Source organism: Streptomyces sp. BK79 (assembly GCF_044142145.1).
Lineage (GTDB): Bacteria > Actinomycetota > Actinomycetes > Streptomycetales > Streptomycetaceae > Streptomyces.
Window position 1 is genome coordinate 1 of sequence record NZ_JBHVOC010000029.1, and the last position, 93,271, is coordinate 93,271.

85 protein-coding genes and 1 pseudogene are annotated in these 93,271 nt (G+C 73.1%); 63 read left to right on the top strand and 23 right to left on the bottom strand.

Going from position 1 to position 93,271, the window contains the following annotated elements; translation table 11 throughout:
- Positions 1 to 96: 96 nt before the first annotated feature.
- Positions 97 to 1,113, bottom strand: a complete 1,017-nt coding sequence (locus tag ACFIF2_RS30570; RefSeq protein WP_395576503.1) for a LacI family DNA-binding transcriptional regulator — start codon at positions 1,111 to 1,113, stop codon at positions 97 to 99.
- Between the two features lie 115 nt (positions 1,114 to 1,228).
- Between ACFIF2_RS30570 and ACFIF2_RS30575 the strand changes: the two genes are divergently transcribed.
- From ACFIF2_RS30575 to ACFIF2_RS30650, 16 genes are all read left to right on the top strand, one after another.
- Complete coding sequence (locus ACFIF2_RS30575; protein ID WP_395576504.1) at positions 1,229 to 2,488, top strand: MFS transporter; 1,260 nt, start codon at positions 1,229 to 1,231, stop codon at positions 2,486 to 2,488.
- 9 nt (positions 2,489 to 2,497) lie between these two features.
- Complete coding sequence (gene pafA, locus ACFIF2_RS30580) at positions 2,498 to 3,859, top strand: Pup--protein ligase (RefSeq protein WP_052837743.1); 1,362 nt, start codon at positions 2,498 to 2,500, stop codon at positions 3,857 to 3,859.
- 145 nt (positions 3,860 to 4,004) lie between these two features.
- Positions 4,005 to 5,009: an FKBP-type peptidyl-prolyl cis-trans isomerase gene (locus ACFIF2_RS30585; RefSeq protein WP_395576505.1), complete on the top strand. Its 1,005-nt coding sequence runs from the start codon at positions 4,005 to 4,007 to the stop codon at positions 5,007 to 5,009.
- Positions 5,010 to 5,069: 60 nt separating this feature from the next.
- Entirely contained in the window at positions 5,070 to 5,441 is a 372-nt protein-coding gene (locus tag ACFIF2_RS30590; RefSeq protein WP_395576506.1) for an FKBP-type peptidyl-prolyl cis-trans isomerase, read from the top strand.
- Positions 5,442 to 5,594: 153 nt separating this feature from the next.
- Complete coding sequence (locus tag ACFIF2_RS30595; protein ID WP_395576507.1) at positions 5,595 to 6,572, top strand: helix-turn-helix transcriptional regulator; 978 nt, start codon at positions 5,595 to 5,597, stop codon at positions 6,570 to 6,572.
- Between the two features lie 18 nt (positions 6,573 to 6,590).
- Positions 6,591 to 7,643, top strand: coding sequence for a helix-turn-helix transcriptional regulator (locus ACFIF2_RS30600; RefSeq protein WP_395576508.1), 1,053 nt, complete (start codon positions 6,591 to 6,593; stop codon positions 7,641 to 7,643).
- Positions 7,640 to 7,933, top strand: coding sequence for a hypothetical protein (locus ACFIF2_RS30605; RefSeq protein WP_395576509.1), 294 nt, complete (start codon positions 7,640 to 7,642; stop codon positions 7,931 to 7,933). The genes ACFIF2_RS30600 and ACFIF2_RS30605 overlap by 4 nt, the downstream gene beginning before the upstream one ends.
- 10 nt (positions 7,934 to 7,943) lie before the next feature.
- Positions 7,944 to 8,138 carry a hypothetical protein gene (locus tag ACFIF2_RS30610; RefSeq protein ID WP_395576510.1) on the top strand — a complete coding sequence of 65 codons (195 nt, stop codon included), beginning with the start codon at positions 7,944 to 7,946 and terminating at the stop codon, positions 8,136 to 8,138.
- 280 nt (positions 8,139 to 8,418) lie between these two features.
- Entirely contained in the window at positions 8,419 to 8,706 is a 288-nt protein-coding gene (gene tatA, locus ACFIF2_RS30615) for a Sec-independent protein translocase subunit TatA (RefSeq protein ID WP_395576511.1), read from the top strand.
- Between the two features lie 47 nt (positions 8,707 to 8,753).
- The gene (tatC, locus tag ACFIF2_RS30620) at positions 8,754 to 9,704 is read left to right on the top strand and encodes a twin-arginine translocase subunit TatC (protein WP_395576512.1); all 951 of its coding nucleotides are present in this window, start codon (positions 8,754 to 8,756) and stop codon (positions 9,702 to 9,704) included.
- 78 nt (positions 9,705 to 9,782) lie between these two features.
- The gene (locus ACFIF2_RS30625; RefSeq protein ID WP_395576513.1) at positions 9,783 to 12,635 is read left to right on the top strand and encodes a DEAD/DEAH box helicase; all 2,853 of its coding nucleotides are present in this window, start codon (positions 9,783 to 9,785) and stop codon (positions 12,633 to 12,635) included.
- A gap of 368 nt (positions 12,636 to 13,003) precedes the next feature.
- Entirely contained in the window at positions 13,004 to 14,602 is a 1,599-nt protein-coding gene (locus ACFIF2_RS30630; RefSeq protein ID WP_395576514.1) for an ATP-binding protein, read from the top strand.
- Positions 14,603 to 14,628: 26 nt separating this feature from the next.
- Complete coding sequence (locus tag ACFIF2_RS30635; RefSeq protein ID WP_395576578.1) at positions 14,629 to 15,006, top strand: roadblock/LC7 domain-containing protein; 378 nt, start codon at positions 14,629 to 14,631, stop codon at positions 15,004 to 15,006.
- On the top strand, positions 15,003 to 15,416 hold the full coding sequence (locus tag ACFIF2_RS30640) for a DUF742 domain-containing protein (RefSeq protein ID WP_395576515.1): 414 nt from the start codon (positions 15,003 to 15,005) through the stop codon (positions 15,414 to 15,416). The genes ACFIF2_RS30635 and ACFIF2_RS30640 overlap by 4 nt, the downstream gene beginning before the upstream one ends.
- On the top strand, positions 15,397 to 16,017 hold the full coding sequence (locus tag ACFIF2_RS30645; protein WP_395576516.1) for a GTP-binding protein: 621 nt from the start codon (positions 15,397 to 15,399) through the stop codon (positions 16,015 to 16,017). The genes ACFIF2_RS30640 and ACFIF2_RS30645 overlap by 20 nt, the downstream gene beginning before the upstream one ends.
- A 53-nt stretch (positions 16,018 to 16,070) precedes the next feature.
- The gene (locus tag ACFIF2_RS30650) at positions 16,071 to 17,564 is read left to right on the top strand and encodes a cytochrome P450 (protein WP_395576517.1); all 1,494 of its coding nucleotides are present in this window, start codon (positions 16,071 to 16,073) and stop codon (positions 17,562 to 17,564) included.
- Here the strand turns inward: ACFIF2_RS30650 and ACFIF2_RS30655 are convergent.
- Positions 17,558 to 18,520 carry an RluA family pseudouridine synthase gene (locus tag ACFIF2_RS30655; protein ID WP_395576518.1) on the bottom strand — a complete coding sequence of 321 codons (963 nt, stop codon included), beginning with the start codon at positions 18,518 to 18,520 and terminating at the stop codon, positions 17,558 to 17,560. The two genes, ACFIF2_RS30650 and ACFIF2_RS30655, sit on opposite strands and share 7 nt — an antisense overlap.
- Positions 18,521 to 18,601: 81 nt before the next feature.
- On the opposite strand from ACFIF2_RS30655, the gene ACFIF2_RS30660 reads away from it, so the two are divergent.
- Entirely contained in the window at positions 18,602 to 19,183 is a 582-nt protein-coding gene (locus tag ACFIF2_RS30660; RefSeq protein ID WP_395576519.1) for a GNAT family N-acetyltransferase, read from the top strand.
- A gap of 525 nt (positions 19,184 to 19,708) precedes the next feature.
- Here the strand turns inward: ACFIF2_RS30660 and ACFIF2_RS30665 are convergent.
- A complete protein-coding gene (locus ACFIF2_RS30665; RefSeq protein ID WP_395576520.1) occupies positions 19,709 to 20,554 on the bottom strand; it encodes a siderophore-interacting protein in 846 nt (281 codons plus the stop codon).
- 177 nt (positions 20,555 to 20,731) lie between these two features.
- Positions 20,732 to 21,661, bottom strand: a complete 930-nt coding sequence (locus ACFIF2_RS30670) for a 5'-3' exonuclease H3TH domain-containing protein (protein WP_395576579.1) — start codon at positions 21,659 to 21,661, stop codon at positions 20,732 to 20,734.
- 217 nt (positions 21,662 to 21,878) lie between these two features.
- Between ACFIF2_RS30670 and ACFIF2_RS30675 the strand changes: the two genes are divergently transcribed.
- The 4 genes from ACFIF2_RS30675 (at position 21,879) to ACFIF2_RS30690 (ending at position 27,334) form a co-directional block, all read left to right on the top strand.
- Positions 21,879 to 22,967: a glycine betaine/L-proline ABC transporter ATP-binding protein gene (locus ACFIF2_RS30675; protein WP_395576521.1), complete on the top strand. Its 1,089-nt coding sequence runs from the start codon at positions 21,879 to 21,881 to the stop codon at positions 22,965 to 22,967.
- Positions 22,960 to 25,575, top strand: coding sequence for an ABC transporter permease/substrate binding protein (locus ACFIF2_RS30680; protein WP_395576522.1), 2,616 nt, complete (start codon positions 22,960 to 22,962; stop codon positions 25,573 to 25,575). The genes ACFIF2_RS30675 and ACFIF2_RS30680 overlap by 8 nt, the downstream gene beginning before the upstream one ends.
- Positions 25,576 to 26,014: 439 nt before the next feature.
- Positions 26,015 to 26,584 carry a helix-turn-helix domain-containing protein gene (locus ACFIF2_RS30685; RefSeq protein WP_395576523.1) on the top strand — a complete coding sequence of 190 codons (570 nt, stop codon included), beginning with the start codon at positions 26,015 to 26,017 and terminating at the stop codon, positions 26,582 to 26,584.
- A gap of 24 nt (positions 26,585 to 26,608) precedes the next feature.
- Entirely contained in the window at positions 26,609 to 27,334 is a 726-nt protein-coding gene (locus tag ACFIF2_RS30690) for a helical backbone metal receptor (RefSeq protein ID WP_395576524.1), read from the top strand.
- Here the strand turns inward: ACFIF2_RS30690 and ACFIF2_RS30695 are convergent.
- Positions 27,261 to 28,424, bottom strand: a complete 1,164-nt coding sequence (locus tag ACFIF2_RS30695; protein ID WP_395576525.1) for a TDT family transporter — start codon at positions 28,422 to 28,424, stop codon at positions 27,261 to 27,263. The genes ACFIF2_RS30690 and ACFIF2_RS30695 overlap by 74 nt on opposite strands.
- Before the next feature lie 70 nt (positions 28,425 to 28,494).
- On the opposite strand from ACFIF2_RS30695, the gene ACFIF2_RS30700 reads away from it, so the two are divergent.
- The gene (locus ACFIF2_RS30700; RefSeq protein ID WP_395576526.1) at positions 28,495 to 29,436 is read left to right on the top strand and encodes a LysR family transcriptional regulator; all 942 of its coding nucleotides are present in this window, start codon (positions 28,495 to 28,497) and stop codon (positions 29,434 to 29,436) included.
- Here ACFIF2_RS30700 and ACFIF2_RS30705 read toward each other — a convergent pair.
- Positions 29,419 to 30,153: a gamma-glutamyl-gamma-aminobutyrate hydrolase family protein gene (locus ACFIF2_RS30705; RefSeq protein ID WP_395576527.1), complete on the bottom strand. Its 735-nt coding sequence runs from the start codon at positions 30,151 to 30,153 to the stop codon at positions 29,419 to 29,421. The two genes, ACFIF2_RS30700 and ACFIF2_RS30705, sit on opposite strands and share 18 nt — an antisense overlap.
- An 82-nt stretch (positions 30,154 to 30,235) precedes the next feature.
- Positions 30,236 to 31,018, bottom strand: coding sequence for a FadR/GntR family transcriptional regulator (locus tag ACFIF2_RS30710; protein WP_395576528.1), 783 nt, complete (start codon positions 31,016 to 31,018; stop codon positions 30,236 to 30,238).
- 73 nt (positions 31,019 to 31,091) lie between these two features.
- On the opposite strand from ACFIF2_RS30710, the gene ACFIF2_RS30715 reads away from it, so the two are divergent.
- The 4 genes from ACFIF2_RS30715 to ACFIF2_RS30730 are packed head-to-tail and all read left to right on the top strand — an operon-like array spanning position 31,092 to position 35,648.
- Positions 31,092 to 32,456: a glutamine synthetase family protein gene (locus ACFIF2_RS30715; protein WP_395576529.1), complete on the top strand. Its 1,365-nt coding sequence runs from the start codon at positions 31,092 to 31,094 to the stop codon at positions 32,454 to 32,456.
- Between the two features lie 8 nt (positions 32,457 to 32,464).
- Positions 32,465 to 33,832: an aldehyde dehydrogenase family protein gene (locus ACFIF2_RS30720; protein ID WP_395576530.1), complete on the top strand. Its 1,368-nt coding sequence runs from the start codon at positions 32,465 to 32,467 to the stop codon at positions 33,830 to 33,832.
- 30 nt (positions 33,833 to 33,862) lie between these two features.
- On the top strand, positions 33,863 to 34,645 hold the full coding sequence (locus tag ACFIF2_RS30725) for a 3-oxoacyl-ACP reductase (RefSeq protein WP_395576531.1): 783 nt from the start codon (positions 33,863 to 33,865) through the stop codon (positions 34,643 to 34,645).
- A gap of 37 nt (positions 34,646 to 34,682) precedes the next feature.
- The gene (locus ACFIF2_RS30730; RefSeq protein WP_395576580.1) at positions 34,683 to 35,648 is read left to right on the top strand and encodes a DUF2510 domain-containing protein; all 966 of its coding nucleotides are present in this window, start codon (positions 34,683 to 34,685) and stop codon (positions 35,646 to 35,648) included.
- A 19-nt stretch (positions 35,649 to 35,667) separates the two neighbouring features.
- Here the strand turns inward: ACFIF2_RS30730 and ACFIF2_RS30735 are convergent, their stop codons facing one another.
- Positions 35,668 to 36,870, bottom strand: a complete 1,203-nt coding sequence (locus ACFIF2_RS30735) for an amino acid deaminase/aldolase (protein WP_395576532.1) — start codon at positions 36,868 to 36,870, stop codon at positions 35,668 to 35,670.
- A 500-nt stretch (positions 36,871 to 37,370) separates the two neighbouring features.
- Between ACFIF2_RS30735 and ACFIF2_RS30740 the strand changes: the two genes are divergently transcribed.
- On the top strand, positions 37,371 to 39,215 hold the full coding sequence (locus ACFIF2_RS30740) for a hypothetical protein (RefSeq protein ID WP_395576533.1): 1,845 nt from the start codon (positions 37,371 to 37,373) through the stop codon (positions 39,213 to 39,215).
- A complete protein-coding gene (gene mycP / locus ACFIF2_RS30745; RefSeq protein ID WP_395576534.1) occupies positions 39,212 to 40,390 on the top strand; it encodes a type VII secretion-associated serine protease mycosin in 1,179 nt (392 codons plus the stop codon). Before ACFIF2_RS30740 ends, mycP begins: the two co-directional genes overlap by 4 nt.
- Here the strand turns inward: mycP and ACFIF2_RS30750 are convergent.
- Complete coding sequence (locus ACFIF2_RS30750; protein WP_395576581.1) at positions 40,375 to 41,208, bottom strand: hypothetical protein; 834 nt, start codon at positions 41,206 to 41,208, stop codon at positions 40,375 to 40,377. The genes mycP and ACFIF2_RS30750 overlap by 16 nt on opposite strands.
- Before the next feature lie 65 nt (positions 41,209 to 41,273).
- Between ACFIF2_RS30750 and ACFIF2_RS30755 the strand changes: the two genes are divergently transcribed.
- Positions 41,274 to 42,005: an SseB family protein gene (locus tag ACFIF2_RS30755; protein ID WP_395576535.1), complete on the top strand. Its 732-nt coding sequence runs from the start codon at positions 41,274 to 41,276 to the stop codon at positions 42,003 to 42,005.
- A gap of 10 nt (positions 42,006 to 42,015) precedes the next feature.
- Here ACFIF2_RS30755 and ACFIF2_RS30760 read toward each other — a convergent pair whose 3' ends face one another.
- Positions 42,016 to 42,372: a DUF1844 domain-containing protein gene (locus tag ACFIF2_RS30760; protein ID WP_055416031.1), complete on the bottom strand. Its 357-nt coding sequence runs from the start codon at positions 42,370 to 42,372 to the stop codon at positions 42,016 to 42,018.
- 384 nt (positions 42,373 to 42,756) lie between these two features.
- On the opposite strand from ACFIF2_RS30760, the gene infC reads away from it, so the two are divergent.
- The 9 genes from infC (at position 42,757) to ACFIF2_RS30805 (ending at position 52,705) form a co-directional block, all read left to right on the top strand.
- Positions 42,757 to 43,422, top strand: a complete 666-nt coding sequence (gene infC / locus ACFIF2_RS30765) for a translation initiation factor IF-3 (RefSeq protein WP_395576582.1) — start codon at positions 42,757 to 42,759, stop codon at positions 43,420 to 43,422.
- A 111-nt stretch (positions 43,423 to 43,533) separates the two neighbouring features.
- The gene (gene rpmI, locus ACFIF2_RS30770; protein WP_003977225.1) at positions 43,534 to 43,728 is read left to right on the top strand and encodes a 50S ribosomal protein L35; all 195 of its coding nucleotides are present in this window, start codon (positions 43,534 to 43,536) and stop codon (positions 43,726 to 43,728) included.
- Positions 43,729 to 43,828: 100 nt separating this feature from the next.
- The gene (gene rplT / locus ACFIF2_RS30775) at positions 43,829 to 44,212 is read left to right on the top strand and encodes a 50S ribosomal protein L20 (RefSeq protein WP_019325184.1); all 384 of its coding nucleotides are present in this window, start codon (positions 43,829 to 43,831) and stop codon (positions 44,210 to 44,212) included.
- 159 nt (positions 44,213 to 44,371) lie between these two features.
- Complete coding sequence (locus ACFIF2_RS30780; protein ID WP_395576536.1) at positions 44,372 to 45,217, top strand: TrmH family RNA methyltransferase; 846 nt, start codon at positions 44,372 to 44,374, stop codon at positions 45,215 to 45,217.
- A 50-nt stretch (positions 45,218 to 45,267) separates the two neighbouring features.
- A complete protein-coding gene (locus ACFIF2_RS30785; protein WP_395576537.1) occupies positions 45,268 to 46,407 on the top strand; it encodes an ATP-binding protein in 1,140 nt (379 codons plus the stop codon).
- Between the two features lie 191 nt (positions 46,408 to 46,598).
- Entirely contained in the window at positions 46,599 to 47,720 is a 1,122-nt protein-coding gene (gene pheS / locus ACFIF2_RS30790) for a phenylalanine--tRNA ligase subunit alpha (RefSeq protein WP_395576538.1), read from the top strand.
- The gene (gene pheT / locus ACFIF2_RS30795) at positions 47,720 to 50,233 is read left to right on the top strand and encodes a phenylalanine--tRNA ligase subunit beta (RefSeq protein WP_395576539.1); all 2,514 of its coding nucleotides are present in this window, start codon (positions 47,720 to 47,722) and stop codon (positions 50,231 to 50,233) included. The genes pheS and pheT overlap by 1 nt, the downstream gene beginning before the upstream one ends.
- 452 nt (positions 50,234 to 50,685) lie before the next feature.
- Complete coding sequence (locus ACFIF2_RS30800) at positions 50,686 to 52,026, top strand: transcriptional regulator (RefSeq protein ID WP_395576540.1); 1,341 nt, start codon at positions 50,686 to 50,688, stop codon at positions 52,024 to 52,026.
- Between the two features lie 115 nt (positions 52,027 to 52,141).
- On the top strand, positions 52,142 to 52,705 hold the full coding sequence (locus ACFIF2_RS30805; protein WP_395576541.1) for an NUDIX hydrolase: 564 nt from the start codon (positions 52,142 to 52,144) through the stop codon (positions 52,703 to 52,705).
- Here the strand turns inward: ACFIF2_RS30805 and ACFIF2_RS30810 are convergent, their stop codons facing one another.
- Both ACFIF2_RS30810 and ACFIF2_RS30815 read right to left on the bottom strand, forming a co-directional pair.
- On the bottom strand, positions 52,706 to 52,963 hold the full coding sequence (locus ACFIF2_RS30810; protein WP_395576542.1) for a hypothetical protein: 258 nt from the start codon (positions 52,961 to 52,963) through the stop codon (positions 52,706 to 52,708). It lies immediately after the preceding gene.
- A gap of 185 nt (positions 52,964 to 53,148) precedes the next feature.
- Positions 53,149 to 54,021 carry a 3-hydroxybutyryl-CoA dehydrogenase gene (locus tag ACFIF2_RS30815; protein ID WP_395576543.1) on the bottom strand — a complete coding sequence of 291 codons (873 nt, stop codon included), beginning with the start codon at positions 54,019 to 54,021 and terminating at the stop codon, positions 53,149 to 53,151.
- 178 nt (positions 54,022 to 54,199) lie between these two features.
- On the opposite strand from ACFIF2_RS30815, the gene ACFIF2_RS30820 reads away from it, so the two are divergent.
- Positions 54,200 to 55,483, top strand: coding sequence for a glycoside hydrolase family 10 protein (locus ACFIF2_RS30820; protein WP_395576544.1), 1,284 nt, complete (start codon positions 54,200 to 54,202; stop codon positions 55,481 to 55,483).
- A gap of 18 nt (positions 55,484 to 55,501) precedes the next feature.
- On the opposite strand, the gene ACFIF2_RS30825 is transcribed toward ACFIF2_RS30820, so the two are convergent.
- Positions 55,502 to 55,696: a DUF1918 domain-containing protein gene (locus ACFIF2_RS30825; RefSeq protein WP_395576545.1), complete on the bottom strand. Its 195-nt coding sequence runs from the start codon at positions 55,694 to 55,696 to the stop codon at positions 55,502 to 55,504.
- Positions 55,697 to 55,724: 28 nt separating this feature from the next.
- On the bottom strand, positions 55,725 to 56,681 hold the full coding sequence (locus tag ACFIF2_RS30830) for a DMT family transporter (protein WP_395576546.1): 957 nt from the start codon (positions 56,679 to 56,681) through the stop codon (positions 55,725 to 55,727).
- On the opposite strand from ACFIF2_RS30830, the gene ACFIF2_RS30835 reads away from it, so the two are divergent.
- Positions 56,680 to 58,158 (top strand): PLP-dependent aminotransferase family protein, encoded by a 1,479-nt coding sequence (locus ACFIF2_RS30835; protein ID WP_395576547.1) that lies wholly within the window; start codon positions 56,680 to 56,682, stop codon positions 58,156 to 58,158. The genes ACFIF2_RS30830 and ACFIF2_RS30835 overlap by 2 nt on opposite strands.
- Before the next feature lie 40 nt (positions 58,159 to 58,198).
- Entirely contained in the window at positions 58,199 to 58,639 is a 441-nt protein-coding gene (locus ACFIF2_RS30840; protein WP_395576548.1) for a GNAT family N-acetyltransferase, read from the top strand.
- 226 nt (positions 58,640 to 58,865) lie between these two features.
- Here ACFIF2_RS30840 and ACFIF2_RS30845 read toward each other — a convergent pair whose 3' ends face one another.
- Entirely contained in the window at positions 58,866 to 59,318 is a 453-nt protein-coding gene (locus tag ACFIF2_RS30845) for a DUF6314 family protein (RefSeq protein WP_395576549.1), read from the bottom strand.
- 138 nt (positions 59,319 to 59,456) lie between these two features.
- On the opposite strand from ACFIF2_RS30845, the gene ACFIF2_RS30850 reads away from it, so the two are divergent.
- From ACFIF2_RS30850 to ACFIF2_RS30875, 6 genes are all read left to right on the top strand, one after another.
- The gene (locus tag ACFIF2_RS30850) at positions 59,457 to 61,931 is read left to right on the top strand and encodes an alpha-L-arabinofuranosidase C-terminal domain-containing protein (protein ID WP_395576550.1); all 2,475 of its coding nucleotides are present in this window, start codon (positions 59,457 to 59,459) and stop codon (positions 61,929 to 61,931) included.
- Positions 61,932 to 62,107: 176 nt separating this feature from the next.
- Entirely contained in the window at positions 62,108 to 63,136 is a 1,029-nt protein-coding gene (argC, locus tag ACFIF2_RS30855) for an N-acetyl-gamma-glutamyl-phosphate reductase (protein ID WP_395576551.1), read from the top strand.
- Positions 63,133 to 64,284: a bifunctional glutamate N-acetyltransferase/amino-acid acetyltransferase ArgJ gene (argJ, locus tag ACFIF2_RS30860; RefSeq protein ID WP_395576552.1), complete on the top strand. Its 1,152-nt coding sequence runs from the start codon at positions 63,133 to 63,135 to the stop codon at positions 64,282 to 64,284. The genes argC and argJ overlap by 4 nt, the downstream gene beginning before the upstream one ends.
- Positions 64,281 to 65,189: an acetylglutamate kinase gene (gene argB / locus ACFIF2_RS30865; protein WP_395576553.1), complete on the top strand. Its 909-nt coding sequence runs from the start codon at positions 64,281 to 64,283 to the stop codon at positions 65,187 to 65,189. Before argJ ends, argB begins: the two co-directional genes overlap by 4 nt.
- Entirely contained in the window at positions 65,186 to 66,391 is a 1,206-nt protein-coding gene (locus ACFIF2_RS30870) for an acetylornithine transaminase (protein WP_395576554.1), read from the top strand. The genes argB and ACFIF2_RS30870 overlap by 4 nt, the downstream gene beginning before the upstream one ends.
- A 7-nt stretch (positions 66,392 to 66,398) precedes the next feature.
- Positions 66,399 to 66,938: an arginine repressor gene (locus ACFIF2_RS30875; protein WP_395576555.1), complete on the top strand. Its 540-nt coding sequence runs from the start codon at positions 66,399 to 66,401 to the stop codon at positions 66,936 to 66,938.
- A 260-nt stretch (positions 66,939 to 67,198) separates the two neighbouring features.
- Here the strand turns inward: ACFIF2_RS30875 and ACFIF2_RS30880 are convergent, their stop codons facing one another.
- From ACFIF2_RS30880 to ACFIF2_RS30900, 5 genes and pseudogenes are all read right to left on the bottom strand, one after another.
- Positions 67,199 to 67,936 carry an FAD:protein FMN transferase gene (locus tag ACFIF2_RS30880; protein ID WP_395576583.1) on the bottom strand — a complete coding sequence of 246 codons (738 nt, stop codon included), beginning with the start codon at positions 67,934 to 67,936 and terminating at the stop codon, positions 67,199 to 67,201.
- A 64-nt stretch (positions 67,937 to 68,000) separates the two neighbouring features.
- Positions 68,001 to 68,438, bottom strand: a pseudogene (locus ACFIF2_RS30885) (FMN-binding protein); the annotation flags it as partial.
- 28 nt (positions 68,439 to 68,466) lie between these two features.
- Positions 68,467 to 69,849 (bottom strand): ferric reductase-like transmembrane domain-containing protein, encoded by a 1,383-nt coding sequence (locus ACFIF2_RS30890; protein ID WP_395576556.1) that lies wholly within the window; start codon positions 69,847 to 69,849, stop codon positions 68,467 to 68,469.
- An 88-nt stretch (positions 69,850 to 69,937) separates the two neighbouring features.
- Entirely contained in the window at positions 69,938 to 70,657 is a 720-nt protein-coding gene (locus ACFIF2_RS30895) for a L,D-transpeptidase (RefSeq protein WP_395576557.1), read from the bottom strand.
- Positions 70,658 to 70,660: 3 nt separating this feature from the next.
- Entirely contained in the window at positions 70,661 to 71,248 is a 588-nt protein-coding gene (locus ACFIF2_RS30900; protein ID WP_395576558.1) for a pyridoxamine 5'-phosphate oxidase family protein, read from the bottom strand.
- Between the two features lie 128 nt (positions 71,249 to 71,376).
- Here ACFIF2_RS30900 and argH point away from each other — a divergent pair, with 128 nt between their 5' ends.
- The 4 genes from argH to ACFIF2_RS30920 all read left to right on the top strand — a co-directional run bounded on the left by argH (position 71,377) and on the right by ACFIF2_RS30920 (position 76,332).
- Entirely contained in the window at positions 71,377 to 72,810 is a 1,434-nt protein-coding gene (argH, locus tag ACFIF2_RS30905; RefSeq protein WP_395576559.1) for an argininosuccinate lyase, read from the top strand.
- Positions 72,811 to 73,165: 355 nt separating this feature from the next.
- Positions 73,166 to 74,137 carry an aldo/keto reductase gene (locus tag ACFIF2_RS30910; RefSeq protein ID WP_395576560.1) on the top strand — a complete coding sequence of 324 codons (972 nt, stop codon included), beginning with the start codon at positions 73,166 to 73,168 and terminating at the stop codon, positions 74,135 to 74,137.
- A 113-nt stretch (positions 74,138 to 74,250) separates the two neighbouring features.
- Positions 74,251 to 74,796 carry a TetR/AcrR family transcriptional regulator gene (locus ACFIF2_RS30915; RefSeq protein ID WP_395576561.1) on the top strand — a complete coding sequence of 182 codons (546 nt, stop codon included), beginning with the start codon at positions 74,251 to 74,253 and terminating at the stop codon, positions 74,794 to 74,796.
- 3 nt (positions 74,797 to 74,799) lie between these two features.
- A complete protein-coding gene (locus ACFIF2_RS30920; RefSeq protein ID WP_395576562.1) occupies positions 74,800 to 76,332 on the top strand; it encodes an MFS transporter in 1,533 nt (510 codons plus the stop codon).
- Positions 76,333 to 76,425: 93 nt separating this feature from the next.
- On the opposite strand, the gene ACFIF2_RS30925 is transcribed toward ACFIF2_RS30920, so the two are convergent.
- Positions 76,426 to 77,097, bottom strand: a complete 672-nt coding sequence (locus ACFIF2_RS30925; RefSeq protein ID WP_395576563.1) for a lysophospholipid acyltransferase family protein — start codon at positions 77,095 to 77,097, stop codon at positions 76,426 to 76,428.
- A gap of 509 nt (positions 77,098 to 77,606) precedes the next feature.
- Between ACFIF2_RS30925 and ACFIF2_RS30930 the strand changes: the two genes are divergently transcribed.
- The 3 genes from ACFIF2_RS30930 to ACFIF2_RS30940 all read left to right on the top strand — a co-directional run bounded on the left by ACFIF2_RS30930 (position 77,607) and on the right by ACFIF2_RS30940 (position 79,909).
- Positions 77,607 to 78,785 carry a glycerophosphodiester phosphodiesterase gene (locus tag ACFIF2_RS30930; protein ID WP_395576564.1) on the top strand — a complete coding sequence of 393 codons (1,179 nt, stop codon included), beginning with the start codon at positions 77,607 to 77,609 and terminating at the stop codon, positions 78,783 to 78,785.
- 74 nt (positions 78,786 to 78,859) lie between these two features.
- Positions 78,860 to 79,354, top strand: coding sequence for an RNA polymerase sigma factor (locus ACFIF2_RS30935; protein WP_395576565.1), 495 nt, complete (start codon positions 78,860 to 78,862; stop codon positions 79,352 to 79,354).
- A 57-nt stretch (positions 79,355 to 79,411) separates the two neighbouring features.
- On the top strand, positions 79,412 to 79,909 hold the full coding sequence (locus ACFIF2_RS30940; RefSeq protein WP_395576566.1) for a GNAT family N-acetyltransferase: 498 nt from the start codon (positions 79,412 to 79,414) through the stop codon (positions 79,907 to 79,909).
- A 31-nt stretch (positions 79,910 to 79,940) separates the two neighbouring features.
- On the opposite strand, the gene ACFIF2_RS30945 is transcribed toward ACFIF2_RS30940, so the two are convergent.
- Positions 79,941 to 80,363, bottom strand: a complete 423-nt coding sequence (locus ACFIF2_RS30945; protein ID WP_395576567.1) for a hypothetical protein — start codon at positions 80,361 to 80,363, stop codon at positions 79,941 to 79,943.
- A 1-nt stretch (position 80,364) separates the two neighbouring features.
- Entirely contained in the window at positions 80,365 to 80,724 is a 360-nt protein-coding gene (locus ACFIF2_RS30950) for a hypothetical protein (protein WP_395576568.1), read from the bottom strand.
- A gap of 166 nt (positions 80,725 to 80,890) precedes the next feature.
- Between ACFIF2_RS30950 and ACFIF2_RS30955 the strand changes: the two genes are divergently transcribed.
- The 9 genes from ACFIF2_RS30955 to ACFIF2_RS30995 form a co-directional block, all read left to right on the top strand.
- Complete coding sequence (locus ACFIF2_RS30955; RefSeq protein WP_395576569.1) at positions 80,891 to 81,541, top strand: HAD family hydrolase; 651 nt, start codon at positions 80,891 to 80,893, stop codon at positions 81,539 to 81,541.
- Between the two features lie 419 nt (positions 81,542 to 81,960).
- Positions 81,961 to 83,019, top strand: a complete 1,059-nt coding sequence (locus ACFIF2_RS30960) for a methionine ABC transporter ATP-binding protein (protein ID WP_395576570.1) — start codon at positions 81,961 to 81,963, stop codon at positions 83,017 to 83,019.
- Positions 83,016 to 83,753 (top strand): methionine ABC transporter permease, encoded by a 738-nt coding sequence (locus ACFIF2_RS30965; RefSeq protein ID WP_395576571.1) that lies wholly within the window; start codon positions 83,016 to 83,018, stop codon positions 83,751 to 83,753. The genes ACFIF2_RS30960 and ACFIF2_RS30965 overlap by 4 nt, the downstream gene beginning before the upstream one ends.
- 76 nt (positions 83,754 to 83,829) lie before the next feature.
- A complete protein-coding gene (locus ACFIF2_RS30970) occupies positions 83,830 to 84,657 on the top strand; it encodes a MetQ/NlpA family ABC transporter substrate-binding protein (RefSeq protein ID WP_395576572.1) in 828 nt (275 codons plus the stop codon).
- A gap of 132 nt (positions 84,658 to 84,789) precedes the next feature.
- On the top strand, positions 84,790 to 85,428 hold the full coding sequence (locus ACFIF2_RS30975) for a GNAT family N-acetyltransferase (protein ID WP_395576573.1): 639 nt from the start codon (positions 84,790 to 84,792) through the stop codon (positions 85,426 to 85,428).
- 112 nt (positions 85,429 to 85,540) lie between these two features.
- Positions 85,541 to 86,761 carry a precorrin-6y C5,15-methyltransferase (decarboxylating) subunit CbiE gene (gene cbiE / locus ACFIF2_RS30980; protein ID WP_395576574.1) on the top strand — a complete coding sequence of 407 codons (1,221 nt, stop codon included), beginning with the start codon at positions 85,541 to 85,543 and terminating at the stop codon, positions 86,759 to 86,761.
- 347 nt (positions 86,762 to 87,108) lie between these two features.
- Positions 87,109 to 91,035, top strand: coding sequence for a nicotinate-nucleotide--dimethylbenzimidazole phosphoribosyltransferase (cobT, locus tag ACFIF2_RS30985; RefSeq protein ID WP_395576575.1), 3,927 nt, complete (start codon positions 87,109 to 87,111; stop codon positions 91,033 to 91,035).
- A 188-nt stretch (positions 91,036 to 91,223) separates the two neighbouring features.
- Complete coding sequence (cobA, locus tag ACFIF2_RS30990) at positions 91,224 to 92,456, top strand: uroporphyrinogen-III C-methyltransferase (protein WP_395576576.1); 1,233 nt, start codon at positions 91,224 to 91,226, stop codon at positions 92,454 to 92,456.
- 1 nt (position 92,457) lies between these two features.
- A partial coding sequence (locus ACFIF2_RS30995) for a TrmH family RNA methyltransferase (protein WP_395576577.1) occupies positions 92,458 to 93,271 on the top strand: 814 nt, incomplete at its 3' end.

Genomic DNA, 93,271 nt, shown 5'->3' on the forward strand with positions numbered 1-93,271 from the left:
CCGTGGGGGCGGCGGTGTGGGGGCGGCCGCCTCGGGGGCCCCCCCCCCGACGGCGTTCTGAGGCGCATGTGCCCGCGCTCACCGTGCCGGGCGGGCTCAGGGCTGCCGGGGCGGTGCCGTGGAGCCGCGTACCACCAGGTTCACCGGGATGTCCCCCTGCTCGGGGTCCTGGCCCGCCATGACCGCCAGCAGCGCCCGCATCCCGCGCTCCCCGAACAGCTCCGCGTCGAGGCGGACCGTCGTCAGCTCGGGGTCGATGGCCGTGGCCAGGCCGAGGTCGTCCAGGCCGGTGACCGATAGGTCGTCGGGGACGCGGAGCCCGGCCCGGCGGGCCGCCTTGTACGCGCCGGCCGCGAGTTTGTCGTCGTCGCACACCAGCGCCGTGGGCCGGGGACCGGCGGCGGCGAGCGCGGCCTGGGTGGCGGCCCGGGCGCCCTCGATCGAGATGGGGGCGCGGGCGGTGCGCAGCTCGGCGCCGGGGACGTCCGCCAGTCGTGCCGACAGTTCGCGGGCGCGGATCTCGAACGTCCAGGACGGGACGTCCGCCGCGAGGTGCAGGAAGCGGCGGTGGCCCAGGGACAGCAGGTGCTCCGCGACCTGGCGGATGCCGTCGGCGATGTCCAGGTTGACCGTCGCGGCGCCGAGACTGCCCTCGGGATCGCTGTCCAGCATCACCAGGGGAAGCGCCTCGCCCCGGATCGCGCTGAGCGCGTCCGCGGCCATCGAGGACGCGATGACGCCGTCCAGGGCGGCCTGGGCGGAGGCGAAGGGGTCCCTGGCGGGGCCCACGCCCTCGGGTGAGGGGTAGAGGACCACTCCGAAGCCGTGCTCGGCGGCCACGCGCGCGGCGCCCGTGTACACCTCCGCGAAGAACTCCGTGGTCAGCGCGGGGACTACCAGCAGAACCGTACGGGTGCGGCCGAGCCGGAGGTTGCGGGCGGCGAGGTTGGGGCGGTAGCCCAGCGCGTGCGCGGCCTCGCGGACGCGCTGCGCCGTCGGCTCCGACACCCGGCCGCGCCACTTGTCGCCGAGGACCAGGGAGACCGCGGCCTGGGAGACGCCGGCGGCCTGGGCGACGTCCCGGCTCGTGGGGCGGGTGCTGCCTCGTGCCACCGTTCGCCTGCGCTTTCGTCTGGACTCGTGAACAGGCGACATGGTACGTATGACGAAGGAAGTTATACGTAAAACGTCTCCGGTCTTCCAGAGACTTCGGAGAAGGGGGTGGGTCGTGGTCGCCGGTTATCTGGACATTCTTCGGGCGCGGCATGCCGTCCGGCTGCTCGTCGGCACGTTGGTGGGGCGGCTGCCCAACGCCACCGCGGCGATCGCGATCGTGCTCTTCGTGCGGGCCGAGGGCGGCTCGTACAGCCTGGCGGGTGTCCTCGCCGCGGTGTACGGGGTCGCCAACGCCGTGGGCCAGCCGGTGCTCGGGCGGCTCGTGGACCTCTACGGGCAGCCGCGGGTGCAGTTGCCGGCCGCCGTGGTGTCGGCGCTGGCCATGGCGGTCTTCGCCTTCGGCGGAACCGGGACGGTCGCGCTCGCGTACGTGGCCGTGGCGGCCGCCGGACTGTTCACGCCGCCGCTGGAGGGCGGGCTGCGGGCGCTGTGGCCCAGCGTGCTGCGCAAGGAGGACCAGGTGCACACGGCGTACGCCATGGACGCCGTGGCGCAGGAGGTCATGTTCACCGTCGGGCCGCTGCTCGTGACGGTGTGCGTGTCGCTGTGGTCGCCGCAGGTCGCGCTGCTCGTGCTGAACGCGGTGGGGGTGCTGGGGGCGCTGTCCGTGGTCGTGTCGCCGCCCTCGCGCGCCTGGCGGTCGGCGCCGCGCGAGGCGCACTGGCTGGGCGCCCTGCGCTCGTCCGGGCTGCTGGCACTGCTGGGCGCCTTCCTGTTCATCGGGATGGCGCTCGGGTCCATCACCGTCGCCTCCGTGCCGTACGCCGACGAGCACGGCGGTGACGCCGTCTACGGCTGGCTGATGGCGGCCCTGGGGCTCGGCGCGCTGATCGGGGGAGCCGTGTACGGGGCCCGGCGCTGGACCGGCGATCCGGCGCGGCGCCTGCGGGTGCTGGTCGCCCTCCTCGCGGTGTGTTACCTGCCGTTGACCCTGATGCCGGGAGCGGTCCCCATGGTGCTGCTCACCGTCGTCGCGGGCGTCTTCCTGGCGCCCTGCATCGCCTGCGCGTTCGTCCTCGTCGACCTGCACGCGCCGCGGGGCACGGTGACGGAGGCCTTCTCGTGGCTGGTGACGACCTTCACCGTGGGCGCCTCGGTCGGCACGGGCTTCGCGGGACCGGTCGTGGAGCACGGCGGGGCGCTGTGGGGCTTCGCCCTGCCCGGCGCCGCCGGGGCCGTGTCGCTGCTCGTCCTCGCCTGCACCGGACGGGTCCTCGCAGCTCCCGTGCGACAAGCGGTGGTTGCGGCTTCATCGGAAAATGATCCAAACCGTGCCGTCGAACCCCGTTTCAGTTCGGGTCATCAGGCGTAATGTTCAGTCATGGACCGCCGCATTTTCGGGCTGGAGAACGAGTACGGCGTCACGTGCACGTTCAGGGGACAGCGCCGCCTGTCGCCTGACGAGGTGGCGCGGTACCTCTTCCGCCGTGTCGTGTCATGGGGCCGCAGCAGCAATGTCTTTCTGCGCAACGGGGCCCGCCTCTATCTCGACGTGGGATCACATCCGGAATACGCCACACCCGAATGTGACAACGTGATCGAACTCGTCACCCACGACAAGGCGGGCGAGCGCATTCTCGAAGGACTCCTGGTGGACGCCGAACGACGCCTGCACGAGGAGGGAATCGCGGGCGACGTCTACCTCTTCAAGAACAACACCGACTCCGCGGGCAACTCCTACGGCTGCCACGAGAATTACCTCGTGGCCCGGCACGGGGAGTTCTCGCGGCTCGCGGACATCCTCATCCCGTTCCTGGTGACCAGGCAGCTGCTGTGCGGCGCCGGCAAGGTGCTGCAGACACCGCGTGGTGCCGTGTACTGCGTCAGCCAGCGGGCCGAGCACATCTGGGAGGGCGTCTCCTCGGCGACCACCCGCTCCCGGCCCATCATCAACACGCGCGACGAGCCGCACGCCGACGCCGAGCGCTACCGGCGCCTGCACGTCATCGTGGGCGACTCGAACATGTCCGAGACGACCATGCTGCTCAAGGTCGGCGCCACCGACCTGGTGCTGCGCATGATCGAGGCCGGCACCGTGATGCGCGACCTCACCCTGGAGAACCCGATCCGGGCGATCCGCGAGGTCAGTCACGACATCACCGGGCGGCGCAAGGTGCGCCTGGCCAGCGGCCGGGAGGCGTCCGCGCTGGAGGTGCAGCGGGAGTACTACGAGAAGGCCGTGGACTTCTGCGAGCGCCGCGGCATCCGCACCGGCACCGTCGAGCGCGTCCTGGAGCTGTGGGGCCGCACGCTGGACGCGATCGAGGCCGAGGATCTCGACCGCATCGGCACCGAGATCGACTGGGTCATGAAGTACAAGCTGCTGGAGCGCTACCGGGCCAAGCACAACATGACCATGTCGCACCCGCGGGTCGCGCAGATAGACCTCGCCTACCACGACATCCACCGCCGTCGTGGTCTGTACTACCTGCTGGAGAAGAAGGGCCAGGCCGCCCGGGTCGCCAACGACTTGAAGATCTTCGAGGGCAAGTCCGTCCCGCCGCAGACCACTCGGGCCCGGCTGCGCGGCGACTTCATCCGGCGGGCCCAGGAGCAGCGCCGGGACTTCACCGTCGACTGGGTCCACCTCAAGCTCAACGACCAGGCGCAGCGCACCGTGTTGTGCAAGGACCCGTTCCGTTCGGTGGACGACCGGGTGGAGAAGCTGATCGCCGGAATGTGACCCGGAGGACCGGAGACACGCGTTCGCGGCCCGGAAGGGCGGAACGCCACACGGGCACCGTACGTTATCCGTACGGTGCCCTTCTCACGCCGTAGAGTTGCGCGCACGCCATCAAGCAACCGACCACCGATACGAGGCCCCCACCGTGCGCCGACGCTCACTCCTCATCGCCGTCCCCGCCGGACTGGTCACGCTCGCCGCCTGCGGTGACGACGAAGACTCCGGCTCGAGCAACGCCGGCGACAGCGCGACGCCCGAGGCGTCGGCCACCTCGGGGCCGCCGGCGCCGAAGATCGTCGACGGGCCGCTGCCGGCGATCACCGCGGGGACGAAGTTCGGCGAGAAGCCCACCGTCGCCAAGGGCGAGGGCGAGCCCTCCAAGGACCTCGCGGTGAAGACGGTCATCGCCGGCGGCGGCAAGGCCGTCGCGGAGAACGACTTCGTGTCGGCGAACTACCTCGGCCAGGTCTGGGCGAGCGCCAAGGTCTTCGACAACTCCTACGACCGCAAGACGCCCCTGGTCATCCAGCTCGCCCAGGGCAGCATCATCGACGGCTGGCGGTACGCGCTCGCCGGCAAGAAGACCGGCAGCCGCGTCCAGTTCTCCGTCCCGCCCACCTGGGGGTACGGCGAGCAGGGCAACGAGCAGGCGGGCATCAAGGGCACCGACACGCTGGTCTTCGTGGTCGACGTGCAGGACACCTACAACGCCAAGAGCTCCGCCAAGGGCGAGGAAGTCCCCCAGGACGACGCAGCCCTGCCCGAGGTCGGCACCAACACCGACGGCAAGGCGCCCTCCATCGAGGTGCCGAAGGCCGACGCGCCGAAGAAGCTGGTGGCCCAGTACGTCCTCGAGGGCGACGGCGCCGAGGTCGGCGCCCAGGACAGCGTGCTCGTGCAGTACAAGGGCGTGGTCTGGGACGGCGGCAAGGAGTTCGACTCCACCTACAGCAGGAAGCAGCTGACGTCCTTCTCGCTCCAGCAGGTCGTCAAGGGCTGGGCGCAGGGCCTGACCGGCAAGAAGGTCGGCAGCCGCGTCCTCATCGTCATCCCGCCGGACCTGGGCTACGGCGACAACCCGCCGCAGGGCAGCGGCATCGAGAAGGACTCGACACTGGTCTTCTCCGTGGACATCCTCGCGAAGATGTGACGCGCCGCGGATGTAAGACTGGAGCCGTTGCTTTTCCGCAGACAAGCAGGAGCTGAACACGTGAGCATCGACAAGCCCGAGATCGACTTCCCGGGCGGCGAGCCCCCGGCGGACCTCGAGATCAAGGACATCTGGGAGGGCGACGGCCCGGTCGCGCAGGCCGGTCAGACCGTGACCGTCCACTACGTGGGCGTGACCTTCAGCACGGGCGAGGAGTTCGACGCCAGCTGGAACCGCGGTACGCCGTTCCGCTTCCCGCTCGGTGGCGGCCGTGTCATCAAGGGCTGGGACCAGGGCGTGCAGGGCATGAAGGTCGGCGGGCGCCGCCAGCTGACCATCCCGGCCCACCTCGCCTACGGCAACCAGAGCCCGACCCCGGCCATCCCGCCCGGCTCGACGCTGATCTTCGTGGTCGATCTCCTCGGAGTCTGATCGCACCGGAGTCTGATCGAAGTCCGAGCGGACAGCGATCAGAGCCGGTCACCTGGGGTCCATGCCTGTCCGGGCATGGGCCCTCGGCTTTTGCCGCGCCACCGCGGGGCGGTACGGTCATCCGTCGTAAGCACCATAGGGAGAAGGGCGTCGATGGCCATTGCCAAGGCCGAGCGGCTGATGAACCTGGCGCTGTGTCTGCTCGGGACGCGGCGGCCACTCAGCAAGCGTGAGCTGCGTGACTCCATCGAGGCTTACGTCGAGGCGTCCAAGACGGGCCAGGGCGCGGCGGGCTCCGACGACTCCTTCAACCGCATGTTCGAGCGGGACAAGGACGACCTGCGGGAACTGGGCCTGGTCATCGAGACCGTGGAGAGCCTCGACGGCGAGGTCGGCTACCTGGCCCGCCGCGACAGCAACCGGCTGCCGCCCATCACCCTGGACGCCGAGGAGGCCGCCGCACTGGGCCTCGCCGCCAAGGTATGGCAGCAGGCGCGGCTGGCCGGTGCCGCGAGCGGCGCGCTGCAGAAGCTGCGCGCGGCCGGACTGCCCGAGGACGTCGACCCGTACGAGGCGCACAGCGCGCTGGAGCCGCGGATCCCGGTGCACGAGGCCGCGTTCGAGCCGCTGATGCTGGCCTGCCGCGACCGGCGCCCGGTCCTCTTCGACTACCGCAAGGCCAACGCCGCCCAGCCCGAGCCCCGGCACGTGGAGCCCTGGGCGCTGGAGTGCTGGCGCGGCCACTGGTACCTGGCCGGGTTCGACCGCGACCGCGGTGCCGAGCGGGTGTTCCGGCTGTCCAGGATCACCGGCAAGGTGCGCTCGCGCGGCGCGCGGTTCACCGCCCCCGTGCCCGACGTCGTCACCGTCCGCGAGACGGTCGCGAGCTGGGCCGGGGAGACCGCCGACCGCTCCGCGCTGATCCGGCTCCGTACGGGCGCGGGCTACCCCCTGCGGGCCAAGGCCACCGCCGTACGGGAACTCGGTGACGGCTGGGACGAGTTGGAAATTCCGTACGGGCACGGACTGGACGCCTGGCTGGTGGAGTTCGGGCCCGACGTGGTGGTGCTGGAGCCCGCGGAGCTGCGCGCGGACGTGGTGGACCGGCTGCGTGCCGTGGCCAAGGGCTGAGGGGGAGCGGACAACACAGTGGCAGGCAAACCGGTCAGGCCCGTGAACGCCATCGACCAGACCCGACGGATGCTGTCCCTCGTGACGTACCTGCGTGAGCGCCCCGGCGCCCGCGTCGAGGACGTGGCGCGTGCCTTCGGCATCACCGAGGACGAGCTGGTCTCCGACCTCGACGTGCTGCCCATGTGCGGCACCAGCTTCCGCGGCGGCGACCTGCTCGACATCGACACCGACGGCGAGCGCATCTGGTGGCACAACCCGGCCGCCCTCGGCGCCGACGCCGCCGAACCCCTGCGGCTCGCCGCCGACGAGGCCACCGCGCTGCTCGTCGCCGCCCGGGCCGTGGCGACCCTGCCCGGCCTGCGCGAGAGCGACCGGCAGGCGCTGCTGCGGGCCACCGCCAAGGTGGAGACCTCGGCCGGCGAGGCGGCCGGCGCCAGCTCGCGGCTGTCCGTCACCTTCGAGTCCGAGGGCGGCGTCTTCGCCGACGTCGACCGGGCCATCTCCGAGCGCCGCCGGCTGTGGATCCGCTACTACTCACCGGCCCGCGACGAGGTCACCGAGCGCGAGATCGACCCCATCCGGCTGGTCAGCGTCGGTCACACCTACGTCGAGGCCTGGTGCCGCCGCTCCGAGGCCCGGCGCACCTTCCGGCTCGACCGGGTCGCCGAGATCCGCATCCTGGACGAGCCGTCCGCGCCGCCCGAGGTGGAGCTGCGAGACCTCTCCGAGGGGCTCGTCCAGCCCGCCGCCGAGGACCCCGAGGTCGTCGTCGAGGTCGGCCCCGGCGGACGCTGGGTCGCCGAGTACTACCCGCACGACAGCGCGGAGGAGCTGGCCGACGGCGGGCTGCGCATCACCCTGCGCACCCCCGACCCGGCGTCCCTGCGGCGACTGGCGCTGCGGCTCGGGCGCGACGGCCGCATCGTCTCCCCGCCCGAGCTCGCCGACAGCGCCCGGCAGGCGGCCCGCGAGGCGCTGGCGGCGTACGACGGCGTCGAGGCGACCGGGGCGCACGGCGGGCCGGGCGGCGGGCCGCACGGGCACGACAGGCAGGAGCGAGGACTGTGAGCGAGTCCGCGGGGCCCGGCGTGCCGGGGATGACGGCGGCGTCGGCGTTCGCCGGCATGCGACGCGTCTCCCCGGTCGTGTTCAAGGCGGGCTGCCCGGAGTGCCGGGGCCGCTTCGAACTGGCCGCGAGCGCCCTGCGGCTGGCCATCGGTGCCACCAGCCGCACCACGTTCTACTCGTTCACCTGCCCCGAGTGCGGGTCCGCCGTCCGCAAGCCGGCGGGGGAGCGGGTCGTGGAGCTGCTCACCGGCGGCGGGGTCAGGACCCTGCGGCTGCACTCCACCGTCTAGGCTCGGCGTCATGTTCTGGCCGATGTTCGCGGTTGCCGTGGGTTTTGTGGGTCTCGCCGTGCTCGCGGTGTTCGCCGTGAAGGTGTTCGTGGAGGCCCAGCGCCTGGGCCGGCAGGTGGCGGACTCGGCCCAGCGGATCGGCCGCGCCGCGGAGGACCTGGAGCGCGCGACGGAGAGCGCCGCCCGCGCGGTGGACGCGCTGTGAACACCTGAGCGCCCGCCACGGACCCTTCGCCGTGACCCGATGAACCCGTGCGAGTTGCGTATTGGGGCACTTTGCCCTGTCACCTCACAGGCCCCTGAAGGTACGCTGCTGGTCGCGGCCCGGAAAAACGAGGCCCGGCCGCGGACGGGAGTACGCACGGGGATTGCCTCACGTTTACCCCTGAGCGTTACGATCGCTGCACAAGACGATCGATCGGACATATGTCCGGCCGGTCGGACAGCACCCCCACCCAGCCGCCTCGGTGAGAAGGTAAAGACTTATGTTCGGAAGGCTCGGCGCCCCCGAGATCATTCTCATCCTCGTCGTCATCATCCTGCTGTTCGGCGCGAAGAAGCTTCCGGACATGGCGCGGTCGCTCGGCAAGTCCGCCCGCATCCTCAAGAGCGAGGCCAAGGCGATGAAGAGCGAGAGCAAGTCCGACGACTCCGCTCCCGCCGACCCGCCCACCCCCGAGCAGGCCGCGGCGCAGCGCACCATCCAGGCCGCCCCCGGTGACGTGACCAGCTCCCGGCCGGTCACCGAGCCGACGGACACGACCAAGCGCTGACGCAGGGCCGGTGACCTCCGGCCCGCCGCACGAGATGGGAACGTGGGTTGCTGAAGTCTGCCCGCAACAAGGAGAGGGACCCGGAGGGGCGGATGCCCCTCGCGGAGCACCTTCGTGAGCTTCGCAACCGGCTCGCGAAGGCGCTGCTGGCCATCGTCGCCGTCACCGTCGTCGCCGCCTTCTTCTACAACGACATCATCAACTTCTTCACCGACCCGGTCCTCGACTCGGTCGGCTGCTCGAAGTCGTTCGAAGAGCTGGCCAAGTCGTCGGCCGACTCCGAGCCGTGCGCGCAGATCACCATCAACGGTCTGCTGGGCCCCTTCACCCTGGCACTGAAGGTGTCCCTGATGGCCGGTGTGGTGCTCGCCTCGCCGGTCTGGCTCTACCAGCTCTGGGCGTTCGTCGCCCCGGGCCTGCACAAGAGCGAGAAGAAGTACGCGTACGCGTTCGTCGCCACGGGCGCCCCGCTCTTCCTCTTCGGCGCCTACTTCGCCTACGTGGTGCTGCCCACCACCGCGAAGGTGCTGATCGAGTTCACACCGTTCGGCGTCGACAACCTCCTCCCGCTGGACGACCTGCTCGACCTGGTCACGCGCATGGTGGTCGTCTTCGGCCTCTCCTTCGAGCTGCCGCTGCTGCTGGTGATGCTCAACTTCACCGGGGTGCTGACCGGCAAGCGCATGGTCGGCTGGTGGCGCGGCATGATCATGGGCATCACGCTCTTCGCCGCCATCGCCACGCCCAGCACGGACCCGCTGACCATGATCGCGCTGGCCGGCCCGATCTGGATCCTGTACTTCGTCGCGGTCGCCGTCTCGCTGCTGAACGACCGCCGCAGGGCCCGCCGCGAGGCTCTGGAGCCCGACGTCGACGAGGCGTCCGCGCTGGACCTGACCCCTGAGGACATCGGCGAGATCGAACCGGTGACCACGGCCCGTGTGCTGCCCGAGCAGACCACGAAGGACCGGGTCAACGGCTACGACGACGTGACCTGAGGCACGCCGGGGCGGTGACGGCACGCGTCGCCGCCCCGTGAAAGCCCTCACCCGGTCCCCACGGGACCGATCCCGATAATGATCGTCCTGTTGTCAGTGCGGCCCGGTACGCTCGAAAGCACGATGACAGAGGATCTCTCCCCGGCCGAGCGGTACGCGGCAGCACGTCAGCGCGCTGCCGAGCAGGCCACCGCGCTCGCGTCCTTCCGCGAGATGTACGACTTCGGCCTCGACCCCTTCCAGATCGAGGCCTGCCAGGCCCTCGAGACGGGCAAGGGCGTGCTGGTGGCCGCACCCACCGGCTCCGGCAAGACGATCGTCGGCGAGTTCGCCGTGCACCTCGCCCTCCAGCAGGGCAAGAAGTGCTTCTACACGACACCCATCAAGGCACTGTCGAACCAGAAGTACGCCGACCTGTGCCGCCGCTACGGAGCGGACCGGGTGGGCCTGCTCACCGGCGACAACAGCGTGAACTCCGACGCCCCGGTGGTCGTGATGACCACCGAGGTCCTGCGGAACATGCTCTACGCCGGCTCGCAGACCCTGCTGGGCCTCGGCTACGTGGTCATGGACGAGGTGCACTACCTCTCCGACCGCTTCCGCGGCGCCGTGTGGGAGGAGGTGATCATCCACCTCCCCGAGTCCGTGACCCTGGTGTCACTGTCGGCGACCGTGTCCAACGCGGAGGAGTTCGGCGACTGGCTCGACACCGTGCGCGGCGACACCCAGGTGATCGTCTCCGAGCACCGGCCCGTGCCGCTGTTCCAGCACGTGCTCGCCGGACGCCGGATGTACGACCTGTTCGAGGAGGCCGAGGGCCACAAGAAGGCCGTCAACCCCGACCTCACGCGCATGGCACGCCTGGAGGCGAGCCGCCCGTCCTACCAGGACCGCAGGCGCGGGCGCGCGATGAAGGAGGCCGACCGGGAGCGCGAGCGCAGACAGCGCTCCCGCGTCTGGACGCCGAGCCGGCCGGAGGTCATCGAGCGGCTCGACGCCGAGGGCCTGCTGCCCGCGATCACCTTCATCTTCAGCCGCGCCGCCTGCGAGGCCGCCGTCCAGCAGTGCCTGTACGCCGGGCTCAGGCTCAACGACGACGAGGCGCGCGGGCGGGTGCGCGCCCTGGTCGAGGAGCGCACCGCCTCCATCCCCACCGAGGACCTGCACGTCCTGGGCTACTACGAGTGGCTGGAGGGCCTGGAGCGGGGCATCGCCGCCCACCACGCGGGCATGCTGCCGACCTTCAAGGAGGTCGTCGAGGAGCTGTTCGTCCGCGGGCTGGTCAAGGCCGTCTTCGCCACCGAGACCCTCGCCCTCGGCATCAACATGCCCGCCCGCTCGGTCGTGCTGGAGAAGCTCGTCAAGTGGAACGGCGAGCAGCACGCCGACATCACCCCCGGCGAGTACACCCAGCTCACCGGCCGGGCCGGGCGGCGCGGCATCGACGTAGAGGGCCACGCCGTGGTGCTGTGGCAGCGCGCCATGAACCCCGAGCACCTCGCGGGACTGGCCGGCACCCGCACGTATCCGCTGCGCTCCAGCTTCAAGCCGTCGTACAACATGGCGGTCAACCTGGTCGAGCAGTTCGGTCGGCACCGCTCGCGGGAGCTGCTGGAGACCTCCTTCGCGCAGTTCCAGGCGGACAAGTCGGTCGTCGGGATCTCCCGTCAGGTGCAGCGCAACGAGGAAGGGCTGGAGGGCTACAAGGCATCCATGACCTGCCACCTCGGCGACTTCGAGGAGTACGCGCGCCTGCGCCGCGAACTGAAGGACCGGGAGAACGAACTGGCCCGGCAGGGTGTCAACCAGCGGCGTGCCGAGGCCGCCGTGGCCCTGGAGAAGCTGAAGCCGGGCGACGTCATCCACGTCCCGGCGGGCAAGTACGCGGGCCTCGCCCTGGTGCTGGACCCGGGCCTGCCAGCCGGGCGGTCCAACGGCCACCGGGGCTTCGACCACCACGACGGGCCCCGCCCGCTGGTGCTGACCGCCGAGCGGCAGGTCAAGCGGCTGGCGTCGATGGACTTCCCGGTGCCGGTCGAGGCGCTGGATCGGATGCGGATCCCGAAGTCCTTCAACCCGCGCTCGCCCCAGTCCCGGCGCGACCTGGCCTCCGCGCTGCGCACCAAGGCCGGGCACATCCCGCCGGAGCGGGCCCGCAAGAAGCGCGCCCAGGCCGCCGACGACCGGGAGGTCGCCCGGCTGCGCAAGGCCATCCGCGCGCACCCCTGCCACGGCTGCGACGACCGCGAGGACCACGCCCGCTGGGCCGAGCGCTACCACCGGCTGCTGCGCGACACCTCGCAGCTGGAGCGGCGTATCGAGGGCCGGACCAACACCATCGCCCGCACCTTCGACCGGATCGTGGCGCTGCTGACGGAGCTGGACTACCTGCGCGGCGACGAGGTCACCGAGCACGGCAAGCGCCTCGCGAGGCTCTACGGCGAGCTGGACCTGCTGGCCAGCGAGTGCCTGCGGGAGGGTGTCTGGGAGGGCCTGACCCCGGCGGAGCTGGCCGCCTGCGTCTCGGCGCTCGTCTACGAGTCCCGGGCCGCCGACGACGCGATGGCGCCCAAGCTCCCCTCCGGCAAGGCCAAGGCCGCGCTGGGTGAGACGGTCCGCATCTGGGGCCGGCTCGACGCGCTGGAGGAGGACTTCCGGATCAGCCAGACCGAGGGCGTCGGCCAGCGCGAGCCCGACCTCGGCTTCGCCTGGGCCGCGTACATGTGGGCGTCCGGCAAGGGCCTGGACGAGGTGCTGCGCGAGGCGGAGATGCCGGCCGGTGACTTCGTGCGCTGGTGCAAGCAGGTCATCGACGTGCTCGGCCAGATCTCGGCCGCCGCGCCGCCCGAGGGGTCGACCGTCCCGAAGAACGCGCGCAAGGCCGTCGACGGACTGCTGCGCGGGGTGGTCGCCTACTCGTCCGTGGGCTAGCACCCGTCCTTCGTTCCGGAGGCCCGGCGGTGTTCCGCCGGGCCTCCCGTGCGTCCTGGAGGGCTTCGGCGCTCGTTTTCGCTCATTACGGTGAGTGATTCCCGTACGCCCGAACACCATTACCAAGCGTGTTCGAACGACTCCCCGGCGTGCAAATGGGCCCGAGGTTACTCCAGTCCCGGTGCCCGTTTCAGGTGCTTGCTGAATATGACACGGCGATGATCCCCTCGGACTAAGCTCGCCCGCAGCGCACCGAGTTGAGGTGAATTCGCGCACTTGTTCTCAATGTGCCGAAGGTCCCGACAACTCCCAGAGATACCCCGCCGCAAGCTTCCCCATCCCCGCCGATTCGTTTTCAGAGGGCCTACATGGTGAGTGTTGATTCCCCTCCAGGTCGCCGTGAACTTCCCTACGCGCGAGCCCTGTTGTTGCCGGCCATACTGATGGCCGCGGCCACCGGGGCCGCCGTCGCCCTCGTGACGGAACCGGCCCGGTCCGCCGTCGGCCTGTGCGGTGCCGTCGCCACCGTGCTGGTGATCGTGGCGGGGACCGAAGCGGTGCGCCGCGGCCGTGAGACGCGGGCGCTGCGCGCCGAACACGCCCGTCACACCGCGTACATGGAGCGCAGGGCCGCGAGCCACCACGAGGAGATGGTCCGGCTCGGCGGCGAAGTCCTGCCGAACGTCCTGGCCTTCATGCGCCGGGGATTCTCGCCCCGTGAGGTCATGAACCGCCTCGGCGAGGTCGACCCCTCCTACGTCGAACTCGGCGAACCCCAGCGCAGGCTCATCCGCATGGTCTGCGAGATGATCGACCACCAGGACTCCATGCGCGAGTCCGCCGAGCGCTCCTTCGTCGACATCGCCCGCCGGGTCCAGGCGATCGTCCACCAGCAGAACGTGGAACTCCGCGAGATGGAGGAGGACCACGGGCGCAACCCCGAGGTCTTCGACGACCTGCTGCGCCTCGACCACGGCACCGCGCTGATCGGCCGCCTCGCCGACTCGATCTCCGTCATCGGCGGCGGCCGGCCCGGACGCCAGTGGCCCCTGCCGGTCGCTCTCTACAGCGTGCTGCGCGGTGCCATGTCCCGGATCCTGCAGTACCCCCGGATCAACCTGGCCTCGATCGCCAAGGTCAACATCAAGGGCACCGCCGTCGAGCCGGTCATCCACGCCGCGGCGGAACTCATGGACAACGCCACCCGCTACTCGCCGCCCGGCGCCAAGGTGCACGTCACCGCGACCGAGGTGCAGAGCGGAGTCTGCATCGAGATCGAGGACGCCGGCGTCAGCCTCAGCGAGGAGTCCCGCGCCCGCATCGAGGGCCTGCTGGAGGACGCCAAGCGCGGCACCGACGTCCAGGACCTCGCCCACCACCCGCGCCTGGGCCTGTCCGTCGTGGGCCGGCTGTGCACGCAGTTCGGCATGGACGTCTCGCTGCGCGCCTCCGCGTACGGCGGCGTACGGGCCATCCTCATCGTGCCCAGCAAGATGATGACCACCGAGCCCGGCGTCGGACTCGCCCACGGCATCGGCGCCACCTCGATCCCCACCCCCGGCCCGGACGCGCTCCCCGGCCCCGAGCGCAAGCCCAAGAAGCGCCGCCCCACCAGCCCCCTCATCCCGGCGGGCGTCTCCCTGGAGGACGACGTCCCGGAGGTCACCGAGTGGACGGCGGGCGGCCTCCCGCAGCGCCGGAGCCGGGTCAAGATGCCGCTCAGCCAGCGCCTGGCCGAGCAGGCCAAGTGGGAGCGCGAGGACGCCGAGCGCGAGGCTCGCCTGGCCGCCGAGCGCGCCCGCAACGGCATCCCGGCACCCGTGGCACCGGAACCCGAGCCGCGGGAGAGCGGGAACCTCCCGCCGGGGCACTTCATCGGCGCCTTCTACGAGGGCCTCAAGCAGCACCAGACCAGCAGAAGCGAGCCGGCCCACGCCCCGGCCGACGACGAGGGGAACCTCAAGTGATCGAGCAGCAAGGCAAGTTCGACTGGATGCTCAAGGATCTCTACGACGGTGTGCCGGGCATCGAGATGATCGTGGTGCTGTCCGCCGACGGCCTGCGCATCGCCCGCTACTCCGGTGACCCCGACACCGCCGACCGGGTGGCCGCCGCCTGCGCGGGCCTGCAGAGCCTGGCGAGCGCCGTCGCCCAGGAGATCCCGACCTGCGACGGCGAGATGAAGCTGGTCCTCATCGAGCTGAACGGCGGCTACTTCTACCTGATGGCCGCCGGACCCAACGCCTACCTCGCCGTGCTCTCCGACGTCCGCTGCGAGCCCGGCCGGATGAGCCTCAGCATGGCCGACCTGGTCGCCCGGATCGGGCCTCATCTCACCACTCCGGCACGGCGCAACGGGCAGACCGTATGACTCCTCCGCAACGCCAGAGGCGATCTCCCGGCCAGAAGCCGGCCCCGGCGTCGTCCTCCGACCCGCCTGCCGAGGGAGGGCGGACCCCCAATCCCGAGCGGTTCTTCGTCATCGGCGGCGAGGGGGGCGCCGAGCGCGCCGACATCGACCTGGTCACGCTGATCGTGGCCCGTGCCGAACCGCCGATCTCGGCCACACCGGAACAGGCGGCCCTGCTCCGGTTGTGCGTCGCCCCCCTGTCCGTGGCGGAGCTGTCGGCCTATCTGAGCCTGCCGTTCAGCATGGTCGCCGTGCTGATCACCGACCTGCTGGCGAAGGAGTTGGTGCAGGCCCGCGCCCCGCTCGTCCGCCAGAAGGTCGCCGACCGAAACCTCCTCGAAGCGGTGATGCATGGACTTCAAAAACTCTGACACGATCCCGGGCCCGCGGACGGAGGACCGGCTGCCGCACACGGCCGAGGCCGCCGTGAAGATCGTCATCGTGGGCGGCTTCGGCGTCGGCAAGACCACCATGGTCGGCTCGGTCAGCGAGATCAGACCGCTCACCACCGAGGAGACGATGACCCAGGCCGGCATCGGGGTCGACGACAACTACGGTTCCGCGTCCAAGACGGCCACCACGGTGGCCATGGACTTCGGCCGCATCAGCATCACCGACGAGCTGGTGCTGTACCTCTTCGGCACGCCCGGCCAGGAGCGCTTCTGGTTCCTGTGGAACGGCCTGTTCGAGGGCGCCCTCGGCGCGGTGGTGCTCGTCGACACCCGCCGGCTCGAGGTCAGCTTCGACGTCATGGGGCGGCTGGAGGAGCGCGGCGTGCCCTTCGTGGTCGCCGTCAACTCCTTCCCGGACGCCCCGCGGCACCCCGTCGCGGAGCTGCGGACGGCGCTCGACCTGCCCGAGGAGATCCCCATCCTCGACTGCGACGTACGGCGCCGGGCCTCCAGCCGGGACGTCCTGCTGACCCTGACGCGTTTCCTGCACTCCCTCGCCATGAAGGGCGCGCTCACCTGACCGGGCGCGGCCGACCTACCCCCTGACCCACACTTCTGTTGCGGAGCGACACTGTGACGCCTGAACGCCACTCCCCGACCGGAACGGGCGACCCCCTGCTCCAACCGCCGCCCGGCTGCCCCGCGCACGGCCTCGGACCGGGCGGCCTGCACCGGTTGCACGAGGCGGATGACCTGACCGAGCTGTACGAGGAACTGCGCGAGCAGCACGGTCCGGTGGCCCCGGCACTGCTCCACGACGACGTACCGATGTGGGTGGTCCTCGGGCACGCCGAGAACCTGCACATGGTGAGCACGCCCACCCAGTTCTGCCGTGACAGCCGTATCTGGACCCCGCTCAACGAGGGCATGGTCAAGCCCGACCACCCGCTCATGCCGCACATCGCGTGGCAGCCCATCTGCTCGCACGCCGAGGGCGAGGAGCACAAACGGCTGCGCGGGGCGGTCATGGGCGCGATGTCCGAGATCGACTACCGGGAACTGCGCCGCCACATCAAGCGGTACACCCAGCGTCTGGTCAACCGGTTCTGCGAGGAGGGCCGCGCCGACCTCGTCGGCCAGTTCGCCGAGCACCTGCCGATGGGCATCATGTGCCACCTCCTCGGCATGCCGGAGGCGTACAACGACCGGATGGTGGAGGCCGCGCGGGACACCCTCAAGGGCACCGACACCGCGATCGCCAGCCACGCCTACCTCATGGACGCCCTGGGCCGGCTCACCGCCGAGCGCCGGGTCCGCCCCGGGGACGACATCGCCGGCCGCCTGGTGACCCACCCGGCCGGGCTCACCGACGACGAGGTCAGGGAACACCTCAGGGTGGTCCTCCTCGCCGCCTACGAGGCGACCGTCAACCTCATCAGCAACGTGCTGCGCGTGGTCCTCACCCACCCGGGCTTCCGCGCTCAGCTCAGCGGCGGCCAGATGCCGGTGTTCGAGGCGGTGGAGCAGTCCCTGTGGGACGAGCCGCCGTTCAGCACCGTCTTCGCCTACTTCGCCAAGCAGGACACCGAGCTGGGCGGTCAGCGCATCCGCGCGGGTGACGGACTGCTGCTCGGTATCGCGCCGGGCAACGTCGACCCGCGCATCCGTCCCGACCTGGACGCGAGCATGCAGGGCAACCGCGCCCACCTCGCCTTCGGCGGCGGCCCGCACGAGTGCCCCGGCCAGGACATCGGGCGCGCCATCGCCGACGCCGGCATCGACGCGCTGCTGCTGCGGCTGCCGGACGTCCAGCTCGACTGCGACGAGGACGACCTGCGCTGGCGGTCGTCGATCGCGTCCCGGCACCTGGTGGAGCTGCCGGTGCGGTTCGAGCCGAAGGCGCAGCAGGACATCCAGCAGCAGCCGAGCCACGCCCCGGCTCCGGAACCGCGTACCGCCTGGCACGTCGGCACCCCGCGCGCGGAGGAGCGGCCCGAGCCGCGGGTCCCGGCGCATCCGCCGGAGCCCGTGTCGGTGGCCGCCGCCCAGCCCCAGCCGGTGGTGCCGGAGCAGCCCCGGCCCCGCGGTGCCTGGCAGCGCTTCCTGCTCTGGTGGCGCGGCTACTGACGGCCGGCCCAGTCCTCGTACGCCGTCCAGGCCTCCAGGGACCGTCCGCTGCTGAAGCGGTGCTCCCGCCCCGTGACCGGATCGGTGAACTCCAGCTTCCGCGCCAGCAGTTGCAGCGGACGCCGGAAGTCGCCGGCCGGCACGGGGGCGGTCACCTCGGGGTAGAGGGGGTCGCCGAGGATCGGCACGCCGAGCGCGGTCATGTGGACGCGCAACTGGTGGGTCTGGCCGGTGCCGGGCACCAGCCGGTACCGGCCCAGCTCGAAGCCGGGGCCCGGGCGGCGCTCGATCAGCTCGACGCGGCTCACGGCGTTCGGCTCGCCCGGGATCTCGCGGGCGGCCAGGACGCCGCGCTCCTTGAGGATCCGGCTGCGGACGGTGCGGGGCAGCGTGAGGGCGGGGTCGTACGGGGCGACGGCCTCGTACTCCTTGCGGACCCGCCGGTCGCGGAACAGGCCCTGGTACGCCCCGCGCTCCTCGGGCCGCACCGTGAACAGCACCAGCCCGGCGGTGAGCCGGTCCAGGCGGTGGGCGGCGCCGAGCGACGGGACTCCCAGCTCCCGGCGGAGCAGGGCGAGCGCGGTCTGGGTGACGTGGCCCCCACGCGGGGTGGTGGCGAGGAAGTGCGGCTTGTCGGCGACGACGATGTGCTCGTCGCGGTACACGACCTCCAGCGGGAAGGGCACCGGCACCTCGGGGGGCACGTCGCGGTGGAACCACACGAACATCCCGGGCTGGTACGGCGCGTCGCCGGGCACCGCCCGGCCGTCCGCCCCGACGAACCGCCCGGCGTCGAACATGCCGTCCACGACGCCGGCGCCCGCGCCGGACAGCCGCTCCGCCAGGTGCTCACGCACCGTCGACCACGGCCCGGTCAGGGGGAGCCGCACCCGCACCGCGTCGATGCCGTCGCGCTGCGGGAGGGGTGAGGGCGGGGGAGGGGTGCGGCGTCTCATCGTCCGCCAGCGTACGAGGGTGACGACCCGCGCCGGAAAACCACTGGTGGGCGAGTCGGCCGCGTGGGCAGGATGCCGTCCATGCCCTACCTGACGCGTCCGGTCCTCCCCGCGGGCACCCTCGCCCGCGCCCCGCAGCCCACGCTCCCCACCGGCGACGGGCTGGTGCTCCGCCCGTGGCGTACCGATGACGCGCCCGCCGTCCACGCGGCCTTCCAGGACCCGGTGATGCACCAGTGGCACATCCGCACCGCCGACTCCGAGGACGAGGTGCGCGGCTGGATCACCGAGTGGCAGGGGGCCTGGGAGCAGGAGCGGAGCGTCCAGTGGGCCGTCGCCGACACGTCCGGCGACCGGCTGCTCGGCCGGGTCGCGCTGCGGGAGATCATCCTCGGCGACGGGGTGGCCGAGGTCGCCTACTGGACCACGGCGGCGGCCCGCGGCCGGGGTGTCGCCGCCCGCGCGACGGACGCGCTCGCCCGCTGGGCCCTGGACGAGATCGGCTTCCAGCGCCTGGAACTGACCCACTCCGTGGCCAACGAGGCGTCCTGCCGGGTCGCCCTCAAGACACGCTTCGCGGTGGAGGGCACCAAGCGCCGGGCCCTGCTCCACCCCGACGGCTGGCACGACATGCACCTGCACGCGCGGGTACGCGGCGACTGAGCGCCTGGCCTCCGCCCGCGGACGCCGGGCGCCGGGAGTCGGGCGTCGGGCGGACGCGAGGGTCGGCTGGACGCGGGGCCGCAAGATGCGTAGGGCCGACTGCACGTGCGGGGCGGGCCGGAGGCGCGGGGCCGTCGGGCGTGTAGGGCTGACGGGATGTCCGGGGCGGACTGGGTGCGTGGGGCCGTCGGATGTGCAGGGCCAGCTGCACGTGCGGGGTGGGCCGGAGGCGCGGGGCCGTCGGGTGTGTAGGGCCGACTGCACGTGCGGGACGGACCGGGTGTGTGGGTCGTCGGATGTGCAGGGCCAGCGCGCACCTGCGGGGCTGACCGGATGCACGGGTCGCCCGGCGCTTAGGGCCGACAGGACGTCCGGGGCGGCCGGATACGCGGGGTCGCCTGACGCGCACGGCGGACTGGACGCGCACGGCGGACTGGACGCGCAGCGCAGACCGGACGGACAACGCCCGGCCAGACGGACAACGCCAGCCCCAGCGGGCGGCGCCCGCCGTGGGCCGGTGCCGTGTCATGCGGCCGGGGCGGCGCCCTCCTGCTCGGCCTCGACGCGCGCGTTCCACTCCCGCTTCGACGCCTGCCAGCCGTCCTCGTTGTGGCCGAGGCGCCAGTAGCCGGAGATGGACAGGTCCTCGCGGGGGATCTCCCGCTCCACCCGCAGCAGCTTGCGCAGCTCCTTCACGCAGGCCGCCTCGCCGTGCACGAAGGCGTGCACCCGGCCCTCGGGGAAGTCCAGCGCGCGCACGGCCTCGACCAGGGCCCGGCCCACCGGACGGGCGCCGCGGTGCAGCCAGACGACCTCCACGTCGGAGTCGATCTTCTGCTCCTCCTGAGGGCCGTCGACCTCGATGAAGGCGAAGGCGCGGGCACCGTGGGGCAGCGCCTCCAGGGACCGGGCGATCGCGGGCAGCGCGCTCTCGTCACCGGCGAGCAGGTGCCAGTCGGCGTCGGGGTCGGGGGCGTAGGCGCCGCCGGGGCCCATGAAGCGGACGACCTCGCCCGGCCGGACGCGCCTGGCCCAGGGGCCGGCCAGCCCCTCGTCGCCGTGGATCACGAAGTCCAGCGTCAGCTCGCGGTGCTCGGCGTCCCACTGCCGCACCGTGTACGTCCGGGTCACCGGCCACTGGTCGCGGGGGAACTCCTCGCGGATCCGCTCCATGTCGAAGGGCTCCGGATACGTGACGCCCTCGGCGGGGAAGAGCAGCTTCACGTAGTGGTCGGTGCAGGTGTCCGCCGGCAGGCCGGCGAGTCCCTCGCCGCCGAGGACCACGCGCTGCATGTGCGGGGTCAGCCGCTCGGTGCGGACGACGTGGGCGGTGCGCGGCGTGCGCGGCTGGCGTCCCGGACGGTCTGCCATGACGGCCTCCCTGCTCCCTGCGTGAGGGCTCCCTGACTTAGGTTTACCTAAGTTAGCATCCCCGCCTCACTTGTCACGTCCTGGCGGGATGCTCCGCGAACCCCCGCGCAGAGTACGGTTTCCCAGCCGGAGGGCGCCGATTCACCGCGCGGGTGCGGACCGCGCGGCGGCCCGGACTCAGGTCGTGAGCGTCGCCAGCAGTCGCTGGAGCGAACCGCCCAGCCCCCAGCGCGCCGCCAGCTCCTCCAGTGCCGCGGGGTCGCGCGGGGCGCGCGGCAGCGTCGTATCGACGTTCGGCAGCGGGACGTCGTCGGCGACCCGGACGACCTTGGGCGCGACGGCGAGGTAGGCCCGGGCCTCGGTGAGCCGCTTGCGCTGCGAGGGCGTGAGCCTCGCCCTCGGGTCGTCGACCGCGGCCAGGATCCCGGCCAGGTCCCCGAACTCGGCGAGCAGCTTGGCCGCCGTCTTCTCGCCGATGCCCGCCACCCCCGGCAGGCCGTCGCTCGGGTCGCCCCGCAGCAGCGCCAGGTCGGCGTACCCGCGGCCGTCCACGCCGTACTTCTCGCGCAGCGCGGCCTCGTCGGTGAGGGCGAGGGTGCCGACGCCCTTGAGCGGGTACAGCACGCGCACACCGCGTGCGTCGTCGACCAGCTGGTACAGGTCCCGGTCGCCGGTGACGATGTCGACGGGGCCCTTCGCCCGCGCGGTGTACGTGCCGATCACGTCGTCGGCCTCGTACTCCGGCACGCCGACGCGGGCGATGCCGAGCGCGTCGAGGACGGCCTCGATGACCGGTACCTGCGGCGAGAGCGTGTCGGGCACCTCCTCGGTGTCCGGGCCCGCCGGGCTCTCCTCGGCGACGCGGTGCGCCTTGTAGGTGGGGATCAGCTCCACCCGCCAGTGCGGGCGCCAGTCGGCGTCCATGCAGGCGACGAGATGATCGGGCCGGTGGTCCTTGACCAGCCGGTCGATGAAGTCGAGGAGCCCGCGCACGGCGTTCACCGGCGTGCCGTCGGGCGCCTTCACGGAGTCCGGCACGCCGAAGTAGGCGCGGAAGTAGAGGGAGGCGGTGTCGAGGAGCATCAGTCGTCCGGTCACGCCTCGCATCATGCCGCAGGGCGTGTGGCCGAGCGGTGGAGGACGTGTGAACTGGGTCACTCATATGTTTGGGTCGAGGGCATCAGGGCAGGTGCGCTCCCGGGCCGAAGCTGGTTGATGCATTCAACTGTTAGCGAGTCTTCGTATCGACGATTCCTCGCTCGACGAGTCTGCGCATGAGCGAGTTTCCACGCCCCTGCCCCTGCCCCCGATCCAAGAGGTAAGCGTGTCAGCCAGGCTAGAGGCCGAGAACCTGTACAAGGTCTTCGGCAGAAAACCGGACCAGGCGGTCCAGCGACTGCGCCAGGGAACCGACCGGGAGGAACTGCGGGCCGACGGCACCACGGCCGCCGTCATCGACGCCTCCTTCACCGTGGAGCCCGGCGAGATCTTCGTCGTCATGGGGCTGTCCGGGTCCGGCAAGTCCACGCTGCTGCGCATGCTCAACGGGCTGCTGGAGCCGACCGCCGGGCACGTCCGCTTCGGCGGCCAGGACCTCACCGAGATCGGTGAACGACAGCTGCGCGACGTCCGCTCCAAGAAGATCAGCATGGTCTTCCAGCACTTCGCGCTCTTCCCCCACCGCAGCGTCCGTGACAACGCTGCCTACGGTCTCGAAGTGCAGGGCGTGCCCCGCGCCGAGCGCGAACGCCGCGCCGACGAGGCGCTCGCCCTGTGCGGCCTGGCCGGCTGGGAGAAGTCCTGGCCCGACGAGCTGTCCGGCGGTATGCAGCAGCGCGTCGGCCTCGCCCGCGCGCTCGCCACCGACGCCGACCTGCTGCTGATGGACGAGTCCTTCAGCGCCCTCGACCCGCTGATCCGCCGCGACATGCAGGACCAGCTGCTCGAACTGCAGAAGACCCTGAAGAAGACCATCGTCTTCATCACCCACGACCTCAACGAGGCCATGCGCCTGGGCGACCGCATCGCCGTCATGCGGGACGGCCGGATCGTGCAGATAGGCACCGCGCAGGACATCCTGATCCGTCCTGCCAACGAGTACGTCGCCTCCTTCACCCAGGACGTCGACCGCTCGCGCGTCCTCACCGCCCGCGCCGTCATGGAGACGGAACTGCGCGGCGACGAGGCCGACTGCACGTGCGAGACGGCGACGCCCGAGACGCCGTTCACCGAGCTGTGCGCGATCAGCGCGCGCGTGCCGCACGCCGTCGCGGTCCTCGACGGCGACGGCGACCTCGTGGGCGTGGTCCCCTCCCGCCGCCTCGTCGGCTTCCTCGGTGACGAGCAGGCCGACGCCGGCACCTGCGACTCCCCGCGGGACAAGGGCCCGGAGAAGGTGATGGCCCGTGCCTAGGATTCCGCTCGGCGACTGGGTCAACGAGGCCGTCGACTGGCTGCTCGCCCATGTCGCGTGGCTCTTCGACTTCCTCAAGACCATCTTCACCGGCACCTACGACGGCATCAACGCCGTCCTCCAGGCGCCCGAACCGCTCCTGCTCGTCGGCATCTTCGCGGTCATCGCCTTCTGGCTGCGCGGCACGCTCGCCGGTGTTCTCACCTTCCTCGGATTCGCGTTCATCGTCTCCATGGAACTGTGGGAGAACGCGATGATCACCTTGTCGCTGGTGCTCGTCGCGACCATCATCGCCCTGGTCGTCGCGGTGCCCGTGGGCATCTGGGCCGCCCGCTCCGACCGGGTCAGCGGCATCGTCCGGCCGGTGCTGGACTTCATGCAGACGCTGCCCGCGATGATCTACCTCATCCCGGCGATCCTGTTCTTCGGCACCGGTGCCTCCGCGGGCATCGTCGCCACCCTGATCTTCGCGCTGGCCCCGGGCGTGCGCATGACCGAGCTGGGCATCCGCCAGGTCGACAAGGAGCTGGTCGAGGCCGCCGAGGCCTTCGGCACCACCCCCCGCAACACCCTGCTGCGCGTCCAGCTCCCGCTGGCGCTGCCGACGGTGATGGCGGGCGTCAACCAGGTCATCATGCTCGGCCTGTCCATGGCCGCGATCGCCGGCATGGTCGGCACCGGCGGCCTCGGCGGCGACGTCAACGAGGCCATCGGCCAGCTCAACGTCGGCCTCGGCTCCGAGTCCGGTGTCGCCATCGTGATCCTCGCGATCTACCTGGACCGCATGACCAGCGCCCTGGGCACCCAGGTCTCGCCGCTCGGCCGGCGGGCCGCCGCCAAGGCCCGTGCCGCGAGCGGCCTGAAGATCTGGTCCTACCGGCCGCGTCCGCAGGTCGCCGTGATCGGCGTCGTGATCCTGGCCCTGGTGGCCGGCGGCATGGGCATGTTCGGCGGCTCGGGCGACTCCGAGACCGTCGCCGGCGGCAAGAACGTCGGCCAGGGCAAGAAGGTCACCCTCGGCTACGTCCCGTGGGACGAGGGCGTCGCCTCCACCTTCCTGTGGAAGGAGATCCTCGAACAGCGCGGTTACGAGGTGGAGGCCAAGCAGTTCGACGCCGGGCCGCTCTACACCTCCCTGGCCCAGGGCGACATCGACATCGTCACCAACTCCTGGCTGCCGACCACCCACGAGCAGTACTGGAAGAAGTACGGCGACCGGCTCGACGACCTCGGCTCCTGGTACGACGAGACGTCGCTGGAGCTGACCGTCCCGGCGTACATGAAGGATGTCAACACGCTGGCGGACCTCAAGGGGAAGGCCGGCCTCTTCGGCGGGAAGATCACCGGCATCGAGTCCAGCGCCGGTGAGATGGCCCTGCTGAAGGACAAGGTCACCAAGGCGTACGGCCTCGACGAGGAGTACAAGGTCGTCGACAGCTCCACCCCGGCGATGCTGGCCGAGCTGAAGCGGGCCATGAGCAAGAAGGAACCGATCGTCGTCACGCTCTGGTCCCCGCACTGGGCGTACAACGACCTCGACCTGAAGAAGCTCAAGGACCCCAAGGGCGCCTGGGGCGAGGGCGACGGCGTGCACACGCTGTCCCGCAAGGGCTTCGCCGGCGACGACCCCACGGCCGCCAAGTGGATGAAGGACTTCACGCTCGACGAGAAGCAGCTCACCAGCCTGGAAGCCGAGATCAACAAGGCCGGCAAGGGCAAGCAGCAGGACGCCGTCCGCACCTGGCTGAAGAGCAACCCGGGTCTGGTGGACAAGCTCGCCCCGGTCGAGGGCGGCGCCGGTTCCACCCCGCCCGAGGCGAAGCGGGCCCTGGACGTGGCCTGGTTCCCCTGGGAGGAGGACGTCGCCGTCACCTACCTGTGGAAGAACGTCCTGGAGCGTCGCGGCTACAAGATGAACCTGAAGCAGATGGACGTCGGCCCGGTCTACACCGGCCTGGCCTCCGGCGACCTCGACCTCAACTTCGACGCCTGGTTGCCCCACGCCCAGAAGAACTACTGGGAGAAGAACAAGGACAACCTCACCGACCTCGGCACCTGGTACGAGCCGACCTCCCTGGAGATCGCCGTCCCCTCGTACGTGAAGGACGTCAAGTCCCTCGCGGACCTCAAGGGCAAGGCCGGCCTCTTCGACGGGAAGATCATCGGCATCGAGCCCGGCACCGGTGAGATGCAGCTCGCCAAGAACGAGGTGCTGCCGGCCTACGGCCTGGAGGACGAGTACGAGGTCGTGGACGGCTCCACCCCGGCGATGCTGGCCGAGCTGAAGCGCGCCTACGCCAAGAAGGAGCCGGTCGCGGTCACCCTGTGGTCCCCGCACTGGGCGTACAGCGACTACGAGCTGACCAAGCTGAAGGACCCGAAGAAGGCCTTCGGCGAGGGCAACACGATCCGCACCATCTCCAGCAAGAAGTTCCCCGAGCAGTACCCGCGGCTCACCGAGTGGATCAAGGGCTTCCACATGACCGAGGACGAGCTCGGCACCCTGGAGGCCGAGATCAAGGACCGCGGGCAGGGGCACGAGGAGGAAGCCGTGGCCGCGTGGCTCGAGGAGCACCCGGACATGGTCGGCCGGATGACCCCGCAGTAGCACCACCGTACGATCGCCGCGCGACCGCACGGCACCGGTACCGCACCGCCGTACCGGCCACCCCTCGGCCGTGTCCGCCGTGTCCTCGCGCCGGCCTCCGGACCCGGGCCGGGACACGGTCCCGGGCACGGTAAGGATTTGGCCAACCACGGAGCGCCAACCCCGCGCCTGAGCCTCGTTCCAAGGTGCGCGAGAGGCTGGTGGGAACATGGAGAGATGTCGGATCCTTGAACCGGTAAGGCGTCCGGCACGTCGGACGGGCGGGCCGCGCGGTGGCGAGAACTGTGAGATCGCGGCCACCGCACCGTGACATCGATGTGACGGCCGCATGAAACGGTTTGCCGAACATGCGTAGGGTGCAGAGAACTCAACAGGACGCCGGCGCCCCGACCGGGGCACCGCAACGGTACGACGACGGGTGAAGGAGGGAGCCGGAGCGATGGGCGACCACAAAGATCAGCCCCTCCGGGTGGGCGCTGCCGTACGGCGGCGGCGCCGGGGCCTCGACCTCACCCTCGCCGTGGTGTCCGAGCGCAGCGGCCTGTCCGTGCCCTTCCTGAGCCAGATCGAGAACGACCGGGCGCGGCCCAGCCAGAGCTCCCTGGAGAAGGTGGCCGACGCCCTGCGCACCACCGCCGTGGAGCTGCTCGCCGCCGCCGACCCCGCGTGCAGCGTCGACGTGGTCCGCGCCGAGGACCCCGAACCCGGGTTCGCGCCCAGGGTGCGCTCACTGGTCCGCGGGCACCACCAGATGCACGCCTCGGAGTTCACCGGCGACCACGACGCCGGCCGCGAACTCCAGTACCGCAACGACCAGTTGATGTTCGTGGCCGAGGGCGCGGTGGAGATCGAGGCCGAGGGCCGCGCCTACCGGCTGGGGCGCGGTGACACGCTGTACCTGACCGGCGGGGTACGGCACCGCTGGCGGGCCACGGTGCCCGACACCCGCCTGATCGTGGTCGCCGTCGCCGAGCACATCGAGGCGGTCCGTGAAGGCCCTCGCCGGTGAGGACGACCTGGTGAGGACGTGCCGGTGAGGGTGGTCTCCCTGGTGCCGTCCCTGACGGAGGCCGTGGCCGCCACGGTTCCCGGCGTCCTCGTCGGCGCCACCGACTGGTGCACCCACCCGGCCGGCCTCGACGTCGTACGCGTCGGCGGCACGAAGAACCCGGGGACCGACCGCGTCCTCGCGCTCGCCCCCGACCTGGTGGTCGCCAACGAGGAGGAGAACCGCGCCCCGGACCTGGACGCCCTGCGCGCGGCGGGCGTGGAGGTGCTGGTGACCGAGGTGCGCACCGTGCCGCAGGCCCTCACCGAGCTGGACCGCGTGCTGACCGCCTGCGGCGCGCCGTCCAGGCCCCGGTGGCTGGACGAGGCGGAGGCCGCCTGGTCGTCCCTGCCGTCCCCGGCCCCCGGGCAGCGCCGTACGGCCGTGGTGCCGATCTGGCGCCGGCCCTGGATGGTGCTGGGCCGCGACACCTTCGCCGGCGACGTACTGGCCCGCCTCGGGATCGACCACGTCCACGCCTCCCACGCCGAGCGCTACCCGAAGGTCCCGGTCGAGGAACTGCGGGCGGCCCGCCCGGACCTCGTGGTCCTCCCCGACGAGCCGTACCGCTTCACCGCCGACGACGGCCCGGAGGCCTTCCCGGGCCTGCCCTGCGCCCTCGTCGACGGGCGGTACCTCACCTGGTACGGGCCGTCGCTGGCCGCGGCGCCCCGGGTGCTGGGCGCGGCCCTGCGAGCAGCGCGCCGCTGACCAGGCCGCGCGCGGTCTGCACGGCGGCGACGGCCCAGGCGGTGACGAGGACGGCGTACAGGACGACGGTGAGCCCGTCGTAGGCGGCGAGCCCGGTGTGCCGGGCCAGCGCCTCGGCGCCGGTGACGCAGGTCCCCACCGGGAAGGTGAACGACCACCAGGTCATCGAGAAGCCCATGCCCGCGCGCCGGGCCCGCACGACGTGCGCGGCGGCGAGGCACAGCCACATCAGGGCGAAGCCCATCACGGGGACGCCGTACAGGACGGCCAGCACCCCGAACCCCTCGGCGTACGGCCCCGGGACGGCCCCGGGCGCCACCTCGGCGAACTTCCCCACCGCGGTCGTCGACTGCCCGAGCGGGCCCAGCACCAGGAACAGCGACGGCGTGAGCGCGAGCGGCAGCGGACCGCCGGTGAGCAGCCGTCCGAAGATCACCGGGAGGGTCACCAGCGTCGCGAGCAGACTCACCCCGAACATCGCCACGCAGGCCAGCAGCAGCGTCTCGCGGGGCTGCCCCGGCGGGAGGTGCGGGACCAGCAGCGGCCCCACGGCCGCGGACACCATCGGCGCGACCAGCGGCAGCAGCCACACGGGACTGGCCTGACCGGGCTCTATCCGGTGCCGTACGGCCATCAGGTACGGCACGGCGACCGCCGACACGAGTCCGACGGCCGTGCCGGCGGTGAACAGCACGGCGGCCAGGGCGACCGCGGCCGGGGTGCCGGTCCAGTCCCGCCCGACGGTCAGGGCACCGCCGGCGACGGCCAGCAGGGCCATCGCCGGACAGCCGTAGAACGGGGCCGCCGCCGCGTCCAGCAGTTGTGCGCGGGCCTGGTCGCGGTGGTGGAGCCAGTGCAGGGACCGGGCCACCAGCAGCACCGCCAGCAGGACGAGGGACAGCGCCCAGACCGCGGTGCAGGCGGTGCGCAGCCCGGGCACGTGCCCCGGGAGCCCGGCCCCCGCCGTACCGACGACGGCGGTGCCCATGACGCAGGCGTACCAGTTCGGTCCGAGATGACGGACGGACGGCACGCGCCGGGCCGGGACGGCGGCGGGCACGGGGGACAGGGGCTGGGCGGCGGTGACCATGTCCCCACGGTCCCGTGGGCGAAAGCCCCTGACCAGGGAGCATGTCCCTATGAGGGCATAAGCTGTGGTTATGAGCAGTGCGGAGCGGGCGGGTACTGAAAGGGTCGGTACGGAGCGGGCGGGGTCGTTGGCGCACCGGGTACCGGATCTCGGGGCCCTGGAACTGCTCCTGGCCGTGGCGCGCCTGGGCAGTCTCGGCGGGGCGGCGCGTGAGCTGGGCATCACCCAGCCGGCCGCCAGCAGCCGCGTCCGCTCGATGGAACGCCAGCTGGGGGTCGCCCTGGTGGACCGCTCGCCGCGCGGCTCCCGGCTCACCGACGCCGGGGCGCTGGTCACGGACTGGGCGCGCCGGGTCGTGGAGGCGGCCGAGGCGTTCGACGCGGGCGCGCAGGCGCTGCGGGACCGGCGGGACTCACGGCTGCGGGTGGCGGCCAGCATGACGATCGCCGAGTACCTGCTGCCGGGCTGGCTGGTCGCCCTGCGGGCCCAGCTGCCGGACACCGCGGTCTCGCTGCTGGCCGGCAACTCCGCGGCGGTGGCCGAGCGGCTGCTGTCGGGCGAGGCCGACCTGGGCTTCGTGGAGGGGGTCAGCGTCCCGGCCGGCCTGGACTCCGCCGTCATCGCGCACGACCGGCTGATCGTGGTGGCGGCGCCCGGTCACCCGTGGGCCCGGCGCCGGCGCCCGCTCGCGGCGGCGGAGCTGGCGGCGACCCCGCTGATCCTGCGGGAGAAGGGCTCGGGCACCCGGCAGGTCCTGGACGCGGCCCTGGGCGGCCTGGCCCGGCCGCTGATCGAACTGTCGTCGACCACCGCGGTGAAGGCGGCGGCGGTGAGCGGCGCCGGCCCCTCCGTACTCAGCGAACTCGCCGTCGGCGAGGAGCTGACGACCCGCCGCCTGGTGCGCGTGCCGGTGGCGGACGTCGCCCTGGCCCGCGACCTGCGCGCGGTCTGGCCCACGGGCCACCGGCCCACGGGGCCGGCCCGGCAGCTGCTGTCACTGACGCGGGCGTAGGACTGCCGGCGGGGTGCGCCGGGGCGCCCCCGCCCGCGCCGCGTCCACCAGTGCCCGCATCACCCGTACGTCCTCGTCCATCTCCGGGTGCCACTGCACGCCGAGGACCCAGCCGGGGCCCTGAGGCAGTTCGAGGGCCTCCACCGTGCCGTCCGCCGCGTGGGCCGACGCGACCAGGCCCGTGCCGAGCCGGTCCACCGCCTGGTGGTGGTACGTCGGCACGAACGTCTCCTCGGGCACCACACCCGCGTACAACGACCCCGGTACCGGCTTGACCGGGTGGCCGCCGAAGACGCCCACCACCTCGGCGTGGCCCTCGATGTGCTGGACGAGGGTGCCGCCCAGGGCGACGTTGAGCAACTGCATGCCCCGGCAGACGCCCAGCAGCGGCACGCGCGCGGCCAGGGCCGCCTCGATCAGCGCCAGCTCCCAGGTGTCCCGGGCCCGCGCGGGCGGGCCGGTGCGCGGGCCGGGCTCGGCGCCGTAGCGGACCGGTTCCACGTCCGGGCCGCCCGCGATGACCAGCCCGTCGAGGCGGGCGACGGTGGCGGCGGCGTGCTCCGGCGCGTCCGGCGGGAGCATCGCGGCCAGTCCGCCCGCGCGCTGCACGAGCCGCGGATACCCGGCCGGCAGCAGCGCCGCCTCCAGCTCCCAGACACCCCAGCGCGCCCCGGGCTCCAGGTACGTACTGACGCCGATCAGCGGCCTGCCCGCCATCCGCCCTCCCGCGACCTTCCCTCAATGGACCGTCCCCATACCTTTGCCGCAGCACGGTCCCACGGCAAGACGCCACCCGCGCTCACGTCAGGAACCCGCGCAGCAGCGCGGCCGTTCCCGCGCAGTGCTCCCGGGCGATCTCCCGCGCCCCGTCCGCGTCCCGGTCGAGCACGGCCTCCACCAGGGCGCCGTGCTGCCGCTGGGAGTGCTCCAGGTTGCGCACCAGCAGCGGAATGCAGTCCAGCAGGTCGTTCAGGGTCGCCCGGACGGCCGCGTACTGCCCGGCCAGCGCGGGGGAGCCGCACAGCTCCGCGAGCGTGAGGTGGAGCCGGGTGTCCAGCCGCCGGTACTCGGCCAGCGGCGCGTCCCGGGTGGCCGCCAGTGCCTCGCGCAGCCGAGCCGCCCGCGCGTCCGTCAGCCCGTGCGCGGCGCACAGCCCGGCCGCCCCCGACTCCAGCACCTCCCGGAAGCGCAGGACGTCCTCGATGTCGACCCCGGCGACCCGGCGCCGCAGCTCGCCTTGACCGCCCGCGTCCGCGCGCGGCAGCACGAACGTTCCGCCGTACCGCCCGCGCCGCGCCTGGACCAGCCCTTGGTCCTGGAGCACCCGTAGCACCTCGCGCAGCGTCACCCGGCTGATGCCCAGCCGCTCCGCCAGTTCCCGCTCGGCCGGCAGCCGCTCGCCCCCGGCCACCAGGCCCAGCCGGACCACCTGGAGGATCTGCTCCAGCGCCTCCTCGAAGCCGTTGCCCGCCCGCACCGGCCGCAGCACCGGCGCGAGCCGGTCCGTCACGCTCCCGCCGACCCGCCCGGGCGCGCCCCCGCCGGCCCGCCCCGTCGCGCTCCCGCCGGTTTCCTCCGGCATGCGGCCGCGCCCCCTTCCCAACCAATGGTTCCCGGCAATACCTTATGGCTCCCGGCCAGAAGGAGGCCCTCCCGTGCCCGACCGCACACCCCCGCTCGGGGTCGAGGAACTGCACGCGCTCGTCGCCGCCGGTGACCTTGACACCGTCGTCCTGGCCTTCCCCGACATGCAGGGGCGCCTCCAGGGCAAGCGGTTCGCCGCGCGCTTCTTCCTCGACGAGGTCCTGCGACACGGCACCGAGGGCTGCAACTACCTCCTCGCCGTCGACGCCGACATGAACACCGTCGACGGCTACGCCATGTCCTCCTGGGACCGCGGCTACGGCGACTTCGCGATGCACGCCGACATGTCCACCCTGCGCCGCCTGCCGTGGAACGAGGGCACCGCGATGGTCGTCGCCGACCTCGCCTGGGAGGACGGCTCCCCGGTGCCCGCCGCGCCCCGCCAGATCCTGCGCCGCCAGCTGGAGCGCCTCGCCGGACACGGGTACACGGCCCAGGCCGGCACCGAGCTGGAGTTCATCGTCTTCCGCGACACCTACGAACAGGCCTGGGACGCGAACTACCGCGGCCTGACCCCGGCCAACCAGTACAACATCGACTACTCGGTCCTCGGCACCGGCCGCGTCGAGCCGCTGCTGCGCCGCATCCGCAACGAGATGGCGGGCGCCGGCCTCAGCGTCGAGTCCGCCAAGGGCGAGTGCAACCCCGGCCAGCACGAGATCGTCTTCCGCTACGACGAGGCCCTGGTCACCTGTGACCAGCACGCGGTCTACAAGACGGGCGCCAAGGAGATCGCCGCCCAGGAGGGCATGTCCCTCACCTTCATGGCCAAGTACGACGAGCGCGAGGGCAACTCCTGCCACATCCACCTCTCCCTGGCCGACGCCGACGGCAACAGCGCCATGGCCGGCGACCGGGAAGGCGGCATGTCCGACGTCATGCGGCACTTCCTCGCCGGGCAACTGGTGGCGCTGCGCGAGTTCTCGCTCCTGTACGCCCCCCACATCAACTCGTACAAGCGCTTCCAGCCCGGCTCCTTCGCGCCGACCGCCGTCGCCTGGGGCCGCGACAACCGCACCTGCGCCCTGCGCGTCGTCGGCCACGGCCGTTCCCTGCGCTTCGAGAACCGGCTCCCCGGCGGCGACGTCAACCCGTACCTCGCGGTGGCCGGCATGGTCGCGGCCGGTCTGCACGGCGTCGAGCAGCGCCTGGAGCTGCCCGAACCCTGCACGGGCAACGCCTACACCGCCGGCTACGAACACGTCCCCACCACCCTGCGCGAGGCCGCCGAACTCTGGGAGAACAGCGCCCTCGCCAAGGCCGCCTTCGGCGACGAGGTCGTCGCCCACTACCGCAACATGGCGCGCGTGGAGGTCGACGCCTACGACGCCGCCGTCACCGACTGGGAACTGCGCCGCTCCTTCGAACGCATGTGAGGCACCGGTTGTCCGACGCACTGGTCGTACTGAACCCCGCCACCGAAGAGGTCCTCGCCACCGCCCCCGCCGCCTCCGCGGCCGACGTCGACGCCGCCGTGGGCCGGGCCGCCCGGGCGCAGACCACCTGGGCCGCCCTCGCCCCCGGCGACCGGGCCCGGCTGCTGCGCCGGTTCGCCGCGCTCGTCGACGAGCACCTCGAGGAGCTGGCCCGGCTGGAGGTCGCTCAGGCCGGGCACACCCTCGGCAACGCCCGCTGGGAGGCCGGTAACGTCCGGGACCTCCTCGACTACGCCGCCGGGGGAGTGGAGCGGCTCACCGGACGCCAGATCCCGGTCGCCGGCGGCCTGGACGTGACCATCCTCGAACCCCTCGGCGTGGTCGGCGTCATCGCGCCCTGGAACTTCCCGATGCCGATCGCGGCCTGGGGCACCGCGCCGGCGCTCGCGGCGGGCAACGCGGTCCTCCTCAAGCCCGCCGAGACGACTCCGCTGACCGCGCTGCGCCTGGCCGAACTCGCCCTGGCCGCCGGTCTCCCCGAGGGCCTGTTCCAGGTGCTGCCCGGACACGGACCCCTCGCCGGGAACGCGCTCGTCGAACACCCGGGCGTCGCGAAGATCGTCTTCACGGGCTCGACGGCGGTCGGCCGGCAGGTGGCGGCCAAGGGTGCGGCCCTCCTCAAGCCCGTCACCCTCGAACTCGGCGGCAAGAGCCCCAACATCGTCTTCGCCGACGCCGACATCGAGGCCGCCGCGGCCGCCACACCGATGTCCTTCCTCGACAACTCCGGCCAGGACTGCTGCGCCCGCACCCGCATCCTCGTCCAGCGCACGGTGTACGACCGCTTCCTCGCCCTGCTGGCCCCCGCGATCGAGTCCGTCCGCGTCGGCGACCCGGCCGACGAGAGCACCGACATGGGCCCGCTGATCTCCCGCGCCCAACTGGACCGCGTCCGCTCCTACGTCCCCGCCGACGCCGACGGCATCCGCGGCAAGGCCCCCGAGGGCGGCCCCGGCTTCTGGTTCCCGCCGACCGTCCTCACCGGGGTCGACGCCCGCGCGCGCGTGGCCGTCGAGGAGGTCTTCGGCCCCGTCGCCGTCGTCCTGCCCTTCGAGGACGAGGCCGACGCGATCCGCCTGGCCGACGCCACCGACTACGGCCTGTCCGGCTCGCTGTGGACCCGGGACGTCGGCCGCGCCCTGCGCGTGTCCCAGGCGGTCCGCGCGGGCAACCTGTCGGTCAACTCCCACTCCAGCGTCCGCTACTGGACACCGTTCGGCGGGTTCAAGCAGTCCGGCCTCGGCCGCGAACTGGGCCCGGACGCGCTGACCGCCTTCACCGAGACCAAGAACGTCTTCATCAGCACCGTCCCGTAACGTCCCGTCGCACACGGAGGACCCCGCACAGTGAGCGAAGACATCGTCTGCCGCAGGCTCGTCGGCCGCACCGCCGTCGTCACCGGAGCCGGCAGCGGCATCGGCCTCGCCTCGGTGCGCCGCCTGGCCGCCGAGGGCGCGCACGTCGTCTGCGGCGACGTGGACGAGGCACGGGGCAAGGCGGCCGCCGAGGAGACCGGCGGGACCTTCGTCAAGGCCGACGTCACCGACCCCGGGCAGGTCGAGGCGCTGTTCGCGGCGGCGCACGACACCTACGGCAGCGTGGACGTCGCCTTCAACAACGCCGGCATCTCACCGCCCGACGACGACTCCATCCTGGAGACCGGCCTGGAGGCGTGGAAGCGTGTCCAGGAGGTCAACCTCACCTCCGTCTACCTGTGCTGCAAGGCCGCCCTGCCCTACATGCGGCGCCAGGGCCGGGGCTCCATCATCAACACCGCGTCCTTCGTGGCCCGGATGGGCGCGGCCACGTCGCAGATCTCGTACACCGCGTCCAAGGGCGGCGTCCTCGCCCTGTCCCGGGAACTGGGCGTGCAGTTCGCGCGGGAGGGCATCCGGGTCAACGCGCTGTGCCCGGGGCCGGTCAACACCCCGCTGCTCCAGGAACTGTTCGCCAAGGACCCGGAGCGGGCCGCGCGCCGCCTCGTCCACATTCCGCTCGGGCGATTCGCCGAGGCGCGGGAGATCGCCGCCGCCGTCGCCTTCCTGGCCAGCGACGACTCCTCCTTCGTCAACGCCACCGACTTCCTCGTGGACGGCGGGATCTCCGGGGCGTACGTCACACCGCTGTAGCAGGCCGGGGGCGGCGTCCTACAGTGCCGGGATGAGCATGACGCCGCCGCCCGGCTGGTACCCCGATCCGTCGGCCCCGCACCAGGAACGCTGGTGGGACGGTACGGCCTGGACGGAGCACCGGCGCGCGCCCGGGACCACCGGCTACGGAGCACCCCCGCCCCCTCACCAGCCCGCCCAGCCCCAGCGGCAACCGCACCCCCACCCCCAGCCGCTCCAGCAAGGCGGTGGCGGGCGCGGCCGGGCCGTGGCCCTCACCACCGCCGCGGCCGTACTGGTCGCCGCGGTCGTCGCCGGCGTCCTCGTCCTGGGCCAGGACGAGGACGGCCCGCAGGCCCGGACCCCGCCGGCCACCGCGACCTCCGGCGCCCCGGCGCCGACGAGCACACCCCCGGCCCCCTCCCCCTCGCCCTCCGCCTCCTCCGCCGGCGGCCCGGCCGTGGTCGAGGACCAGCTGAACGGCATCACCTTCCCGCTGCCGACGGGCTGGGTCCTGCCCGAGTACGTCACCGAGGACGACGTCATGATGACCACGGACGGCACCTACGACTGCCCCGGCGACGGGGGCGTGTGCCGACACGGTCTCGTCATCTCCCGCACCGTCACGGCGAACACCGAGTCCTCCCCGAAGGCCCTGGCCGAACAGGACATCGAGGACGCGGCCGACGACGCCTACGACCGCGACCTGATCGGCAACAAGCCCTTCGGCGGCATCGAGTCCCACGAGGAGGTGGCGGCCGGACCGGTGGCGGTCGCCGGACGCGCCGGGTACTACGTGCGCTGGCGGGTGACGACCGCCAAGGGCCCCGGCGGTCACGTCCAGTCGATGGTGTTCCCCTCCACCGTCGGCACCGAGTCCCCGATCCTCGTCCGCTACGTCTTCGACGCCGGTGCGGACGGACCGCCGCTCGCCGACATGGACAGGATCACCAAGGGCATACGGCCCGTCGGCGACGCGGACACGGGCGGCGGAGTGGGCAGCGGCATCGGCCCGTCCGCCTGACCGCGCCGGACCGGCCCGCCTACAGGAAGGTGTGCCCCTCGCCCCGGTACGTCGGCACCGTCGCCGTCACCGCGTCCCCCTCCACCAGGTGCAGCGCGTCGAACCGCTCGCACAGCTCACCGGCCTTGGCGTGCCGGAACCACACCTTGTCGCCGATGAGCAGGTCGTCGGCGGGGGAGCCGAGCAGCGGCGTCTGCACCTCGCCGGCGCCCTCCTGGGGGTCGTAGCGCAGCCCCTCGGGCAGGTACGGCACCGGCAGCCGGTCGGTGCCGGCCGCGCCGGAGGCCGGGTAGCCGCCGCCGAGGACGGTCACCACCCCGACCCCGGGACGCCGTACGACGGGCTGCGCGAAGAGCGCCGCGGGACGGCCCCGGAACGACGTGTAGTTGTCGAACAGCCGCGGCACGTACAGTCCGGACCCGGCGGCGATCTCCGTCACCGCGTCCTCCGCGGCGGTGTGCTGCACACTGCCCGTGCCGCCGCCGTTGACGAACTCCAGGCCGGGCACGACGGCCCGGACCGCCCGCACCACCGCGGCACGCCGCTCGGCGAGTTCCCGGCGGGCGGCGGCCTGCATCAGCCGCACGGCCCGCGACCGCAGCGGACGCCCCGCCACCGCGTCCCCGACACCGGCGACATGACCCTCGTACGCCATGATGCCGACGACCTCGAAGCCCTCGCGGCGGGTCACCGCGCGGGCCAGGTCGGCGACCTCGGCGGGGGAGTGCAGCGGGGAGCGCCGGGCTCCGACCCGCACGCGCCCGCCGAGCAGCCGCAGGGACGTGTCCAGCTCCAGGCAGACGCATACCGTCTCCCGGCCGCCGTCGCGGGCCGCGTCGATGAGGTCCAACTGGGCCGGATCGTCGACCATCACGGTCACGGCAGAGGCGAGCTTGGGGTCGGCGGCCAGCTCGGCGTACCGGGCGCGGTCCGCCGACGGGTAGGCGAGGAGCACGTCCTCGAAACCGGAGCGCGCCAGCCACAGGGACTCGGCCAGCGTGTACGACATGACACCGGCGAACCCGTCCCTGGCCAGGGTGCGTTCGAGCAGGGCCCGGCAGCGTACGGACTTGCTGGCGACCCGGATCGGCTTGCCGCCGGCCCGGCGGACCAGGTCGTCCGCGTTCGCGTCGAAGGCATCGAGGTCGACGATCGCGACGGGGGCGTCCAGATGGGCGGTGGCCCGGTCGTAACGGGCCCGGTCGGCGGCGCGAGCAGTCATGAACGCAGCCTGCCAGACAGGATTACCGCAGGGTAGGGGGACGTTCCGGGCCAATGCCACGGGCGCGCGGACTGGTTCCCCGCCGGGCGGGGTCACGCCGTAGAGTGACGCGCACGCACGGCGGCACGGCCCCCGGCGGCCGGGGCCCCGGGCTCCGCGCCGGGACGGTGGTCCGCCCGTGCGGGTATGCGTGCCCGGGACGGAGCGTTCCGCGCCGGGCCGGGGCAGGAGACCACATCACCGGCCCGCGCCGGAGAACGGCCCGGGCCCGAGGAAACGGGGGGTGCATGAGCACGGACGCACGCCGCCCCTCCTTCCCGCCGCACCCCCAGACCCCACCCACCTCGGAGCCCTCACCGCGCCCGGATGCCACCCCTCGCGGTCCGCAGGCCACCCCTCGCGGTCCGGATGCCACCCCTCGCGGTCCGGAGGCCCCACCGCCCCCGGCGACTCCGCCACGTCCCGACACCCCGCCGCGCCCCGGCAACCCGCCGCGTCCGGTGGCTCCGCCGCGCCCCGGTACCTCGCCGCGCCCGGAGACCCCGTCCGGCCTTGAGACCTCTCGCGGCTCGGAGACCCCGCCGCGCCCGGAGGCGGCTCGCGGCCCCGAGGCCCCCCGGAGCGTCGAGGGCGAGCGGGCTACCGGCGTCGCCCAGGGCACACGAAGCCACCAGGACCTCGGCACCCGCCAGGACTACGGCCCCCGCCAGGACACCGACACGGTCCAGGGCACCGGCACCCGGCAGGACCCCGGCATCGTCCAGGACTACGGCACCCGCCGGGACCCCGGCGCCGCCCAGGACCCCGGCACCCGCCAGGACCCCGGCACCCGCCAGGGCGGCGGCCCCGAGGTCCCCGGCGCCCGGCAGCCCTACCCGCGCTTCCGGCTGGACGACTCCGGGGAAGCCGACCCCGCGCCCCCGCCTCCCCGCGCATCCGCCCGTTTCCCCGACGCCCCGCCCACCGTCGGCCGCGAGGCCCCGGACGCGAGCGACGCGGCGCAGGCACACCGCCCGGCGCCCCCCGCGACCCCCGCACCCCACCGCCCCGCCGGCCCCGCGGAACCCCGGCGAGGCGCTACCGTGCCCGGCGCGTCGGCCCACCGTCCGGACCCCGCGCCCGCCGCTCGCGACCGGGCTCAGCGCGACGGCACCGCCCCGGGCACGTCGCCCCACCGTCCGGCAGGCGCTTCTCCCGGCGGACCCGGCGCTCATGCGGAGCCCCGGCACGGGGCCACCGCGTCGCGACCCGCGCGGCCGCGCTCAGCCGGGCCCGCGCCCCACCGCCCCGGCGCCCCCGCGGAGACCCCCTCCGAGACGACCAGGCGGCTCCGCCCGATCCCGGCGGAGCCGGAGCCGGCGGCGGAAGCGGAAGCAGCGCCCCCGGAGCGCCACCCCGCACCCCCACCGCGCCACACCGCCCCCGCACCGCGCCACACCGCACCCGCACCCGCCCCGGCCGGCGCCGGTACCCGGCCCGACCCCGCGCTGTCCTGGACCGTCCCGCCGGCCCCCGGCGACGGGCGGCCCCATGTGTCGTTGGGGGAGCCCGAGGGGTACGACGCGTTCGCCCGGCCGCGTCCGCTCGGCGGGCGGTCACGGCCGCAGGCCGTCGCGGCGGCCGTGTGCCTCGTGCTCGGGCTGGGACTCGTCACCGGCGCACTGACCGGCAGCTGGCTCGCGGGGGACTCCGGGGACGGTGGCGCGCGCAGCGCGTTCACCGAGGCCCGGGACCTGTGGCACAGCGTGCCCGTCGACCAGCTCTTCCCGCCCACCGTGCGGGGCCGGGGCGCCGGCCCCGGCGGCGCCGACCGCACCTGGACGCGGGTCGCGGTCGCCCCCGACGGCGACTGCGCGGGCGCCTTCGACCCGCTCCTCGCCAAGGCCCTCGACCCGCTCGGCTGCCGCCGCCTGCTGCGCGCCACCTACGCCGACGCCACCCGCAGCCACGTCACCACCGTCGGCCTGCTCTTCGCCAAGGCCGACGCCGCCGCGATGACATCGCTGGCCGGCCGGTTCGACAAGGAGGGCCTGGGCCGCCGCACCGACCTCATGCCCCTGCCGTACGCCGCGAAGGACACCGTCGCCGCCGGCTTCGGCGCGCCGCAGCGGGCCTCGTGGACCGTCTCCGTGCTCACCGACGCCCCCGTCGTCGTCTACGCCGTCTCCGGCTGGGCCGACGGCCGCACCGTCGACGAGCCCGAGCCCGCCGAGGAGGCCATGGAATCCGGCGCCGGCTCGGCCCCCGCCCAGGCCGGCCTCGGCCACGAGGCGCAGGGCCTCGCCGACCGCGTCGAACGTGCCCTGCGCAAGAACGTCGGCCCCGCCACGGAGCACCCCTCGTGAACGTCCCCACCCGCCGTGCAGGCGGCGCCCTCAGCCTGCTCCTCGCCGCCGCCCTCGTCCTCGTGCCGGCGCCCGCCGCCCACGCCGACGGCATCCGCGCCCAGCAGTGGGCCCTGGACGCCATGCACACCGACGAGGCGTGGCGGACCACCAAGGGCGCCGGCGTCACCGTCGCCGTCCTGGACACCGGCGTCGAGGCCGACCACCCGGACCTGGCCGGCAACGTCCTGGCCGGCAAGGACCTGGTCGGCTTCGGCGCGCGCGAGGGTGACCGCTCCTGGGCCCGGCACGGCACCGCCATGGCCGGGATCATCGCCGGTCACGGCCACGGGCCCGGCAACGCCGACGGCGTCATGGGCATCGCCCCGGAGGCGAGGATCCTGCCCCTGCGGGTGATCCTCGAGGACGGCGACCCCAGCCGTGCCAAGGCCCGCAAGACCCGCGGCAACGCGCTGGCCGAGGGCATCCGCTGGGCCGCCGACCACGGCGCCGACATCATCAACCTCTCCCTCGGCGACGACTCCGCCTCCGCCCACCCCGAACCCGCCGAGGACGAGGCCATCCAGTACGCCCTGAGGAAGGGCGTGGTCGTCGTCGCCTCCGCCGGGAACGGCGGCGAGAAGGGCGACCACATCTCCTACCCGGCCGCCTACCCGGGCGTCATCGCCGCCACCGCCGTCGACCGCTACGGCACCCGCGCCTCCTTCTCCACCCGCCGCTGGTACGCCACGGTCAGCGCCCCCGGCGTCGACGTGATCATCGCCGACCCCGACCACCGCTACTACGAGGGCTGGGGCACCAGCGCCGCCTCCGCCTTCGTCTCCGGCGCCGCCGCCCTGGTGAAGTCGGCCCACCCGGGCCTCACCCCCGCCCAGGTCAAGGGCCTGCTGGAGGACACGGCCCGCAACGCCCCCGTCGAGGGCCGCGACGACTCCCGCGGCCACGGCTTCGTCGACCCCGCGGCCGCCATCGAGGCGGCCGGACGCCTGAAGCCGGAGGGCCTGACGTCGGCGGCGTACGGCGAGAAGTACTTCGGCTCCGGCCCGGACGCCCCCGCCTCCGACGACCCCACCTCAGCCTGGGCCGCCCCCCTCGCCGGCGGCGCCGGCGGCGTCCTCGTGGTGGCGGCCGTCGTCCTGTGGCGGGGCCGCCGCGCACCCTACGACACGTTCTGACCGGGGCCGGCACCGTCCTCCCCGGCGAACACGGACACCGCCGCCCGCGCCGCCGCCTCGGTCAGCGCGATTCCCTCCGCCCGCGTCGCGCTGCCCCGCGACAGCACCGCCACCAGCCGGTCGCGCCCGCCCGAGGTGACCCGCCCGATGCTGTTGACCACCCACAGTCCGGTGGTGCCGCGCCGCAGCCAGCCGTTCTTCAGCGCCCATGCCGACCCGCCGCCGGTGCCGTCGGCCGCCGCCGACACCCCCCACCGCTGACCGGCGGCGATCCGCCCCATCAGCCCTCGCGCGTACGCCCGTGAGGCCGCGCTCAGTTCCGAGCCGTCGGCCACGAACACCTGCCGCAGCAGCGCGATCCGGTCGGCGGCGGTGGTCCGCGTCAGCCCCCACAGCCCGTCCTCGCCGCCCTCGGTGCGGGTGAGCCCGAAGCGCTCGTTCGCCGCGTCCAGCCCGTCCGCCGCCCCGATCGCCCGCCACAGGGCCGACGCCGAGTCGTTGTCGCTGTGCTCGATCATGGCGGCGGCGTACGCCTTCTCGGCCCCGGCCGGTGACCGGCCCGCGTCCTGCGCCCGGAGCAGCAGCGCGGCCAGGATGTCCACCTTGACGACGCTCGCCGTGTCGAACAGGCCCGTGCCGTACGCGGCGCCCGCGCCCGAGTCCGCGTCGAGCACCGCCACCGACACCTCGGCGCCGTCCGGTACGGTCACCGCCGCCATGGCCCCGGCCAGCACCGCGTCACGGTCCACGACCGGCTCCACCGGCTCCACCGTTCCCACCGATGCCTCCCCGCCCACGGACGCCTGGCCGGGGACGATACGGGTGAGAGATGCCTGAGAGGCGGATGAGGGCCGCCGTCCGCGCCCGGATAGGGTCGGGGACCGTGGCGAACAAGAACATCCCCGACTCCGCCTTCTCCGACGACGACGGCTCCGCCGACCCCCGGCTGAGCGCCGCGCTCGCCGCCTGGGCCGAGGACCGCACCGCCCTGGCGCCCGTACTGGAGGCGCTCAAGGGCGCCCGGCTGCTCGTACCCGTCGTGGCCGTCCTGGGCGAGGTCGAGGAGGACGAGAACGGGCTGCGCCGCGAGAAGACCAGCGACATGGCCGTCCCCACCCTCAAGGCCGGCGGACGCACCGCCCTGCCCGCCTTCACCTCCACCGGGTCGCTCGCCCGCTGGGACCCCGCCGCCCGCCCCGTCGCCGTCCCCGTGCACCAGGCGCTCCAGGCCGCCGCGCACGAGAAGGCGGACACGGTCGTACTGGACCTGGCCGGACCGGTGCCGTTCGAGCTGACCGGACCGGTCCTGCTGGCGCTGGCGGAGGGACGTACGACGACCGACCCCCTCGCCGACCCGGCCGTCACCGACGCCGTACGCGCCGCCGTGGCCGCCGAACCCGCCGTACTGCGGGCGCACCTCGGGCCGGGCCGCGCCGACGGCACGCTGGCGCTGCTCCTGGACCCCGGCGCCGACCCGGCGAAGGCCGCCCGCGCCGTCGCCGAGCGGCTGGCCGCCGACGAGACACTGAGGGCCCGCCTGGTGCGCGGCCTCGACCTGGCACTGCTGCCGGCCGGGGCGACGCCACCGGGCGAGCCCTTGTACGTGCGGGGATAGCGGGAGAGTCTCAGCCGTAGACCGGGCCGGTGTACTTCTCGCCCGGGCCCTGGCCCGGCTCGTCCGGGACCAGCGAGGCCTCGCGGAACGCCAGCTGGAGCGACTTCAGACCGTCGCGCAGCGGGGCCGCGTGGAACGAGCTGATCTCGGTCGCGGTCGCGTCGAGCAGACCGGCGAGCGCGTGCACCAGCTTGCGGGCCTCGTCCAGGTCCTTGTGCGCCTCGCCCTCCTCGGTCAGCCCCAGCTTCACGGCGGCGGCGCTCATCAGGTTGACGGCGACCGTCACGATCACCTCGACCGCCGGGACCTCGGCGATGTCGCGGGTCATGGCGTCGAAGTCGGGCGTCTCAGGAGGGGTGTCACTCATGCCGCACACGATAGGCGCAGGGCGGCGAGGTGCCCCACTCGGTCTCGGTTAGCCCTTCCCCCGCCGAGCTGCTAACCTTGTGTAACGACCGGTCGGACACGCGCGCCTCGCGGCTGCGGGCCCGGCCCACAAGTGGAGGCTTCGAACTCCCACCTGGCCGTCCTCAGGACGGCGGGTCACCGGTCAGGCGGTCCCGCCCAGCGGCGGCGACCAGCCCGAAATCGCGCCCCGCGGCCATCGCGGCGGTGCTCCGGTAGCAGTTCGAGGAGCCCCGCCTGTGATCGTCCGGGGCATTTTTGTTGCGCCGGCTCGGTCAGGTCTATCGAACACAGACGTTACGCGGCTGTCCGCCAGACCGTCGCGTGGTGCTACCGAGGAGGATCCATCAGCGCCGAGCCCCGCATCAACGACCGGATTCGCGTTCCCGAGGTGCGACTTGTCGGTCCCAGCGGCGAGCAGGTCGGGATTGTCCCGCTTGCCAAGGCCCTGGAGCTTGCGCAGGAGTACGACCTCGATCTCGTAGAGGTCGCGGCGAACGCCCGTCCGCCCGTGTGCAAGCTCATGGACTACGGGAAGTTCAAGTACGAGTCGGCCATGAAGGCCCGTGAGGCGCGCAAGAACCAGGCGCACACGGTCATCAAGGAGATGAAGCTCCGGCCGAAGATCGACCCGCACGACTATGACACCAAGAAGGGTCACGTCGTCCGGTTCCTCAAGCAGGGCGACAAGGTCAAGATCACGATCATGTTCCGTGGTCGCGAGCAGTCCCGGCCGGAGCTCGGCTACCGACTGCTGCAGCGTCTCGCGGAGGACGTGGCCGACCTCGGGTTCGTGGAGTCGAACCCGAAGCAGGACGGCCGAAACATGATCATGGTCCTCGGTCCGCACAAGAAGAAGACCGAGGCGATGGCCGAGGCTCGCCAGGCGCAGGAAGCCCGCAAGGCCGAGGCGAAGGCCAACCCCGGCCGTTCGATGAACGCCGCGGACCCCGACGCCGCCAACGCCGAGGGCCAGCCCGAAGCCCCGGCCGAGGCTTCCGCCGAGGCGTGACTCCGGGGGACGCCAGTCCCCAGGACGTAACCGATACAAGAGCGACGCTCCACCCGTGCCCGGTTTCACGACCGGGCACCGGAGCGCCACCGACGAGGAGAGAACGGCGCTATGCCGAAGAACAAGTCGCACAGCGGTGCCAGCAAGCGCTTCAAGATCACCGGCTCCGGCAAGGTGCTCCGTGAGCGCGCCGGCAAGCGCCACCTGCTCGAGCACAAGTCGTCCCGTGTGACGCGTCGCCTCACCGGCAACGCCGAGATGGCCCCGGGCGACGCCGCGAAGATCAAGAAGCTTCTCGGCAAGTGACGCGCCGGCGCCTCCACTGAGCGCCGTACGTCAAGACCGGGACCCCATCGATACCGGGCCGCGTGAGGATCACCGCGGCCCCGCTACAAGGAGTTAAAAAGTGGCACGCGTCAAGCGGGCAGTCAACGCCCACAAGAAGCGCCGGGCGATCCTCGAGCAGGCCTCCGGCTACCGCGGTCAGCGTTCGCGCCTGTACCGCAAGGCCAAGGAGCAGGTCACCCACTCGCTGGTCTACAACTACAACGACCGCAAGAAGCGCAAGGGTGACTTCCGCCAGCTGTGGATCCAGCGCATCAACGCCGCTGCCCGCGCCAACGGCATCACGTACAACCGCTTCATCCAGGGTCTGAAGGCCGCCAACATCGAGGTGGACCGCAAGATCCTCGCCGAGCTGGCCGTCAACGACGCGGGTGCGTTCGCCGCGCTCGTCGAGGTCGCCCAGAAGGCGCTGCCGAGCGACGTCAACGCGCCGAAGGCCGCGTGACGCTGCGCCGGCTTTGAGCCGACGTGACTGGACCCGCAGGTGCACAGCCTGCGGGTCCGTCTGTGTCTGGCGTCTTCTGTCGAATCGAGTGTGCGGACCGGCCGTGGCTGGTCGCGCAGTTCCCCGCGCCCCTAGGGCATCTCGCCGAGGTAAGTCGAAATGGTTGCTGCTCCCGAGCTGATCTCCCCCCGTTCCCCCCGTGTCGTTGCCGCGCGGCGGTTGGGGAAGCGGAACTTTCGGGGGAAGGAGCGGCTGTTCCTGGCCGAGGGGCCGCAGGCCGTGCGGGAGGCCGCGGGGTACGGGGACACCCTGGTCGAGCTGTTCGCCACCGTCGAGGCCGCGGAGCGGTACGCCGACATCATCGGTGCGGCCCGTGACGCGGGCGCCCGCGTCCACCTCGCCGCCGAGCAGGTGATCGAGGACATCTCCACCACCGTCACCCCGCAGGGCCTGGTCGGGGTCTGCCGGTTCGTGGACACCCCCTTCGACGACATCCTCGCCGCCCGCCCCAAGCTCGTCGCCGTCCTCGCCCACGTACGCGACCCCGGCAACGCCGGCACCGTGCTGCGCTGCGCCGACGCCGCCGGCGCCGAGGCGGTCGTCCTCACCGACGCCTCCGTCGACCTGTACAACCCCAAGGCCGTACGCGCCTCCGTCGGCTCCCTGTTCCACCTCCCCGTGGCCGTCGGCGTCCCCGTCGAGCGGGCCGTGGCCGGACTGCGGGACGCCGGGGTCCGGGTCCTGGCCGCCGACGGCGCCGGCGAGCACGACCTCGACGCGGAACTGGACGCGGGCACCATGGGCGGCCCCACCGCCTGGGTCTTCGGCAACGAGGCCTGGGGGCTCCCGGAAGAGACCCGCGCCCTCGCCGACGCCGTCCTGCGCGTCCCGATCCACGGCAAGGCCGAGAGTCTGAACCTCGCCACCGCCGCCGCCGTATGTCTCTACGCGTCGGCGCGTGCACAGCGCGCCGCCGGAGGGTGCCGCTCCGTCACCAACGCCTAGTAGGGTGACCAGCTCAAGGCCCCTGCGCGGTCGAGAGGTGGGGTACGGGGATGAGCGTCGGCACGAGCAGCGCACCGGGGGCGCGCGAGGCGCCGCGTCCGCCCGCGCCCCGCACGCCGGGTGATCCGGCGGGCCTCGGCGTCGACCCCGACGACCTGCCCGACGGCCTCGTCGTAGCGGACGAGCACGGCCGCGTCGTCCGCTTCAACGCGGCGGCCGCGCGCATCACCGCCGTCCCCGCCGCCGACGCCCTCGGACAGCCGCTGGACAAAGCCCTCCCGCTGGAGGACCTGGAGGGCCGGCGCTGGTGGCAGCTGACCGACCCCTACGGCGGCCTCGCCATCCGCGTCCGCCAGCCCGAACGCAACCTCCTGCTCCCCGGCGGCCGGGAGGTCCTCGTCTCCGCCCGCTACGTGCGTACCGAGCGCCTCGGCCCCGTCCACCGCGTCGTCGTCACCCTGCGCGACACCGAGGCCCGGCGCCGTACCGAACGCAGCCATGCCGAGCTGATCGCCACCGTCGCCCACGAACTGCGCTCGCCCCTCACCTCCGTCAAGGGCTTCACGGCGACGCTGCTGGCCAAGTGGGAGCGGTTCACCGACGACCAGAAGCGGCTGATGCTGGAGACCGTCGACGCGGACGCCGACCGGGTCACCCGGCTCATCGCCGAGCTGCTCGACATCTCCCGGATCGACTCGGGCCGGCTGGAGGTCCGCCGCCAGCCCGTCGACATCGGCGCCGCCGTCGGCCGCCACATCCAGGCGTACGTCGCCGCCGGCCAGGAGGCCGACCGGTTCCTGCTGCGCCTCTCCCAGCCCCTGCCCGACCTGTGGGCCGACCCCGACAAGATCGACCAGGTGCTGAGCAACCTGCTGGAAAATGCCGTGCGCCACGGCGAGGGAACCGTCACCATCGACATCACGCCCACGGCGTCCCCCCGCGAAGGGGAGGACACCGGCACGTCGGTCACGGTGAGCGACGAAGGGGCCGGCATCCCGGAGGAGTCCATGAACCGCGTCTTCACCCGCTTCTGGCGGGGCAGCAAGCGCGGTGGCACCGGCCTCGGGCTGTACATCGTCAAGGGCATCGTCGAGGCCCACGGCGGCACCATCACGGTCGGCCGCGCCCCCGGCGGCGGCGCGGAGTTCCGATTTACGCTGCCCGTGGCGGCACCGGCCTACCTGGCCTGAGCACTGCGGGCGCATTCGTCTCCCTCCACCCCGTTAGACTCGGCCTTTGGCACCTTTGTGTCCCGCAGGCGGAGACGCTCGACGCAGACGCTTCGTCCGCAGACGCTTCGTCCACGAGCCGGTGACGGGGACCATCAGCATGGGGGCACCTCCCAGCGGTAGCTGGGGGACAATCGGAAGCACGGGAAGAGATGTCGGCACCGAATAAGTCGTACGACCCTGTCGAGGTCGAGGCGTTGAAACCGGAAGAGATCGAGCGCATGCGGGACGAGGCGCTCGCCGCCTTCGCCGCCGCGGACTCCCTCGACGCGCTCCAGGAGGCCAAGGTCGCCCACACCGGCGGCACCTCCCCGCTGGCGCTGGCCAACCGCGAGATCGGGGCCCTGCCGCCGCAGGCCAAGGCCGAGGCCGGCAAGCGCGTCGGCCAGGCGCGCGGCGCGGTGAACAAGGGGCTGGCCGCGCGCCAGGCCGAGCTGGAGGCCGAGCGCGACGCGCGGGTCCTGGTCGAGGAGGCCGTGGACGTCACGCTGCCCTACGACCGCGTCCCGGCCGGCGCCCGCCACCCGCTCACCACGCTCTCCGAGCGCATCGAGGACGTCTTCGTGGCCATGGGCTACGAGGTCGCCGAGGGCCCCGAGGCCGAGGCCGAGTGGTTCAACTTCGACGCCCTCAACATCGGCCCGGACCACCCCGCGCGCGGCGAGGCCGACACCTTCTTCGTGCAGGGCCCGAAGGGCGGCACCGAGTCCGGCGTCGTGCTGCGCACCCACACCTCGCCCGTGCAGATCCGCTCCGCGCTGGAGCGCGAGCTGCCGGTCTACGTGATCTGCCCCGGCCGGGTGTACCGCACCGACGAGCTGGACGCCACGCACACCCCCGTCTTCCACCAGGTCGAGCTGCTCGCCATCGACGAGGGCCTGACCATGGCGGACCTCAAGGGCACCCTGGACCACATGGTCCAGTCGCTGTTCGGCGCGGAGATGAAGACCCGGCTCAGGCCGAACTTCTTCCCCTTCACCGAGCCGTCCGCCGAGATGGACATGCTCTGCTACGTATGCAAGGGCGAGTCCGTCGGCAACCCCGACCGGCCCTGCCGCACCTGCTCCAGCGAGGGCTGGATCGAGCTGGGCGGCTGCGGCATGGTCAACCCGCGGGTGCTCACCGCCTGCGGCGTCGACCCCGAGAAGTACAGCGGCTTCGCCTTCGGGTTCGGCATCGAGCGGATGCTGATGTTCCGCCACAACGTAGAGGACATGCGAGACATGGTCGAGGGTGACGTCCGGTTCACCCGGCCGTTCGGGATGGAGATCTGATGCGGGTCCCGCTTTCCTGGCTGCGGGAGTACGTCGACCTGCCGGCCACCGAGACCGGCCGCGACGTGCAGGCCAAGCTGATTTCGGCCGGTCTGGAGGTCGAGACCGTCGAGCACCTGGGCGCCGACCTCAAGGGCCCCCTCGTCGTCGGTCAGGTGCTGACCATCGAGGAGCTGGAGGGCTTCAAGAAGCCGATCCGCTTCTGCACCGTCGACGTCGGCCGGGCCAACGGCACCGGTGAGCCCCAGGAGATCGTCTGCGGCGCCCGGAACTTCGCCGTCGGCGACAAGGTCGTCGTGGTCCTCCCCGGCGCCACCCTGCCCGGCGGCTTCTCGATCAGCGCCCGCAAGACGTACGGCAAGACGTCCCACGGCATGATCTGCTCCGGCGACGAGCTGGGCATGGGCGACGACGGCAGCCACGGCATCATCGTGCTGCCGCCGGAGACCGAGGTCGGCAAGGACGCCATCGAGCTGCTGGAGCTGGTCGACGAGGTCCTGGACATCGCCGTCACCGCCAACCGCGGCGACTGCCTGTCCATCCGCGGCGTCGCCCGCGAGGCCGCCATCGCCTACGGCCTGCCGCTGCGCGACCCGGCGCTGCTCGACGTGCCCGCGCCGAACGCCTACGGCTACCCGGTGAAGATCGCCGACCCGAGCGGCTGCGACCGCTTCACCGCCCGCACGGTCACCGGCCTCAGCGCCGAGGCGCGCTCCCCGATCTGGCTCCAGCGCCGGCTCCAGAAGGTCGGCATGCGCCCGATCTCGCTCGCCGTCGACGTCACGAACTACGTGATGATGGAGCTGGGCCAGCCCCTGCACGCCTACGACCGCTCCCTGGTCCAGGGCACCATCGGCGTCCGCCGCGCCGAGGAGGGCGAGAAGATCGTCACCCTCGACGGCGTCGAGCGGAAGCTGCACGCCGAGGACCTGGTCATCACCGACGAGCGCGGCCCGATCGGCCTCGCCGGCGTCATGGGCGGCGCCAACACGGAGATCGCCGACCACGGCGACACCGAGAACGCCACGAGTGACGTGGTCATCGAGGCCGCCCACTTCGACCAGGTGGCCATCGCCCGCACCGCCCGCCGGCACAAGCTGTCCTCCGAGGCGTCCCGGCGCTTCGAGCGGGGCGTCGACCCGCAGGCCGCCGCCGCTGCCGCGCAGCGCACCGTCGACCTGCTGGTGCTGCTCGCCGGCGGCACCGCCGAGGCCGGTGTCACCGAGATCAGCGCCCCGCCCGTGCCGCACAGCATCCGCGTCCCGGCCGACCACCCGGACAAGGTCGCGGGCGTGGAGTACGGCCGCGAGACCGTCGTACGCCGCCTCCAGGAGGTCGGCTGCGACGTGTACGGACAGGACGAGCTGATCGTCACCGTGCCGTCCTGGCGGCCCGACCTCACCGACCCGAACGACCTGGCCGAAGAGGTCATCCGCCTGGAGGGCTACGAGAACCTGCCCTCCACGCTGCCCCGCCCCCCGGCGGGCCGCGGCCTGACCTCCCGGCAGCGGCTGCACCGCCGCATCGGGCGCGCCCTGGCCGGCGCCGGCTACGTCGAGGCGCCGAACTACCCCTTCCTCAGCGAGCAGGTCTTCGACCAGCTCGGGCTGGACGCCGACGACCCGGCCCGCCGTGTCGTCAAGCTGGTCAACCCGCTCAGCGACGAGGAGCCCGCGCTGCGGACCACGCTGCTGCCGGGCCTGCTCGGCGCGCTGCGCCGCAACGACGGCCGGGGCTCGCACGACCTCGCCCTCTTCGAGACCGGCCTGGTCTTCCACCCGCGCGACGAGCAGCGTGTCGCCGCGAACCTGCCCGTCGACCGGCGGCCCAGCGCCGACGACCTCGCCGCGCTGGACGCCGCGCTGCCCGACCAGCCGCGGCACGTAGCCGTCGTCCTGGCCGGCGCCCGCGAGCAGGCCGGCTGGTGGGGCAAGGGCCGTCCGGCCGACTGGGCCGACTCCGTCGAGGCCGCCCGGACCGTCGCCCGCGAGGCCGGTGCCGAACTGGGCGTCCGCAAGGGCCAGTACGGGCCGTGGCACCCGGGCCGGTGCGCCGAGCTGTTCGTCACCGTGGACGGCGAGGACCGGGTCGTAGGCCACGCCGGCGAGCTGCACCCGCGGGTACTCAAGGCGCTCGGTCTGCCCGCCCGCACCTGCGCGATGGAGCTGGACCTCGACGCCGTGGGGCGGGTCGGCGACGACACCCCGCAGGCGCCGGGCATCTCCACCTTCCCGGTGGCCACGCAGGACGTCGCCCTCGTCGTCGACGCGTTCGTGCCGGCCACCGAGGTCGAGGCGGCGCTGCGCGAGGGCGCGGGCGAACTGCTGGAGTCCATCCGGCTGTTCGACGTCTACGACAACGCGGAGCAGCTCGGCGAGGGGCGCAAGTCCCTGGCGTACGCGCTGCGTTTCCGCGCGGGGGACCGGACGCTGACGGTCGACGAGGCCTCCGCGGCCCGTGACGCGGCGGTCGCCCTCGCGGGCGAGCGGGTCGGAGCGGTGCTGCGTAGTTAGGGGTTCGCGTTCGCCCGAGGGGCGGGGGCTTCTGCCGGTCGGCGGCCGCGGGTAGTCGGTGGCCGGCCGCGCAGTTCCCCGCGCCCCTCGGCGGCGTCACCGCAACGCGCCCGAAGGGGCGCGGGGAACTGCGCGAGCAACCACGACGCACCCGCACTCGACAGCGCGTCCGCACACGCGACGGCGATCCGTCGCCCCGCGCAACCGGCGGAGCCGTCCGCCCCGCCACGGAGTGTCGGGCAGGCAGCCGGGCGGACGGCGTGGAAACGGGCCGCCGCACTGTACGAGGGGGAGCCGGCGGCCCGGCCGGCCTCTTTCGAGGCAGTTCAGTCAACCGGCCCGGTACGCTCCGCGACAGCGCGCGCACGGTACGGATGCGCGTACTCCGTTCACACCCCGTGTGAAGGCCGACGCACTACGCTGTCGGCACCGAGTCACCCGGGGGGGCACCCATGCAGCCCAACACCCTGCTCGACGCGATCCTGGACGAGGCCGGGATCTCGCACGCGGGACTGGCCGCGCACGTCAACCAGGCGGGGCGGGCCCGCGGGCTGGCACTGAGATACGAACACACCGCCGTCGCCCGGTGGTTGAAGGGGCAGCGGCCGCGCGGCCAGGTGCCCGACCTGATCTGCGAGGTCCTCGCGTCCCGGCTGCACCGCCCCGTCACCCTCGACGACATCGGGCTCGGCGTGCCCGGCGAGCCCGCCGCCCCGCACACCGGCTCGCTGTCCGGGTTCGTGGAGCGGGCGACCGCGCTGTGGCGCTCCGACCAGCAGCAGCGCGCGCACATCCTCGGCGCCCCCGCGCTCACCGGCACGCCCGCAGTGATGCCGGTGTGGGAGTGGGAGAACCCGCCCGAGGACGTGGACGTCTCCCGCGGCGGCCGGCACCGGGTCACCCCGGCCGACCTGGAGATGCTGCGCTCGGCCCGCGCCCACTACGAGCAGATGTACCGCAAGGCCGGCGGCATGGCGACCCGCGCCCGCATCGTCGGCTTCCTCAACTCCGAGGCGGCCCCGCTGCTGCGCGGCGGCTACACCGACGCCACCGGCCGCCAACTGCACCGGGCCACCGGCGGGTTGGTCGCGGTCGCCGGCATCTGCGCGTACGACTCCGACGCGCACGGCCTGGCGCAGCGCTACTTCCACCAGGCCCTCCGGCTCGCGAAGGCCAGCGGGGACCGGGGCCTGGGCGCCTACGTCATCGCGCTCCTGGTCAACCAGGCGCTGTTCATGCGCGAGAACCGGCAGGCCGTCGCCTTCGCCGAGGCCGCGCTGCGCGCCGCGGGCCGGCACATCACCCCCGCCCTCGCCTCCGACCTGTACGCGATGCAGGCCAAGGCGTACGCCCACCTCGGCGACGGCACGAGCGCGCTGTCCTGCATCCGGCGGGCCGAGCAGGCCGCGGAACGCATCCGGCGCGGGTACGAACCCGACGAGACCGGCTATGTGCAGCCCGGACTGGTCAACGTCCAGGTCGCCGAGGCCCTGCTGAGCCTCGGCGAGATCGCCGCGGCCGGTGAGCACGCCGCGGCGGCCGTGGACAACCCCGCGCACGACCGCGGGCGGGTGCACCGGCTCGCCATGCTCAGCACGATCGAGCTGCGCCGGGGCAACGCCGACAAGGCGGTGGCCACCGCGGTGCAGATGGCCGAACAGGCCCGGGGCATGGAGTCCCAGCGCCTGCGCGACAGACTCCGCGCGGTCCGCGAGCACCTGGTGCGCAGCGGCGGCGCGGGCACGGCGGAGGCCGCCGAACTCATCGACGGGGCCCTGCGCGTACCGCTGTGACGTCCGGTCCCGGGCCCGCTGCGCCCACCGCCGCGCCGTGAGCGGCGTCGTGCGCCTGCTGCCGAGCCGCTCCTGCTGCGATATTGCCACCTACTCGAAGAAGGGTGGCAGAACCGTGCAGTGGACGAAACAGAACGAACAAACTGTGTACTCAAACCGCTGGTTCAGCGTCAATCTCGCCGACGTGGGGCTACCGGACGGCCGGCACCTCGACCACTTCCTGATACGGATGCGTCCCGTGGCCGTGGCCACGGTCGTCAACGACGCCGCAGAGGTCCTCCTGCTGTGGCGGCACCGCTTCATCACCGACAGCTGGGGCTGGGAACTCGCGGCCGGCGTCGTCGAGGACGGCGAGGACGTCGCGGTCGCGGCGGCCAGGGAACTGGAGGAGGAGACCGGCTGGCGGCCGGGACCGCTGCGCCACCTCATGAGCGTGGAGCCGTCCAACGGACTCACCGACGCCCGGCACCACATCTACTGGGCCGACGAGGGCGAGTACGTCGGGCATCCCGTGGACGACTTCGAGTCGGACCGCCGGGAGTGGGTCCCGCTCAAGGTCGTTCCCGACCTGGTCGCCCGCGGGGAGGTCCCGGCCGCCAACATGGCGGCCGCGTTGCTCCTCCTCCACCACCTCAGGCTCGGACAGGACACCCCGCCCGCCCCGGGCGCCAGGGGCTAGCTAACGCCCGAGGGCCTGCCACACCGCCACGACCAGGGCGCCCACGGCCGTGACGACCGCGACCGAGGGCAGCGGCCAGCGGGCGTGCTCCAGGGCGGTCAGCCGGGTGTTGATGTCGTCCAGCTCCTTGGCGGTCTCCTCGGTCCGGTGGGAGAGCAGCGCCAGTCCGCCCTCGACGCGGGCGTAGGCCACGTCGAGCCGGCGCCGTAACTCCGCGAGTTCTCCCTGATGGACGGAATGCTCGGGATCGGCGGTCACGGACCGCTCCTTTCCGTAGTCGTCTCACGTCCCTTGCATGTGCATGGTGAGTCAACCCGCCTGGTGGGCGCGTGGGGAGAGTGTGCGCCGGGCATATGCGTGCCCGGTGCGCACACGCCGTGTGAACGCCGCGGGCCCGGCACCTCGTCAGGTGCCGGGCCCGCGCGGGGTCACACTCCGTGCCGTCAGCCGTAGGAGTAGAAGCCCGAGCCGCTCTTGCGGCCCAGTCGGCCCGCGTCGACCATCCGCTGGAGCAGCGGGGGAGCGGCGTACAGCGGTTCCTTGTACTCCTCGTACATCGAGTACGCGACCGAGGCGACCGTGTCCAGGCCGATCAGGTCGGCCAGCTTCAGCGGGCCCATCGGGTGGGCGCAGCCCATCTCCATGCCGTTGTCGATGTCCTCGCGGCTGGCGATGCCCGACTCGAACATCCGGATCGCGGAGAGGAGGTACGGGATCAGCAGCGCGTTGACCACGAAGCCGGAGCGGTCCTGGGCGCGGATGGAGTGCTTGCCGAGCACCTTCTCCGTGAAGAGCTGCGCCCGGCTGAGCGTGCCCTCGGAGGTCGTGAGCGCCGGGATCAGCTCGACGAGCTGCTGGACCGGGGCCGGGTTGAAGAAGTGGATGCCGATGACGTGGTCGGGCCGCGAGGTGGCCACCGCCAGCTTCACCAGCGGGATCGAGGAGGTGTTGGAGGCCAGGATCGCGTCCGGCCGGGTCACGACCTGGTCGAGCACCTGGAAGATCTCGGTCTTGACCTGCTCGTTCTCGACGACGGCCTCGATCACCAGGTCACGGTCGGCGAACTCGCCGAGGTCGGTGGTGAAGCTCAGGCGCGCCTGCGTGGCGTCCCGCTCCTCCTCGGTGATCTTGCCGCGCTCGGCGGCCTTGCTCAGCGAGTTGTACAGCCGGGTGCGGCCGATCTCCAGGGCCTCGCCGGTCGTCTCGGCGACCATCACCTCCAGACCGGAGCGGGCGCACACCTCCGCGATGCCCGCTCCCATCTGACCGCAGCCCACCACGCCGACGCGTGTGATATCTCCCGAGATGCCGGTCACATCGTCCCTTTCGCTGACTTCACGGCGGTGGCAGCAGGCACGCCGGGGTCCCCGGTGCCTGCTCCGATCGAGCACGTTACCTCCGAATGGCCACGGATCCGTCCCCCGGGTCGGGCATGCTGGGTTCTCCCTCACGATCCGTGACAGCGCGGATCCGCACCGTTCAGGAGGTCTCCCCATGGGCCGTGTCTCGCGTCGTGCCTTCGCGGTGGCGGCGTTGTCGGCGCTCACCGTCGCCTCCCGGGCGTCGGCGGCGCCGATTCCGTCGGGCGCCCCCACCCCGCCGCCGGCACCGGGTCCCGAGGCGGGCGGGCCCGCGCGGCGGGCCGTCACCGGGATGCGGGGCATGTGGCTGGCCACGGTGGCCAACCGCGACTGGCCCACCCGCGCGGGGCTGCGCGCGTCCGAGCAGCGCGCGGAACTGGTCGAGCACCTCGACAACGCGGTCCGGCACGGGCTGAACACGGTGATCTTCCAGGTCCGGCCGACGGCCGACGCGCTGTGGCCTTCGGCACACGAGCCCTGGTCGCAGTACCTGTCCGGCAGCCAGGGCCGCGACCCCGGCTGGGACCCGCTGGGCACGGCGGTCGAGGAGGCCCACGCCCGCGGGCTGGAGCTGCACGCCTGGTTCAACCCGTACCGCGTCGCCACCCACGACGACCCCTCCCACCTGGTGCCCTCGCACCCCGCGCGCAAGAACCCCGGGTGGGTGGTGCCGTACGGCGGCAAGCTCTACTACAACCCGGGCCTGCCCGAGGTCAGGGCCTTCGTGCAGGACGCGATGATGGACGCGGTCGAGAAGTACGCGGTGGACGGCGTCCACTTCGACGACTACTTCTACCCCTATCCGGTGGCCGGCCAGAGCTTCGACGACGGCGGCACCTACGGCACCTACGGCACCGGCTTCGCCACCCGGGCCGCGTGGCGGCGGGACAACATCGACCTGCTGGTGCGCGAGACGGCGGCCCGCGTCAAGGAGATCCGGCCGACTGCCCGCTTCGGCGTCAGCCCCTTCGGGGTGTGGCGCAACGCCGCCACCGACGCGCGCGGCTCGGACACCAGGGCGGGCGTGCAGACGTACGACGACCTGCACGCGGACACCCGCAGGTGGGTGCGCGAGGGCTGGATCGACTACATCGTGCCGCAGCTGTACTGGAACATCGGCCTGGCCGCCGCCGACTACGCGAAGCTGGTCCCGTGGTGGGCGGAGGTGGCCAGGGGCAGCCGCACGCAGCTGTACATCGGCGAGGCCCTGTACAAGGCCGGTGACCCGGCGCAGCCCGCCGCCTGGCAGGACCCGGCCGAGCTGACCCGCCACCTCACGCTGGCACAGGGGCACCCCGAGGTGCGCGGGCACGTGTTCTTCTCGGCGAAAGAGGTGGCCGAGGACCGGATCGGGGCGCTGGCGCGGGTGAGCGCCGACCACTACACGCGGCCGGCCGCCCGCACCCCGCGCCGGTAGGGACCGCCGCGGGAAGGTCTAGAGCTGGATCTCCCGGTGCCGGATCTCGGAGTCGGGGCCGGGCGAGCACACGGCCTCGTGCCCGTCCTGGAACCGGACCCGGTACGGGGGAGCGCCCTCCTTGCCCATGACTTCGACGATCTCCGCCACCTTGTCGTGCTCACCGACCACCCGGCCGTGCTGGATCAGCTGATCGCCCTTGGTCGCATGCATCTGTGGGGCCTCCTCACGCGCGTGCCGTTCAGCCCCGGGCCCGCTGGGTGACCGCGATGCACACCAGTACCGCCGCGGCGGTCAGCGGAGCGGCCACCGTCAGGTGCTCGCCCAGGAGAAGTACCGACCACACCAGTGTGAGCAGCGGCTGCGCCAGCTGCAACTGGCTCGCCTTCGGGATGCCGATGGCCGCCATGCCCCGGTACCAGACGACCAGGCCGAGGAACTGCGAGCCCGCGGAGACCCACAGCAGCCCGGTCACGCTGTGCGCGGTCAGGTGCACCGGCTCGTACGCCAGGGCCACGGCGGCCATCGGCACGGTCAGCGGCAGGCACAGCACCAGCGCCCACCCGATGACGTGCCAGCCCGGCATCACCCGGGCCAGCCGGCCGCCCTCGGTGTAGCCGGCCGCGCACACCAGCAGCGCCGCGAAGAGATAGACGTCGGCCGTGGACAGGGCGCCGCCGCTCTGCTGCACGGTGAAGGCGAGTACGGCGGCCGCGCCCGCCAGGGCCGCGCACCAGAAGGTGCGCGAGGGCCGGGTGCCGATGCGCAGGGCGGACAGCAGGGCGGTGGTCAGCGGGAGCAGGCCGACCACGACGGCGGCGTGCGCGGTGGTCGAGGTCCGCAGGGCCAGCGTGGTCAGCAGGGGGAAGCCGAGCACCACCCCGCCGCCCACCACCGCGAGCCCGGACCAGTGGCGCCGCTCGGGCAGGGGCACGCGCAGCGCCAGCAGACACCCGCCGGCGATCACCGCGGCCAGGATGCTGCGCACCGCGATGAGGGACCACGGGCCGAAGCCCTCCAGCCCCCAGGCGGTGGCGGGGAAGGTGAGGGAGAACGCGGCGACACCCAGGGCGGCCTGGAGGGTGCCGAACGAACGGGTGCCGGACGAAAGGGTGCCGGACGCGCGGGTGCCGGACGCGGTGTCCGGGCCGCCGACTGCTATCGCGGAAGTCCTGGTAGCGCTACTCTGTGCTCTCATGCATGAGCGTAGCAGCGTCGCTGACCTGGCGGACAAGCTCCGGAGGGAGCTGGACCGCTACTCGCCCGGAGGAAAGCTCCCGTCCAGCCGGGCCCTCGTCGACCGCTTCCGGGTCAGCCCGGTCACCGTCTCCCGCGCCCTGGCCCAGCTCGCCGCCGAGGGGCTGGTGGTGACCCGCCCCGGCGCCGGTGCCTTCCGTGCCGCGCGGCGCCCGTCGGCGGCCGCGCCCGCCGGGGACACCTCCTGGCAGGAGGTCGCGCTCAGCGCGGACGGCGCCGCCGACCTCGTACCGCGCTCGGTCGACGCCTCGGGCGTACTGGTCTCGCTGGCCGCCCCGTCGCCCGGCGTCGTGGAGTTCAACGGCGGCTATCTGCACCCGTCGTTGCAGCCGGAGCGGGCGATGGCGGCGGCCCTGTCCCGGGCCGGGCGGCGGCCCGGCGCGTGGGGCCGGCCGCCGATGGAGGGTCTGCCGGAGCTGCGGGAGTGGTTCGCGCGCGGCATCGGCGGGGCCATCACGGCGGCGGAGGTGCTGGTCACCGCGGGCGGCCAGTCCGCGCTGGCCATCGCGCTGCGGGCGCTGGCCCCGCCCGGTGCACCCGTCCTCGTCGAGTCCCCGACCTACCCCGGCATGCTGGCCATCGCCCGCGCGGCCGGCCTGCGCCCGGTACCGGTCCCGGTGGACGCGGACGGCGTGCGGCCGGCCCTGCTCGCCGACGCCTTCCGGGCGACCGGCGCCCGCGTCTTCGTCTGCCAGCCCCTGTTCCAGAACCCGACCGGCGCCGTGCTCGCCCCCGAGCGGCGCGGCGAGGTGCTGCGCATCGCCCGCGCCGCCGGCGCCTTCGTCGTCGAGGACGACTTCGTACGGCGCCTGGTGCACGACGACTCGGGCCCGCTGCCCGCCCCGCTCGCCGCCGACGACCCGGACGGCGTCGTCGTCCACGTCGGCTCGCTGACCAAGGCGACCTCGCCGAGCTTCCGGGTGAGCGTCCTGGCCGCGCGCGGGCCGGTGCTGGAACGGCTGCGGGCCATCCAGGTCGTCGACACCTTCTTCGTGCCCAGGCCCCTCCAGGAGGCGGCGCTGGAACTCGTCGGCTCGCCCGCCTGGCCGCGCCATCTGCGCTCGGTCTCGACGGAGCTGAAGGCCCGCCGGGACGCGATGACGTCCGCGCTGCGCCTGCACCTGCCGGAGTTCGCCCTGCCCCACATCCCGTCCGGCGGCTACCACCTGTGGCTGCGCCTGCCCGACGGCACCGGGGACACCGCGCGCTCCTTCGGTCCCGGGGGCGAGGCCGCCCTCACCGCGGCCGCCCTGCGCGCGGGCGTGGCGATCACCCCGGGCCGCCCGTACTTCAGCGCCGAGCCCCCGGCGGCCCACCTGCGGCTGAGCTTCGCGGCGGTCGCGGGTACCGGGGAGATCGCGGAAGGGGTACGGCGCCTGCGCACGGCCTGCGCACAGGTGTGGGACGCACGCCCATAACCGGTCGACGCGGTCCCGCCGCCCCTGCGAGCATCCCGGCATGACCGACACACCGGGCCTGCCCGACGGGTACGAACTCTCCACCGACCCGCACCGCCTCGACGCCGGGCGCGTGCACCACTGGCTGTCCACCGACGCGTACTGGGCGCTGGGGCGGTCCCGCGAGAAGCAGGACCGGGCGGTCGAGGGGTCGCTCAACTTCGGGGTGTACGACACGGTGTCCGGCGAACAGGTGGCGTACGCGCGGGTGGTCACCGACCGGGCGACCTTCGCCTGGCTGTGCGACGTGTACGTGGACCGCTCGGTGCGCGGCAAGGGCCTCGGCACGGCGCTGGTCGCGGCCGTCCGCGAGCACCTGCGCCCCTGGGGCGTGCGACGCCTCCTGCTCGCCACGCACGACGCGCACGGCGTCTACGAGAAGCTCGGCTTCACCGCGCTGGACCGGCCCGACCAGTGGATGGCGTTCGCCTTCGGCCCGTGAGCGGCGGCGGGCCCTGGGCGACCCACTGGTGACGCCCCTTGACCTGCGTACCCGCGCGCGGCACCGTCACCGCACAGCGGTTCGGGTCGCGTTCGTCGCGGCCGCGCGCGGCTCAGGCCGCGCGGGCCGCTGGAACCTCGGCTTCGAAGGGGCGCCCGCCGTAGGTACGGCCCGTCGGCCGGCCCCGGCTGCCCCACGACGCCGTGCGCCGACGGCCCCGGCGGCCTCAACGACCGCGTGTCTCGCGGACGTACTCCGTCGTGAGCAGCAGGTCCTTCGCCGGCCCGCCCACGCGCCACACGGTCCGCCAGTGGTCCCGGTCCCGGACGGTGAACTCGCCGCGGTAGAGGTCGGCGGCGCACGGATGGTCGGCCATGTGGCGTCCAGACGCCAGGTCGAGGTCGTGGAAGGGCCGTCCGTCTGCGAAGCACACGTCGGCGGTGCCCGGCGCCCGCCCCGGCGCGTAGCGCAGCGTCCGCCCGGCGGGCCGCGTCACGCCCTGCCAGGTGAAGGCCCCGGACTCCCGGCTGAGCAGTCCGCCGCCGTCCAGGGCGTCGAACGCGGTGGTCCCCTCGAAGCGGCCCGTCGCGCCACTCGCCAGATCCCGCACCGACCGCTCGGTGCGCCACCGGCCCGCGAGATACGCCAGCACGTCCGGCACCGGCCACAACTCGCCCATTTCCACCCGCTTTCCGCCTCCGGCCCCCTGGTTGCCGCGCGACCCATTGACGGGCCCGCACCCCCTCCCTATCTTGCCGTTCGAAGTGCTGACCAACGTCCGATATTTCGAACGACTAGTGAGAGCCGCGGAGTATCCATGTCACGCACCCGCTGGAGACTCGGTCTCAGCGTCACCGCCCTCCTGACGGCCTCGGCCCTGCTGCCGTCGCCGGCGCACGCGGAGGCCGTCACCGACTACACGATCACCGTCGACCCGTCCGCCGAGGGCGCCGCGATCGACGACACGATGTACGGCGTCTTCTACGAGGACATCAACCGCGCCGCCGACGGCGGCCTGTACGCCGAACTCGTGCAGAACCGGTCCTTCGAGTACTCCACCGCCGACAACGCCTCGTACACGCCGCTCACCTCCTGGGCGGCCGACGGCACGGCCGAGGTGCGGGACGACGCCGGCCGGCTCAACGACCGCAACCGCAACTACCTCTCCCTCGGCGCCGGTTCGTCCGTCACCAACAGCGGCTACAACACCGGCGTCCACGTGGCGCAGGGCAAGAAGTACGACTTCTCGGTGTGGGCCCGGGCCGCCGCCGGCACGACCCTCACCGTCACCCTGCGGGACGCCGCGGGCACGCTCGCGCAGGTGCGCCAGGTGGCCGCGAAGGGTGAGTGGCGCAAGTACACCGCCACCTTCACCGCGACCCGCACCAGCAACCGGGGCCGGCTCGCCGTGGCCACCACCGCGCCGGCCGCCCTCGACATGGTCTCCCTCTTCCCCCGCGACACCTACAAGGGCCAGTCCAACGGCCTGCGCAAGGACCTCGCCGAGAAGATCGAGGCCCTGAACCCCGGTTTCCTGCGCTTCCCCGGCGGCTGCCTGGTCAACACCGGCTCCATGGCGGACTACAGCGAGGCGAGCGGCTGGCAGCGCGAGCGCAGCTACCAGTGGAAGGACACCATCGGCCCGGTCGAGGAGCGCGCCACCAACGCCAACTTCTGGGGCTACAACCAGAGTTACGGCCTCGGCTACTACGAGTACTTCCGCTTCGCGGAGGACATCGGCGCCATGCCGCTGCCCGTCGTCCCCGCCCTGGTCACCGGCTGCGGCCAGAACCGGGCCACCGACGACGACGCGCTGCTGAAGCGGCACATCCAGGACACCCTGGACCTGATCGAGTTCGCCAACGGCCCCCGCACCAGCACGTGGGGTGCCAAGCGCGCCGCGATGGGCCACCCGGCGCCCTTCGGCCTCACCCACATCGGCGTCGGCAACGAGGAGAACCTGCCCCGGGAGTTCATGGCCCGCTTCAAGCAGTTCCGCACCGCCATCGAGGCGAAGTACCCGGACATCACCGTCGTCTCCAACTCCGGCCCGGACGACTCCGGCACCACCTTCGACACCGCCTGGCAGCTGAACCGCGAGGCCGGCGTCGACATGGTCGACGAGCACTACTACAACAGCCCGCAGTGGTTCCTCCAGAACAACGACCGCTACGACACGTACGACAGGAAGGGCCCCAAGGTCTTCCTCGGCGAGTACGCCTCCCAGGGCAACGCCTGGAAGAACGCCCTGTCCGAGGCCGCGTTCATGACCGGCCTCGAACGCAACGCGGACATCGTCAAGCTCGCCTCCTACGCCCCGCTGCTCGCCAACGAGGACTACGTGCAGTGGAGCCCGGACATGATCTGGTTCAACAACCACGCGTCCTGGAACTCGGCCAACTACGAGGTCCAGAAGCTGTTCATGAACAACACCGGTGACCGCGTCGTCCCCTCGCGGGCGACCGGCACGCCGGACGTCAGCGGCCCCATCACCGGCGCCGTCGGCCTGTCGACCTGGGCGACCAGCGCGGCGTACGACGACGTGAAGGTGACGTCGGCCGACGGGAGGACCCTCCTGGCCGACGACTTCTCCGGTGACGCGTCGCGGTGGACGCACACGGGCTCCGGAAGCTGGACCGTCCAGGACGGCGCCTACGTCCAGACGGACGCCGCCGCCGAGAACACCCTGGTCACGGCGGGCGACCCGGCCTGGAAGGACTACGACCTGCACGTGAAGGCCACCAAGAAGTCCGGCAAGGAGGGCTTCCTCGTGGCCTTCGGCGTCAAGGACACCGGCAACTACTACTGGTGGAACCTGGGCGGCTGGAACAACACCCAGTCCGCCGTCGAGCAGGCCTCCGACGGCGGCAAGTCGACCCTCCTGTCCAAGGCCGGGTCGATCGAGACGGGCCGCGCCTACGACATCGACGTCAAGGTGCGGGGCCGCCAGGTGACCCTCTTCCTCGACGGGAAGGAGTGGGGGAGCTTCACCGACGACAAGCCGGCCGAGCCGTTCCGCCAGATCGTGACCGAGGACGAGCGCACCGGCGAGCTGGTCGTCAAGGTGGTCAACGCCCAGGACACGGCGGCCCGCACGGCCGTCGACCTCGGCGGGGCCGAGGTCGCCTCCAAGGCCCGCGTCACCACGCTGGCCGCCGACCAGGACGCGGTGAACACGGAGACGGACACCCCGGTGACCCCGGTGCGGTCCACCTTCTCGGGTGTGGCGAGCGAGTTCACGTACACCTTCCCGGCGAACTCGGTGACGTTCCTGCGGATCCGGCAGCGGTAGCCGGTCCGGCCCCGGACGGACGGCCGCACCCACGGGTGCGGCCGTCCCCGTGTCCCGGCCCCGGCACATCCGCCGGGCCCGCCCCGGCCCCGCTCGGTGAGCGGAGCCGCACGCCGCCGCCTTTGCATAAACGTGCGTCGTTACGTATAGTCATGCCATCGAGGATGGAGGACGTCATGGCGGTACGTGCGGCGGTGGCCGGAGCGAGCGGGTACGCGGGCGGTGAGCTGCTGCGTCTGCTGCTCGCGCACCCCGAGGTCGAGATCGGCGCCCTGACCGGCAACTCCAACGCCGGACAGAAGCTCGGCGCGCTCCAGCCGCACCTGCTGCCGCTGGCCGGCCGGGTGCTGGAGCCGACCACGCCCGAGGTGCTCGCCGGGCACGACGTCGTGTTCCTCGCGCTGCCGCACGGGCAGTCCGCCGCCGTCGCCGAGCGGCTCGGGCCGGACGTCCTCGTGGTCGACATGGGCGCCGACTTCCGGCTGAAGGACGCCGGCGACTGGGAGCGGTTCTACGGCTCCCCGCACGCCGGCACCTGGCCCTACGGCCTTCCCGAACTGCCGGGTGCCCGCGCCGCGCTGGAGGGGTCCAGGCGTGTCGCGGTGCCCGGTTGCTACCCGACCGCCGTGTCGCTGGCGCTCTTCCCGGCCTACGCCGCCGCGCTCGCCGAGCCCGAGGCCGTGATCGTCGCAGCCTCCGGCACCTCCGGCGCGGGCAAGGCGGCCAAGCCGCACCTGCTGGGCAGCGAGGTCATGGGCTCCATGTCGCCGTACGGCGTCGGCGGCGGCCACCGCCACACCCCCGAGATGATCCAGAACCTCGGCGCGGTCGCCGGCGAGCCGGTCTCCGTCTCCTTCACGCCGACCCTCGCGCCGATGCCCCGCGGCATCCTCGCCACCTGCACCGCGAAGGCCAAGCCCGGCGTCACCGCCGAGTCCGTCCGCGCCGCCTACGAGAAGGCGTTCGCCGACGAGCCCTTCGTCCACCTGCTGCCCGAGGGCCAGTGGCCCGCGACCGCGTCCGTCTACGGTTCCAACGCCGTTCAGGTGCAGGTCGCGTACGACGCCGCTGCGGGACGCATCATCGCCATCAGCGCCATCGACAACCTGGCCAAGGGCACCGCGGGCGGTGCCGTCCAGAGCATGAACCTCGCCCTGGGTCTCGACGAGACCACCGGACTGACGACGATCGGAGTCGCGCCGTGAGTGTGACGGCAGCAAAGGGATTCACGGCGGCCGGGATCGCCGCCGGGATCAAGGACAGCGGCAGCCCCGACCTGGCCCTCGTGGTCAACACCGGCCCCCGCCGCGCCGCCGCCGGCGTCTTCACCTCCAACCGCGTCAAGGCCGCGCCGGTCCTGTGGTCCGAGCAGGTGCTCAGGAGCGGGCAGGTCTCCGCCGTCGTCCTCAACTCCGGCGGCGCCAACGCCTGCACCGGCCCCAAGGGCTTCCAGGACACCCACGCCACCGCGGAGAAGGTCGCGGAGGTGCTCGGCACGGGGGCCGGAGAGGTCGCCGTCTGCTCCACCGGGCTCATCGGCGTCCTGCTGCCCATGGACAAGCTGCTCCCCGGCGTCGAGACCGCCGCCGGTCAGCTCTCCGAGCACGGCGGTGAGAAGGCCGCCATCGCCATCAAGACCACCGACACCGTCCACAAGACGTCCGTCGTGACCAAGGACGGCTGGACCGTCGGCGGCATGGCCAAAGGCGCCGGCATGCTCGCGCCGGGCCTCGCCACCATGCTCGTCGTCCTCACCACCGACGCCGACCTGGAGGCCGGGGTGCTCGACCGAGCCCTGCGCGACGCCACCCGGGTCACCTTCGACCGCGTCGACTCCGACGGCTGCATGTCCACCAACGACACCGTGCTGCTGCTCGCCTCCGGCGCCGCCGGCGTCACCCCTCAGTACGCCGACTTCGCCGAGGCCGTCCGCAGCGTCTGCGACGACCTCGGGCAGCAGCTCATCCGGGACGCCGAGGGCGCCAGCAAGGACATCAGGGTCGAGGTCGTGAACGCCGCGACCGAGGACGACGCCGTCCAGGTGGGCCGCACCATCGCCCGCAACAACCTGCTCAAGTGCGCCCTCCACGGCGAGGACCCCAACTGGGGCCGCGTCCTCTCCGCGATCGGCACCACGTCCGCCGCGTTCGAGCCCGACCGCCTCAACGTCGCGATCAACGGCGTCTGGGTCTGCAAGAACGGCGGCGTCGGCGAGGACCGCGAGCTGGTCGACATGCGCTACCGCGAGGTCCACATCGTGGCCGACCTGGCCGCCGGCGACGCCACGGCCACCATCTGGACCAACGACCTCACCGCCGACTACGTCCACGAGAACAGCGCGTACTCGTCATGAGCACCACTCGCAAGCACACCGCGCTCCCCAAGGCCCAGATCCTCATCGAGGCGCTGCCCTGGCTGACCCGGCACCACGGCAAGACCGTCGTCATCAAGTTCGGCGGCAACGCCATGATCGACGAGGACCTCAAGGCCGCCTTCGCCCAGGACGTCGTCTTCCTGCGCCACGCCGGTCTCAAGCCCGTCGTCGTGCACGGCGGTGGCCCGCAGATCAGCAAGGCGCTCGACAAGGCCGGCATCGTCAGCGAGTTCAAGGCCGGCCTGCGCGTCACCACCGAGGACGCCATGGACGTCGTACGGATGGTGCTGGCCGGGCAGGTGCAGCGTGAGCTGGTCGGGCTGCTCAACCAGCACGGGCCGCTCGCCGTCGGCCTCACCGGCGAGGACGCGCACACCATCACCGCCATCCGGCACCGGCCCGAGATCGACGGCGAGTCCGTCGACATCGGCCGGGTCGGCGAGATCACCGAGATCGACACCGGCGCCATCGAGGCCCTGCTCGCCGACGGCCGCATCCCGGTCGTCTCCTCGATCGCCCGTTCCCAGGACGACGGACATGTCTACAACGTCAATGCTGATACGGCGGCTGCGGCACTCGCTGCGGCGCTCGGCGCCGAGACTCTCATGGTCCTCACCGACGTCGAGGGCCTCTACGAGGACTGGCCGAACTCCGACGAGGTGATCAGCCGCCTCACCGCCGCCCAGCTGGAGAAGCTGCTGCCCGAGCTGTCCAGCGGCATGGTGCCGAAGATGGAGGGCTGCCTGCACGCCGTACGCAACGGCGTCACCAACGCCCGGGTCATCGACGGCCGGGTCCAGCACTCGATCCTGCTGGAGATCTTCACCGACGAGGGCATCGGCACGATGGTCGTGCCCGACGAGCAAGAGGGGGATGCCGCATGACCAACCAGGAGCTGACCGCCCGCTGGCAGGGCGCGCTCATGAACAACTACGGCACCCCGCGCCTGCCCCTGGTGCGCGGCGAGGGATCCCGGCTGTGGGACGCCGACGGCAAGGAGTACCTGGACTTCGTCGGCGGCATCGCGGTCAACGCGCTCGGCCACGCCCACCCGGCGGTGGTCGACGCGGTCAGCCGGCAGATCGCCTCCCTCGGCCACGTCTCCAACCTCTTCGTCGCCGAACCGCCCGTCGCGCTCGCCGAACGGCTGCTCCAGCGCTTCGGCCGGGACGGCAAGGTCTTCTTCTGCAACTCCGGCGCCGAGGCCAACGAGGGCGCCTTCAAGATCGGCCGGCTGACCGGGCGGCCGCACATGGTCGCCACCGACGGCGGCTTCCACGGCCGCACCATGGGCGCCCTGGCCCTCACCGGCCAGCCCGGCAAGCAGGCGCCCTTCCTGCCGCTGCCCGGCGACGTCACGCACGTCCCGTACGGCGACCCGCAGGCGCTGGCCGCCGCGGTCACCGACGAGACGGCCCTCGTGATCATCGAGCCGATCCAGGGCGAGAACGGCGTCGTCGTCCCGCCCCCCGGCTACCTGAAGGCCGCCCGCGCCATCACCGCCGCCACCGGCGCCCTGCTCGTCCTGGACGAGGTGCAGACCGGCGTCGGCCGGACCGGGCACTGGTTCGAGTACCAGGCCCACGAGGGCGTCCTGCCGGACGTCGTCACCCTCGCCAAGGGCCTCGGCGGCGGGCTGCCGCTCGGCGCCACCGTCGCCTTCGGCCGCGCCGCCGACCTCCTCCAGCCCGGCCAGCACGGCACCACCTTCGGCGGCAACCCGGTCGCCTGCGCCGCCGGCCTCGCCGTCCTCGACACGATCGCGGACGAGGGCCTGCTGGACAACGTCAAGCGGCAGAGCGAGAAGATCCGCGGCGCGGTCGAGGGCCTCGGCCACCCGCTGATCGCCCACGTCCGGGGCGCCGGCCTGCTCCTGGGTATCGTGCTCACCGGGCCGCTCGCACCGCAGGTGCAGCAGGCGGCCCAGGACGCCGGAATCCTGGTGAACGCGCCCGCACCCGATGTCGTACGGCTGATGCCGCCGCTGAACCTCGGCGACGACGTGGTGGACGCCTTCCTCGGGGCGCTGCCCGGCATCCTTGACCGGGCCCAGGCGGCCCACGGGGACGGACGATCCGGAGAATGAGACGACGATGAGCCAGGCGCAGGAGCACGAGCAGACCGGTGGGCCTGCCGTACCGCAGACCCGCACCGCACGCCACCGCCGGATCGTGGACATCCTCAACCGGCAGGCCGTGCGCTCCCAGAGCCAGCTGGCGAAGCTGCTCGCCGACGACGGCCTGACCGTCACGCAGGCGACGCTCTCCAGGGACCTGGACGAGCTGAACGCGGTCAAGATCCGCAACAACGACGGCGACCTCATCTACGCGGTGCCCAGCGAGGGCGGTTTCCGCACCCCGCGGGCGCCGCTCGGGGAGTCGGCGAAGGAGGAGCGGATGCGGCGGCTCTCCGCGGAGCTGCTGATCTCCGCTGAGGCGTCGGCGAACCTCGTGGTCCTGCGGACCCCTCCGGGGGCCGCGCAGTTCCTCGCCTCGGCGATCGACCAGGCGGAACTGCACGACATCCTGGGGACGATCGCGGGGGACGACACGCTGATGCTGATCAGCCGGGAGCCGACGGGCGGGCAGGCGTTGGCGGACCACTTGCTGCGGCTGGCCCAGAACGGGGGCTGAGCGCTGCGCGGCTCGTGCCGGTGGTGACGTGCGCGGGTGGTCGGTGGCCGGTCGCGCGGTTCCCCGCGCCCCGTAGCTGCGGGCAGTCGTGCCTCCCCCAGCGCCTGAACGGCCTGGGAGGTACCCCCAGGGCGGCACGGGTGGGCGGTGGGGGCCCCTCCCGCGCGAGCGATGCCGAGCGTGGGGGAGGCACGACTGCCGACGCGGGGGAGTGACACCCCGGTACCTCGGCCCCGGCGCCGGTCACCCACCAGCCACGCTCACCCCAGCCACCCCGCCAAACCCCCCGTGCACCGCACCTCGTCCCCCGCGGTGATCAGCAGCCCCTCCACCCCCTCCAGCGACTCCAGCCACCCCAACCCCTCCCGCGCCCCCATCGCGAACGCCGCCGTGGCCCAGCAGTCCGCCCACGTCAGCCGAGCCGCCACCACCGTCACCGCCACCAGGTCGGTCACCGCCGAGCGCCCCGTGCGCGGGTCGACGATGTGCGCGCCCCGCTCCGCCGAGCCGGACGTCGCCACGGCCAGCTCCCGCGCCCCCGCCGCCGACACGACCGCCGCCAGCCCACCCGGACGCAGCGGGTCCGACACCCCGACCCGCCACGGCCGCCCCGCCCCCGGTGCCCCGAGCACCTGCACGTCCCCGCCGCCGTTGACGCTGACGCCCGTCGCACCGGCCGCCGCGACCCGCCGGGCGGCGCGTTCCACGGCCCAGCCCTTGACGATCCCCGTCGGATCCAGCCGCCCCCCGTACGACGTGCTGAACCAGCCGTCGCTGACCCGCTCCGCCTCCGCCGCCAGCTCCAGCACCTCGGCGACCTCGGGCGCGCACGCGTCGACGGTCAGCTCACCCCGCGCAAGCCGCGCGACCTCGCTGTCCTCCCGGTAGGTGCTGAACACCTCGTCGACCCGGCGCAGCCCCGCGACCGCCTCGTCGAGCGCGCTGGTCACGGCCGTGGGATCCCCGCCGCGGACGTCGAAGGAGAAGACGGTCCCCATCGTCTCCTCCACCCGGCGCACCGCGGCGGGAGCCTGTGCGGATTCGGCCCCGGCGTCAGCCACCGGCCCGGTCCAGCGCCGACTGGAGGGACTGCTTGTACCCGGCGCTGGTGTAGGTGGCGCCGGAGACGGTGTCGATGTCGGCGCTGCCGGCGGCGAGGGCGGCCTGGTTGAGCTTGGGTACGGCGTCGGCGGTGATCTGGTCGCTCTGTCCGCCCCTGGGCGCCTGCACGGCCTCCGCGCCGGTGATCTTCCCGCCGCTGACCGTGAGCCGGACCTGCACGGGCCCGTACTGGGTACGGGCCGCGTCGCCGGTGACCGTGCCGGCGCCCGCGCCCCGGCCGCCCTGCGGCGACTGCGCGGCCGCCGGAGGGGCGGCGCCGCCCGCCGCCGAGGCGGAGCCCGGGTCGGACGCCGGTTTCAGCGACAGCAGCAGCACGATCCCGGACACGGTCGCGGCGCCGGCGAGCACGGCACGCCGAACGGGGTGGCTTTTCCTCATCTGTCCTGGGCTCCTGATGGTCCGTCGCTCACATCTCGAACGACTCGTGGTGGATACGGCGGGCGGGGACCCCCGCGCCGCGCAGTGCCTCGTACACCGACTGGGCGAAGCCGGGCGGCCCGCACAGGAAGACGTCGTGGCGGTCGATGTCCGGGATCTTGCGGCTCAGCGTCTGCGCGGAGATGTCCGGGCGCTCCCCGTCCGGACTGTTCACCGCGTACATCAGCCGCGCCCCGCGCTCGTCCGCGATCCCGGCCAGCTCGTCCCACAGCGCCAGGTCCTGGGTGCTGTTGGCCCGGTAGAGCAGGGTGATGTCACCGGACGCGCCGGGCAGCGTCTCGAACAGCGCCCGCATCGGCGTGATCCCCACCCCGCCCGCCACCAGCAGCACCTTGCCCCGGCTGCGGCGCTGGGCGGTCAGGGCGCCGTACGGGCCCTCCGCCCACACCCGGGTGCCGGGCTCCAGCTCGCGCAGCCGGGCACTGTGGTCGCCGATCGCCTTCACGGTGATCCGGAGCATGTCTGGGCGGGGCGCCGCCGACAGCGAGTACGGGTGGGAGCTGAACCGCATCCCCGGCGCCAGGAACCGCCAGCGGAAGAACTGCCCGGCCTGAGCGCCCATCCGGTGCAGCCTGCGCCCGCCGATCAGCACCGACACGATGCCGGGCGTCTCCTCGATCACCGCCTCGACGCGCATGCGGTGCCGCAGGTTGAGGCGGAGCGGGGTCAGCACGCGGTACCAGAGGACGAGCGCGGTCACCGTCCCGTACAGCGCGTACCAGACGGTCTTGGCGACCGGCTCGACGGCGAAGTCGTTGCCGGTGGTGAGCTGGTGCCAGAACGTGAGGAACACCGCCACGTAGGTGAGCAGGTGCACGTGGTACCAGGCGTCGTACGGGATCCGGCGGCGGACCGGGCCGGCGGACAGCAACCCGATGAGGACCAGCAGGCCGGTGCCTACGGCGGCCTTGCCCATGTCCGGCAGCTGGTTCACCGAGTCGGCCGTCTGCCCCACGATGTCGCCGAGGCCCCGGCCGGCCTGGGCGGCGTACCCCCACATGATCAGGAAGACGTGGGCGAGGACCAGGCAGAGGGTGTAGCGGCCGGTCATGGCGTGCCAGCGGGCCACCCGGTCCGAGCCCACCCGCCGCTCCAGCGCCGGCACGCGCGCCATCTGGAGGACCACCAGCGCCATCAGGTAGCCGGCGAGCAGGCCGGTGATCCGGCCCGCGTTCAGGATCATGCCGGTCCGGTCGGAGATGGCGGGCGTGTTGCGCCACCACAGCCACAACACGCCCGCCGCGCCCGCCCACACGGCGAGCAGCAGGGGGACGGCGGGGGAGCGGCGGGGGCGGATGCGCCGCATCGTCTGGCGGCGGGCGGCACGGCCGCCGGCGAGCGTGGTGGTCACGGTTCCTCCGTGGGGACTTGGCCCTTGGCCCACAGATACGCGCCGCGCCACCCGAGCGTTCAGCCGGTCACGGTCCGCCCGCCCGGCTTCAGTAGCGGGTGATCGCCGTCGCCCCGCCCGAGGTGCCGATCGCGATGTGCGGTCGTCGCGCCGGGTCGGCCCACCGCAGGATGCGGCGCATCGCCTCCGCCGGCACGGACACGCAACCCGCCGTCGCCCCGCGCCCGTCGACGTGCAGGAAGATGCCCGCGCCGCGCCCGCGCACCGGGCGGTCGTAGTTGAAGCCGACGACCAGGGCGTGCGCGTACTGCGCCGTGTAGGTGATCAGGTGCTCGGCCTCGGCGGCGCGGCAGTCGGCGGGGCGGGGCTCGGCCCAGCGGTTGTAGGAGCGGGAGGCGTTGTCCTGGCACCACCAGGAGTCCGCACGCACCGGCCGGTAGCGGTACGCCGTCCCGCGCGGCGCCGGCCGGATGCCGAAGGCGTACGGCAGGTCGTACAGCCCGGTCGGGGTCGTGTTCGTGCCCTGGCGGCGCGTCGTCCCGTCGGCCAGCCCGCCGGCCCCGAAGCGGGCGGGCGCGGAACCGGCCTCCACCCACCGGCCGGTGCCCGGGCCGCCCCGGCGCTCCCACCAGGTGACCCGGCCCTCGGTCGCCCCGGTCTCCGGCGCGACCGCGGTGATCAGCTGCGTACCGCCGCCGGTGTCCGCCATCCGGGCCGGCAGCGGCCGGGGACCGGCCCTGTCGGCGGGCGCGGCACCGAGCACGAGGAGGGACGCGGACAGGAGGGCGGCGACTACACCGGGGCGCATGGCTCAGACGGTAGACGGGGGCAACGGCAGGGGCAGCCCGGGAAGGCCGTCCAGGCTCGTCGCGATGTGCTCCTTCTTGGTGAAGTACGCGCTCAGCGAGGCGTCGTCCTCCCGCGCGAACCGCTTCCCGTGCAGGTCGCGGTCGCTCTCGTAGGCCATGAAGGGCACGGCGTAACCACAGCTGTCGCGGACGAGTTCGGCGGTCACGACGATGATCGCGCGCAGCCCGTGAGCGGTGGGGTCGATGTCCGGGAAGCGGGTGAGCAGGTCGGGAAAGCGCGGGTCGTCGCGGAAGACCGGCTCGCCGCGGCCGTGCACCCGGACGATGTTCGGCGGCCCCTGGAAGGCGCACCACATCAGGGTGATCCGCCCGTTCTCCCGCAGGTGGGCGATGGTCTCCGAGGTGGAGCCGGCGAAGTCCAGGTAGGCCACGGTGAGTTCGTCGAGCACCGCGAAGGAGCCCCGCAGGCCCTTGGGCGAGAGGTTGACCGTGCCGTCCCCGGCGAGGGGTGCGGTGGCGGTGAAGAAGAGGGGCTGGGCCTCGATGAAGGTGCGGAGTCTGCCGTCGATGCGCTCATAAGTCTTTCCCATGTCTAACGATTATGGGTGGTGGGCGAACGGATGTCCGAGGAAATGCGGAGGTGGTCCTGGATTGACGAATCATGCAACGCTCTGCATACTCATGCATGGCAGCAATCGTACGGTGAGGAGCGACCCAAGTGAGCAGCAACAACGGTGACGTCCGGCTCTGGGGCGGCCGTTTCGCCGACGGTCCCGCCGAGGCGCTGGCGAAGCTGTCCGCGTCCGTCCACTTCGACTGGCGGCTCGCGCCCTACGACATCGCCGGTTCGCGTGCCCACGCGCGCGTGCTGCACGCGGCGGGCCTGCTCACCGAGGACGAGCTGACCCGCATGATCGCCGGGCTCGACCGGCTCGAGGCGGACGTCGCCGACGGCTCCTTCACCGGCACCATCGCCGACGAGGACGTGCACACCGCCCTGGAGCGCGGCCTGCTGGAGCGGCTCGGCCCCGACCTCGGCGGCAAGCTGCGCGCCGGACGGTCCCGCAACGACCAGGTGGCGACCCTCTTCCGCATGTACCTGCGCGACCACGCCCGGACCGTCGGCGGTCTGATCGCCGACCTCCAGGACGCGCTGGTCGGCCTCGCCGAGGCCCACCCCGACGTGGCGATGCCCGGCCGCACCCACCTCCAGCACGCCCAGCCGGTGCTCTTCGCCCACCACGTCCTCGCCCACGTCCAGGCGCTGTCCCGGGACGCGGAGCGGCTGCGGCAGTGGGACGAGCGCACGGCCGTCTCGCCGTACGGGTCGGGCGCCCTGGCCGGTTCCTCCCTCGGCCTGGACCCCGAGGCCGTCGCCGAGGACCTCGGCTTCGAGCGCGGCAGCGCCGGCAACTCCATCGACGGCACGGCCTCCCGCGACTTCGTCGCCGAGTTCGCCTTCATCACCGCCATGATCGGCGTGAACGTCTCCCGGATCGCCGAGGAGATCATCATCTGGAACACGAAGGAGTTCTCCTTCGTGACGCTGCACGACGCCTTCTCCACCGGCTCGTCGATCATGCCGCAGAAGAAGAACCCGGACATCGCCGAGCTGGCCCGGGGCAAGTCCGGCCGCCTCATCGGCAACCTGACCGGCCTCATGGCCACCCTCAAGGCCCTCCCGCTCGCCTACAACCGGGACCTCCAGGAGGACAAGGAGCCGGTCTTCGACTCCATCGACCAGCTGGAGATCCTGCTCCCGGCCTTCACCGGCATGATGGCCACCCTCACCGTGCACCGCGAGCGCATGGCGGAGCTGGCCCCGGCCGGCTTCTCGCTCGCCACCGACATCGCCGAGTGGCTGGTCCGGCAGGGCGTCCCGTTCCGCGTCGCGCACGAGGTGGCCGGCGAGTGCGTGAAGGCCGCCGAGGCCGAGGGCAAGGAGCTGGACGAACTGACCGACGAGCAGTTCGCGAAGATCTCCGCCCACCTCACCCCCGAGGTCCGCTCGGTCCTCGACGTCGCCGGCGCCCTCGCCTCCCGCAACGGCCGCGGCGGTACGGCACCCAGCGCGGTCGCCGTCCAGCTCGCCGAGGTCAAGGCGGACGTGGCCGCCCAGCACGCGTGGGCCGGGGCGAAGAAGCGGGCCTGAGGACGGCGCCCCGGGGCGGGTACGGCGGAACCCCGCGACGGACCCCGGCCGGTCTGTTCCTCCCCGCCCCCCCGGGGGCGGACCCCGGCCGGTCCGTTCCTCCCCGCCCCCCCGGGGCGGACCCCGGCCGGTCCGTTTCTTCTCGACCTCCCGGGGTGAACCCCGGCGCGTCCGTTTCTCCCCGACTCCCCGGGGCGAACCCCGGCCGGTCCGTCTCCCTGGCCCACCGGAGACCTGGCCGGCCCGCCCCTCCCCGACCCACCGGACGGGCGAGCGCCGGCGTGAAGGTCATCAGGGGTTACGTTGGTCGAAGCCGTACCGAAGCCGTACCGGAGCCGACCGAACGGAGCCCGCGATGCCCTTCGCCCGTCTCGCGACCGCGACGACGCCCACCTGCCACATGGGCCTCGGCCTCGCCGCCGTCGGCCGCCCCGGCTACATCAACCTCGGCAGAGACCGCGACCTCGGTGCGGACCGCGGTGTCGAGTCCCTGCGCACCCGCACCCACGACCTCCTCGACGCCGCCTACGCGCAGGGCGTGCGCTACTTCGACGCGGCCCGCTCCTACGGCCGCGCGGAGGAGTTCCTCGCCGGCTGGCTCCGCGACCGCCCCGAGGCCGACGACGTGGTCGTCGGCAGCAAGTGGGGCTACACCTACACGGCCGACTGGTCGACCGAGGCCGAGCGGCACGAGGTCAAGGACCACGGCGCCGCCACCTACGAGCGTCAGCGCGCCGAGACCGACGCCCTGCTCGGCGACCGGCTCGACCTCTACCAGATCCACTCGCTGACCCCCGACAGCCCGGCGCTCACCGACAAGGACCTGCACCGCAGGCTGGCCGAGTCGGCCGCTCAGGGGGTCACCGTCGGCTTCTCCACCAGCGGCCCCGCCCAGGCCGACGCCATCCGCGCCGCGCTCGCCGTGACGGTCGACGGCGAGCCCCTCTTCCGTACCGTCCAGTCGACGTACAACGCGCTGGAGACCTCCGCCGGACCCGCGCTGGCCGAGGCGCACGAGGCCGGGCTCACCGTGATCGTCAAGGAGGGCATGGCCAACGGCCGCCTCGCCGAGCCGCACGCGCCCGCGGCCCTGCGGGCGGTGGCGGAGGAGACGACCCTGGGCTGCGACGCGGTCGCCCTCGCCATGGTCCTGCGGCAGCCCTGGGCCGGTGTGGTCCTCTCCGGTGCCGCGACCGTGAACCAGCTCGGCTCCAACCTGCACGCCGCCGTGGTCGACCTCGACGACGACCAGGTGGCCCGCCTCGACGCGCTCGTCGAGGAGCCGGACGCCTACTGGGAACGGCGCGGGCGGCTGCCCTGGCACTGAGCCCCTCGGCGAGGCCCTTCGTGACCGACCCCGAGAGGCCCAAAAGGCCCGAGAGGTGAGTCACGCATGCCCAGGATGAGACAAAGATGTCTCATGTGGGGTACCGTTGTCTCATGGCCGTTGATCGTGACCAGGTCCTGCGCAGCGCCGCGGCCCTGCTGACCCGCAAATCCACCGCGACCATGGACGAGGTCGCCAGGGCGGCCGGGCTGAGCCGGGCCACGCTGCACCGGCACTTCGCCGGGCGCGACGCCCTGGTCCGGGCGCTGGAGTCGCTCGGCATCGCCGAGTGCGAGGCCGCGCTGAACGCGGCCCGCCTGGACGACGGGCCGGCGGCCGACGCGCTGCGCCGGCTCGTGCGCGAGATCGAGCCCGCCGCCGGACTGCTCGCCTTCCTCTACACCGAGAACCAGCTGTTCGAGGGCGAGGAGCAGAACGAGGGCTGGGCCCGCCTCGACGCCCGGATGGCCGCGCTCTTCCGCCGTGGCCAGGACAGCGGCGAGTTCCGCATCGACCTCACCCCGGCCTGGCTCACCGAGGCCCTCTACGGACTGCTGGGCGCCTGCGCCTGGGCCGTGACCGAGGGCCGCGTGGCCCGCAACGACTTCACCCACATGATCGTCGAGCTGCTGCTCGGCGGCGCACTTCGGAGAGAGTGAACCATGACCCGCACCCTGCGGCCGGACCGGACGACCGAGGCGGTGAAGCGCCCCGGACGCTGGCTGGCGCTGTCCGTCCTCGTCCTGGCCGTGCTGCTGGTGGCCGTCGACGCGACCGTGCTCGGTCTCGCGACCCCCTACATCAGTGAGGACCTCGCCCCCTCCGGCACCCAGCTGCTCTGGATCGGCGACGTCTACTCCTTCGTCATCGCCGGTCTGCTCGTCTCGATGGGCAGCCTCGGCGACCGCATCGGCCGCAAGCGCATCCTGCTCGTCGGAGCCACGGCGTTCGGCGCGATATCCGTCCTCAACGCCTACGCGCACACGCCCGAGCTGATGATCGTCGCCCGGGCCCTGCTGGGCGTCGCGGGCGCCACCCTGATGCCCGCCACCCTCGCCCTGATCCGCAACCTCTTCCACGACGCGCGCGAGCGCAGCCTCGCCATCGGCATCTGGGGCGCGGCCGCCTCGGCCGGCGCGGCGGTCGGCCCGGTCGTCGGCGGGTTCCTGCTGGAGCACTTCTGGTGGGGCTCGGTCTTCCTGATCAACCTGCCCGTGATGGCCGTCCTGGTCGTCGTCGGCGTCAAGATGCTGCCCGAGTCCCGCAACCCGAACCCGGGCCCGTGGGACATGCGCAGCGTCGCCCTCTCCCTCATCGGCATGATCGGTGTCGTGTACGCCGTCAAGGAGGCCGCCGCGCACGGGTTCGCCTGGGCCACGCTCGCCGCGGGCCTGCTGGGCGCCGCCGCGCTCTACGGCTTCGTACGCCGGCAGCTCACCATGCCGACGCCGCTGCTCGACATGCGGCTCTTCCGCAGCCGCGGCTTCAGCGGCGCCGTCCTGGCCGACCTGCTGACCATCCTGGGCCTGTCGGGGCTGGTCTTCTTCCTCTCCCAGTACCTGCAACTCGTCCAGGGCAGGCGTCCCTTCGAGGCGGGCCTGGCCGAACTCCCCGCCGCGATCGGCGCGGTGGTGGCCGGTCTGATCGCGGGGCGCGCGGCCCGGCGCTTCTCGGTGCGTGCCGTGGTCGCGGGCGGTCTGGCCGCCGTCGGACTCGCGCTCGCCGCGCTGACCGTCATCGGACAGGACACCGGCTACCCGCTGCTCGGCGCGGCCCTGCTGGTCGTCGGCGTCGGCGCCGGGTTCTCCTTCACCGTCACCGCCGACGTGATCCTCTCCAGCGTGCCCAAGGAGCAGGCGGGCGCCGCCTCCGCGGTCTCCGAGACGGCGTACGAACTCGGCGCGGCCCTCGGCATCGCGGTGCTCGGCTCGATCGTCACCGGCGTCTACCGCGACTTCACCGGCCCGGCGGGCACCCCGGACGCGGCCCACGAGTCCCTGGGCGGCGCGGTGGAGGCCGCCGCCCACCTCCCCGCCCCGACGTCCGAGGCCCTGCTGGACGCCGCCCGCCAGGCCTTCGTCGACGGTCTGACGCTCGCGGCGGGCGTCGGCGCGGCGGTCCTCCTGGCCGCGGCCGTGGTCGCCTGGTTCCTGCTCCGCGGTCAGCGGCTGGAGGACGGTTTGGAGCACCCGTGACCCGCGAGGAGCCCGGACACACGGACGGCGGGTCGCTTCCGGGCGACCCGCCGTCCGTGCGTTCCGCGGCGCCGGGCCGCCTGTTCGGCGGTGCTACGCCGCCTTCGCCTTGCTCGCGTACATGTCCACGTATTCCTGGCCGGACAGCCGCATGACCTCGGTCATCACGGAGTCGGTCACGGCCCGCAGGACGTAGCGGTCGCGGTCCATGCCCTCGTAGCGGGAGAACTCCATCGCCTCGCCGAAGCGGACCGTGACCTTGCCCGGCCGGGGCAGGCCCGCGCCGCCCGGCTGGAGCTTGTCGGTGCCGATCATGGCGAACGGGACCACGGGGGCCCCGGTCATCAGGGTGAGCCGGGCGATGCCGGTGCGGCCCCGGTAGAGGCGGCCGTCGGGGGAGCGGGTGCCCTCCGGGTAGATGCCGAAGACCCGGCCCTCCTCCAGCACCCGGCGGCCGGTCATCAGCGCCGCGACCCCGCCCCGGCCGCCGTCGCGGTCGACCGGGATCATGCCGACGCCGGTGAAGAACCACGCCATCAGCCGGCCCTTGAGGCCCTTGCCGGTGACGTACTCGTCCTTGCCGATGAAGAAGACCTGCCGGTCGCAGACAAGCGGCAGGATCATCGAGTCGATGAAGGTGAGGTGGTTGCCGGCCAGGATCACCGGACCGCCGCCCGGAATGTTCTCCACGCCCTCCACCCGTGGGCGGAACATCAGGCGCATGATCGGACCGAGCACTGCCTTGATGAGCGCGAAGCGGGACAACGGGTCCTCCGGTGTCGGGGATACGGTATGAGTCTGTGCAGGTGAGGACATTACTCGCGGCCCAGGGGGTCACGCACGTCGGGTCATCCGGGTCTTACACGGTGTTGACATGCGTTCACCTGCGGTGCGGTGGCCCCGCCCGGCCGTAACGCCCCCACGAGGATGTGAGGCAGGTCGCGTCCGCGAGGACCGGCGCCGGCGATCCGAGGGTGCGGACACGGCCCGGATCGAACCACAGGCACCGCGCGGAGTCCGCGAGGCGCGCCGCCGGGAGCCCTGCCGCACGGTCACCGGTCCCGCCGGGCACCGCCGCCACGAACGCGGCCACCGACCGGGTACCCCGCCCGGCCGCCCCGAAGCCGACGGCACGTCAGACATCCCGCCCCACGGGCCCCTCCACGCCCACGCGACATCCGCACGCACCCGCGTGTTCCGGCCGCGGTCTCCCGCTCGTCATGTACGCGCCCCTACGATCGGCGCGCACCGACGGTCAACCACAGGAGGCCCCGATGGGAACGCAGGAGTCGGACGAGCAGGCGGGCGGCGGCACCGGACGGCGGGCGCTCCTGTCGGCGGCGGTGCTCGGCGCGGGCGGAGCGGTACTGGGCCTGTCCGGCACGGCGAGAGCCGCCGGCCCCCGGCACGAGGGCGGACACGGCGGCGGCGTCAAGGGCCTGCCCGTGCCCACCGTCATCGGTCACCGCGGCGCCAGCGGCTACCGCCCCGAGCACACCCTCGGCGCCTACGAACTCGCCCTCGACATGGGCGCCGACATCGTCGAGGCCGGCGACCTGGTCCCCACCAAGGACGGCCACCTGGTCTGCCGGCACGAGCCGGAGATCGGCGGCACCACGGACGTCGCCGACCACCCCGAGTTCGCCGACCGCAAGCGCACCAAGCTGCTCGACGGCGTCTCCACCACCGGCTGGTTCACCGAGGACTTCACGCTCGCCGAGCTCAAGACGCTCCGCGCGAGCGAACGCATCCCGGCCAACCGCCCGCACAACACCCTCTACGACGGCCGCTGGGAGATCCCCACCTTCGAGGAGGTGCTGCGCTGGCAGAACGAGCAGACCCGCGAGCGCGGCAAGCAGGTCTGGATCTACCCCGAGCTCAAGCACCCCACCTACTTCCGCAAGCTGGGCCTCGGCACGGAGGAGCGCCTCGCCAGGCTGCTGCGCAAGTACGGCAAGGACAAGAAGAACTCGCCCGTCATCATCCAGTCCTTCGAGCCCACCAGCATCCAGCGGATGAACCGGCTCGTCGGCAACCCCCTCGCCGTCCTGCTGTCCGGCGCGAAGAGCCGCCCCTGGGACTTCGTGGACAACGGCGACCCGCGCACGACCGCCGACCTCATCACGCCCGCCGGCCTGAAGGAGATCGCCTCCTACGCGCAGGGCATCGGCCCGACCCTGGACCTGATCATCCCGCGGGACTCCGCCGGGCGGCTCACCGAGCCGACCACGCTGGTCCGCGACGCGCACCGCGCGGGCCTGATCCTGCACCCCTACACCCTGCGCAACGAGAACCCCTTCCTCCCCGCGGACTTCCGCAAGGGAACCGACCCCGACGCCTACGGCGACGTCTTCGGCGCCTGCCGCGCCTACTTCGCCACCGGCATCGACGGCGTCTTCACCGACCACCCGGACACCGCCCTGCTGGCCCGCGAGGACTTCGTCAACGGCTGAGCGCGCCAGACCGGTTGGAGTGACCTTCGGCCGCCCGGGCAACCCGCCGCCCGGGCGGCCGCGTCGATCCGCATATGACGCACGACCTGGTCACCCTCCTGCGCCCCCTGCTCACCGCCGAGGCATCGGCCGAGGCATATGCGTCCGGGACCGAACCCGGCGACCTCGAACAGGCGGTGTGGCTGCGCCTCCTGGAACGCCTGGAGGCCGACGGGCCGCCCCGCGACCCGCAGGGCTGGCTGCGCAGGGCCGTCCGCACCGAGGCCCGCCGCACCCGCCGCCACAGCCGCGCCGAGCGGCCGTACGAGACCGAACCGGTCGGCGCCGCCGAGCACGAGCCGGAACAACTGGCGCTCACCGCGGCCCGCCACCGCGCCCTGCGCGACGCCGTGCGCCGGCTGCCCGGCCGCTGCCCCCGGCTGCTGGAGGCGCTGCTGTCGCCCAAGGACCTCACATACCGGGAGATCGCGGGGGAGTTGGGTATCTCACAAGGCAGTCTTGGCCCGGAACGTTCCCGATGTCTGGGATGTCTGCGTCGCTTGCTGGCGCCGGAGGTTGCGGCGCGCTGAGGACGGGGATAGGAGTGGGGGACCACAGCGGATCAGGTGAGCGGGAGGCATGCACACATGGGCATGAGCGTGACCATCTCGGCGGCGACCGAACAGGATGCCGAGCAGATCTTCCGGCTGCAGTACCTCTGCTTCCAGAGCGAGGCGGCGCTGTACGGCAACTACCGCATCGACCCGCTCGTCCAGACCCTCGACTCGGTGCGCGAGGAAGTCGCCGCCGACTGCGTCTTCGTGGCGCGGCTCGGCGACGAGGTCGTCGGTTCGGTGCGGGGCCGGGTGGCCGAGGACGGGGCCGCCGCCATCGGCAAGCTGTGCGTCCATCCCCGGCTCCAGGGCCACGGGATCGGCGCCCGACTGCTGCGGGCCGCCGAGTCCGCGCTCACCGAGGAGCGGGGCGCCAAGCGCTTCCGCCTGCACACCGGGCACCGCAGCGAGAGCAACCTGCGGCTGTACCGGCGGGTCGGCTACGAGACGGTGGGGACCGCGCAGGGCGCGGACGGCGTCCCCATGATCGTCCTGGAGAAGCCGGCCGGCGCGTACGCCACCACGGCCTGAGGCGCGGGGCCGCGTTCCGGGCCCGAGGCCGCTACGCGGTGCGGGCCCGGCGCAGCCAGTACACGGCCGACAGCGGCAGCAGCACGGGGATGAAGAGGTACCCCATGCCGTAGTCCGACCACACGGTCGCGTCGGGGAAGGCGGACGGCTCCACCAGCGTCCAGGTGCCCACGGTCAGCACGCCCACCAGCTCGGCGACACAGCACACCAGCGCCGCCCTGCGGGCCCGCTCACCGCCGCGCACCAGGGTGTACGTGATGAAGCCGTAGACGACGCCCGCGAGGGCCGACAGCGTGTAGGGGAGCGGCGCCCGGTCGAACTCGGTCCCGATCTGGTACGCGGACCGCGACACGGCGCCCACGACCATCACGCCGTACAGCCACACCAGCAGGATGCCAGGGCCGCCGATCAGCCGCTTCCCGCCCCGCTCCCGCTCCTGCTCCGTCGCCGCCATCTCAGCCTCCCCAGATGTCGAACAGCCGCACCTCGAGGACGGCGAGGACGACACCGCCGGCGGCGACCGTCACCGAACCCCAGCGGGTGCGCTCGGCCAGCGACATGAACCCCGCCGCCGGAACACAGGCGAAGGCGCCCAGCAGATACGCCACGAAGATCGTCGTGCCCTGCTCCGGCTTCTCGCCCCGCGCCAGCTGCACGATCCCGGCCACGAGCTGGATCAGCGCCAGCACGGTGACCACGGCCATGCCGATGAAGTGCCAGTCCTTCGTCGGCTGGTCACGGTAGGCCGCCCAGCCGCACCAGGCGGCGAGCAGCAGCGCGGCGACGCCGGTCGCCGGCGTCAGGACGTCAAGCATGGCAGCGACCCTATTACGACCCAAAAGCCCCGCCGCCCCCGGCCCCGCCCCGCGCCGCCCCCGGCCCGGTCCGACCCCGCCCCGGCTCACACTCGGGCCTCATGCCGGTGCACGCGGGCCGATGGTCCCGTCCGGCCCGGGGCGGACGCGCCGTAGGGTCGAGGGCATGAAGATCCACGCGCAGGCCCTCCTGTTCGACAACGACGGAACCCTCGTCTCCTCCCTCGACTCCGTGAGCCGCTGCTGGACCCGGTGGGCCGTCGAGTACGGGATCACGGCGGAGGAGTTCGCACGGGTCGAGCTGCACGGGCGGCCGGCCGCGGAGATAGCCGCCGACCTGCTGCCCGCCGAGGCCGTGCCGGACGCCGTCGCGCGGATCGAGCACCTGGAGGTCGAGGACGTGCCGAACGGCGGCGTGCACCTGCTGCCCGGCACCTGGGAGTTCCTCGGCGCGCTGCCGGCCCACCGCTGGGCCGTCGTCACCTCCGCCACCCGGCGGCTCGCCGAGGCCCGGCTCGGCGCCGTCGGCATCCTCCCCAAGACCCTGATCGCCGCCGACGACATCACCCGCGGCAAGCCCGACCCCGAGCCCTACCTGCTCGGCGCCCGCGCCCTGGGCGTCGACCCGGCCGCCTGCGTCGTCTTCGAGGACGCGCCCGCCGGACTCCGGTCGGGCCGCGCCGCCGGCATGACCACCGTGGCGTTGGCCACAACCCACCGCGCCGGTGAACTCGACGCCGACCTGGTGGTCACCGACCTGTCGGCCTTGTCGGTCCTGGTCACCGACGCCGGCGTGGAGATCTCCGCACGGGACTGATCCGCGCCGACCGCGTCCGGTCACCGTCCACCGCTGTCCAGCATCCGGACGGCGGTGTCCGGCCAGAACGACAGGTCTGCTTTACTGCTCGCATGAGCACGACGAGCGACCGCACCCCTGCGACCGAGGCGACGATGACGCCCGGTGCTCGTTGTATGTGTCGAATGTGCGCCTTCTAGAGGGCCCCCGCACCATCTGAGCCTCGCGCCCCGAAGCGAGCGCCGCTCACGCCCGCCACCGCGCCCCGCGCGGCGGGCCGAGCCACGCCCCGCGCACACGATTCTCCCCGGTCACCCCGCCACCGGCATCGCCACCGCGAGAACCGTGCCGCGTTCCGAAGGACCCAGAACCCCGAAGAACAACGCCCCGTGCCCGGCGCACACCACCGCGCCGCGCACTCGACAGTGACGGAAACCCACGTGATCACCACATCGGGCCTCACGAAGGTCTACCGCTCTCGCGGCCGCGAGGTCACCGCCCTGGACGGCGTCGACCTGCACGTCCGCGAGGGAGAGGTGTACGGCGTCATCGGTCAGTCCGGCGCCGGCAAGTCCTCGCTCATCCGCTGTGTCAACCTCCTGGAGCGCCCCACCTCCGGCACGGTCACCGTCGCCGGCCAGGACCTCACCGCGCTCGCCGGCCGCGGCCCCCGCGCCGGCCGGGAACTGCGGCAGGCGCGCAGCCGGATCGGCATGGTCTTCCAGCACTTCAACCTGCTCTCCACGCGCACCGTCCAGGACAACGTCGAACTGCCGCTGGAGATCCTCGGCAAGTCCGGGAAGGAACGTTCCCGCAAGGCGCTGGAGCTGCTCGACCTGGTCGGCCTCGCCGACAAGGCCAGGGCCTACCCCGCCCAGCTCTCCGGCGGCCAGAAGCAGCGCGTCGGCATCGCCCGCGCCCTGGCCGGCGACCCCCAGGTGCTGCTCTCCGACGAGGCCACCAGCGCCCTGGACCCGGAGACCACCCGCTCCATCCTCCAACTGCTGCGCGACCTCAACCGGCAGCTCGGCCTGACCGTCCTGCTCATCACCCACGAGATGGACGTCGTCAAGAGCGTCTGCGACTCGGCCGCCCTGATGGAAAAGGGCCGGATCGTCGAGTCCGGCACCGTCGGCGAACTCCTCGCCACCCCGGGCTCCGAGCTGGCCGCCGCGCTCTTCCCGGTCGGCGGCCAGGCGTCCGGGGACGACCGCACCGTCCTCGACGTCACCTTCCACGGCGAGGCCGCCACCCAGCCCGTCATCTCCCAGCTGTCCCGCACCTACAACATCGACATATCGATCCTCGGCGCCGCCATCGACACCGTCGGCGGCCTCCAGGTCGGCCGGATGCGCATCGAACTGCCCGGCCGCTTCGAGGACAACGTCGTACCCGTCGGCTTCTTGCGCGAACAGGGCCTCCAGATCGACGTGGTGGACCAGGCGCCCGCTGAGGGTGCCGTCCAGGGTTCCGTGCTGGTGAAGGAAGGTGCCAAGTGACCTGGTCCGAGATGCAGCCCCTGCTGGAGCAGGCGTCCTGGGAGACCCTGATCATGGTCGGCTGGTCGACCCTGATCGCCGTCGTGGCCGGACTCCCGCTCGGCGTCCTCCTCGTCCTGTCCGACCGGGGCGGGCTGCTGCAGAACGTCGTGGTGAACAAGGTCGTCGGCCAGATCGTGAACATCGGCCGCTCGATGCCGTTCATCATCCTCATGGTCGCGCTGATGAGCTTCACCCGCTGGATCACCGGCACCACCATCGGCAGCGAGGCCGCGATCGTGCCGCTCGCCATCGGCGGCATCCCCTTCTTCGCCCGGCTCGTCGAGACCGCCGTGCGCGAGGTGGACTCCGGGCTGGTCGAGGCCGTCCAGTCCATGGGCGGCAACACCTGGACCATCGTCCGCAAGGTCCTGGTCCCCGAGGCCCTACCGTCGCTGATCGCCAGCACCACCACCACGATCATCGCCCTCATCGGCTACTCCGCCATGGCCGGCACCGTCGGCGGCGGCGGCCTCGGCGACCTCGCCGTCCGCTACGGCTACCAGCGCTTCGACACCGGCCTCATGTGGATCACCGTCGCGCTCCTGGCCGTCGTCATCTCGCTCATCCAGTTCGCCGGCGACTACGCGGCCCGCTCCCTGCACCGCCGCGGCGGACGCGGGGGCGCCGGACCCAGGCTCCGGCTGCTCAAGGCCAAGGAGCCCGCGGCGGCCGACGTGAGCAAGGTCGCGTAACCCGCCACGCGTCCCCTCCCCAGACTCCCCGTTGTACCCGTGACGGGGTCGCACCACCTCAGGAAAGGCACTTTTCGTGCGTAACACCGCCAAGATCACCACCGCCGTCCTCGCCGCCGGAGCCCTCACCCTCGGCCTGACCGCCTGCGGCGCGGACCAGGACTCCGCCTCCGACACTTCCGGCCCGCTGGTCGTCGCCGCGACGCCCGTCCCGCACGCCGAGATCCTCACCTACGTCAAGGACAACCTGGCGAAGAAGGAGGGCCTCGACCTGGAGGTCAAGGAGTTCACCGACTACGTCACGCCGAACACGGCGACGGAGGACGGCTCGGTGGGCGCCAACTACTTCCAGACCGAGCCCTACCTCGCGGACTTCAACAAGAAGAACGGCACCCACCTGAAGTCCGTCGTCTCGGTGCACCTGGAGCCGCTCGGCCTCTACTCGAAGAAGGCCGACAAGGCCGGCGACCTGAAGCGCGGCGCGACCATCGCCCTTCCCAACGACACCGTCACCGAGGCCCGCGCCCTCCAGCTGCTCGCCTCGGAGGGCCTGATCACCCTCAAGGACGGCGTCGGCAACTCGGCCACCCCCGCCGACATCACCAAGAACCCGAAGGACCTGAAGTTCAAGGAGCTGGAGGCGGCCCAGACCCCCCGCTCCCTGGGCGACGTCGACGCGGCGGTCATCAACGGCAACTACGCCCTGGAGGCCGACCTCAAGCCGGCGAAGGACGCCCTGGTCCTGGAGTCCGCCGAGGACAACCCGAACGTCAACCTCCTCGTCGTCAAGGAGGGCCAGGAGGACGACCCGCGCGTGAAGAAGCTCGCGAAGCTCCTCACCTCGCCCGAGGTCAAGAAGTTCATCGAGGACAACTACGCCGGGTCCGTGCTCCCCACCTTCTGATCCGAGCCCCGCGTCCCACCGGGTCCGTCCCCGCGCACGGGGGCGGACCCGGTGGTGCGGTTGCGTGCTTTCATGCTGCATGCTGGGCAGTTCGAGCAGGCCCTGACGGTCACACAGGTTACGGAGCGGCGCATGACGAGCACCTTCCCCAACATCTCCATCAGCACGGAGCGGTTGGTGCTGCGCCCCCTCGACGAGGACGACGTCCCCGCCCTGGCCGCCATGATGAACGACGAGCAGGTCGCCGCCTGGACCCACGTCCCGCAGCCCTTCACCGAGCAGGCCGCCCGCACCTGGATCGAGGACTACGCCCCCGCCGAACGCGCGGCGGGCCGGGGACTCGACCTCGCGGTCACCGAGTTCCTCACCCAGCGGCTGGTCGGCGTCATCCAGCTCACCAAGGCCAACTGGCACGTACGGTCCACGGAACTGGCGTACATCGTCGCCCCCTGGGCCCGCGGCGAGGGCTACGCCTCCGAGGCCGCGCTCGCCACCGCCCAGTGGCTCTTCGGCGACCAGAAGTTCGAACGCGTCGAGCTGCGCACCGCCGCCGACAACACCGCCTCCCAGCAGGTCGCCCAGAAGATCGGCTGCATCAGCGAGGGCGTCCTGCGCAACGCCTGCATAGCCCGGGTACGCACCGACGACGGCGTCTGGACGGACGTACGCACCGACTTCATCGTGTGGAGCCTGCTGCCCGAAGACCTCGAGGGCGCGAACGGACCGCTCACCGACGACAACGGTTTCACCACCTTCACCGACTGGAACTGATCCACCGGGGCCACCGCACCACGGCTCCCCGAGGCCGCACCAGGTACCCTCACGGGGCGCGCCGCGAACGGTTCCGCGACCACGACCTGCGAAACCCTGGAGACTGACGACGATGGCCGACCGGGTCACGGTGATCGGCTGGGACGGTTCGCCGCTGACGGCCGCGGCACGCTCCGCACTGGGCGCCGCCACCCTCGTGGCCGGCGCCGCCCACCACCTGGCACTTCCCGAGGTACCGCCCGCCGCCGAACGCATCCGCCTCGGCAGCGTCGCCCTCGCCGCCCGCCGCGTCGCCGCCCACCGCGGGACGGCGGTCGTGCTCGCCGACGGCGACCCCGGCTTCTTCGGCGTCGTACGCACCCTGCGCGCCCCCGAGTTCGGCCTGGAGGTCGAGGTCGTCCCGGCCGTCTCCTCCGTCGCCGCCGCCTTCGCGCGCGCCGGCATGCCCTGGGACGACGCCCATGTGGTCGTCGCCCACCCCCGCACCCTGCGACGCGCGGTCAACGTATGCCGGGCCCACACCAAGGTGGCGGTCCTCACCTCACCGGGCGCCGGCCCCGCCGAACTCGGCCTGCTGATGGACGGCATCCACCGCACCTTCGTCATCTGCGAGGAACTCGGCACCGGGCGCGAGCGGGTCACCGTCGTCACCTCCGACAAGGCCGCCGACCACACCTGGCGGGACCCCAACGTCGTCATCGTCGTCGGCGGGACCGTCGGCCCGGGCGCCGCGACCGACGGCACCGGCTGGATCGCCGGCCGCGACCCCGCCGCCGGACCGCGCGGCTGGTCGCTGCCCGCCGAGGCGTACGGCGGTGACCTCGGCGAGGGCGAGACCGACCTGCTCCGCACGGCCCAACTCGCCCGGCTCGGACCCCGCCTCGGCGACCTCGTGTGGGACATCGGGTGCGGCAGCGGCGCCTTCGCCACCGAGGCGGCCCGGGGCGGTGCCGCCGTCCTCGCGGTCGACCGCGACCCGGACGCCTGTGCCCGCACCGAGGCCGCCGCCCGCCACTTCGGCGTCCAGCTCCAGATCGTGCACGGCACCGCCCCGCACGTCCTGGAGAACCTCCCCGAACCCGACGTCGTCCGCGTCGGCGGCGGGGGAGCGGCCGTGGTCTCCGCGGTCGCCGACCGGCGGCCGCAGCGCATCGTCGCGCACGCCGCGACCCGCGACGAGGCCGAACTCGTCGGCAGGGACCTGACGGAGCACGGCTACCGGGTCGAGTGCGCCCTCCTGCAGTCCGTCGACCTCGACACCCGGGCCTGGACGGAGACCCGGCGGAGCGTCGCGTTCCTGCTCAGCGGGGTCCTGCCGGACCGCGCCCCGTGATCGGGTTGTCGTACCGCGCGGGGTAGGCTGGCGGATTGTTGTACCGCACCACGGCACCCGGCGCTTCGTCGGTCGATGTCCGTAAAAGCCCGCTGATTCAGGGGCAGGTGTGGTACGGCAGAACCGGAGGGCGCGCAACGTGGCGCAGTCCACAGCGGGCCGTCGCGGATCAAGCTGTCGTGACGGGGGAACGACCGCGACAATGCCACTCAATGGCTTTGTCGTCTTTTCCGGCGGGTCGTTCGTGCCGCTGGGCACGCACGCTCGTTCTTCACTGCGGGGCGGTCGGTGCGCCGTCCCGGGTGCAGTGGTCGTAGAAGCACTTACCGATGGGCGAGGGGTTACGCATGACCGACACCGGCCAGATCCCGGCCGAGGGGCTGCCGGAGAACGCAGGCATGGTGGAGCAGCCGGGCGTCCCCGCACCCGGCGCGTACACCTACCTCTCCGAGACCACCGCCGAGGACGAGGACCTGCTGTTGCTGCCGGGAGCCCAGAGCGCCTGGGGCAACGAGGTCGCGCCGCCCGCGCCGGAGCCGGTCGTCGAGACCGTGCACCAGCCGGGCCCGCACGAACTGTCCGGCCGCGACAGCGGTTCGGTCGACCTCGGCGGCGTCCGCCTGCCCGAACCCGCGTCGGAGCCGGCGCCGGTTCCGCCGCGCAGGCCCCTGCACCTCGGTCCGCCGATCCCCGACGCCTCCGCGAGCCCGGTCCGCTCCCTCGCCGACCGCGGCCCCGCCGACGCGCCGGTGCGGCACGCCGGTCCGCCCACCGCCGGACCCGAGTACCTCGACGTCCCGCAGACCGTCGCCATGCCCCCGCAGGCGGCGGCGCCCTGGGGCGCGCAGGCGGTTGCCCAGGAGGCTCCGCAGGCCCCGGAAGAGCCGGTGGGCGTCGGCGCGGTGCATGCGGAAACGGTTGTTCCGGTACCGGACCAGGCGACCGAGCCGGTGGGCGCCGCCCAGGCACTCGTGGCCCGGGTGGCGACGGAGGCCGTCGCGGCGACGGGCGGCGCGACGGGGGAGACCGTCGAGTCCGCCGACGCGGACGGGACCGGCACACCGGCTGGTGACGCGCCCGCGGAGATTCCCGCCGAGGCCCCCGTCGCGAGCGCGGTCGGAACCGAGGCGGGCGGCGCGGACGGCGTCGACGCCGGGGCCGTGCCGGTCACCGAGGGGCCGTCCGGCGAAGACACCCCCGACACCCCTGGCGGCGGTGCCGAGGAGGCGCGGGCCGTGGCTGGCGGCCCGGCGGACGAGGCGCCCGTACCGGCGGCCGTCCCGGCCCCCGACGGAGCCGACCGGGCCGACGGGCCCGCCACCGTACCGGCCGGCCCGGTGGAGGAGGCTGCGGAGCAGCTCGCCGCCGAGCCGACGCCGGTCCCCGGCCCCGCCGGGGAAGCCCTTCCGGCCCCCGAGGCGGTCGGTCCGGAGCACGCCCCCGAGCCGGACCGTTCCGGCGCGGCTGTCGAGCCGGTCCAGTCCGGTGACCCCGCTGAGCCGGTCCGTCCCGACGAGCCCGGCCAGTCCGTCGAGCCCGGCCAGTCCGTCGAGCCCGGCCAGTCCGTCGAACCCGGCCAGCCGGGCGAGTTGGTTCAGCCCGTCGGGCCCGGCCGGCCGGGCGAGCCGGTCCAGCAGCCCGGCCAGTCCGTCGAGTCGGTCCAGCCCGCCCCGCCCGTCGAGTCCGTACCGCCCCTCCAGGTAGTCCCCGAGCCGCCGCTGCCGGACGAAGCCCCGGTGCCCGAGGCCGCCGAGGCGCCCGTGCCCGAGCCCGTCCCGGCGGTCGCGCCGGACGAGGTTCCCGAGGAGCGGACGGCCCCGCCCGCCGAGGCCCCCGCGGCGCCGGACGTCCAGGAAACCGGCGTACCGGTCCAGGAAACCGGCGTACCGGAGGCACTCCCGTCCCCCGACGCGAGCGCCCCCGAGGCCCAGCCCTCCCCGGCAGCCACCGAGCAGCCGGCACCGGTACAGGAGGCGGAGGCGCGGACCGAGCCGCAGGCGTGGCCCGCCCCGCCGGAAGCGGCTCCCGAGGACTCCGCACCGGAGGAAGCCGCACACCAGGAACCCGTACAACAGAACCCCGCACACCAGGACTCCGTGCCGCAGGAAGCCGTACCGCAGCCGCCTGCCCAGGGCCCCCAGTCCCTGGTGGAGGCCGACGTGCCCCGGGAAGCCGAAGCGGCCCCGGGCGTGTCCGAGCACTCGCAGCCCGGCGCGGCACCGGCCACCGCCGGGCAGGGGTCCGGTCAGCCGACGGGTGAGCACCCCGACCAGTCCGTCGGCCGGTTCGTCCCGGTCGACGACGTCCAGGTGCCCACCGCCCCGCACCTCGCCCCGACGCCCCCCGACGCCCTGGTCCTCCCGCTCCCGCCGCGGGACCGGGCGCCGGACCCGGTCGCCGAGGCCCCCGCCCCGCGCGAGGCCGACCCGGAGATCGCCCAGAACGCCGACGACCTGGACACCCGCGCCGCCGACCAGGAAGACCTCGCCGAACCGGCCGGGCGGGCGCTGGACCAGGCCGCGGCGCCACGGCGGTCCACCGGCCCGGCGGCCCCCGCCTACGACGACGTCGAACGCGAGGCCGTCCTGAAGGTCATGCGCGAACGCCGTGACATCCGCAACGGCTTCCGCGGCGACCCCATCCCGCACGAGGTGCTGCTCCGCGTCCTGGAGGCCGCGCACACCGCGCCGTCCGTCGGCCACTCGCAGCCCTGGGACTTCGTCGTCATCCGCTCCGCCGACACCCGCCGCGCCATGCACGAGCTGGCGATGCGCCAGCGCGAGGCGTACGCCAAGTCGCTGCCCAAGGGCCGGGCCAAGCAGTTCAAGGAACTGAAGATCGAGGCCATCCTCGACACCCCGGTCAACATCGTCGTCACCGCCGACCCCACCCGCGGCGGCCGGCACACCCTGGGCCGGCACACCCAGCCGCAGATGGCGCCGTACTCCTCCGCGCTCGCGGTCGAGAACCTCTGGCTCGCCGCCCGCGCCGAGGGCCTCGGCGTCGGCTGGGTCAGCTTCTTCGACGAGCGCGAGATGGTCCGCGCCCTGGGCCTGCCCGAACACCTGGACATCGTCGCCTACCTGTGTGTCGGGTACGTCGACGAGTTCCCGGACGAGCCCGAGCTGATGCAGGCCGGCTGGTCCAAGCGCCGCCCGCTGTCGTGGGTCGTGCACGAGGAGACGTACGGCCGACGCGCCCTGCCCGGAGAGGACCCCCACGACCTGCTTGCCGAGACCGTCGCACAGATCCGCCCGCTCGACGCCAAGGCGCTCGGCGAGGCGTGGGAGCGGCAGAAGCGCATGACCAAGCCGGCCGGCGCGCTCGGCATGCTGGAGATCATCTCCGCCCAGCTCTCCGGCCTGTCCCGCCAGTGCCCGCCGCCCATCCCGGAGCCCGCGGCCGTCGCGGTCTTCGCCGGCGACCACGGCGTGCACGCCCAGGGCGTCACCCCCTGGCCGCAGGAGGTCACCGCCCAGATGGTGGCCAACTTCCTGGGCGGCGGGGCGGTCTGCAACGCCTTCGCCACCCAGGTCGGCGCCGAGGTGTGCGTCGTGGACGTCGGGGTCGCCGCCGACCTGCCCGCCACGCCCGGCCTGCTGCCCCGCAAGGTCCGCGCGGGCACGTCCGACATGACGACCGGTCCCGCGATGACCCGCGAGGAGGCCAAGCAGGCCATCGAGGTCGGCATCGAGACCGCCCGCGACCTGGTGGCGGCCGGCAACAAGGCGCTGCTCACCGGCGAGATGGGCATCGCCAACACCACCGCGTCCGCCGCGCTCATCTCCGTCTTCACCGGCGCCGACCCGGCCGACGTCACCGGCCGGGGCACCGGCATCAACGACGAGACGCTGGCCCGCAAGACCGAGGTCGTCCGCCGCGCGCTGGAAGTCCACCAGCCCGACCCGGCCGACCCCATCGGCGTCCTCGCCGCGGTCGGCGGCTTCGAGCACGCGGCCATGGTCGGCCTGCTGCTCGGCGGCGCCTCCCTGCGCACGCCGGTGATCCTGGACGGCGTCAGCGCCGGCGCCGCCGCCCTGGTGGCCCGCGCCATCGCCCCCGAGGTCCTCGCGGCCTGCATCGCGGGCCACCGCAGCGCCGAGCCCGGCCACGTCGCCGCGCTGAACAAGCTGGGCCTGCGCCCGCTGGTCGACCTCGACCTGCGTCTCGGCGAGGGCACGGGCGCGCTGCTCGCCCTGCCGATGGTGCAGAGCACCGCACGGGCGATGCACGAGGTGGCGACGTTCGACTCGGCCGGCGTCACCGAGAAGTAGCCCCGGCGGCGGGGGGAGAGCGGCCCGGCGGTCTTCCGCCGCCGCCCTCCACCCCGCCGTACGCTGGACCGACCGCGTGCCGCCTCCGCGCGTCTCCTAGAATCCCGCACGTATCCCCACGTCAGGGCCGCTCCAGAGCCGAAGCGCCCCCCCGCACCGCCCATCGCCAGGACGAGGAGCCCTCCCTCATGGCCGAACACCCCGCCTACCCCGTAGGCCTCCGCCTCACCGGCCGTCGCGTGGTCGTCCTCGGCGGCGGTCAGGTCGCCCAGCGGCGCCTGCCCGCCCTCATCGCGGCCGGCGCGGACATCCGCCTCGTCTCCCCGCGGGCGACCCCCTCGGTCGAGGCCATGGCGGACGCGGGCGAGATCGCCTGGGAGCAGCGCCCGTACGCCGAGGGCGACCTCGCCGACGCCTGGTACGCCCTGATCGCCACCAGCGACACCGGCGCCAACGCCGCCGCCTCCGCCGAGGCCGAGCGGCACCGCGTGTGGTGCGTGCGCTCCGACGACGCCGACCGGGCCACGGCCTGGACCCCGGCGACCGGTCACAGCGAGGGCGTCACCGTCGCCGTGCTCACCTCGAACGCGCGCGACCGCGACCCCCGGCACACCGCCGCCATCCGCGACGCGGTCGTGGAGGGCCTGCGCGACGGCACCCTCGTCGCCCCGCACCAGCGCACCCGCACCGCCGGAGTCGCCCTCGTCGGCGGCGGCCCCGGCGACCCGGACCTGATCACCGTCCGCGGCCGGCGCCTGCTCGCCGAGGCCGACGTCGTCATCGCCGACCGGCTGGGCCCGCGCGACCTGCTCGCCGAACTGCCCCCGCACGTCGAGGTCATCGACGCGGCGAAGATCCCGTACGGCCGTTTCATGGCCCAGGAGGCCATCAACAACGCGCTGATCGAGCACGCCAAGCAGGGCAAGGCCGTCGTACGGCTGAAGGGCGGCGACCCGTTCGTCTTCGGCCGGGGCATGGAGGAGGCGCAGGCGCTGGCCGAGGCGGGCATCCCGTGCACGGTCGTCCCCGGCATCTCCAGCTCCATCTCGGTCCCCGGCGCGGCCGGCATCCCGGTCACCCACCGGGGCGTCGCCCACGAGTTCACCGTGGTCAGCGGCCATGTCGCTCCCGACGACGAGCGCTCCCTGGTCGACTGGCCGTCCCTCGCCAAGCTCACCGGCACGCTCGTGATCCTCATGGGCGTCGACAAGATCGGCAAGATCGCCGACACCCTCGTCGCGCACGGCAGGTCCCCGAAGACGCCGGTCGCCCTCGTCCAGGAGGGCACGACGGCCGCCCAGCGCCGGGTCGACGCGACCCTCGCCACGGTCGCCGAGACGGTCGTCGCGCAGGAGGTCAGGCCGCCCGCCGTCATCGTCGTCGGCGAGGTCGTCGGCGTGGGCCCGCACGGGACGGCGTGACATGGCCGACCTCGTCACGATCCACGACCCCGACGACCCCCGCCTGCACGACTACACCGGCCTGACCGACGTCGAACTGCGCCGCAGGCGCGAACCCGCCGAGGGCCTGTTCATCGCCGAGGGCGAGAAGGTCATCCGGCGGGCCGCCGAAGCGGGCTACGCGATGCGCTCGATGCTGCTGTCCGCCAAGTGGGTCGACACCATGCGCGACATCATCGACGAGACCCCCGCCCCGGTGTACGTCGTCGACCCGGCGCTCGCCGAACAGGTCACCGGCTACCACGTCCACCGCGGCGCCCTCGCCTCGATGCGGCGCAGGCCGCTGCCGACGGCGGCCGACGTCCTGGCCACCGCCCGCCGGGTCGTCGTCATGGAGTCGGTCAACGACCACACCAACATCGGCGCGATCTTCCGCTCCGCCGCCGCCCTCGGCATGGACGCGGTCCTGCTCTCCCCGGACTGCGCGGACCCCCTGTACCGGCGCAGCGTGAAGGTCTCGATGGGCGCGGTCTTCTCCGTCCCGTACGCCCGCCTCGACACCTGGCCGGCCGGTCTGCAGACGCTCCGCGACACGGGCTGCACCCTCCTCGCCCTCACCCCCGACGAGCGGGCCAAGTCCCTCGACGAGGTCGCCCCGCACCGGATGGACCGGGTCGCCCTCATGCTGGGCGCCGAGGGCACCGGCCTGTCCCGGCGGGCCCTGGAGGCGTCCGACGAGTGGGTCCGCATCCCGATGGCGCACGGCGTCGACTCCCTCAACGTGGGCGCGGCGGCAGCGGTGGCCTTCTACGCGGTGGCGACGGGCCGCCCTTCGG

Coding starts and splice junctions, on each gene's coding strand:
- pafA (WP_052837743.1), top strand. CDS start 2,498: ATGGACCGCCGCATTTTCGGGCTGGAGAACGAGTACGGCGTCACGTGC.
- ACFIF2_RS30595 (WP_395576507.1), top strand. CDS start 5,595: ATGGCCATTGCCAAGGCCGAGCGGCTGATGAACCTGGCGCTGTGTCTG.
- ACFIF2_RS30610 (WP_395576510.1), top strand. CDS start 7,944: ATGTTCTGGCCGATGTTCGCGGTTGCCGTGGGTTTTGTGGGTCTCGCC.
- tatA (WP_395576511.1), top strand. CDS start 8,419: ATGTTCGGAAGGCTCGGCGCCCCCGAGATCATTCTCATCCTCGTCGTC.
- ACFIF2_RS30625 (WP_395576513.1), top strand. CDS start 9,783: ATGATCGTCCTGTTGTCAGTGCGGCCCGGTACGCTCGAAAGCACGATG.
- ACFIF2_RS30630 (WP_395576514.1), top strand. CDS start 13,004: ATGGTGAGTGTTGATTCCCCTCCAGGTCGCCGTGAACTTCCCTACGCG.
- ACFIF2_RS30635 (WP_395576578.1), top strand. CDS start 14,629: ATGCTCAAGGATCTCTACGACGGTGTGCCGGGCATCGAGATGATCGTG.
- ACFIF2_RS30640 (WP_395576515.1), top strand. CDS start 15,003: ATGACTCCTCCGCAACGCCAGAGGCGATCTCCCGGCCAGAAGCCGGCC.
- ACFIF2_RS30645 (WP_395576516.1), top strand. CDS start 15,397: ATGGACTTCAAAAACTCTGACACGATCCCGGGCCCGCGGACGGAGGAC.
- ACFIF2_RS30655 (WP_395576518.1), bottom strand. CDS start 18,520: ATGAGACGCCGCACCCCTCCCCCGCCCTCACCCCTCCCGCAGCGCGAC.
- ACFIF2_RS30660 (WP_395576519.1), top strand. CDS start 18,602: ATGCCCTACCTGACGCGTCCGGTCCTCCCCGCGGGCACCCTCGCCCGC.
- ACFIF2_RS30665 (WP_395576520.1), bottom strand. CDS start 20,554: ATGGCAGACCGTCCGGGACGCCAGCCGCGCACGCCGCGCACCGCCCAC.
- ACFIF2_RS30670 (WP_395576579.1), bottom strand. CDS start 21,661: ATGCGAGGCGTGACCGGACGACTGATGCTCCTCGACACCGCCTCCCTC.
- ACFIF2_RS30685 (WP_395576523.1), top strand. CDS start 26,015: ATGGGCGACCACAAAGATCAGCCCCTCCGGGTGGGCGCTGCCGTACGG.
- ACFIF2_RS30695 (WP_395576525.1), bottom strand. CDS start 28,424: ATGGTCACCGCCGCCCAGCCCCTGTCCCCCGTGCCCGCCGCCGTCCCG.
- ACFIF2_RS30700 (WP_395576526.1), top strand. CDS start 28,495: ATGAGCAGTGCGGAGCGGGCGGGTACTGAAAGGGTCGGTACGGAGCGG.
- ACFIF2_RS30705 (WP_395576527.1), bottom strand. CDS start 30,153: ATGGCGGGCAGGCCGCTGATCGGCGTCAGTACGTACCTGGAGCCCGGG.
- ACFIF2_RS30710 (WP_395576528.1), bottom strand. CDS start 31,018: ATGCCGGAGGAAACCGGCGGGAGCGCGACGGGGCGGGCCGGCGGGGGC.
- ACFIF2_RS30730 (WP_395576580.1), top strand. CDS start 34,683: ATGACGCCGCCGCCCGGCTGGTACCCCGATCCGTCGGCCCCGCACCAG.
- ACFIF2_RS30735 (WP_395576532.1), bottom strand. CDS start 36,870: ATGACTGCTCGCGCCGCCGACCGGGCCCGTTACGACCGGGCCACCGCC.
- ACFIF2_RS30760 (WP_055416031.1), bottom strand. CDS start 42,372: ATGAGTGACACCCCTCCTGAGACGCCCGACTTCGACGCCATGACCCGC.
- rpmI (WP_003977225.1), top strand. CDS start 43,534: ATGCCGAAGAACAAGTCGCACAGCGGTGCCAGCAAGCGCTTCAAGATC.
- ACFIF2_RS30780 (WP_395576536.1), top strand. CDS start 44,372: ATGGTTGCTGCTCCCGAGCTGATCTCCCCCCGTTCCCCCCGTGTCGTT.
- ACFIF2_RS30785 (WP_395576537.1), top strand. CDS start 45,268: ATGAGCGTCGGCACGAGCAGCGCACCGGGGGCGCGCGAGGCGCCGCGT.
- pheS (WP_395576538.1), top strand. CDS start 46,599: ATGTCGGCACCGAATAAGTCGTACGACCCTGTCGAGGTCGAGGCGTTG.
- pheT (WP_395576539.1), top strand. CDS start 47,720: ATGCGGGTCCCGCTTTCCTGGCTGCGGGAGTACGTCGACCTGCCGGCC.
- ACFIF2_RS30800 (WP_395576540.1), top strand. CDS start 50,686: ATGCAGCCCAACACCCTGCTCGACGCGATCCTGGACGAGGCCGGGATC.
- ACFIF2_RS30820 (WP_395576544.1), top strand. CDS start 54,200: ATGGGCCGTGTCTCGCGTCGTGCCTTCGCGGTGGCGGCGTTGTCGGCG.
- ACFIF2_RS30825 (WP_395576545.1), bottom strand. CDS start 55,696: ATGCATGCGACCAAGGGCGATCAGCTGATCCAGCACGGCCGGGTGGTC.
- ACFIF2_RS30835 (WP_395576547.1), top strand. CDS start 56,680: ATGCATGAGCGTAGCAGCGTCGCTGACCTGGCGGACAAGCTCCGGAGG.
- ACFIF2_RS30830 (WP_395576546.1), bottom strand. CDS start 56,681: ATGAGAGCACAGAGTAGCGCTACCAGGACTTCCGCGATAGCAGTCGGC.
- ACFIF2_RS30840 (WP_395576548.1), top strand. CDS start 58,199: ATGACCGACACACCGGGCCTGCCCGACGGGTACGAACTCTCCACCGAC.
- ACFIF2_RS30845 (WP_395576549.1), bottom strand. CDS start 59,318: ATGGGCGAGTTGTGGCCGGTGCCGGACGTGCTGGCGTATCTCGCGGGC.
- ACFIF2_RS30850 (WP_395576550.1), top strand. CDS start 59,457: ATGTCACGCACCCGCTGGAGACTCGGTCTCAGCGTCACCGCCCTCCTG.
- argC (WP_395576551.1), top strand. CDS start 62,108: ATGGCGGTACGTGCGGCGGTGGCCGGAGCGAGCGGGTACGCGGGCGGT.
- argB (WP_395576553.1), top strand. CDS start 64,281: ATGAGCACCACTCGCAAGCACACCGCGCTCCCCAAGGCCCAGATCCTC.
- ACFIF2_RS30870 (WP_395576554.1), top strand. CDS start 65,186: ATGACCAACCAGGAGCTGACCGCCCGCTGGCAGGGCGCGCTCATGAAC.
- ACFIF2_RS30875 (WP_395576555.1), top strand. CDS start 66,399: ATGAGCCAGGCGCAGGAGCACGAGCAGACCGGTGGGCCTGCCGTACCG.
- ACFIF2_RS30880 (WP_395576583.1), bottom strand. CDS start 67,936: ATGGGGACCGTCTTCTCCTTCGACGTCCGCGGCGGGGATCCCACGGCC.
- ACFIF2_RS30895 (WP_395576557.1), bottom strand. CDS start 70,657: ATGCGCCCCGGTGTAGTCGCCGCCCTCCTGTCCGCGTCCCTCCTCGTG.
- ACFIF2_RS30900 (WP_395576558.1), bottom strand. CDS start 71,248: ATGGGAAAGACTTATGAGCGCATCGACGGCAGACTCCGCACCTTCATC.
- ACFIF2_RS30910 (WP_395576560.1), top strand. CDS start 73,166: ATGCCCTTCGCCCGTCTCGCGACCGCGACGACGCCCACCTGCCACATG.
- ACFIF2_RS30915 (WP_395576561.1), top strand. CDS start 74,251: ATGGCCGTTGATCGTGACCAGGTCCTGCGCAGCGCCGCGGCCCTGCTG.
- ACFIF2_RS30920 (WP_395576562.1), top strand. CDS start 74,800: ATGACCCGCACCCTGCGGCCGGACCGGACGACCGAGGCGGTGAAGCGC.
- ACFIF2_RS30930 (WP_395576564.1), top strand. CDS start 77,607: ATGGGAACGCAGGAGTCGGACGAGCAGGCGGGCGGCGGCACCGGACGG.
- ACFIF2_RS30935 (WP_395576565.1), top strand. CDS start 78,860: ATGACGCACGACCTGGTCACCCTCCTGCGCCCCCTGCTCACCGCCGAG.
- ACFIF2_RS30940 (WP_395576566.1), top strand. CDS start 79,412: ATGGGCATGAGCGTGACCATCTCGGCGGCGACCGAACAGGATGCCGAG.
- ACFIF2_RS30945 (WP_395576567.1), bottom strand. CDS start 80,363: ATGGCGGCGACGGAGCAGGAGCGGGAGCGGGGCGGGAAGCGGCTGATC.
- ACFIF2_RS30950 (WP_395576568.1), bottom strand. CDS start 80,724: ATGCTTGACGTCCTGACGCCGGCGACCGGCGTCGCCGCGCTGCTGCTC.
- ACFIF2_RS30955 (WP_395576569.1), top strand. CDS start 80,891: ATGAAGATCCACGCGCAGGCCCTCCTGTTCGACAACGACGGAACCCTC.
- ACFIF2_RS30975 (WP_395576573.1), top strand. CDS start 84,790: ATGACGAGCACCTTCCCCAACATCTCCATCAGCACGGAGCGGTTGGTG.
- cbiE (WP_395576574.1), top strand. CDS start 85,541: ATGGCCGACCGGGTCACGGTGATCGGCTGGGACGGTTCGCCGCTGACG.
- cobT (WP_395576575.1), top strand. CDS start 87,109: ATGACCGACACCGGCCAGATCCCGGCCGAGGGGCTGCCGGAGAACGCA.
- cobA (WP_395576576.1), top strand. CDS start 91,224: ATGGCCGAACACCCCGCCTACCCCGTAGGCCTCCGCCTCACCGGCCGT.